The sequence below is a fragment of the Flavobacterium ammonificans genome (assembly GCF_020886115.1).
In the GTDB taxonomy this organism is placed as follows: domain Bacteria; phylum Bacteroidota; class Bacteroidia; order Flavobacteriales; family Flavobacteriaceae; genus Flavobacterium; species Flavobacterium ammonificans.
In genome coordinates this window covers 2,306,860-2,409,408 of sequence record NZ_AP025185.1, presented here as the reverse complement: position 1 = coordinate 2,409,408, position 102,549 = coordinate 2,306,860, and the positions used below count along the sequence as shown (strand labels likewise).

General features: G+C 34.7%; 90 protein-coding genes (1 of these 90 only partly in view). 52 read left to right on the top strand and 38 right to left on the bottom strand.

Annotated features, from left to right (window positions below):
* Positions 1–88 precede the first annotated feature (88 nt).
* Positions 89–490 carry an acyl-CoA thioesterase gene (locus LPC20_RS10725; RefSeq protein WP_229325258.1) on the top strand — a complete coding sequence of 134 codons (402 nt, stop codon included), beginning with the start codon at positions 89–91 and terminating at the stop codon, positions 488–490.
* A gap of 23 nt (positions 491–513) precedes the next feature.
* Here LPC20_RS10725 and LPC20_RS10720 read toward each other — a convergent pair whose 3' ends face one another.
* Genes LPC20_RS10720 through ribD form a run of 3 tightly spaced genes read right to left on the bottom strand, consistent with a single transcriptional unit; the run spans position 514 to position 2,794 of the window.
* Positions 514–1,140 carry an IMPACT family protein gene (locus LPC20_RS10720; protein ID WP_229325256.1) on the bottom strand — a complete coding sequence of 209 codons (627 nt, stop codon included), beginning with the start codon at positions 1,138–1,140 and terminating at the stop codon, positions 514–516.
* Between the two features lie 15 nt (positions 1,141–1,155).
* Positions 1,156–1,758 (bottom strand): HAD family hydrolase, encoded by a 603-nt coding sequence (locus LPC20_RS10715; protein WP_229325254.1) that lies wholly within the window; start codon positions 1,756–1,758, stop codon positions 1,156–1,158.
* Positions 1,751–2,794, bottom strand: a complete 1,044-nt coding sequence (ribD, locus tag LPC20_RS10710) for a bifunctional diaminohydroxyphosphoribosylaminopyrimidine deaminase/5-amino-6-(5-phosphoribosylamino)uracil reductase RibD (protein ID WP_229325252.1) — start codon at positions 2,792–2,794, stop codon at positions 1,751–1,753. Before ribD ends, LPC20_RS10715 begins: the two co-directional genes overlap by 8 nt.
* 102 nt (positions 2,795–2,896) lie before the next feature.
* On the opposite strand from ribD, the gene LPC20_RS10705 reads away from it, so the two are divergent.
* Together LPC20_RS10705 and prmC are read left to right on the top strand one after the other, a co-directional pair.
* Positions 2,897–3,382: a GNAT family N-acetyltransferase gene (locus tag LPC20_RS10705; RefSeq protein ID WP_229325250.1), complete on the top strand. Its 486-nt coding sequence runs from the start codon at positions 2,897–2,899 to the stop codon at positions 3,380–3,382.
* Positions 3,383–3,403: 21 nt separating this feature from the next.
* Positions 3,404–4,282, top strand: coding sequence for a peptide chain release factor N(5)-glutamine methyltransferase (gene prmC, locus LPC20_RS10700; protein WP_229325247.1), 879 nt, complete (start codon positions 3,404–3,406; stop codon positions 4,280–4,282).
* A gap of 46 nt (positions 4,283–4,328) precedes the next feature.
* On the opposite strand, the gene LPC20_RS10695 is transcribed toward prmC, so the two are convergent.
* Positions 4,329–5,570, bottom strand: coding sequence for an ABC transporter permease (locus LPC20_RS10695; RefSeq protein ID WP_229325245.1), 1,242 nt, complete (start codon positions 5,568–5,570; stop codon positions 4,329–4,331).
* Positions 5,571–5,752: 182 nt separating this feature from the next.
* Here LPC20_RS10695 and hisS point away from each other — a divergent pair, with 182 nt between their 5' ends.
* The 9 genes from hisS (at position 5,753) to LPC20_RS10650 (ending at position 14,628) form a co-directional block, all read left to right on the top strand.
* On the top strand, positions 5,753–7,123 hold the full coding sequence (gene hisS, locus LPC20_RS10690; protein ID WP_229325243.1) for a histidine--tRNA ligase: 1,371 nt from the start codon (positions 5,753–5,755) through the stop codon (positions 7,121–7,123).
* A 308-nt stretch (positions 7,124–7,431) separates the two neighbouring features.
* The gene (locus tag LPC20_RS10685; RefSeq protein ID WP_229325241.1) at positions 7,432–8,010 is read left to right on the top strand and encodes a nucleotide exchange factor GrpE; all 579 of its coding nucleotides are present in this window, start codon (positions 7,432–7,434) and stop codon (positions 8,008–8,010) included.
* A gap of 23 nt (positions 8,011–8,033) precedes the next feature.
* A complete protein-coding gene (gene dnaJ, locus LPC20_RS10680; RefSeq protein ID WP_229325240.1) occupies positions 8,034–9,149 on the top strand; it encodes a molecular chaperone DnaJ in 1,116 nt (371 codons plus the stop codon).
* 144 nt (positions 9,150–9,293) lie between these two features.
* A complete protein-coding gene (locus LPC20_RS10675; RefSeq protein ID WP_229325238.1) occupies positions 9,294–10,217 on the top strand; it encodes an ABC transporter ATP-binding protein in 924 nt (307 codons plus the stop codon).
* A gap of 7 nt (positions 10,218–10,224) precedes the next feature.
* Positions 10,225–11,541 carry an ABC transporter permease gene (locus LPC20_RS10670; RefSeq protein ID WP_229325236.1) on the top strand — a complete coding sequence of 439 codons (1,317 nt, stop codon included), beginning with the start codon at positions 10,225–10,227 and terminating at the stop codon, positions 11,539–11,541.
* Between the two features lie 74 nt (positions 11,542–11,615).
* Positions 11,616–12,779: a sigma-54-dependent transcriptional regulator gene (locus LPC20_RS10665; protein WP_229325234.1), complete on the top strand. Its 1,164-nt coding sequence runs from the start codon at positions 11,616–11,618 to the stop codon at positions 12,777–12,779.
* A gap of 38 nt (positions 12,780–12,817) precedes the next feature.
* Positions 12,818–13,459: a DEAD/DEAH box helicase gene (locus LPC20_RS10660; RefSeq protein ID WP_229325232.1), complete on the top strand. Its 642-nt coding sequence runs from the start codon at positions 12,818–12,820 to the stop codon at positions 13,457–13,459.
* A gap of 137 nt (positions 13,460–13,596) precedes the next feature.
* On the top strand, positions 13,597–13,815 hold the full coding sequence (locus tag LPC20_RS10655; RefSeq protein ID WP_229325230.1) for a putative signal transducing protein: 219 nt from the start codon (positions 13,597–13,599) through the stop codon (positions 13,813–13,815).
* An 18-nt stretch (positions 13,816–13,833) separates the two neighbouring features.
* A complete protein-coding gene (locus LPC20_RS10650) occupies positions 13,834–14,628 on the top strand; it encodes a Cof-type HAD-IIB family hydrolase (RefSeq protein ID WP_229325228.1) in 795 nt (264 codons plus the stop codon).
* 48 nt (positions 14,629–14,676) lie between these two features.
* Here the strand turns inward: LPC20_RS10650 and LPC20_RS10645 are convergent, their stop codons facing one another.
* The gene (locus LPC20_RS10645) at positions 14,677–14,979 is read right to left on the bottom strand and encodes a GIY-YIG nuclease family protein (protein WP_229325226.1); all 303 of its coding nucleotides are present in this window, start codon (positions 14,977–14,979) and stop codon (positions 14,677–14,679) included.
* A 336-nt stretch (positions 14,980–15,315) separates the two neighbouring features.
* On the opposite strand from LPC20_RS10645, the gene mtaB reads away from it, so the two are divergent.
* The 3 genes from mtaB to LPC20_RS10630 are packed head-to-tail and all read left to right on the top strand — an operon-like array spanning position 15,316 to position 18,310.
* Entirely contained in the window at positions 15,316–16,644 is a 1,329-nt protein-coding gene (mtaB, locus tag LPC20_RS10640) for a tRNA (N(6)-L-threonylcarbamoyladenosine(37)-C(2))-methylthiotransferase MtaB (protein WP_229325224.1), read from the top strand.
* Positions 16,645–16,687: 43 nt separating this feature from the next.
* Positions 16,688–18,061 carry an MATE family efflux transporter gene (locus tag LPC20_RS10635; RefSeq protein ID WP_229325222.1) on the top strand — a complete coding sequence of 458 codons (1,374 nt, stop codon included), beginning with the start codon at positions 16,688–16,690 and terminating at the stop codon, positions 18,059–18,061.
* A 21-nt stretch (positions 18,062–18,082) separates the two neighbouring features.
* Positions 18,083–18,310: a hypothetical protein gene (locus LPC20_RS10630; RefSeq protein ID WP_229317172.1), complete on the top strand. Its 228-nt coding sequence runs from the start codon at positions 18,083–18,085 to the stop codon at positions 18,308–18,310.
* Between the two features lies 1 nt (position 18,311).
* On the opposite strand, the gene meaB is transcribed toward LPC20_RS10630, so the two are convergent.
* The 8 genes from meaB to LPC20_RS10590 form a co-directional block, all read right to left on the bottom strand.
* Complete coding sequence (gene meaB, locus LPC20_RS10625) at positions 18,312–19,400, bottom strand: methylmalonyl Co-A mutase-associated GTPase MeaB (protein ID WP_229325220.1); 1,089 nt, start codon at positions 19,398–19,400, stop codon at positions 18,312–18,314.
* Positions 19,401–19,449: 49 nt separating this feature from the next.
* Positions 19,450–20,031, bottom strand: coding sequence for an NUDIX domain-containing protein (locus LPC20_RS10620; RefSeq protein WP_229325219.1), 582 nt, complete (start codon positions 20,029–20,031; stop codon positions 19,450–19,452).
* Between the two features lie 5 nt (positions 20,032–20,036).
* Positions 20,037–21,053: a cellulase family glycosylhydrolase gene (locus LPC20_RS10615; protein WP_229325218.1), complete on the bottom strand. Its 1,017-nt coding sequence runs from the start codon at positions 21,051–21,053 to the stop codon at positions 20,037–20,039.
* 81 nt (positions 21,054–21,134) lie between these two features.
* Complete coding sequence (locus LPC20_RS10610) at positions 21,135–22,406, bottom strand: adenylosuccinate synthase (RefSeq protein WP_229325215.1); 1,272 nt, start codon at positions 22,404–22,406, stop codon at positions 21,135–21,137.
* Between the two features lie 42 nt (positions 22,407–22,448).
* Positions 22,449–22,904: a Fur family transcriptional regulator gene (locus tag LPC20_RS10605; RefSeq protein WP_229325213.1), complete on the bottom strand. Its 456-nt coding sequence runs from the start codon at positions 22,902–22,904 to the stop codon at positions 22,449–22,451.
* A gap of 73 nt (positions 22,905–22,977) precedes the next feature.
* Positions 22,978–25,200, bottom strand: a complete 2,223-nt coding sequence (locus tag LPC20_RS10600) for a RelA/SpoT family protein (protein ID WP_229325211.1) — start codon at positions 25,198–25,200, stop codon at positions 22,978–22,980.
* A gap of 82 nt (positions 25,201–25,282) precedes the next feature.
* Positions 25,283–26,068 (bottom strand): TrmH family RNA methyltransferase, encoded by a 786-nt coding sequence (locus LPC20_RS10595; protein WP_229325210.1) that lies wholly within the window; start codon positions 26,066–26,068, stop codon positions 25,283–25,285.
* Between the two features lie 6 nt (positions 26,069–26,074).
* Complete coding sequence (locus tag LPC20_RS10590) at positions 26,075–26,758, bottom strand: cell division ATP-binding protein FtsE (protein ID WP_229325208.1); 684 nt, start codon at positions 26,756–26,758, stop codon at positions 26,075–26,077.
* 169 nt (positions 26,759–26,927) lie between these two features.
* Here LPC20_RS10590 and LPC20_RS10585 point away from each other — a divergent pair, with 169 nt between their 5' ends.
* The 11 genes from LPC20_RS10585 (at position 26,928) to LPC20_RS10535 (ending at position 45,841) form a co-directional block, all read left to right on the top strand.
* Complete coding sequence (locus LPC20_RS10585; RefSeq protein ID WP_229325205.1) at positions 26,928–29,939, top strand: tetratricopeptide repeat protein; 3,012 nt, start codon at positions 26,928–26,930, stop codon at positions 29,937–29,939.
* Between the two features lie 28 nt (positions 29,940–29,967).
* Entirely contained in the window at positions 29,968–31,746 is a 1,779-nt protein-coding gene (locus LPC20_RS10580) for a TonB-dependent receptor (protein ID WP_229325204.1), read from the top strand.
* Positions 31,747–31,758: 12 nt separating this feature from the next.
* Entirely contained in the window at positions 31,759–32,211 is a 453-nt protein-coding gene (locus LPC20_RS10575) for a hypothetical protein (RefSeq protein WP_229325203.1), read from the top strand.
* Between the two features lie 240 nt (positions 32,212–32,451).
* Positions 32,452–32,763, top strand: a complete 312-nt coding sequence (locus LPC20_RS10570) for a helix-turn-helix domain-containing protein (RefSeq protein WP_229325202.1) — start codon at positions 32,452–32,454, stop codon at positions 32,761–32,763.
* Complete coding sequence (locus tag LPC20_RS10565) at positions 32,760–33,668, top strand: DNA adenine methylase (RefSeq protein ID WP_229325201.1); 909 nt, start codon at positions 32,760–32,762, stop codon at positions 33,666–33,668. Before LPC20_RS10570 ends, LPC20_RS10565 begins: the two co-directional genes overlap by 4 nt.
* A gap of 6 nt (positions 33,669–33,674) precedes the next feature.
* Positions 33,675–35,354 carry an AlwI family type II restriction endonuclease gene (locus LPC20_RS10560; RefSeq protein WP_229325200.1) on the top strand — a complete coding sequence of 560 codons (1,680 nt, stop codon included), beginning with the start codon at positions 33,675–33,677 and terminating at the stop codon, positions 35,352–35,354.
* Between the two features lie 356 nt (positions 35,355–35,710).
* On the top strand, positions 35,711–37,312 hold the full coding sequence (gene asnB, locus LPC20_RS10555) for an asparagine synthase B (protein WP_229325199.1): 1,602 nt from the start codon (positions 35,711–35,713) through the stop codon (positions 37,310–37,312).
* A 181-nt stretch (positions 37,313–37,493) separates the two neighbouring features.
* Entirely contained in the window at positions 37,494–39,437 is a 1,944-nt protein-coding gene (gene gyrB, locus LPC20_RS10550) for a DNA topoisomerase (ATP-hydrolyzing) subunit B (protein WP_229325198.1), read from the top strand.
* 48 nt (positions 39,438–39,485) lie between these two features.
* Positions 39,486–40,421, top strand: a complete 936-nt coding sequence (gene mdh, locus LPC20_RS10545) for a malate dehydrogenase (protein WP_229325197.1) — start codon at positions 39,486–39,488, stop codon at positions 40,419–40,421.
* A gap of 224 nt (positions 40,422–40,645) precedes the next feature.
* Positions 40,646–43,618 carry a protein translocase subunit SecDF gene (gene secDF / locus LPC20_RS10540; RefSeq protein ID WP_229325196.1) on the top strand — a complete coding sequence of 991 codons (2,973 nt, stop codon included), beginning with the start codon at positions 40,646–40,648 and terminating at the stop codon, positions 43,616–43,618.
* Positions 43,619–43,732: 114 nt separating this feature from the next.
* Positions 43,733–45,841, top strand: a complete 2,109-nt coding sequence (locus LPC20_RS10535; RefSeq protein ID WP_229325194.1) for a prolyl oligopeptidase family serine peptidase — start codon at positions 43,733–43,735, stop codon at positions 45,839–45,841.
* Between the two features lie 87 nt (positions 45,842–45,928).
* Here LPC20_RS10535 and lgt read toward each other — a convergent pair whose 3' ends face one another.
* From lgt to LPC20_RS10505, 6 genes are all read right to left on the bottom strand, one after another.
* On the bottom strand, positions 45,929–46,852 hold the full coding sequence (gene lgt / locus LPC20_RS10530) for a prolipoprotein diacylglyceryl transferase (RefSeq protein ID WP_229325192.1): 924 nt from the start codon (positions 46,850–46,852) through the stop codon (positions 45,929–45,931).
* 42 nt (positions 46,853–46,894) lie between these two features.
* On the bottom strand, positions 46,895–47,143 hold the full coding sequence (gene yidD / locus LPC20_RS10525; RefSeq protein WP_229325191.1) for a membrane protein insertion efficiency factor YidD: 249 nt from the start codon (positions 47,141–47,143) through the stop codon (positions 46,895–46,897).
* Between the two features lie 38 nt (positions 47,144–47,181).
* On the bottom strand, positions 47,182–48,660 hold the full coding sequence (cysS, locus tag LPC20_RS10520; protein ID WP_229325190.1) for a cysteine--tRNA ligase: 1,479 nt from the start codon (positions 48,658–48,660) through the stop codon (positions 47,182–47,184).
* 154 nt (positions 48,661–48,814) lie between these two features.
* Positions 48,815–49,486 carry a GTP cyclohydrolase I FolE gene (gene folE / locus LPC20_RS10515; RefSeq protein WP_229325189.1) on the bottom strand — a complete coding sequence of 224 codons (672 nt, stop codon included), beginning with the start codon at positions 49,484–49,486 and terminating at the stop codon, positions 48,815–48,817.
* A 153-nt stretch (positions 49,487–49,639) separates the two neighbouring features.
* Complete coding sequence (locus tag LPC20_RS10510; protein WP_229325188.1) at positions 49,640–50,845, bottom strand: pyridoxal phosphate-dependent aminotransferase; 1,206 nt, start codon at positions 50,843–50,845, stop codon at positions 49,640–49,642.
* Between the two features lie 183 nt (positions 50,846–51,028).
* Entirely contained in the window at positions 51,029–51,412 is a 384-nt protein-coding gene (locus LPC20_RS10505) for a DUF1573 domain-containing protein (RefSeq protein ID WP_229325187.1), read from the bottom strand.
* 212 nt (positions 51,413–51,624) lie between these two features.
* Between LPC20_RS10505 and LPC20_RS10500 the strand changes: the two genes are divergently transcribed.
* Positions 51,625–54,258 (top strand): valine--tRNA ligase, encoded by a 2,634-nt coding sequence (locus LPC20_RS10500; protein WP_229325186.1) that lies wholly within the window; start codon positions 51,625–51,627, stop codon positions 54,256–54,258.
* Between the two features lie 66 nt (positions 54,259–54,324).
* Here LPC20_RS10500 and LPC20_RS10495 read toward each other — a convergent pair whose 3' ends face one another.
* Positions 54,325–54,873 carry a PepSY-associated TM helix domain-containing protein gene (locus LPC20_RS10495; protein ID WP_229325185.1) on the bottom strand — a complete coding sequence of 183 codons (549 nt, stop codon included), beginning with the start codon at positions 54,871–54,873 and terminating at the stop codon, positions 54,325–54,327.
* Between the two features lie 51 nt (positions 54,874–54,924).
* Complete coding sequence (locus LPC20_RS10490; protein ID WP_229325180.1) at positions 54,925–57,330, bottom strand: TonB-dependent receptor; 2,406 nt, start codon at positions 57,328–57,330, stop codon at positions 54,925–54,927.
* Positions 57,331–57,642: 312 nt separating this feature from the next.
* Here LPC20_RS10490 and katG point away from each other — a divergent pair, with 312 nt between their 5' ends.
* Positions 57,643–59,949: a catalase/peroxidase HPI gene (gene katG / locus LPC20_RS10485; RefSeq protein WP_229325179.1), complete on the top strand. Its 2,307-nt coding sequence runs from the start codon at positions 57,643–57,645 to the stop codon at positions 59,947–59,949.
* Between the two features lie 73 nt (positions 59,950–60,022).
* On the opposite strand, the gene LPC20_RS10480 is transcribed toward katG, so the two are convergent.
* Complete coding sequence (locus LPC20_RS10480) at positions 60,023–60,496, bottom strand: DUF6265 family protein (RefSeq protein ID WP_229325177.1); 474 nt, start codon at positions 60,494–60,496, stop codon at positions 60,023–60,025.
* 208 nt (positions 60,497–60,704) lie between these two features.
* Here LPC20_RS10480 and prfA point away from each other — a divergent pair, with 208 nt between their 5' ends.
* The 4 genes from prfA to LPC20_RS10460 all read left to right on the top strand — a co-directional run bounded on the left by prfA (position 60,705) and on the right by LPC20_RS10460 (position 64,789).
* On the top strand, positions 60,705–61,781 hold the full coding sequence (gene prfA / locus LPC20_RS10475; protein WP_229325175.1) for a peptide chain release factor 1: 1,077 nt from the start codon (positions 60,705–60,707) through the stop codon (positions 61,779–61,781).
* Positions 61,782–61,967: 186 nt separating this feature from the next.
* Positions 61,968–62,780, top strand: coding sequence for an orotidine-5'-phosphate decarboxylase (pyrF, locus tag LPC20_RS10470; protein ID WP_229325173.1), 813 nt, complete (start codon positions 61,968–61,970; stop codon positions 62,778–62,780).
* 39 nt (positions 62,781–62,819) lie between these two features.
* Positions 62,820–63,605, top strand: coding sequence for an alpha/beta fold hydrolase (locus LPC20_RS10465; RefSeq protein WP_229325171.1), 786 nt, complete (start codon positions 62,820–62,822; stop codon positions 63,603–63,605).
* Between the two features lie 320 nt (positions 63,606–63,925).
* Complete coding sequence (locus LPC20_RS10460) at positions 63,926–64,789, top strand: alpha/beta hydrolase (RefSeq protein WP_229325169.1); 864 nt, start codon at positions 63,926–63,928, stop codon at positions 64,787–64,789.
* A 36-nt stretch (positions 64,790–64,825) separates the two neighbouring features.
* Here LPC20_RS10460 and LPC20_RS10455 read toward each other — a convergent pair whose 3' ends face one another.
* Entirely contained in the window at positions 64,826–65,389 is a 564-nt protein-coding gene (locus LPC20_RS10455) for a DUF1543 domain-containing protein (RefSeq protein WP_229325167.1), read from the bottom strand.
* Positions 65,390–65,501: 112 nt separating this feature from the next.
* Positions 65,502–66,518 (bottom strand): glutamine synthetase beta-grasp domain-containing protein, encoded by a 1,017-nt coding sequence (locus LPC20_RS10450; RefSeq protein WP_229325165.1) that lies wholly within the window; start codon positions 66,516–66,518, stop codon positions 65,502–65,504.
* A gap of 256 nt (positions 66,519–66,774) precedes the next feature.
* On the opposite strand from LPC20_RS10450, the gene LPC20_RS10445 reads away from it, so the two are divergent.
* The 4 genes from LPC20_RS10445 to LPC20_RS10430 all read left to right on the top strand — a co-directional run bounded on the left by LPC20_RS10445 (position 66,775) and on the right by LPC20_RS10430 (position 71,199).
* Positions 66,775–68,964, top strand: coding sequence for a glutamine synthetase III family protein (locus tag LPC20_RS10445; protein WP_229325163.1), 2,190 nt, complete (start codon positions 66,775–66,777; stop codon positions 68,962–68,964).
* Between the two features lie 167 nt (positions 68,965–69,131).
* Positions 69,132–70,310, top strand: a complete 1,179-nt coding sequence (locus tag LPC20_RS10440; protein ID WP_229325161.1) for an AIR synthase related protein — start codon at positions 69,132–69,134, stop codon at positions 70,308–70,310.
* A 52-nt stretch (positions 70,311–70,362) separates the two neighbouring features.
* A complete protein-coding gene (locus LPC20_RS10435; protein ID WP_229325159.1) occupies positions 70,363–70,719 on the top strand; it encodes a hypothetical protein in 357 nt (118 codons plus the stop codon).
* Between the two features lie 33 nt (positions 70,720–70,752).
* A complete protein-coding gene (locus LPC20_RS10430; RefSeq protein WP_229325157.1) occupies positions 70,753–71,199 on the top strand; it encodes a hypothetical protein in 447 nt (148 codons plus the stop codon).
* Positions 71,200–71,253: 54 nt separating this feature from the next.
* Here the strand turns inward: LPC20_RS10430 and LPC20_RS10425 are convergent, their stop codons facing one another.
* The 5 genes from LPC20_RS10425 to LPC20_RS10405 form a co-directional block, all read right to left on the bottom strand.
* Complete coding sequence (locus tag LPC20_RS10425; protein WP_229325155.1) at positions 71,254–72,462, bottom strand: peptidylprolyl isomerase; 1,209 nt, start codon at positions 72,460–72,462, stop codon at positions 71,254–71,256.
* A 15-nt stretch (positions 72,463–72,477) separates the two neighbouring features.
* Positions 72,478–73,596, bottom strand: a complete 1,119-nt coding sequence (locus LPC20_RS10420; RefSeq protein WP_229325153.1) for a peptidylprolyl isomerase — start codon at positions 73,594–73,596, stop codon at positions 72,478–72,480.
* Between the two features lie 8 nt (positions 73,597–73,604).
* Positions 73,605–74,222 carry a gliding motility-associated peptidyl-prolyl isomerase GldI gene (gene gldI, locus LPC20_RS10415; protein ID WP_229325151.1) on the bottom strand — a complete coding sequence of 206 codons (618 nt, stop codon included), beginning with the start codon at positions 74,220–74,222 and terminating at the stop codon, positions 73,605–73,607.
* 3 nt (positions 74,223–74,225) lie between these two features.
* Positions 74,226–75,230 (bottom strand): DHH family phosphoesterase, encoded by a 1,005-nt coding sequence (locus LPC20_RS10410; RefSeq protein WP_229325149.1) that lies wholly within the window; start codon positions 75,228–75,230, stop codon positions 74,226–74,228.
* 273 nt (positions 75,231–75,503) lie between these two features.
* Complete coding sequence (locus tag LPC20_RS10405) at positions 75,504–76,742, bottom strand: chloride channel protein (protein WP_229325147.1); 1,239 nt, start codon at positions 76,740–76,742, stop codon at positions 75,504–75,506.
* 236 nt (positions 76,743–76,978) lie between these two features.
* On the opposite strand from LPC20_RS10405, the gene LPC20_RS10400 reads away from it, so the two are divergent.
* The 10 genes from LPC20_RS10400 (at position 76,979) to LPC20_RS10355 (ending at position 87,912) form a co-directional block, all read left to right on the top strand.
* Positions 76,979–77,671 carry a hypothetical protein gene (locus LPC20_RS10400; protein WP_229325145.1) on the top strand — a complete coding sequence of 231 codons (693 nt, stop codon included), beginning with the start codon at positions 76,979–76,981 and terminating at the stop codon, positions 77,669–77,671.
* A gap of 58 nt (positions 77,672–77,729) precedes the next feature.
* Positions 77,730–79,259, top strand: a complete 1,530-nt coding sequence (gene guaA / locus LPC20_RS10395) for a glutamine-hydrolyzing GMP synthase (protein ID WP_229325143.1) — start codon at positions 77,730–77,732, stop codon at positions 79,257–79,259.
* A gap of 101 nt (positions 79,260–79,360) precedes the next feature.
* The gene (locus tag LPC20_RS10390; protein WP_229325141.1) at positions 79,361–80,545 is read left to right on the top strand and encodes a hypothetical protein; all 1,185 of its coding nucleotides are present in this window, start codon (positions 79,361–79,363) and stop codon (positions 80,543–80,545) included.
* Positions 80,546–80,551: 6 nt separating this feature from the next.
* On the top strand, positions 80,552–80,788 hold the full coding sequence (locus LPC20_RS10385; protein ID WP_229325139.1) for a DUF3820 family protein: 237 nt from the start codon (positions 80,552–80,554) through the stop codon (positions 80,786–80,788).
* A gap of 144 nt (positions 80,789–80,932) precedes the next feature.
* Complete coding sequence (locus LPC20_RS10380) at positions 80,933–82,546, top strand: CTP synthase (protein ID WP_229325137.1); 1,614 nt, start codon at positions 80,933–80,935, stop codon at positions 82,544–82,546.
* A 49-nt stretch (positions 82,547–82,595) separates the two neighbouring features.
* Entirely contained in the window at positions 82,596–84,500 is a 1,905-nt protein-coding gene (gene yidC / locus LPC20_RS10375; protein ID WP_229325135.1) for a membrane protein insertase YidC, read from the top strand.
* A gap of 68 nt (positions 84,501–84,568) precedes the next feature.
* On the top strand, positions 84,569–85,285 hold the full coding sequence (locus LPC20_RS10370) for a toxin-antitoxin system YwqK family antitoxin (RefSeq protein ID WP_229325133.1): 717 nt from the start codon (positions 84,569–84,571) through the stop codon (positions 85,283–85,285).
* 54 nt (positions 85,286–85,339) lie between these two features.
* Entirely contained in the window at positions 85,340–86,530 is a 1,191-nt protein-coding gene (gene mnmA, locus LPC20_RS10365) for a tRNA 2-thiouridine(34) synthase MnmA (RefSeq protein WP_229325131.1), read from the top strand.
* A 15-nt stretch (positions 86,531–86,545) separates the two neighbouring features.
* Positions 86,546–87,496: an NAD(P)H-dependent flavin oxidoreductase gene (locus LPC20_RS10360; protein ID WP_229325129.1), complete on the top strand. Its 951-nt coding sequence runs from the start codon at positions 86,546–86,548 to the stop codon at positions 87,494–87,496.
* A complete protein-coding gene (locus tag LPC20_RS10355) occupies positions 87,496–87,912 on the top strand; it encodes a hypothetical protein (RefSeq protein WP_338083178.1) in 417 nt (138 codons plus the stop codon). Before LPC20_RS10360 ends, LPC20_RS10355 begins: the two co-directional genes overlap by 1 nt.
* Here the strand turns inward: LPC20_RS10355 and LPC20_RS10350 are convergent, their stop codons facing one another.
* Positions 87,913–88,353, bottom strand: a complete 441-nt coding sequence (locus LPC20_RS10350; RefSeq protein WP_229325127.1) for a DUF4268 domain-containing protein — start codon at positions 88,351–88,353, stop codon at positions 87,913–87,915.
* A gap of 90 nt (positions 88,354–88,443) precedes the next feature.
* On the opposite strand from LPC20_RS10350, the gene LPC20_RS10345 reads away from it, so the two are divergent.
* Both LPC20_RS10345 and LPC20_RS10340 read left to right on the top strand, forming a co-directional pair.
* Positions 88,444–89,088 carry an NUDIX hydrolase gene (locus LPC20_RS10345; RefSeq protein ID WP_229325125.1) on the top strand — a complete coding sequence of 215 codons (645 nt, stop codon included), beginning with the start codon at positions 88,444–88,446 and terminating at the stop codon, positions 89,086–89,088.
* A gap of 77 nt (positions 89,089–89,165) precedes the next feature.
* Positions 89,166–89,975, top strand: coding sequence for a lysophospholipid acyltransferase family protein (locus LPC20_RS10340; RefSeq protein ID WP_229325123.1), 810 nt, complete (start codon positions 89,166–89,168; stop codon positions 89,973–89,975).
* 28 nt (positions 89,976–90,003) lie between these two features.
* On the opposite strand, the gene LPC20_RS10335 is transcribed toward LPC20_RS10340, so the two are convergent.
* The 3 genes from LPC20_RS10335 to LPC20_RS10325 all read right to left on the bottom strand — a co-directional run bounded on the left by LPC20_RS10335 (position 90,004) and on the right by LPC20_RS10325 (position 92,300).
* The gene (locus LPC20_RS10335) at positions 90,004–90,618 is read right to left on the bottom strand and encodes a hypothetical protein (RefSeq protein ID WP_229325121.1); all 615 of its coding nucleotides are present in this window, start codon (positions 90,616–90,618) and stop codon (positions 90,004–90,006) included.
* A gap of 5 nt (positions 90,619–90,623) precedes the next feature.
* On the bottom strand, positions 90,624–91,118 hold the full coding sequence (locus tag LPC20_RS10330; protein WP_229325120.1) for an RNA polymerase sigma factor: 495 nt from the start codon (positions 91,116–91,118) through the stop codon (positions 90,624–90,626).
* Positions 91,119–91,238: 120 nt separating this feature from the next.
* Positions 91,239–92,300 carry a DUF3810 domain-containing protein gene (locus LPC20_RS10325; RefSeq protein ID WP_229325118.1) on the bottom strand — a complete coding sequence of 354 codons (1,062 nt, stop codon included), beginning with the start codon at positions 92,298–92,300 and terminating at the stop codon, positions 91,239–91,241.
* 101 nt (positions 92,301–92,401) lie between these two features.
* On the opposite strand from LPC20_RS10325, the gene LPC20_RS10320 reads away from it, so the two are divergent.
* Positions 92,402–93,865, top strand: a complete 1,464-nt coding sequence (locus tag LPC20_RS10320; protein ID WP_229325116.1) for an aminoacyl-histidine dipeptidase — start codon at positions 92,402–92,404, stop codon at positions 93,863–93,865.
* A gap of 250 nt (positions 93,866–94,115) precedes the next feature.
* Here LPC20_RS10320 and LPC20_RS10315 read toward each other — a convergent pair whose 3' ends face one another.
* The 3 genes from LPC20_RS10315 to LPC20_RS10305 all read right to left on the bottom strand — a co-directional run bounded on the left by LPC20_RS10315 (position 94,116) and on the right by LPC20_RS10305 (position 97,634).
* Entirely contained in the window at positions 94,116–94,883 is a 768-nt protein-coding gene (locus tag LPC20_RS10315; RefSeq protein WP_229325114.1) for a carboxypeptidase-like regulatory domain-containing protein, read from the bottom strand.
* Between the two features lie 86 nt (positions 94,884–94,969).
* A complete protein-coding gene (locus LPC20_RS10310) occupies positions 94,970–96,865 on the bottom strand; it encodes a DEAD/DEAH box helicase (protein ID WP_229325112.1) in 1,896 nt (631 codons plus the stop codon).
* A gap of 199 nt (positions 96,866–97,064) precedes the next feature.
* Positions 97,065–97,634: a non-canonical purine NTP diphosphatase gene (locus tag LPC20_RS10305; protein ID WP_229325110.1), complete on the bottom strand. Its 570-nt coding sequence runs from the start codon at positions 97,632–97,634 to the stop codon at positions 97,065–97,067.
* Positions 97,635–97,896: 262 nt separating this feature from the next.
* Here LPC20_RS10305 and capB point away from each other — a divergent pair, with 262 nt between their 5' ends.
* On the top strand, positions 97,897–99,159 hold the full coding sequence (gene capB / locus LPC20_RS10300) for a cysteate-C-fatty acyltransferase (protein WP_229325108.1): 1,263 nt from the start codon (positions 97,897–97,899) through the stop codon (positions 99,157–99,159).
* Between the two features lie 62 nt (positions 99,160–99,221).
* Here the strand turns inward: capB and LPC20_RS10295 are convergent, their stop codons facing one another.
* Positions 99,222–100,340: a GTP cyclohydrolase gene (locus LPC20_RS10295; RefSeq protein WP_229325106.1), complete on the bottom strand. Its 1,119-nt coding sequence runs from the start codon at positions 100,338–100,340 to the stop codon at positions 99,222–99,224.
* A 10-nt stretch (positions 100,341–100,350) separates the two neighbouring features.
* On the bottom strand, positions 100,351–101,304 hold the full coding sequence (locus tag LPC20_RS10290; protein ID WP_229325104.1) for a transporter: 954 nt from the start codon (positions 101,302–101,304) through the stop codon (positions 100,351–100,353).
* Between the two features lie 135 nt (positions 101,305–101,439).
* Here LPC20_RS10290 and LPC20_RS10285 point away from each other — a divergent pair, with 135 nt between their 5' ends.
* Together LPC20_RS10285 and LPC20_RS10280 are read left to right on the top strand one after the other, a co-directional pair.
* Positions 101,440–101,721, top strand: a complete 282-nt coding sequence (locus tag LPC20_RS10285; RefSeq protein WP_229325102.1) for a DUF4834 family protein — start codon at positions 101,440–101,442, stop codon at positions 101,719–101,721.
* A 46-nt stretch (positions 101,722–101,767) separates the two neighbouring features.
* Positions 101,768–102,549, top strand: partial view of a YfhO family protein gene (locus LPC20_RS10280; protein WP_420827827.1) — the 5' portion only. It continues 1,633 nt past the right edge of the window; the window shows 782 of its 2,415 coding nt (coding positions 1–782); its start codon is at positions 101,768–101,770; the stop codon falls past the right edge of the window.

The following is a 102,549-nucleotide window of genomic DNA, read 5'->3' as shown; positions in this document are numbered from 1 at the left end:
CTTTAAAAAAAAATTATTCAATAGATTTTTTTGTAAAAATATTGTTGTATAGGGCTTTTTAGAATCAATAAAAATTAAATAATAAATAATGAAAGATCATCAAATTCAAGTACGTGTTCGTTACTCTGAAACAGACCAAATGGGCGTAGTATATCATGGAAATTATATTCCTTATTTCGAGATGGGTCGAGTGGAATGGCTTAGAAATAAGGGAGTTTCGTATAAAAAAATGGAAGAAGAAGGAATTGCACTTCCAATTGTTTCTATGAATATTAATTATAAAAAGTCAGCGCGATACGATGAGTTACTCACTGTTCATACAGCTTTCAAAAGCCAGTCTTCTGTTAAGATAGAATTTGATTGTAAGATATATAATGAATTGAATGAGTTATTAACAACTGCCGAATTTATTTTGGTTTTTGTGTCCCTTAAAACAGGTCGTCCAATTGCTCCTCCAGATTATATTTTAGATCTTCTAAAAGATATGTAATAAATCGTAGATTTTTTGCTTTTTTATAAGCGTTTAATATCGATTTCAAATAATTTATCAAAAATGTCGAAAATCATTTCGGCATTTTTTTTTCGAGTTTTGATTTCTATTTTTCCAATTGCAATTCCAGTATCTTCGATTTCCATCGTTTGATTTATGATGTCTAGCTTTTTTTCTTTGATTACACGCATCACTTTATTCATGTTTTTGTAGTCAAACGAAATCAAAAAATGAATATCGATGGTTTTTTCAATAATTTCGGCATCTTCTAAAACCAATTGTGCCGTGGTTTTGTATGCGGTTATTAAGCCGCCAACTCCTAATTTCATTCCGCCAAAGATTCGAACAACAACTAAAAGCACATTGGTCAAGCCAAAAGATTGAATTTGTCCATAAATGGGAGCTCCTGCAGTATTGCTAGGTTCTCCATCATCATTAGCTCTGTAACTTATTTTTTCGGTGCCAATTTGGTACGCATAACAATAATGTACTGCATGCGGATGTTGTTTTCGTAAAATGTCAATTAGCGGTTTTACTTCTTCTTCAGACTCAATTGGATAGGCATAGCCAAAGAATTTACTGCTCTTTTCTTTGAATAGAACTTCATCAGTAGCCTGTGCAATCGTAGTATAAGTGTCTTTGATTTCCAATTGGTAAACTGTAGTCTAAATTATGTTTTTTTCCAAAAGTTCAATTACATCTTCTTGACCTACTTGAAGATTCCAAACGTTTAGGCCTAAAGCTTTAGCAGCATCAGTATTGTCTTTTTTATCATCTACAAATAAAGTGTGTTTTGGTAATAGTTCGTGTTGACGAATCAGTGTAGTGTAGATTTCGGTATCGGGTTTTCGCATTCCCATTTCATAAGAAAAATACACTTTTTCAAAACATTGGTAAAATGCACCGTAAAATGAAGCACCTTCTCTTTGTTCAAAATGATTAATATGTATTGAATCGGTGTTACTCAACAAAAAGAGGCGGTATTTATGAGATAATAGTTGTAAAAATTCCAATCGATGTAATGGAAAATCCAACAAAACAGCATTCCAAGCAGCTAAAATTTCCTCAATCGAGGCGTTAGGGATATGTTTTTGAATTCCAAGCAAAAAGTTCTCTTTTGAAATTTGCCCTTTTTCAAAAGATATATTCAATTGGTCTAAATCTTCGTTCCAAGAAGTTAAACCCAAACGTTGTAAACCATCAATAGTGGCTTGTTTGTCCAAATTGATGAAAATATCTCCAAAATCAAAAATAATAGTATCAATCATAATTTCTAATTATTAGTAATTCATCGGTTCCTATTTTTTCTTTTTTTGACGGGGCCGTATTTAATATAGGTGCTTTTATTCCGTTGCCAAATTGACTTTTTCCAATAAAAACACGTGCTTCATCCCAAAGATTGGCATCTATAAAAGTCTGCAATGTTTGAGCGCCTCCTTCAATAATTATCGATTGAATTTGGTGTTGGTACAATCGTTCCAGAATTTGTTGCGCTATATTTTGTTGAAAATCAATTGATTCGTAGATGATATTCTCAGAAGCTAGCATCACATTATATTTAGAAAACACGATAGTTTTTAATTGATTGTCAAATACGTGTGCAGTTTTTGGAACGCGATTATTTTGGTCAATTACTACTCGGATAGGGTTGTTGCCTTCCCAATCTCTTGTGTTTAATTGAGGGTTGTCATCTATCACGGTTTGTGTTCCTACTAAAATAGCTTGTTCCTCGGCACGCCATTTATGCACTAATTGTCTAGAATAGGAATTAGTTATCCAAACGGGTTTTTGTTCTTTTTTTTCTAAAGGAGCAATAAAGCCGTCTTGGGTTTGCGCCCACTTCAATATAATATATGGTCTTTTCTTTTCGTGAAACGTAAAAAAGCGTTGGTTGAGTTCGTGACATTCTTTTTCCAAAATCCCAACAATGACATTTGCTCCAGCTTCTTTCAATCGTTTAATGCCATTTCCAGCTACCTTTATATTAGAATCGACTGTGCCAATAACAACATTCGGAATTTTATTTTCAATAATCAAATCGCAACACGGAGGCGTTTTTCCAAAATGACTGCAAGGTTCTAAACTTACATAGATAGTTGCTTTGTCTAATACTGATGGGTCTTTTACAGAACGTATGGCGTTGACTTCGGCATGAGCTTCGCCTGCTTTTCGGTGCCACCCTTCGCCAATGATTTGACCATCATATACAATCACACTCCCCACCATCGGATTGGGATAGGTAGTTCCAAAACCGTTTTTGGCGAGTTCGATGCAACGAGCAATAAAGTATTCGTGATTGTTCATAATACAAAAGTACTACTTTTTAGCTTTTCTATTTATGAGGTAAGTTTCGAAAATTGTAATAAACAATAGTTACTTTTGCCTTTCAAATTAGCTTTTATACAAATGGAGAATTGGCTTATCAGGAAAATCGAAAAAAAAGACAATGCGGCAGTAGCTGAATTAATACGTGCAGTTTTTGACGAATTGAATATTCCCAAAGTAGGAACTGCTTACGAAGATCCTTATTTGGATTTGATGTACGAAGAATACAATAAACCTAGATCTGTATATTATGTTGTAGAACATGACGGAAAAATTAAGGGTGTTGCCGGAATTGCTCCTCTGGAAAATGAAGCGCCAAGCATTTGCGAATTGCAAAAAATGTATTTTTTACCAGAGACTCGTGGGAAAGGAATTGGAAGCGAAATGATGGCGATTTGTTTGCAATCAGCTAGGGAGTTTGGTTTCGAAAAGTGTTATTTGGAAACCATGCCGTTCATGCATGCAGCACAAAAATTATATAAAAAATCAGGTTTTGAATACCTAGATGCGCCAATGGGCTGCACTGGACATACGAGTTGTCCGGTTTGGATGTTGCAAGATTTGTAAAACTACTTTGATTCTTAAAACATGACTATTAAACACTACCGAGACCAATTTATTCAAGAACTGACTCCACTATATGATGCAGGAGAGGCGGAGAGTTTTTTCTATCTCATTTTAGAAGCTAAACATCAACTAAAGCGGGTGGATTTGGCTTTGCAACCTGATTTAGTTTTTTCGAAAGCAGAATTGGAAACATGGAATTTGATTTTGGAACAACTAAAAAAAGAAATTCCGGTACAATATCTATTAGGCACTACTCATTTTTACGGATTAGAATTTGAAGTCAATTCCAATGTTTTGATTCCGAGACCTGAAACGGAAGAGCTGGTGGATTGGATAATTCAATCCCGAAATTTCGGGACAAAGTTCAATCCCGAAGTTTCGGGACAAAGTTCAAAGTTCAAAATTCTGGATATCGGAACGGGGAGTGGTTGCATTGCCATTTCGTTAGCTAAGAATTTACCCAATGCGGAAGTATTTGCTTTAGATGTTTCCGACAAAGCTTTGGCTACAGCACAAAAAAATGCCGAATTAAATCAAGTTGCTATTCAGTTCATTCATCAAAGTATTTTAGAAACCGAAGATTTAGTTCAGCAATTTGACCTAATTGTTTCGAATCCGCCTTATGTACGTCATTTGGAAAAACAAGAAATCAAGAAAAATGTTTTGGACAACGAACCTCATTTAGCACTTTTTGTAGAAGATAATGATGCTTTGATTTTTTATAGAAAAATTGCGCAATTAGCAAAGAAAAATCTATGTCCGAATGGTCAATTGTATTTTGAAATCAACCAATATTTAGGTCAAGAAACGTTCGATTTACTTCAAGAGATGGGTTTCAAAGGCACCGTACTTAGAAAAGATATTTACGGTAATGATAGAATGATTCAATGTGCGATTTAAGACGTACGATTTTTCGTAAATCCAACATCGTAAATCGCAAATGGCTTTATTCGTAGCGCAACGCTTCTATTGGATCTAATACCGCTGCTTTAATTGCAGGATATAAGCCTGAAACGATTGCCACAATAAAACTAGTGATGAAGGCTGCCATTATCGCACCCCAAGGAATAACAAAGGTAAAGTCCATGGCAGTTGCAATTCCGAAACCAATTAAGATTCCAAAAACAATTCCGACTAATCCACCTAATTGTCCTATTAATAAGGTTTCTATGAAAAACTGAAATGCAATAGTTGATTTTTTAGCTCCTAAGGCTTTTCGGACACCAATTTCTCTGGTTCTTTCTGTTACCGAAACAATCATAATGTTCATTAAAGCAATGGATGAGCCTAAAACAGTAATTACCCCAATAAGCCAAGAGGCTAATCCAAGGTATTGAGTAATACTCAAGATTCGGTTAATCAAATCGTCGGAACGTACTACACCAAAATTATTGTCTTTTACAGGGCTCAATTTTCGAACACGTCGCATTGTACTGGTGGCATTATCAATAGCTTGTTCTAACAGTTCTTTTTTATTCACCATTACACTCAAACTGTAGTTGATATTAGGTGCTGTAAATAAAGAACGAGCCACTTGAATTGGAATTAAAACTCGTAAATCTTGGCTATTTCCAAAAGTTGATCCTTTCTCTTTCAATACTCCGATAACTTTAAATTTAGCGCCACGAATTGAAATAATTTTATTTATAGGGTTTACATCTTTGAGCAAACCTTTTTCAAAATCAGACCCCACAACACATACATACGTATTGTTATCAATATCAAATCCGTTGAAGTTGCGACCCAAACTAGTTTCTAAACCAGAGTTAGGAATAAAATTTTCATCTACACCAACTACTTTTATTTCAGGATCTGTCTCATTAGCTTCATATTTTACTTCTGCTCTTGATGTAGCAGTAAATGAAAGGGAAGTTTCTGTAAAAGGGTATTTAAATTTGTCTTGAAATGCAACGGCTTCAGGATAGGAAATAATTGGATTGATAATTTCTCGTTCCTCATTTCCTCTGTTTCGAGTTGTATTCTCGTATTGATTGATGTTGAAGGTATTGGCGCCCATAGAAGCAAAATCAGCTGAAAGAGTATTTTCTAGTGCAGCCACTACAGTAAGAATTCCTACCAAGGCTGTAATACCAATAGCAATAATCAATACGGTTAGTATGGTACGCAACAATTGAGTTCGAACTGAACCAATTGCAATCTTAACGTTTTCTTTGAATAAATTTAGCATAGTACCAATTTGTCACGAAAATACAATTTTTGTTACAAGTTTGCTCTAGAAGAGCGGATATTTATTTTAAAAATAAGATATTTGCACTGCATTTCAGTATTTAGAAATTCAAATAATAAATAGCACATCAAATATCGTATATCGTATATCGTACATCATATATTGTAAATCGTAAATTAAAAATGGCATCTAAACCAATTATTCCAAAAGGAACTCGAGATTTTTCACCTACAGAGGTTGCAAAACGTCAGTATATTCTCCAAATGATCAAAAGTAATTTTGAGAAATTTGGTTTTCAACCGATTGAAACCCCTTCTTTTGAAAATTCCGAAACCTTAATGGGAAAATATGGTGAAGAAGGAGATCGCTTGATTTTTAAAATTTTGAATTCAGGAGATTATTTGGCAAAAGCCAATGCAACTCATTTGGAAGCCAAAGACAGTACAAAATTGACTTCAAGTATTTCAGAAAAAGCCTTGCGTTATGATTTGACAGTGCCTTTTGCCCGGTATGTGGTGCAACACCAAAACGAAATTGAATTTCCTTTTAAAAGATACCAAATCCAACCCGTTTGGAGAGCCGATCGTCCTCAAAAAGGCCGCTTCAGAGAATTTTTTCAATGTGATGCCGATGTAGTAGGTTCGACCTCTTTGTGGCAAGAAGTAGAATTAATTCAATTGTATGATGGGGTATTTACTGCTTTAGGTTTGAATGGGGTAACTATTAAAATCAACAATAGAAAAATCCTTTCTGGAATTGCAGAAGTGATTGGTGCTTCGGATAAATTAATCGATTTTACAGTGGCTTTGGATAAGCTGGATAAAATTGGCGAAGAAGGAGTAAAAAAAGAAATGATGGAGAAAGGGATTTTGGAAACGGCTATTGCTAAGGTGCAACCTTTGTTTAGTTTTACGGGAACTTTTTCGGATAAAATCAATCAATTATCCGGTTTATTAGCGGATTCAGTTGAAGGTATGAAAGGGGTAGAAGAATTGCGCTTTATTTGTGATAAAGTATCAGCTCTTGGTTTAGCAACTGCTATTTTAGATTTGGATGTGACTTTGGCAAGAGGATTGAATTATTATACAGGCGCTATTTTTGAGGTGGCAGCACCAGCAGGAGTAGCTATGGGTTCTATCGGTGGTGGTGGTCGTTACGATGATTTGACGGGTATTTTTGGTTTAAAAAATATGAGTGGAGTGGGAATCTCTTTTGGTTTAGACCGTATTTATTTGGTCGTAGAAGAATTGGGATTGTTCCCAACGACAGTTACCGCAACTTCGCAAGCATTGTTTATTAATTATGGCGAAAATGAAGCGTTTTACGCTATGAAAGCGATTAAAGAATTGCGCCAATCGGGAATAAAAGTAGAATTGTATCCAGACAACGCTAAGTTGGCCAAACAATTTCAACACGCTGATAAAAGAAGTATTCCTTTTGCTGTAATGGCCGGAGATCAAGAGATGAATTCGAATACCTATACTTTGAAAAACCTTCAAACGGGAGAACAGAAATCACTCAGTTTAGAGGAACTGAAAAAAGTTTTATCATAAAAAAAAGCTTCGTTTGATGGTAACGAAGCTTTTTCTACAATAAGGTATTACTGAATTAATAATTATTTAGAAACGAACCTTAATTTCAATCTAGGAAGTCAATCCAAAATAGTGAATTGTTTCGAATACAAACTTACTCTAATCGTATACTAAACAGTCTTAAAATTTTATTAAATTTTTTAGGCTACCAAAAAGAGGGTTGATGCTAAATTCCGTATTAATTTTCCATAAATAGTTCTGCCTCAAAGGTGACAATTTGACATTTTTGAAGATTTGGCAGTACTTTTGCAATCCAAAAACAAATAAAAATGAAGTTTAAGAATATTTTTAAAAATACAAGTACTATGACTACTGAAAAAACAGAAATCGATCAAGAAATAGAAGGAACACCAGTGGAAACGCAGGCAAATGAAGAACAAGCAAGTGTCGAAGAATTACCTGTTGAAGAACAATTAGCCTTAGATTTAGCGGCAGAAAAAGATAAATTTTTACGCTTATTTGCTGAATTTGAAAATTACAAAAGAAGAACTTCAAAAGAACGTATTGAGTTGTTTAAAACAGCTAATCAAGAAGTGTTATTGGCAATGCTTCCTATTTTGGATGATTTTGACAGAGCATTGATTGAAATCAGTAAGTCAGGTGATGAGTCTTTGGTGAAAGGGGTAGAATTAATTCACGAAAAATTAAAATCAACTCTAGTTGGTAAAGGATTAGAGGAAGTTGAAGTGAAAGCTGGAGATGCATTTGATGCAGATTTTGCTGAAGCAATTACGCAAATTCCTGCGCCGTCTGACAAAATGAAAGGGAAAATTGTAGATGTTCTAGAGAAAGGATACAAATTAGGAGATAAAATTATCCGTTTCCCAAAAGTTGTTATTGGTAACTAAACCCAGTCATATAATTTAAAAATATGAAAAAAGATTTTTACGAAGTATTAGGTATTTCAAAAGGTGCAGATGCTTCAGAAATAAAAAAAGCGTATAGAAAAGCGGCTATCAAATACCATCCTGACAAAAATCCAGGGGATAAGGAAGCCGAAGAAAACTTCAAATTAGCTGCTGAGGCTTATGAAGTTTTGAGTGATCCTCAAAAGAAAGCCAAGTACGATCAATATGGACATCAAGCATTTGATGGTGCTGGTGGTTATGGCGGTGGTCATGGCGGAATGAATATGGATGACATTTTCAGTCAGTTTGGTGATATTTTTGGAGGCGGATTCGGCGGCGGATTCGGTGGAGGTAGAAGTAGTGGTCCTCGTCGTACTAAGGGAAGCAACTTACGAATCAAAGTCAAATTGACTTTGGAAGAAATTGCCAATGGTGTAGAGAAAAAAGTAAAAGTAAAACGTAAAGTTCAAGCTCAAGGTGTCTCATACAAAACCTGTTCGACTTGTAATGGTCAAGGACAAGTAATGCGTGTAACAAATACAATTTTGGGAAGAATGCAATCCGCATCAACTTGTCCAACTTGTGGAGGTACAGGGCAGTTATTAGATAAGAAACCTGCCAATGCAGATTCACAAGGAATGATTCAGGAAGATGAAACAGTAGCGATTAAAATCCCTGCAGGAGTAGTTGACGGAATGCAATTAAAAGTTTCTAATAAAGGAAACGATGCACCAGGAAATAGTATTCCAGGTGATTTGATTGTTGCTATCGAAGAAATTGAACACGAGTACTTGAAACGTGAAGGCGAAAATTTACATTACGATTTATACATCAGTTTTTCCGAAGCTGTTTTAGGAGTTTCAAAAGATATTGAAGCCGTAAACGGAAAAGTAAGAATTAAATTAGAAGAGGGAATTCAATCAGGTAAAATTCTACGTTTAAAAGGGAAAGGAATTCCAAGTTTGAACGGGTATGGTAATGGTGATTTGTTAGTTCACGTGAATGTTTGGACTCCAAAAACATTGAACAAGGAGCAAAAAGAATTTTTTGAGAAAAACATAGGAGATGAAAATTTTACTCCAAATCCAGAAAAATCAGATAAGTCCTTTTTTGAAAAAGTAAAAGATATGTTTTCTTAGTTTTTTAACAAGAAAATTAAAATATATTTTCCCATCCTTGTTCTAAATAAGGGTGGGTTTTTTATGTAACAAAACCAACTATTTAGGTACTAATTCTGTACTTTTACACAACCAAGTTTAAAGTGACTAAAATCAAAATTAAGAATGAGTAATTTACTTGAAGTTAATAAAATAGTGAAGCAATACGGCGATTACGTAGCGCTAAACGAAGTTTCTTTATCAGTTCCTAAAGGTAGTATTTACGGCTTGTTGGGACCCAATGGAGCGGGAAAAACCTCGCTAATTCGCATCATCAACCAAATTACTTTACCTGATAGTGGTGAGATTATTTTGGATGGTGAAAAATTACAACCCAAACACGTGCAGTATATTGGCTACCTTCCAGAAGAAAGGGGTTTGTACAAAAGTATGAAAGTTGGGGAGCAATGTTTGTATTTGGCACAAATGAAAGGTTTAACCAAAGCCGAAGCCAAAAAACAACTCGATTATTGGTTTGACCGATTGGGAATTCAAGGGTGGTGGAATAAAAAAATACAAGAGCTTTCTAAAGGGATGGCGCAAAAAATCCAATTTGTAGTTTGTGTGTTGCACCAACCCAAATTGTTGATTTTTGACGAACCATTTTCAGGCTTTGACCCTGTGAATGCCAATATCATTAAAGACGAAATTTTAGCATTGAAAGAACAAGGTTCGACCATTATTTTTTCGACACATCGAATGGAAAGTGTAGAGGAATTATGTGATGATATCGCTTTGATTCATCAATCCAATAAATTGATTGAAGGGAAATTAGATGAGGTGAGAAAGCAATTTAGAACCAATAGTTTTGAAGTAGGTATTCTTTCAGACAATGTAGAAGGTTTGATGTATGATATTACCCAAAAATTCACTTTGGCACCAGCCCAATTTAAGTCGTTGAATAATGAATTAAAATTAGAAGTTCAGCTAGGAAATGCAAGTCCAAATGAGTTGTTGCATATTTTAACACAACGCGGACAAGTAACCCATTTTATGGAAAAAATCCCGAGTGTAAATGATATTTTTATTCAAACAGTAACCAATAAATAATAGCCAAATGAGCATAATTTCATTAATTATTAAAAGAGAGTTTATTGCCAAAGTGCGCAATAAATCCTTTATTGTAATGACTTTTTTAAGTCCGTTACTATTTGTTGGTATCGCTTTGTTTGTAGGTTATTTGAGTTCTATGAAAGCGGATACGAAACAAATTGCCATTCATGATGAATCGGGTCGGTTTGTCAACGAATTTTTAGCAAAAAATAAACCGTCTGAAGAATACAACTACATTGATTTAACGGCGGTTGCTATAGATACTCTTAAAAAGAGTATCGTTGACGAAGCTTATGAAGGGGTTTTGTTTATTCCAAAAACAAAAGACAATGCAACGTTAGAAAACCAAATTCAGTTTATTTCGAACGAAAGTCCAAGTATTTCTTTTATCGAAAAAACGCAAGAAATTATTGCTAAAAAAATGACTTTGACTAATTTAGAAGAAGCGCATTTGGACACCTTAGCCATTCATCAAGCGGAAGCCGATGTTACTATTAATTTGAAGAAAGCCTCCGGAGAACAAAGTTTGAAAGGCTTGAACGAAATTAAAATTGCTATTGGTGGTGCATTTGGTTATTTGATTATGATGTTTATCATCATTTATGGAAATATGGTGATGCGTTCTGTTATTGAAGAAAAAACCAACCGAATTATCGAAATCATTATTTCATCGGTAAAACCGTTCCAATTAATGATGGGGAAAATCATTGGAACTTCATTAGCGGGAATTTTGCAATTCTTTATTTGGGCTATTATTGGTTTAAGTTTGTTGTTTTCGGCTTCGGTATTTTTAGGGGCCAATGTAGGAGCGACGAATCAAATCCCGCCCGAAATGATGCAATCAGCACAACAAGAGATGGCTAGTACGGCTCAAATGTATATTGCTGAAATATTGAATTTACCTATCGCGACGATTTTAAGTTGCTTTGTTATTTACTTTATTGGAGGTTACTTTTTGTATAGTTCGTTTTACGCTGCTATTGGAGCGGCCGTAGATAACGAAACCGATTCGCAACAATTTTTATTACCCATTATTATGCCTTTGGTATTAGGTGTTTACATTGGATTTTTTACTGTAGTAAACGATCCACACGGCACCGTAGCTACTGTTTTTTCAATGGTACCCTTGACTTCACCTATTGTGATGTTGATGCGTATTCCGTTTGGCGTACCTTTGTGGCAAATTGCAATATCTATTGTTATTTTATTAGCAACCTTCTTTTTAGTAGTTTGGTTTGCATCAAAAATTTACCGTGTAGGAATATTGATGTACGGTAAAAAACCAACTTGGAAAGAATTGTATCGATGGCTAAAGTATTAATGTGTAGTAGTTTAAAAGGTTATAAGTTTAATAGTTTAACCAAATAACCAAATCAACACATAACCTGTTCAAAAATGAGTAAAATATTAATCATAGAAGATGAAGCTGCTATCCGAAGAGTTTTAGTAAAAATTCTTTCGGAAGAGAATACGACTTATGTTGTTGAAGAAGCCGAAGACGGTGTTGCGGGTTATGAAAAGATAAAAAATACGGATTACGATCTGGTTTTGTGCGATATCAAAATGCCAAAAATGGACGGTGTCGAATTACTCGAAGCGGTCAAAAAAATAAAACCAGAAATTCCTATGGTTATGATTTCAGGTCATGGCGATATGGAAACTGCAATCAATACTATGCGTTTGGGTGCCTTTGATTACATTTCAAAACCACCCGATTTGAATCGGTTGTTGAATACCGTTAGAAATGCCTTGGACAAAAAACAATTGGTAGTCGAAAATAAAATTCTGAAGAAAAAAGTCAGCAAGAATTACGAAATGATTGGCGAAAGCGAAGCCATAAATCATATCAAATTGTTGATTGAAAAAGTAGCGCCAACCGAAGCCCGTGTTTTGATAACTGGTCCTAACGGTACTGGAAAAGAATTGGTAGCGCATCAATTACACGAGAAAAGTGAACGTGCTAATTTCCATTTGGTAGAAGTGAATTGTGCCGCCATTCCATCAGAATTGATAGAAAGCGAATTGTTTGGTCATGTGAAAGGCGCTTTTACTTCGGCGGTGAAAGATCGTGCAGGTAAGTTTGAAGCGGCTGATAAAGGAACGATTTTCTTAGATGAAATTGGTGATATGAGTCTTTCTGCTCAAGCCAAGGTATTACGTGCTTTACAAGAAAATATGATTACGAGAGTGGGTGCTGACAAAGACATCAAAGTCGATGTGCGTGTGGTAGCGGCAACCAACAAAGATTTGAAAAAGGAAATTGCCGAAGGGCGTTTCCGCGAAGATTTGTACCATCGATTGGCGGTGATTTTAATCAAAGTGCCCGCTTTGAATGATAGGAGAGATGACATTCCGATGTTGATTGCTCATTTTGCAGACAAGATTGCTTCAGAGCAAGGGACCACAATTAAGACGTTTTCAAAAACGGCTATTCAGTTATTGCAAGAATACGATTGGACAGGAAATATTAGAGAATTACGCAATGTAGTGGAGCGGTTGATTATTCTAGGAGGAAATGAAATTTCAGAGAACGATGTGACATTATTTGCGAGTAAATAAATAGAAAACCAGTGAAATTTCGCTGAGAAAAATAGAAGATGAAATTAAAAAAAATAAACGAAGCCCTTCAAAATGCTTTAATTGAAAAAGGTTTGACCGAAGCCAATGAGTTGCAACAAGAAACATTTTCTACGATTAAAAGTGGGTCTGATTGTTTGATTGTGGCTCCAAAAGGAAGTGGAAAAACAACTACAATTGTCCTTAATGTGATTCAGCAATTAGCGGGAAAACAAGAAGAATCGCCACGGGCGCTAATCATTGTTGAAGATAAAGCGAAGGTACTGGAAATGGAAGCTTTGTTTGAAGAATATGGTAAATATGATCCGTTAGAGGTATACGGAGTTCATGACAAAGGAGATACGGATTATGATAAAAATTACATCTCTACAGGTATTGACGTATTGATTGGCACACCCAATAAATTGAATGATATGTTCTCAACTGCGGGTTATAATGTCAATCGTTTGAAGATGTTTATTTTAGATGATGCTGATCCTATTTTGAAATTGCGTCACGAAACTAAAATCATGCGAATTTCGAACAGTATAGCCAAAACACAACGCATTATTTTTACTGAGCAATACACGGAACGTGTGGCTATTTTGGCCGACAAAATGTTGTTGGAACCCTATGAGTTTGACTTTGAAGAAGACGAAGAGAACGAAGAAAGCGAAGAGTAATAAGATTTTATGCCACAGATTAGTATGATTAAAATGATTGCATAATTGGATTTTATATATTTCACTTTGATTTTGGAAGCAAAATCATTTTAAATCCTGTAATCAGTGGCGATTATATAATTAATGAAAAAAAGAATATGGGATTAATGAAAGTGTTTTCTGGAAGCGAAGTTTTAGCAATGGGCTTGCAGGAAAAATTAGAAGAAGCGGGAGTGACTACAATGAAGAAAGACAATATACAATCGGCACGATTGGGAGGGTTTGGCAATGCTGATTTAGCGGTGGAATTGTTTATCCAAGAAACCGATTTTGCGAAAGCCAATCCGGTGATTGAGGAATTCAGAATGAGTATTTAATTTCGAAATCGAGTTGAGATGAAATACAAAATGCTGGTTTTGGACATGGACGACACCTTGTTGACCGATGACCATACCATTTCTGAAGAGAATAAAAAAATGTTGGCTCAAGCCAAAGGTTTGGGAGTATATATTGTTTTGGCTTCTGGAAGGCCAACGCCGGCTATGACGGGGTATGCCAAAGAATTAGAATTGGACGATTCCTATATGATTTCGTATAACGGTGCGGTGATTACCGATTTATCCAATGATGAGGTGATTTTTGAGCAAACATTGACTCAAGAACAAATTCATGCTTTGTACGATTATAGCGTGCAGCACAAAACCCATATTATCACTTATGTCAATAATCAAATTGTGAGTGAAACCGACTCTCAATATATTGATATTGAAAAAAATATTACGGGTTTGGCTCATAATAAAGTACCTGATTTTAAAGCCGAAGTGCAATCTTCAGCTATTAAATGTATTTTGTTGGAAGATCCTGAGTATTTAAAAAATGTTGAAACCCATTTAAAACAAGCCATGCCGCATTTGAGTGTGTGTATGTCCAAGCCTTTCTTTTTGGAAGTAGCACAAAATGGTATTGACAAGGCAGCAAGTATTAAATTCTTAGCCAAGAAATTGAATATTCAACAACAAGAAATTATTGCAGTGGGCAATGCTGGAAACGATTTAACCATGGTGGAATATGCCGGTTTAGGCGTTTGGGTAGATAATGTAACACCTGAATTGCGTGATCGTGCCGATGTTATTGTGGCTTCGAATAACGATCATGGAGTGGCTGAGGTGGTGAGACGGTTTATTTTGTAGTCATTGCTAACGCAGTCCGTCATTGCGAGGAGGCACGACGAAGCAATCTCATCCAAACAACCCAACAATTTCTTCATACAAATCATTCCATTCCGCATTTACGGAATTGATGATTGCTATTTTTTTAGCTCTTGAACCTGCTTTGATTTGTTTTTCTCTACTTATGGCATCGCCAATTATTTGAAAAGCTTCATAATACACTAATTTATTGGCATTATATCGTGCAGAGAATGAGCCTTGGTATCTTTTAACTTGATGCTCTTTGATTCGTTTCGGTAAATTTGAAGTTACTCCTGTATAGAGAACGGTGTGGTTTTTATTTGTAATAATATAAATAAATCCGGGTTTCATAGGGGGCTAAGGTTTAGATTACTTCGTACTTCGTTCTCGCAATGACGAGTGCAACAATGACGTGAACTAATACAAGTTTAATCAAAATATTATATAAATACAATAGATTGCTTCGTCGTGCCTCCTCGCAATGACTTAATAAGACATAGTTTTATATGTTGTTTTTTGTACGTATTTTTGTCCCGCGAAAGGGATAACAGCGGCATCCTTTTATAGTTGACTGAGGTTCTCGAAGACAACTATAAAAGATACAGCGAATAGCCCGACCACAGGCTTGAAAAAACGTATTTTTTAACCAGATTGCTTGCCTGGGGTTTCGCCCAAAAAATCAAAAGAATGTCAGAAAGAAAAAAAGTAGCTTTTTATACGCTGGGTTGTAAACTGAATTTTTCGGAAACTTCTACTATTGCACGTAATTTACAAGACGAAGGTTTTGATCGTGTGGATTTTGAAGAAGTGGCAGATATGTATGTGATTAATACCTGTTCTGTGACTGAAAATGCCGATAAGCAGTTCAAGCAAGTGGTGCGAAAAGCGATGAAGTTGAACGACAAGGCTTTTGTGGCTGCGGTGGGTTGCTATGCGCAGTTGAAACCAGAAGAATTAGCAAATGTAGATGGAGTGGATTTGGTTTTGGGTGCGACAGAGAAATTCAAGTTGGCGGATTATGTAAACGATTTGTCTAAGAATGATTTTGGCGAAGTACATTCGTGCGAGATTGCCGAAGCGGATTTTTATGTTGGCAGTTATTCTATAGGCGATCGAACCCGTGCTTTTTTGAAAGTACAAGACGGTTGCGATTACAAATGTACCTATTGCACAATTCCTTTGGCAAGAGGTATTTCGCGAAGTGATGCCTTAGAAAATGTATTGCAAAATGCTAAAGAAATTTCGGAGCAAAACATCAAGGAAATTGTGTTGACCGGAGTGAATATTGGCGATTATGGCAAAGGCGAATTTGGGAATAAAAAACACGAACATACTTTTTTAGATTTGGTGCAAGCTTTGGACCAAGTAGAAGGCATTGAACGATTGCGAATTTCGTCAATCGAACCGAATTTATTGAAAAATGAAACGATCGATTTTGTGTCCAAAAGCAAGACTTTTGTACCTCATTTCCATATTCCATTGCAATCAGGAAGTAATGCGATTTTGAAGTTGATGAAACGCCGTTATTTGCGTGAAGTGTATACCGACAGAGTCAATCAAATCAAGGAAGTGATGCCTCACGCCTGTATTGGTGTGGATGTGATTGTAGGTTTTCCAGGTGAAACAGAAGAACATTTCTTAGAAACCTATCATTTCTTGAACGAAATGGATATTTCCTACTTGCACGTGTTTACGTATTCGGAGCGAGACAATACTGAAGCAGCGGAAATGGGCGGCGTTGTTCCTGCCAATGAGCGTGCTAAACGCAGTAAAATGCTTCGTGGATTATCGGTAAAAAAACGTCGTGCTTTTTATGAAAGTCAGTTGGGAACGGAAAGAACCGTTTTATTTGAAACTGAAAATAAAGAAGGCTATATTCACGGATTTACTGAAAATTATGTCAAAGTAAAAGCACCTTGGAATCCTGAATTAGCCAATACCTTACACAAAATTCAGTTGACACATATTGACGAAGACGGCAGTGTTCGTGTTCAGTTTGTGGAAACTTTAGCCTAACTATAATCAAAAGGCATCAGCCTTTCAAAACCCTTAATCTATTTTGAAATTAGCTACCTATACCAAAGAGTTTTCTTATAATATTAAATTAGCTTACCCTATTATTTTAGGAATGTTGGGCCATACCATTGTTGGAATTGTAGATAATATTATGGTTGGAAAATTAGGTCCAACCGAATTAGCGGCTGTATCACTAGGAAATAGTTTTGTTTTCATAGCTATGTCTTTGGGAATTGGTTTTTCAACTGCAATTACACCTTTGGTAGCCGAATCAGATGGAAGAAATGACGTCGCTGGTGGTCGTTCGGCATTTCATCACGGATTGTATTTATGTACAATTTTAGGTGTGGCTTTATTTACGTTAATTTTCTTTTCAAAACCACTGATTGCTTTCATGGGACAACCCGAAGCTGTTGTGGAAATGGCTAAACCCTATTTAGATATTGTAGGTTTTTCATTGATTCCTTTAATTATGTACCAAGCGTACAAACAATTTGCCGATGGTTTGAGTGAAACCAAATATTCAATGTGGGCAACTATTATTGGAAATTTAACCAATGTAGTTATCAACTATTTTTTAATTTACGGAATTTGGATTTTTCCAAAATGGGGTATCGTTGGGGCTGCAATTGGTACTATTGCTTCTCGTTTTGTGATGCTTGGATTTATGCATTATATGATGAACTTAAAACCGAAGTTTCATCCTTATTTTAAAGGATTTAGTTTAAAAGAAATCAAAAGAGAAGTGAATTTGAAGATTATAAAATTAGGAATGCCTTCTGCTATGCAAATGTTTTTTGAAGTGGCTTTATTTACTGGTGCCATTTGGCTATGTGGAATGATTGGCACTACAAGTCAAGCAGCAAATCAAATTGCGTTGAGTTTAGCTTCTCTTACTTTTATGTTTGCAATGGGATTAAATGTTACAGCAATGATTCGAGTAGGTAATCAAAAAGGACTTGGAGACTATCAAACACTTCGAAAAGTTGCATTGTCAATTTTTTTGTTAACCATACTAATTGAAATTGTGTTTGCCCTATTATTTGTGGTTTTGCATACAGTATTACCTTATATTTTTGTTGATTTATCCGACTTAAATAATTTAGCAGAGAATTTAGAAGTAATCGCAATTTCTTCTAATTTATTACTTGTTGCAGCTGTTTTTCAGATTTCTGATGGTCTGCAAGTTGTAGTTTTGGGAGCGCTTCGTGGTTTACAAGATGCAAAAATCCCTATGTATATTACATTTGTGGCCTATTGGGTTATTGGTTTCCCAATTTCAATCTATTTGGGTCTAGCAACCGAATTAAAAGCTGTTGGGGTTTGGATAGGACTTTTAGCTGGATTAACAGCGGCAGCTTTATTTTTGTATATTCGCTTTACGACAATTTCAAGACGATTAGTCAACGAGAATTAAATTTTAAATTATAATTACAATATGGAATTACCAAAATTTTTATTAGGTGATAATACCGACTTTCCAGATGATATTTTCATCATCCATTTAGATTACCCTCGATTCATCATTAATTTGAAAGACGATGAGGTGGAGTTTATGGAAGAAGCAGAAGACTTAGATGAAGCAGAACTGAATGCTGAAATGGAAGCTTTAATTGTTGAAGCCAACGAATTTTATGACCGAGAAATTGGTCGATATGAAGAATAAATTATTTTTTAAAATACTTTTCCAATAATAAGCTAGCGGCTGCAAAGGGTGAAATTTCATCATTTTGCACCGCTTTTTTTGTAGACTCTAGCTGTTGTTGAATTTCTGGATTGTTGTAAAAATTCGATTTCAATTGGTCGTTGATGGTTTCTAACATCCAAAACTGGTTCTGATTTTGACGCTTTTCAAAGAAATAAGAATTCGATTGAGTTAGGTTTAGGAATTCTGTTATAGTGTTCCAAACTTCAGGAATCCCTTCAGATGTGATGGCGCTACAAGTAGTTGTTTTGGGTGTCCAACCTGATTTTTTTGCAGGAAATAAATGCAAGGCTCGATTGAATTCGACTTTGGCAAATTGTGCTTTTTTGATATTGTCTCCGTCGGCTTTGTTGATCACAATCGCATCGGCCATTTCCATAATACCGCGTTTGATTCCTTGAAGTTCATCTCCAGCTCCAGCAATTTTTAGGAGTAAAAAGAAATCAACCATACTATGAACTGCAGTTTCACTTTGACCAACACCAACCGTTTCTATGATGATCGTGTCAAAACCTGCGGCTTCACATAATGTTATAGTTTCACGAGTTTTTCGCGCTACTCCTCCTAAGGTTTCTCCAGAGGCTGATGGACGAATAAAGGCGTTAGGATCTTTAACTAATTCTTCCATTCGGGTTTTATCTCCCAAAATACTTCCGTGACTAATGGTGCTACTTGGATCAACTGCCAAAACAGCAACTTTCTTACCAAGACTTGTTAAGTGTTTTCCAAAAGCTTCAATGAAGGTACTTTTTCCAACACCTGGAACTCCTGTAATACCAATTCGTACCGATTGATTCGCATGAGCCAAACAACTATTGATAATGGTATTGGCTTTTGCCAAATGAATCGGATTGATACTTTCAACCAAAGTAATCGCACGACTTAAAGCGGTAATGTTTCCAGCTAGAATTCCCTCAACGAGTTCCTCTGCTGAAGGTTGTACTTTTCGAGAAAGTTGGATATGTTCCACAGATTGACTACTGATGCTTTCGGGTTGCGAAATACCAGCTTTTTCTTTTAATGCCGAAGAATGTACTTTTTTAGAAGTCAATGCAAAAGGATTTGAAGAGTAAAAATACTAAAATATACTTGCGCCTACTTTACAATCGTAAATTTATTTTAGCATATTGTAGTAGCATAATGGTTTTAGCATCCGTAATTTTTCCAGAAGCAATCATTTGGTACGCTTCATTAAATGGATATTCGAGTACTTCGATATTCTCGTGTTCTTCGGCAAGTCCGCCACCTTCTGAAACTTTCATTTCGGGTTGGTATTCACCAATAAAAAAATGTAAAATTTCAGTAACTGCTCCAGGTGACATATAGGATTGAAATACTTTTTTTACTGACGAAAGTCGGTAACCCGTTTCTTCCTCTGTTTCTCGAATGATGCATTCAATCGGATTATCTTTGTCTAACATACCAGCGCAAGCCTCGATTAGCATCCCAGAGCTATTTCCATTTAAATAGGTTGGTAGTCTGAACTGTCTTGTTAAAACCACTGTTTTTTTAGCACTATTATACAACAAAATTACAGCTCCATTGCCACGGTCATATACTTCTCTAACTTGAGTTTCGGGAACGTCTGAGTCCTTGTTATAGTCAAACGTTACTTTGTTTAAGATATACCAATTATCAGAAAGTAACTCGGTTTTTTGAATTGTTATTTTTGGGTTTTTCATCTAGTTTAAGGTTGTGGATTTCTAGCTTTAAGAGCTAAGTTTTTATAAGTCGTTCCCCAATTGTTATTGTTGTTATTATTAGGAAGTCCATCTCGAGTCATTAATGCATCTTGATCGGACTCGTCTTTTTTCCAAACCCAAGCACAAACCGAAATTCCTTTGTCATAAATCAAGTTTAAAAACGGATCGGGATTCATTAAAACACCTGCATTCATGGGTGCTGTTTCACCTATAATAATTGGTAGCTTATTTTGATTCAATGCATTAAGTCTGTTATTAATTTTAGAAGGAGAATCTAGCAACCACTTTTCATAGGCGTGAATGTCAAAGAGAATATTGGATTTGCCTTCAAGAAATTCTTTACCTTTGTTTAGTAAAACGCTTTCATCTTGACCTTGTTCCGCACACGGTATTATCACAATATTATTATTTCCAGTTCCACGGATTATTGTAGTTAGCTCGTTCATATTTTGTAACCAAATTGCATCCGTATAACCATCAGCACGATCATATCTGTAAGGTTCGTTCCAAACTTCAATCCAAACATCATTTTGATCTTTAAAATGAAGCGCCCATAATCTCAGTTTGGATTTGTATTCTTCCCACCAATAAGTGTTTTTTGGAGATTTCCCAGTAAATAATGTAGCTGAATTTCCATCCCAACCAAAAGCACAAATCCAACTTATTTTATTTTGCTTTCTATTTTCATCAACTATATTTTGTAACGAATAAATGTATTTTCCATTGCTATCTTGAATTGGAGGTCCTGAAAGAGACGTTTCTTTGGTGTTGCCAATAAATTCTCTTGCAATGTCTAGATTCCAAGAATTCATATCGGCACTTCCGGCACTGAATACATGAAAAGTATTGGCACCAATGAGTTGGATGTTTTTGGAATTGTAGGTGATTTTAGCATTGGTTATTTGATAGCCTAAATTGCTATTACTTTCGCTTTCTTCTTTTTGGCATGAGCCAAAAAAGAAAAGTAAAACAAACGATTTGAGAATGAAATAGCGGTACATCACAAGAAATCAATTTAAAAAGTAAATGTATGCTTTTTATAAAAAAAAAACGCTCTGAATTTTCAGAGCGTTTTTAATTATTTATTTCAGTATCGTTTGTCTTCTGTCTGGTCCAACAGATACAATTTTAATAGGTACTTCAACTTCTTTTTCGATGAACTCAATGTACTCTTTTAATTCTTTTGGTAATTCATCGTAAGTAGTCATACCAGTTAAATCGGCTTCCCATCCTTTGAATTCTTTATAAATTGGTGTTACATTTTCTTCTTCAATGTTGTAAGGGAAATGACTGATTTTTTGTCCTTTGTAATTGTACTCAGTACATACTTTAAGGGTTTTAAATCCAGAAAGAACATCGCCTTTCATCATCATCAATTGAGTTACGCCGTTAACTTGAATTGCATATTTTAATGCAACTAAGTCCAACCAACCACAACGTCTTTGTCTTCCGGTTACTGAGCCAAACTCATTTCCAACTCTCGCCATTGTAGCCCCGTCTTCGTCAAAAAGTTCTGTTGGAAAAGGACCACTTCCTACACGAGTAACATAAGCTTTGAAAATTCCGTATACTTCTTTGATTTTGTTAGGAGCAATTCCTAAACCAGTACAAGCGCCTGCTGCAGTTGTATTAGATGAAGTTACAAATGGATAGGTTCCAAAGTCAACATCTAATAATGATCCTTGAGCACCTTCGCACAAGATTGATTTTCCTGCTTTTTGCGCTTGGTGTAAATATTCTTCACTATCAATGAAATCTAATTTTTTCAATTCTTCAATAGCTTCAAAGAACTCTTTTTCCATTTCAGCTAAGTTGTATTGAATAGCCACATCGTAGAATTTGATCATTTCTTCGTGTTTGTCAGCTAACGCACGGTATCTTTCTTTGAAATCAGCTAATTCAATGTCACCTACACGAATTCCGTTTCTACCGGTTTTATCCATATAGGTTGGACCAATTCCTTTTAAAGTAGAACCAATTTTGGCTTTACCTTTGGCTGTTTCAGAAGCAGCGTCTAATAAACGGTGCGTAGGTAAGATTAAATGCGCTTTTCTAGAAATTATCAATTTGCTTTTGATATCAATATTGAATTTTTCTAATCCTTCAATTTCTTTTTGAAAAACTACTGGGTCAATAACAACTCCGTTTCCAATGATGTTGATTGCAGTTTTATGAAAAATTCCAGAAGGAATGGTTCTAAGAACGTGTTTAATGCCGTCAAATTCTAATGTGTGTCCTGCATTTGGTCCTCCTTGAAAACGGGCAATGATATCGTATTTTGAAGTTAAAACATCGACAATTTTTCCTTTTCCTTCATCTCCCCATTGTAATCCTAGTAGTAAATCTATGGTCATTATATTGTATTTGTGTTGTTGTGTTTAGTATTATAATTTAATTTAATTATTTTTTTTGGTGGCATAGAAATACAAAGAATGATTTGAAATTTCAATATCGAAAATTTCTTCTATTGTTTTTTTTATGGTTTGAATTCGAGGATCGCAAAATTCAATTACTTCGCCAGTATCGGTCATGATTATATGGTCGTGCTGTTTGTCAAAATACGATTTTTCATAATGCGCTTGATTTTGACCAAATTGATGCTTTCTAACTAGAGCACAGTCCAAAAGTAATTCTATGGTATTGTAAAGCGTAGCCCTACTGACACGGTAGTTTTTATTTTTCATTTTGATGTATAGATTTTCTATATCAAAATGGTCTTCATTTTCATATATTTCTTGCAGGATTGCATAGCGCTCAGGTGTCTTGCGATGCCCGTTATTTTCAAGATACATTGTAAAAACGTTTTTTACAGTCTCTTGATTTTTGGAATTATTTGAAGCTATAAGTGTCATGGTTGCAAAGATAATTTATTTTGTAAGATCTGTCTAAATCAGTTGATAAGTTTGTCAATTGTTGAAAAATATTTTACGAAGTATAAATCCTAATTACTTTATCCACTCCTTCAATTTTTTTGATATTGAGTATTAATTTTTTTAGAATAGTGTTATTTTGAACAATTACGGTTACTTGGCCTTCAAAAATTCCAGCTTCAGTAGATAGCGATATACTTTGGATATTGACATGCATATTATTTGATATCACTTTAGTCAATTGGTTGGTCAAACCTAACGAGTCCATTCCTGTAATTTTAATGATAGCTTTGAATTCCTCTTGACTTGAGTCAATCCATTTGGCAATCATAATTCTGTAGGCATAGTTAGATTGTAAACCAATAGCATTTGGACAATCGCTTTTATGAATTTTAATACCTTCATTTACCGTAACAAAACCAAAAACTTCATCTCCTGGAATTGGGCTACAACAAGGTGAAAATTTATAATCTAATTTATCATGTTCTTTACCAAAAACTAATGTGTCATAATTAGTACTTATTACTGGCTTATTTACATCTTCATTGGAATGCGTGTTGTTAGATCTTTTGATTTTATTTTTAAAGAAACTTAAAAATTTATTGCTCTTTTGAGAGGCAAAATCTTTGAGTTGTTGATTTTCAATGGCGCCAATTCCTATTCTATAAAATAAGTCCAAACTAGTTTTGAGCTTGAAAAAATTAACTAATTCGTTAACAGTTTTTTCGTCTAAGTTTATTTTAAGGTGTTTCAGTTTTCTAGTCAACAACTCTTTTCCTTCTTCGCCAATTTTTTTAGTGTCCTCATTTAGGACATTTTTAATTTTTGTTTTAGCCCTTGCAGTGGTCACGTAATCTAGCCAATGAGAAGTTGGTTTTTGATTAGGAGAAGTAATCACTTCTACTTGGTCGCCACTTTTTAATTCGTAGTTTAAAGGTACAAGTTTTCCGTTGACACGTGTTCCGCGGGTACGAACACCAATCTCTGAATGTATTCCAAAAGCAAAGTCAAGAGAGGTGGCACCTTTGGGTAATGATTTAATGTCTCCTTTTGGAGTAAAAACAAAGATTTCTTGCGAATATAAATTCATTTTAAAATCTTCAACAAAATCTACCGCATTGGTTTCGGCATTTTCTAATGCCTCGCGTAGTAAATTTAGCCAAATATCTAATCCGCTTTCTTCTGTAGCTCCATTTTTGTATTTGTAATGCGCTGCATACCCTTTTTCGGCAATTTCATCCATGCGTTCGCTTCGAACTTGAATTTCTACCCAGCGGCCTTTTGGGCCCATGACGGTAATGTGTAAGGCTTCATAACCAGTTGATTTTGGTGACGAAATCCAATCACGCAAACGACTTGGACTCGGACGATAGTGGTCTGTAACAATAGAATATATTTTCCAAGCTAAAAATTTCTCGTCATGAGGATTCGATTTATAAACAATACGCAAAGCAAATTTGTCGAATACTTCGTCAAAACTAACTCCTTGTACTCTCATTTTTCTTCGTATAGAGTAAATGGATTTTGGCCTGCCTTTAATTACAGCTTCAACTCCTTCAGTTTCTAATGAAGCTTTTAAAACGTCAGAAATATTTTTTATGTAGTTGTCTTGTTCTTCTTTGGTTTCTTTTATTTTACTAACAATATCGTGGTATACAGCCGGCTCTGTATATTTTAATCCTAAATCCTCTAACTTTGTTTTGATATTATAAAGACCTAATCGGTGCGCCAAAGGAGCATAGATATATAAAGTCTCTGATGCGATCTTTGTTTGCTTGTCTTCTCGCATAGATCCCATAGTTTGCATATTATGCAAACGGTCAGCGAGTTTGATTAAAATTACTCGAACATCATCGTTGAGAGTTAAAATCATTTTTCGAAAATTCTCCGCTTGGATAGACGCATTTAAATCTTTTTGGACTAAAGATATTTTGGTCAACCCTTCCACCATTTGAGCTACTTTCGGATTGAATAGACGTTCGATATCTTCAACAGTAATGGGAGTATCTTCAACAACATCGTGCAATAAGGCTGCTGCAATAGAGGTAGCGCCTAAACCTATTTCTGAAGCCACAATTTTAGCCACCGCAATAGGATGGAAAATGTAAGCTTCTCCAGATTTTCTTCTTTGATCTTTGTGAGCGTCAACAGCCACGTCAAAAGCTTTCCGAATCAATTTCTTATCACTATCCGTTAGTGTTTGGTAACTAATTCGGAGTAATTCTTTGTATTCTTGGGCAATGGCCTTATTTTCTTTCTCAATATCTATTTCTGTCATAGTAGCCGCGGTTCAATTTCTAAAATTAGAAAATAACGACCAATTACACAAGTGAAATTTGAGAATAATTTTAAGAAAGAATTTAAAAACCTCTTTGTCTTTTGGCTTCAAAAATTAAAATAGCAGCAGCGACAGATACATTCATAGAATCAATTTCGCCTTGCATCGGAATGATAATATTTTTCTTGGCTGCGTCTCGCCATTCTTGGGATAATCCAGTCGCTTCTGTTCCAACAACTAATGCCGTTGGGGTAGTGTAGTTTTCTTTATGGTATTCGTTTGAGTTTTGTAATGTAGCGCAGTAAAAGTCAATTTTATTGTCTTTCAAAAAAGCGATGATTTCAGGAGTTGTTCCTGTGGCAATTTGATTAGTAAATAAACAACCTACACTTGAGCGCACAATATTAGGATTGTATAGATCGCTTTTGGGATTAGCAATAATCACTGCATCTAAATTTGCGGCGTCAGCGGTACGCAATAACGCACCAATATTTCCAGGTTTTTCAGGAGCTTCGGCAACTAAAATCAATGGATTTTCAGATAGTTTTAAATCGGTTAAAAGAGTAGATTTAGTTTTGGCAACGGCCAAAATTCCTTCGGTAGTGTCTCTGTAAGCCAGCTTTTGAAATACCTCTTTATTGATTTCTATTAATTCGGCTGTAGGAGCCATTTGTTGTGCTTCTTTTTCGGAACAAATCTCAGGTAAAAAAAGTACAGTTTCGATTTGGTAACCGCCTTTGATAGCAATACTTATTTCGCGTTGTCCTTCTATTAAGAAAGCCCCAGTTTGCTTACGTGCTTTTGCTTTTTCCTGCAATAACACCAATGATTTGATGAATGGATTTTGTAAAGAGCTAATTTGCTTCATTTTGAATTATGCTGTTTTTTGAACTACTTCAAAAATTTTAGCATCTTCACATTTCAACGTTTTAAATGGGAATTTAACTAATAATGCGTAATCGTGAGTTGACATTAATACTGTTTTTCCATTCTCATTAATTTTACGAAGTACTTCTAAAACTTCAGCACTAGTTTGTGGATCCAAGTTACCTGTTGGTTCATCGGCTAAAATTAATTCGGGGTCATTTAATAAGGCTCTTGCAATAGCTACACGTTGTTGTTCTCCGCCTGAAAGTTGGTGCGGCATTTTAGTAGCAAAATCTTTCATTCCCACTTTATCTAATACTTCATCAATTTTTTGAAGCATTTCAGGAGTATCTGTCCAACCTGTTGCTTTCAAAACAAAAAGCATATTGTCTTTTACAGAACGATCAGGTAATAATTTAAAATCTTGAAAAACAATTCCGATTTTTCTTCTCAAAAAAGGGATATCATCTTCTTTTAAAGTAGCCAAATCAAAATCTACAATATGTCCTGCACCTTCTTTAAGTTCCAAATCGGCATACAAAGTCTTCAATAAACTACTTTTCCCTGAGCCGGTTTTGCCAATTACATAAATGAATTCGCCTTGCTTTACTTCAAGGTTTACATCAGATAAAATGACTCTTCCTTCTTGATATATTGTTGCGTTTCTTAAAGATAAAATGGATTGTGACATAATTTGCATTTGTTTAAGTGGTAAAAGTAATTATCAATTGCCAAATTTCAAGTATCAAACCCTAATTTTTTTTATTTTTTTGTTAAAACATTTGTTCATAATAAAAACGGATAGCTGTTCGTTATAAAGGGTATAAAACGATACATTTGAATTTTAAACAAAAATCACAATGCGTATACTTTCTGGGATTTTATTCACCCTATTTTTTTGTGGAACTTTTTCGGTTTCAGCTCAAAAGTCATCCATATACAATTCCAATTTAAAAGAGTATGAAACTGCGGTTTCTCTTTTCAATGCGGGGCAATTTGGGAATGCTAAATTGGTGTTTGATCGTTTAAATTCCGGTTCACTCCATCCAGAGTTACAATCTGATTTAATGTATTACACGGCAATATGTGCGATTCGCGAACGCCAACCCAATGCAGGTGTTTTGATGGAGCGATTTATAAATAATTATCCAACGAGTACCAAGAAAAATACGTCTTATTTAGAAATTGGGCATTTTTATTTTCAACAAGAGAATTATGAAAAAGCATTGACTTGGTACGATCAAGTAGATGAAATGTATTTGGCCGCTAGCGAAAGCGAGAAATACAATTTTCAAAAAGCATATAGTTTTTTTATTACCAAGAACAAAAAAGAGGCTACGACTTATTTTAATAAAGTTGTAGAAAGTGAAAATTACGGATCGCAAGCCAAATATTATTTGGGTTTTATGGCTTATGAAGGTGATGATTATAAACAAGCTACCAAGTATTTTGATGCAGTATCCAATGAGGGAAAATACAAGGAACGCATGTCCTATTACCAATCGGATATGAATTTTAAATCAGGAAACTTTCAAAAGGCTATTGATTTAGGAGTTGCAGCACTACCAAAATCTTCTGTTGAAGAACAATCAGAACTGAATAAGATTATTGGCGAAAGCTATTTTAATTTAAAAGATTATGCCAAAGCAATCGACTATTTAAAGTTGTATGAGGGTAAAAATGGAAAATGGACGAATACTGATTTTTATCAATTGGGATTTGCATACTATCAGCAAAAAGAGTTTCAGAACGCAGTATCTCAGTTTAACAAAATTATTGACGGTAAAGATTTTATTGCGCAAAACGGCTTTTACCATTTAGGACAAAGTTATTTGAGTTTAAATAAGAAACAAGAAGCGCTAAATGCTTTTAAAAATGCTTCTGAAATGGATTTTGATAATTTATTAAAAGAAGAATCGAGTTTGAATTATGCGAAATTGAGTTACGAAATTGGAAATTCGTATGAGAGTGTTCCTAAAATTTTACTTTCTTATTTAGAACAGTTTCCTCAAAGTTCAAGCGCATCTTCCATCCGAAAATTGCTAGTTGATTCTTATATTTCTTCAAAAAACTACAAAGGAGCGTTGCTTATTTTGGAAAAAAATGAGAGTCAAGAGAATAAATTGGCCTATCAAAAAGTTCTTTTCTACAGTGGATTGCAATCTTTTACAGATGGAGAGTATCAACTAGCTTTACAACAGTTTGAAAAAGCGATTGGTCAACAAAAAGATGCTTTTATAACTGCTAGAGCTACGTTTTGGAAAGGAGAAACTCAATTTGTATTAGATGATTTTAAAAATGCCTTGTTGTCATTCAAACAGTTTCTTACTTATAGCGAAGCAACAACAACTCCTGAGTTCAGCAATTGCAATTACAATATTGCTTATGCGTATTTTAAAATGAAAGAGTACGATCAGTCAGGAAATTATTTTCAAAAACAAATTGAAAAAGGCACAGACAAAGTGCGTTTGAATGATGCCTATTTACGCCTTGCTGATTGCCGCTTTGTAACATCCAAATACGGTTCGGCTATGGAGGCTTATGCCAAAGTAATTGAGCAAAAAAGTGTGGATGCGGATTATGCGCTTTATCAACGAAGTTTGTCTTTTGGTTTCATTGGAAAAAATGATAAAAAAATCGAAAGTCTAGTTTCGTTTTTAGAGCAGTATCCAAAATCAGAATACCGCGATGATGCTTTATTTGAATTAGGGAATACGTATGTCACTTTAAACAAAGATGATCAAGCAATAAAAACTTATGACCAATTAATCGTAGAATATGGAAACGGTTCGTTTGTTTCAAAATCAATATTAAGACAAGGTCTAGTGTATTACAATGCAGAGAAAGATGAAAAGGCACTGGCGAAATTCAAAAAGGTAGTAGCTGATTTTCCAAAATCTTCCGAAGCATTAGAGGCGGTATCAACTGCCCGTTTGATTTATGTAGAAAATGGAAAAGTAGATGAATATGCTGCTTGGGTAAGAACATTAGATTTTGTAGCTGTAACTGATGCCGATTTGGATAATGATACCTACGAGTCTGCAGAAAAGCAATACCAACAAAGTAATACTTCTGAAGCGATTAGTGGTTTCGCTTCTTATTTAACTGTTTTTCCAAAAGGAATTCATGCTTTACAAGCGCACTTTTATTTGGGGCAATTGCGTTATGCAACTGGTTTAGAGGAAAAAGCAGCAACTAATTATGACTATGTTATTGCAGAGCCTCGTAATGAATTTACTGAGCCTTCATTGGTTCGTTTGGCTCAAATTGTATTGAAATCAAAGGAGGTTGATAAGGCAATAGTAGTTTTAACTCGAATTGAGAACGAAGCGGATTTGCTATCCAACAAAACATTTGCGCAAGCAAATTTGATGAAATTGTATTACGATAAAAAAGACTATGCTAATGCTGTTGTGTATGCAGAAAAAGTGTTGGATAATCCTAAAATTGAAGTTGATGTAAAAAATGATGCGCAAATTGTAGTGGCTCGATCCGCAATGGAGACTGGTGATGAAGCCAAAGCTAAGGCAGGTTATGAAAAATTGATTTCATCTCAAGGAGAGTTAGGAGCAGAGGCCTTGTATTATGAGGCTTATTTCAAAAATAAAGCAGCTAACTATGAAGAATCGAATGCATCAGTGCAACAATTAGCAAAAAATTATTCTGATTATAAATGGTATGGTGCCAAAGGTTTGTTGTTAATGGCATCCAATTTTTATGCTTTGAAGGACAGTTACCAGGCTACATTCATATTGGAAACCATTATTAAAAATTTTTCTGAATATCCTGAAATTGTGTCTAAAGCGCAAGCAGATTTAGATACTATTAAAGTAGAGGAGTCAAAAACAAATTCATCTATAATTAAAGAATAGCTATTTCATTATATAATACCCACTCATTATGATAAAAATTTTTCAAAATACAGTCTTTTATTCTTTTGCTTTATTATTTGTTCAATTTGGCGTAGCACAGAAAAAAAACGAAAAAATAAGAACTGAAGAAGTTAATGTGGTAAAATCATATACTCCAACAATTTCTGATGCTTTTAAAATTAAAGAGACACCTGCTTTGAATGACGAAGTTAACTCGGCTAAAGAGACTGTGAAATATAGTATTTTTTCTTTTCCAGTGGCATCTACTTTTACTCCTTCAAAAGGAGGTGCTGAAAGTGTTGAGAAAGAAGAATTAGGACGTTTTTATAAAAGTTATGCTACATTGGGAGCTGGTAATTATGGAACCATAAATGCCGAGTTATTTGTTACTCAAGATTTAAATTCAGAGGAATATGTGGCGGGTATGTTTCGCCATTTGTCTTCTCAAGGCGGAATTAAAGGTGTGGATTTAGATAATGCATTTTATGATACTTCTTTGGATCTAACTTATGGAGCAGAGGCTAAAGAGTTGTCTTGGAATGTGAATTTAGGGTACCAAAATCAAATCTATAATTGGTATGGATTACCAACGGCTTTTATGAATTTGATTTCCCCTACAACAAAGACTAGTTTGATTAACTCGATTGATCCTAGACAGGTTTATAATACGATTGCTTTGGATTCCAAAATAGAGTTTAACGAAAGTATTTTGGAAGCAGCAAGCTTCAGGTTTGCTCATTTTTCAGATGCTTTTGGTTCATCAGAAAATCGATTCTATGCCAAACCCTCATTTAAGTTCAACGCTTTTGGCAAAGAAATCAAGTTAAATGCTATCGTAGATTATTTAGGCGGTCAGTTGGATGAAAATTATACAAAAACCAATTTGAATCCTATTGAATATCGTTTCACCAATTTCGGAATTTCTCCTAGTTATGAATTAGAGAAAGACGATTGGACTATGCGTTTGGGTGTGGGAATGTATTATAGTTTAGGCGGAAAAAGCAGTACAAATAAGATGTACTTCTATCCGCAAGTTTCAGCCTCACACAAAGTAGTGGGAGATTTAATGATTTTTTATGCTGGAGCAGAAGGGGGCTTGGATCAAAACTCGTATTTGAATTTTGTAGATCAAAATCCGTTTCTATCGCCAACTTCTATTATAAGTCCAACAGACAGAAAATATGATGTTTTTGCCGGTTTAAAAGGTAAATTGGCAGCTACAATTAGCTACAATATTAGAGGTTCATACAGCAATGAAAATAATAAAGCCTTGTTTAAAAGCAATGATTTCTCTGCTGAATTGACTAACCAGCCGTATGCTTTTGGAAACTCACTTCAAGTTGTTTTTGATCGAGTTAAAACAGCTCGCCTTTTTGGAGAAATAAAAGCAGATCTGTCTGAGGCTTTGCGTTTTGGAGCCAATGGGACAATCGCTTTTTACAATACAGAATCACAAGAAGAGGCGTGGAATTTACCGGCGATACAATTGAATGCGAATGTAGATTATACTATTAATTCCAAATGGTATGCTGGGGCAGATGTATTTTTTGTAGGTTCACGAAAAGATTTACAAATTAATAGAGATATCGCTTATATTCAAATTTACCCGCCAGTTTATAATAACGCTCCAACTACCTTAAAATCGTTTGTGGATTTGAATGCTCATTTAAGTTACAAACACAGCGAGCGATTGACTGGTTTTTTGAAAGCCAATAATATTGCCAATCAGATGTATGAAAGATGGTTGAATTTTCCTGTTCAAGGTTTTCAATTGGTAGTGGGAGCGAATTATAAATTTGATTTTTAATGCTATTGAATTTTGAGCACTTTTAAAGAAAAAACGCACCACTATTATTTGCAATTAGTTCAAGATCGAATCGATGTCTTTCGGGATATGATTTCGGCTTTGACTGAAGATTCTAAAAACGATGCCAAAGGTTCGGCAGGCGATAAGCATGAAACGGCTTTGTCGATGATGCATATCGAACAAGAAAAACTAAACCACAAACTGAGCGAGGTCTTAACTCAAAAAGCCATTTTAGATAAAATCGATCCTTTAAAAGTGTTGGACACGATTGCTTTAGGAAGCTTGGTTAAAGCAAACGGAATTTTTCTGTACTTAAGCACTGCTTTGCCAAAAGTAAGTATCGAGGGAATTAACGTCATTGCTTTGTCGCCACAATCGCCACTTGGCGCTAAGTTGATGGGAAATCAAGTTGGGTTTGCTTTTGAGATTAATGGCACCCGCTATTGTATTGAAAGTGTTGAATAAAAACGTTAAGCTCAAAATTACTACCAACGCAGAACCTTCACTTGTAAGGAAAAATAATTATATTTGAAAACAATAAAGAAGCCAACTAGCGCCAATCTTCCCTATATTGGGTGTATATGCGAAAGTTTGTTTCGCATATATACAAGTTATGCCTCACCCTAAAAGACGACCGTGCTAAAAATAAAATGACGACAGAAAGAAAAAATAATTATATTTGCCAAATAATGTCAATACTAAATTATGTCAACAATCTTTGGAAATAGAATAAAGACTCTTCGAGAGGAGAAACAAATCCCTCAACGACAGTTGGCTGCTGCTTTAGAAATAGACACAGCAACATACTGTAAGATTGAAAAAGGCGACAGACGGGCAAAGAGAGAACAAGTAACTATTCTTTCAGAATTGCTTGAAGTTGATTCAAAAGAGTTAATTCGTTTATGGTCGGCAGACAAAGTTTATGACATTATTGCCGAAGAAGAAGAAGCAACGCAAATTTTAAATGTAGTTGCAGAAAGCATTGTCGAATATAAACGAAAAACTGCGAAAATATGAAACCACTCGTAAAATACAGAGGAGGGAAATCTAAAGAAATTCCCCATTTGATTAAACATATTCCGCAGTTTAGCGGGAAATATATTGAGCCATTTTTTGGAGGAGGTGCGTTATTCTTTCATTTAGAACCCAAGAAAGCAATCATTAACGATATTAACTCAAAACTAATTTCATTTTATTTAGGTGTAAAAGACAATTTTGAACTTCTCAAAACTGAATTATCAGAAATCGAAAAAGTTTATGCAACAAATCGCAAAAAGTTTGAAGAGTTGAAAAGCAAAACACCAAATGAACGTGTAGATGACGAAAACGAACCTCTTTATTACCAAATCAGAGATATGTTCAACGATTTGACAGAAAAAAGGTATTCAGAAGCTTTGCTATATTTCTTCATCAACAAAACAGCATATTCGGGAATGATTCGCTATAACTCAAAAGGAGAATTTAATGTACCATATGGAAGATATGCTAACTTAAACACTTCTTTGGTTACTAAAGCACATAACAACCTACTTAATAAAACAGAAATTTACAATCTTGATTATTCAGAAATATTTAGAATGGCAGATAAAGATGATTTTATGTTTTTAGACCCACCGTATGATTGTGTTTTTTCAGATTATGGTAATGTTGAACACAAAGACGGATTTAATGAAAGAAATCACATTGAGTTAGCCAATCAGTATAAGCAACTTAAATGTAAGGCACTTATGGTTATTGGAAGAACACCATTAACAGAAAAGTTATATGGTGAAATGATTGTTGACGAATATGAAAAATCTTATGCAGTGAATATTAGAAATAGATTTAAATCAGAAGCAAGCCATATTTTGATTTCAAATTACGGTAACGTTGCTAAAAAACATTTCCCACAACTAGAATTTGAAAAAGAATTAGCACTATAATAAATTATGGCAAGAATAGACAGTAAAGTAATTTTCGTTACAACATCACCACGAACACCTGCTAAAATGATTCCTGAAATTGAGTTATTGAACACTCATTTTGCAGGACAAAAATGGAATACAAAAACGCAACTTGCATTTATGGAGCTATTGAAAGAAGAAAACTTCTTTAATGGCGAAGGTGCAAACGACCCTGCATTTAGTGCAAGAGACAGAATAAATCGAGCACCGAAATCACTAGGTTTTGTTGTGCTTTCGCCAGTTATCAGTTTAACTCCAGCGGGTTTAGAATTAGTAAATTCAAGACGAAAAGATGAAATATTTTTACGACAATTGCTAAAGTTTCAAGTACCGTCACCTTTTCACAAGCCTTCTGCTAATTCTGCTGATTTTTGGGTAAGACCTTATCTTGAACTTTTTAGATTAGTTCGTCATTTCGGTTCTTTGAAGTTTGACGAAGTAATGATTTTTGGATTACAATTAGTTGACTACCGAGAATTTGAAACAATTGTTGAAAAAATCAATCAATTCAGAATAGCAAAAGCACAAAACGAAGTAAATTACAAAAAATTTCGTGCTGAATATTTAGAAGCTGAACTACAACAAATTTATAGTGCCGATATTGCTTCTGGAAAAACCAAAACAAGACAAACAAATGACGATTCAATTTCAAAATTCTTAAAAACTAAAGCAAGTAATATGCGAGATTATGCAGATGCTTGCGTTCGTTATTTGAGAGCAACAGGCTTGGTAAACATTTCACACATTGGAAAATCTATTTCAATTGTTCCTGAAAAAATTCAGGAAGTAGATTATTTCTTGGAACATACAAACAGAGAACCACATTTTATTGACAACGAAAAACAATATGTTGCTTATCTTGGTAATGCAGAAACACCAGCACTTCTAACCGACAACAGAGAATTACTTGAACAAAAAATAAAGACAGAATTTCCGAAAATCAAAATTGAAGAAACAGCAACTTTACAACAGCTTAAAGACATTTTTGCTGACGAATTAGAGAAACGAAAAGAGCAAATTATTACCGAACAAGTTATGGCAATCAAAGATTATCGCTTGTTTGACGACATCAATTCGACATTTGACCAAATACTTGCCAATTCACTATACGACAACCCTTTAATGTTGGAATGGAATACTTGGCGAGCAATGACAATGCTTGACGGAGGAAACATAAAGGCAAATCTGAAATTTGACGACTTCGGAAATCCAATGTCAACCGCACAAGGAAATATGGCAGATATTGTTTGTGATTATGAAGATTTTGGCTTAACTGTTGAAGTTACAATGCAAGGTGGACAAAGACAATATGAAACAGAAGGCGAACCAGTTACAAGACATCTTGCAAAAGTGAAACGGGAAACAAATAAACCTGCTTATTGTTTGTTCATAGCACCAAACATAAACGAGGCTTGTGTTGCTCATTTTTACGCTTTACACAAAATGAACATCAGTTACTACGGTGGGACTTCTACAATCGTTCCTCTGCCATTAACAGTATTTTTAAAAATGGTTGAGGATTCGCACAAAGCAAGTTATGTTCCCGAACCAAGACACGTTCAACGATTTTTTGAGCGTTCAAACGAATTGGCAAACTCAACAGACAATGAAAAAGAGTGGTATAACGGAATAACACAAGAAGCATTAAATTGGCTGACAGAATAAAGGGCGAAGGCATAACAGCACCTACACGCAAGTGGTGGTTAAGTGCTTCTATGACAGTTTAGTGCAAGGTTCAAGTTTTGTACTTCTAATAAAGTTCAGTGCTAAAAATCCCCACCTGCGTGTAGCTGTAAACCGTTAAACAAGGATAAACAGATTATTTCAATAAATAGTTAATTGACTATCCATTTACATATTTTAACTTCAAGTTTACAATTCCTTTATTTTTAATTACATTTTAAATATAAAAACTAATTTTAAGTTTTTATTTGTAAGTTAATTTTAAGTTTATGTTTTTCAATCGTAACTTTTAACTCATCTTTGCCGTATCAAAATAACACAAAGTAAATTGTAAGATTATGTGCGGAATATTAGCCATCATAGGAAAAGGAAAAGATGAACAATTAGTGAGAGAACTTTCAAAAAGAATGACCCATCGTGGTCCAGATGAAAGTGATATTCATATAACAGAGAATGGACATATTTTAAGTCACGAGCGTTTGTCAATTATTGACTTGCATTCAGGGCGCCAACCGATTCAAGGAACTTCAACCGCTTGGATGGTACATAATGGAGAAGTGTACAATCACCAAGCATTGCGTGACGGAGTTTTGAAAGGACATACTTTCAGAACTAAATCCGATTCAGAGGTAATTGTGCATTTGTACGAAGAATTTGGTTATGATTTTTGTCAAATGTTGGACGGAGATTGGGCATTTGTTGTAGTTGACGGAGATGATTTTATTGCAGGTAGAGATCCAATGGGAGTTAAGCCATTGTATTACGGTTTAGACGACAGGGGAAGAATCTATTTTGCTTCTGAAATGAAACCTATTGCTGACCAATGTAAAACATTTTCGACTTTTCCTCCAGGGCATTATTACACTCCAAATACTGGTTTTGTAAAGTACTACCAACCTGTTTATGAAGATTACACTAAAGCAGATCAAGATTTAGATTTGGAATTGATTAGAGAAACCTTGACTGAGGCTACTCGTAAACGTTTGATGAGTGATGTGCCAATTGGGGTGTTGCTTTCAGGAGGTTTAGATTCGTCTTTGACGTCTTCAATTGCGTCACGATTATTGAAAGAAAGTGGTAAAAAATTACATTCCTTCTCAATTGGTTTGGATGCAGATGCGCCAGATGCTAAAGCTGCTAAAAAAGTAGCAGAGTTTTTAGGAACAGAACACCACGAAGTACACTTTACGATTGAGCAAGGTATCGAAATCTTAGATAAATTGATTTGGCATTTGGAAACCTATGATGTGACTTCTATTCGTGCGAGTACGCCTATGTATTTCTTGTCTAAAGCCATTACCGATATGGGAATTAAAGTGGTGCTTTCAGGAGAAGGTGCTGATGAGATTTTTGGAGGGTATTTGTATTTTAGAAATGCGCCAACGGTGGAAGATTTCCAAAAAGAAACCATTGAAAGAGTGCAGAAATTATTCACTGCCGACTTGTTAAGAGCAGATAAATCAACTATGGCTCACGGTTTAGAGGCGAGAGTTCCGTTCTTAGACAAAGCATTCTTAGATATGGCTGTTCGTATCAAACCGGAAGAAAAAATGCCGAAAACGTATGATGGAAAAGAAAAATACATTTTAAGAAAAGCATTTGATACTCCAGACAATCCGTATTTGCCAGATGAGGTATTGTGGAGACAGAAAGAGCAGTTCTCGGATGGTGTTGGGTACAACTGGATTGATCAATTGATTGAGTATTGCTCTTCTCAAGTAACTGACGAGCAATTAGCTGGAGCTGAAGCTGAGTTTCCTTATAACACGCCTACGACAAAAGAAGCCTATTTCTACAGATCCATTTTTCATAAATACTATCCACAAGTAAGCGCAGCACAAACCGTTAGAAAATGGATTCCAAAATGGCAAGAAAATCAAGATCCGAGTGGTAGAGCCAATGCAGCCCATGTTCAAGCAGATGTTGCAATAGCATTGTAATTTTAGATTAGTTTTATTAATGTTGGAAAAAGACGTTTCGCTTCATAGAAACGTCTTTTTTTGTCAAAAAATATAAACAAATGTTGATAACTTAACATTTATAAAAGGGATTTTCTTTCTCAAATACCCCCTGTTTTTATATATTTGCTCGTTATACAATTTTACATTTTAGAATAAAAATATGAGTGAGGAAATTAACAAGAATAATTATTCAGCGGATAGTATTCAGGCATTAGAAGGAATGGAGCACGTAAGAATGCGTCCTTCAATGTATATTGGAGATGTAGGAGTGCGAGGGTTGCATCATTTAGTGTATGAAGTAGTAGATAACTCTATTGATGAAGCAATGGGAGGTCATTGTGATACCATTAGTGTTGCTATCAATGAAGATGGATCGATTTCTGTTGAAGATAATGGTCGAGGTATTCCGGTAGGAATTCATAAAAAAGAAGGTGTTTCCGCTTTAGAGGTTGTAATGACTAAAATTGGAGCTGGAGGAAAATTTGATAAAGATTCGTATAAAGTTTCTGGAGGTTTACACGGTGTTGGTGTTTCTTGTGTGAATGCTTTGTCATCTCATTTAAGAGCAACGGTTCATAGTAGTGATGGAAAAATCTACGAGCAAGAATACGAACGTGGTAAAGCGTTATATCCAGTAAAACAAATTGGAGAAACTACTAAAAGAGGAACAATTGTTACTTTTTATCCAGACCCAACTATTTTTACTCAAACTACAGAGTATTCGTATGAGACATTGTCTGCGCGTATGCGTGAATTGTCTTTCTTGAATAAAGGAATAAAAATCACTTTTACAGATAAAAGAGAAGTAGATAAAGACGGAAACTTCCTTTCAGAAGTGTTCCATTCTACTGAAGGATTGAAAGAATATATTCGTTATTTAGATGGGAACCGTGAGCCAATTATTGCGCACGTAATTTCTATGGATCACGAAAAAGGTGAAATTCCTGTTGAGGTAGCCTTGATTTACAATACAAGTTATTCTGAGAATATCTTTTCATATGTAAATAACATTAATACACACGAGGGAGGAACTCATTTACAAGGTTTTAGAAGTGGTTTGACAAGAACGCTTAAGAAATATGCCGATGCTTCTGGGATGTTGGATAAATTAAAATTCGAAATTGCTGGTGATGACTTCCGTGAGGGACTTACCGCTATTATTTCGGTTAAAGTATCAGAGCCTCAGTTCGAAGGACAAACCAAAACTAAGTTAGGGAATAGAGAGGTAGTTTCTCCGGTGAGTCAAGCTGTTGGAGAAATGTTAGAGAATTATTTGGAAGAAAATCCAAATGATGCTCGTATCATTATTCAGAAAGTAATTTTGGCTGCCCAAGCCCGTCACGCTGCTAAAAAAGCACGTGAGATGGTACAACGTAAAACCGTTATGGGTGGCGGCGGATTGCCAGGAAAATTATCAGATTGTTCTGAACAAGATCCAGAAAAATGTGAAGTATACCTTGTCGAGGGAGATTCGGCAGGTGGAACTGCAAAACAGGGTCGTGACCGAAATTTTCAAGCGATTTTGCCTTTACGTGGTAAGATTTTGAACGTGGAAAAAGCAATGCACCACAAAGTTTTTGAAAGCGAAGAGATTCGAAATATCTTCACGGCTCTTGGGGTAACTGTTGGTACAGCGGAAGATAGTAAAGCATTGAATATTGAAAAATTACGTTACCACAAAGTGATTATTATGTGTGATGCCGATGTCGATGGAAGTCACATTGCTACCTTAATATTAACGTTCTTTTTCCGTTTCATGAGAGAATTGATTGAAAGAGGTCACGTATATATTGCTGCGCCTCCTTTGTACTTGGTGAAGAAAGGAAACAAAAAAGAGTATGCTTGGACAGAAGATCAACGTGATTTAGCTAACGAAAGAATGGGAGGTAGTGCTGCTATTCAACGTTATAAAGGTCTTGGAGAGATGAATGCAGAGCAATTGTGGGAAACTACAATGGATCCGAGTTTTAGAACTTTACGTCAAGTTACCATTGACAATATGGTGGAAGCCGATAGAGTTTTCTCTATGTTGATGGGAGATGAGGTACCGCCAAGAAGAGAATTTATTGAGAAAAATGCGGTGTACGCTAAAATTGATGCGTAACAAACCATATTGAAAAACAGTTATTATATAATTATTAAATAAAAAAAAATGAAAGTTACAATTGTAGGAGCAGGAAATGTAGGAGCAACCTGTGCTGACGTAATCTCGTATAGAGGTATTGCAAGTGAAGTAGTATTATTAGATATTAAAGAAGGTTTTGCTGAAGGTAAGGCTATGGATATTATGCAATGTGCTACTAATACAGGATTTAATACTAAAGTAACCGGAGTAACAAATGATTACTCTAAAACTGCAAATAGCGACGTTGTTGTTATTACTTCTGGAATTCCAAGAAAACCAGGGATGACTCGTGAAGAATTAATAGGTATTAATGCAGGAATTGTAAAAACAGTTGCTGAAAATGTATTGGTTCATTCTCCAAATACAATTGTAGTGGTAGTTTCTAATCCTATGGATACAATGACTTATTTAGCATTGAAATCAACTGGTTTGCCAAAAAACAGAATAATCGGTATGGGAGGCGCTTTAGATAGCTCTCGTTTTAGATATTATTTATCTCAAGCTTTAGACAAACCATCAAACGATGTTTCGGCAATGGTTATTGGTGGTCACGGTGATACTACTATGATTCCGTTGACTCGTTTAGCTTCTTATAACGGTATTCCAGTTTCTGAATTTCTTTCTCAAGAAGAATTAGATAAAGTGGCTGCATCTACTATGGTAGGAGGTGCTACTTTGACTGGTCTTTTGGGAACTTCAGCTTGGTATGCTCCAGGTGCTTCAGTGGCTTATTTAGTAGATAGTATTTTGAATGATCAAAAGAAAATGATCGCTTGTTCTGTTTTCTTAGAAGGGGAATATGGACAAAATGATATTTGTATTGGAGTTCCTTGTATTATCGGTAAAAATGGTGTGGAAGAAATTTTAGACATCACTTTAAATGATTCAGAGAAAGCTTTATTTGCTAAAAGTGCAGATGCAGTAAGAAATATGAATGCTGATTTAAAATCAGTTTTAGCATAAAATTGTAATATAATTTAAAAAGACTGCGTTTTTGCAGTCTTTTTTTTGAGATTAATTGACAAATAAATTGGTTAATCTTAACCTTAAATTATATATTTGCTCGGTTTAAAAAAATGATTACTTAGATTTGGAGTGATATATTCTCTTTGATTTAAGTTTTAATCGTTGTATTACAGCGATTTAAGGAAAAATAAATATAAAAGATTAATTAATTTTTAGTAATAATGCAGAATAAAGGCCTCATTAAATTTTTCGCAATTCTATTTGCATTGGTAAGTATTTACCAACTTTCTTTCACTTTCATAGCTAACTCAGTAGCTAGCGATGCTAAAGCTTTTGCAGGTGGAAATCCTGAAAAAGAGTTAAAATATTTGGATTCGATTGGTAAAGAAAAAGTATTAAATCTTGGATTTTCTGATTTTACTTATAACGAAGTAAAAGATAAGCAAATCAATAAAGGTCTTGACTTAGAAGGAGGAATCAACGTGATTCTTCAAGTTTCTGTTAAAGACATTTTGAAAGGTTTATCTAATTATTCTAAAAACCCAGTTTTCAATAAATCGTTAGATGATGCTACGGCTAATCAAAAAGGGAACCAAACCTATATTGATGCTTTTTTTGAAGCTTTTGAAGCTAACTCAAATGGAACCGTAAAATTAGCTTCTCCTGATATTTTTGCTAACAGAAATTTACAAGGTGAAGGTGGAGTAGATTTCCAAATGACGGATGCTCAAGTAAAAAAGGTAATCAAAAGAAAAGTTGATGAATCTGTTGAAAGTGCTTTTGGAGTATTAAGAAAACGTATAGACAAATTCGGAGTAACACAACCTAATATTCAAAAGTTAGGAGAGTCTGGAAGAATCTTAGTTGAATTGCCAGGTGCTAAAGATGTTGATAGAATTAAAAAATTATTACAAAGTACTGCTCAATTAGAGTTTTGGGAAACCTATAAAATTGAAGAAATTGGAAACTTTTTAATGGCTGCAAATGAGTCATTGAAGAAAACCGAAATCAACAAAACGGCTCCTCAAAAAGTGGTTAAGGATTCATTAAGTGCTTTATTGGCTGATACTAAAGATGCTGATGCTACTAAAAAAGGAAACAATCCTTTATTAGATAAAATTATTGCACAAGGTGGTGGACCAGTTTTAGGATTATTTGCTCCAAAAGATACCGCTACTGTTGGTGAGTATTTAAGAAGAGCTGATATTAGAATTTTATTAGCAGGTGACCAACGTTATGCTAAATTTGTTTGGGGAAAACCAACTAAAATTAAAGATGCAAAATCAAAAGAAATCGATGCGGTTGAATTGTATGCTCTAAAAGGAAATAGAGATAACATTGCTGCAATGAGTGGTGGTGTAGTAACTGATGCAAGTGATACTTTTGACCAACTTGGAAAACCAGCTGTTTCTATGCAAATGAATGGTAAAGGAGCAAAAGCTTGGGAAGAATTAACAGGTAGAGCTTACACTCAAAAAAGCAATATTGCTATTGTTTTGGATAACGTTGTATATTCTGCTCCAGGAGTTTCTAGCGGACCAATTGCTGGTGGAAGATCAGAAATCTCTGGTGATTTTGATGTTACTGAAACAAAAGATTTAGCTAATGTTTTAAAAGCAGGTAAATTACCAGCTTCTGCAGACATCATTCAATCTGAAGTGGTTGGACCATCTTTAGGACAAGCAGCTATTGATGCGGGTACAACATCCTCTATTGTTGGATTTTTATTAGTTTGCTTTTGGATGGTGTTTTATTACGGTAGAGCAGGTTGGTATGCTAATTTAGCTTTGTTCTTAAACTTGTTATTCTTATTCGGAATTATGGCTAGTTTTGGTTTTGTTTTGACCTTGCCAGGTATTGCGGGTATTGTTTTAACATTAGGTACTGCGGTTGATGCAAACATCATCATTTACGAAAGAGCCAAAGAAGAATTGCGAGAAGGAAAATCATTAACGGATACAGTAATTGCTTCTTATGGATGGAAAGGTGCTATGAGATCAATCATTGATGCTAACGTTACTCACATTTTAACTGGAGCGATCTTATTTATTTTTGGAACAGGATTGATTAAAGGTTTTGCCTTAACTTTATTAATTGGTATTGTAACTTCATTATTTACTTCGATTTTTATTGCTAGAATTTTCATCGACAGAAATGTGAGTACTGTAAATAACTTAACATTTTCAACGTCTATCACAAAAAATTGGTTCACCAATTTTAACTTTGACTACATACGTATTAAGAAAGTAACTTATGTTATTTCATCTATCGTTGTTATTGTAAGTTTAATTTCAATTTTCTTTGTGAATGGATTGGATCAAGGAACTGATTTTGTTGGAGGTAGAACATTCCAAGTTAAATTTGAAAAACCAATTGATGCTTCAGTAGTAGCAGAAGAATTATCAAAAGAGTTTGGAACAACAGTTGAGGCTAAGATTTTCGGATCTGATAATCAATTGAAATTGACTACCAAATATAAAATTACTGAAGAAGGTCTTGATGTAGATAAAGAAGTAAACGAGAAATTGTATGCTGGATTGAAAAAATACTATAATGGTATTACTTACGATCAATTCATTAATTCATACGATGGAAAAAAAGTAGGAGTTTTACAAGCTTCTAAGGTAGGTGCTTCTATTTCTGAAGATATCAAAACAAATTCGTATTGGGCTGTAATTGGTGCAATGGCAGTTATATTCTTGTACTTAATGATCTCTTTCCGTAAGTGGCAGTATTCATTAGGAGCAATTGCTGCAGTAGCGCACGACGTAATTTTTGTTTTAGGAATTTACTCTTTATGTTATAAGTTTATGCCTTTCCATATGGAAATGGACCAACATTTTATTGCAGCTATTCTTACTGTAATTGGGTACTCTATGAATGATACTGTAATTGTATTTGATAGAATTAGAGAGTTTATTTTAGGTAAACGTAAAGGTACTTTTGAAGAAATCGTAAATGCTTCTATTAACACTACTTTATCTAGAACATTAAATACTTCATTATTAATGATTATTGTATTATTGACGATGTTCATATTTGGAGGAGAATCAATTAGAGGATTTATCTTTGCGATGTTAATAGGTATTTTTGTTGGAACTTATTCTTCACTATTTATTGCAACTCCTGTTTTAGTTGATACAATTTCTAGAGAAGAGAAAAACCAAATTGAAAAAAATCATAAAGGAGCATAAATAATTGTTCTATAAATTATAAGGGGGATTCGACAAATGTTGAATCCCCTTTTTTTATCAATTTAATTTGGAATGCAAAAATTGATTATTTTTGATAAAACTAATTCTCAAAAAATGAAAAAAGTATTTATATCTATGTTAGTATCTTCGACAATTGTATCAGTTAGTCAAGCTCAAATAAATTATCCTCAAACAAAGAAAACTGATAAAGTTGATTCCTATTTTGAAACTAAAGTATCCGACCCTTATCGTTGGTTAGAAGACGATCGCTCTCTTGAAACGGCTGATTGGGTAAAAGCCCAAAATCAAGTGACATTTGGATATCTTGCCACTATTCCTTTTAGAGATGCTATTAAGCAACGTATGGAAAAATTATGGAATTATGAAAAGGTTTCAGCACCATTCAAAGAAGGAAAGTACACCTACTATTATAAAAATAATGGATTACAAAACCAGTCCGTTCTTTATCGAAAAGATGCTTCTGGTAACGAAGAACTGTTTTTAGATCCCAATACGTTTTCCAAAGATGCTACAACTTCTTTGGCTGACATTAGTTTTTCGAAAGACGGTTCGCTTTGTGCCTATTCCATTTCTGAGGCAGGAAGTGATTGGAGAAAAGTGATTTTCATTAATGCAGAAACTAAGCAAAGCATTGGCGACAAATTAATCGATGTGAAGTTCAGTGGTTTATCTTGGAAAGCGAATGAAGGTGTTTATTATTCTAGTTACGATAAACCGAAAGGAAGTGAATTGTCAGCAAAGACTGACCGACATAAATTGTATTTTCATAAATTAGGAACCAACCAATCAGAAGATATATTAGTTTTTGGCGACAAAGAGAAAAGACGCTATGTTGGAGGTACTGTTTCAGAAGATAATCATTATTTGTTTATTTCAGCTGCCAATTCCACTTCAGGAAATGAATTATATCTAAAAGATCTAACTCAACCCAATAGCGAAATTAAATCGATCCATTCTGGTTTTGAGTATGATGTAGACGTTTTGGATAGTAAAGGTTCAAAATTATTTATTGTAACCAATTATAAAGCCCCAAATAAGCGCGTTGTTACTGTTGATGTAGCTAATCCGTCTCCAGTCAATTGGAAAGATTGTATAGCCGAAACAGATCAAGTGTTATCTCCTTCAACGGGTGCGGGATTTATTTTTGCTAATTATATGAAAGATGCCGTTTCGGTAGTTAAACAATTTGATTACAATGGAAAATTAGTGCGCGAAATCCAATTGCCTGGATTGGGAACGGCTTCTGGGTTTAGCGGTAAGAGCGAGGACGAAGCATTGTATTTTTCGTTTACCAATTATGTGACTCCAAATACAACCTATAAATTTTTGCCTCTTGAAGGAAAGTCGTCGATTTATGTGCAACCAAAAGTGGATTTCATCAGTGAAAATTATATTTCTAAACAAGTGTTTTATACTTCAAAAGATGGAACAAAAGTACCTATGATTATTACCTACAAAAAGGGGACTGAGTTAACAGCCAAAAATCCAACTATTTTATACGCTTACGGAGGATTCAATGTGAGTTTAACTCCTTCTTTTAGTATAGCCAATGCGGTTTGGTTAGAAATGGGCGGAATCTATGCTGTAGCCAATTTAAGAGGCGGCGGAGAATACGGTAAAAAATGGCACGATGCAGGGACCAAAATGCAAAAGCAAAACGTTTTTGATGATTTCATTGCAGCTGCAGAATATTTAATTGCTGAAAAATACACATCATCTGACTATTTAGCGATTAAAGGGGGTTCTAACGGAGGTTTATTGGTTGGAGCTACAATGACGCAACGTCCAGATTTAATGAAGGTAGCATTACCCGCTGTTGGCGTAATGGATATGTTGCGTTACCATACTTTTACAGCTGGTGCTGGTTGGGCTTACGATTATGGAACTGCTGACGATTCTAAAGCGATGTTTGAGTATATCAAAGGCTATTCTCCAGTGCATAATGTGAAATCAGGAGTGAAGTATCCTGCAACATTGGTTACCACAGGAGATCACGATGATAGAGTAGTGCCAGCGCATAGTTTTAAATTTGCTGCAGAATTACAGGCTAAACAATCAGGTGTTAATCCAGTGTTAATCCGAATTGAAACCAATGCCGGTCACGGAGCCGGGAAACCGGTTTCAAAAACCATTGAAGAAGCGGCTGATTTGCAAGCCTTCACTTTGTATAATATGGGAGTGAAATCATTACCAATGAAATAAAAAGTAAACTTTATAATATTAAAAAAGGCTGTCCGTAATAATGGACAGCCTTTTTTGTATTAATTAAGTGCAGATTACAAATATATCTTACTCTTTAATTGATTTTGATGTAAAAATAAAATAGAAGCCAATCAAAATAAAAGGAATACTCAACCATTGTCCAGTTGATAAAAGACCTAAAGCACTTTCAAAACCTCCTTGACTTTCTTTAACGGATTCGACTACAATTCGAACAGAGAATAATAAGACCAAAAACAATCCGAATAGGTAACCTGATTTCTTGCGCGCTTCCGTTTTCCAATACAAGAAAAACAAAATAGCAAAGACAAAAATATAACAGAAGGCTTCGTACAATTGTGTTGGATGTTTAGCAGGAACTTGTTCTAAAAGTGTCGTAAATTTTGGGTCGGTTGCAATGGCTTTATACGCTTCGCTTGGGTCTGCAATTTGAGTAGCATTAACCGCATCTCTTGGACTAAAATAATCTCGGATGAATTTAATTCCAAAAGACGAAGACGTTGCTTCACCAATAATTTCTGAGTTAAAGAAGTTCCCGATTCGAACAAATATGGCTCCACTTGCTACAGGAACGACAATACGGTCTAAAATCCATAATTGTGGTTTTTGCAAAATGTTTTTGCTGTAAAAATACATCGCTAATATAATTCCGATAGCTGCGCCATGACTTGCTAAGCCTGTAAATCCAGTAAAATGAAAACTAGGCTCAAATCGAACAGGTAAAAAGATTTCTAATAAATTGTTTCTGAAGTATTCCCAGTCGTAAAACAAAACATGTCCTAAACGAGCGCCAGCCAATGTAGCCAGCACCATCCAAATGAATAATGAATCTAGTTTTTCAATTGTTTCTCCTTCGCGAACGAAAATATGTTTCATAATGTACCAGCCCAATCCAAAGGCAATTACGAACATTAAGCTGTAATAGCGAATCATGAAAAAGCCTAAATCAATTCCTTCCGATGGATTCCAAACAATGGCTAAAGTCTGTGTCATTTTGTGTATTTATTTAGTGTAAAAATAAAGTATTAATTGAATTTATAATTTGTGATGGCATTTTTTGGGAGGAACCGGATCATAACCACTTTTGCCCCAAGGATGGCAACTCAGAATGCGTTTAGTTCCTAAAAATAATCCGTAAACTAAACCGTGTGTTTTCAATGCTTCTAGCATATACGAAGAACATGTAGGTTCAAATCGGCAAGCAGCCGGCGTAAACGGAGAAATTGCCACTTGGTAAAAGCGCACCAACATCAAAAAAGGAAAAATGAGAATCTTAGATACCATATTATAATTTTGAATGAGTCGCAAAAACGGTAATTCTATTACAAGCTAAACGTAGTTCCTTCTTTACCGTCTTTCAATTGAATGCCTAAAGCCAACAATTGATCTCTAATTTGGTCAGACAAAGCAAAGTTTTTATTCTCTCTGGCTTGCTTACGCATTTCGATAAGCAAGTTTACTGTACCTTCTAATTTGTCGTTGTTTCCATCGCTTATTTTCTCGTCTTCTAAGCCTAGAACCTCAAAAACAAAACCGTTCATTGCGGTAGTAAATATTTTCAAATCTTCGGCAGTTAAGCTTTCTTTACCTTCTTTTAGTACATTCACAAAACGAACGCCTTCAAACAACTGCGCAATTAAAATAGGCGTGTTAAAATCATCGTTCATGGCATCATAGCACAATTGCTTCCACTCGGCAATATTCAATGTACTTTGAGCAGCTGCAGTAATCGATTCTAAACTACTCATCGCTTCCATCAAACGTTTGTATCCTTTTTCAGCTGCTACAATAGCATCATCAGAAAAATCCAAAATACTTCTGTAATGGGCTTGCAACATAAAGAAACGCGTCACTGAAGCTGAAAAAGCCTTGCTTAAAATCGTATTCTCACCAGTCAATATCTCTCTTGGCAAAATATTATTTCCAGTCGATTTTGCCATTTTTTTGCCATTCAGGGTCAACATATTGGCGTGAAGCCAATAATTTACAGGAGTTTGACCTGTACAAGCCTCATTTTGTGCAATTTCACATTCATGATGTGGAAATTTCAAATCCATTCCGCCACCGTGGATGTCAAAATGATTCCCCAAATACTTGGTACTCATGGCTGTACATTCCAGGTGCCAACCTGGAAAACCATCGCTCCAAGGCGAAGGCCAACGCATAATATGTTGTGGTTCGGCTTTTTTCCATAAAGCAAAATCTTGCGGATTTCGTTTATCCGATTGTCCATCTAAATCACGAGTGTTGGCTAACATTTCTTCAATATTTCTGCCACTCAAACGCCCGTAATGGTTTGTTTCGTTAAATTTTACTACATCAAAATACACCGATCCATTGGCTTCATAGCCAATTCCGGCATCGATTATTTTCTTGATGATTTCGATTTGTTCAATAATATGCCCCGTAGCCGTAGGTTCAATACTTGGCGGTAAGAAATTAAAAGCACTTAAAATTTCATGAAAATCCACGGTGTATCGTTGCACTACTTCCATCGGTTCCAATTGTTCCAAACGCGCTTTTTTGGCAATTTTATCTTCACCTTCATCCACATCGTCCACAATATGCCCTACATCGGTAATGTTGCGCACATAACGTACCTTGTAATCCAAATGTTGGAAATACCTAAAAATCACATCAAACGACATAAAAGTTCTCAAGTTTCCTAAATGCACATTACTGTACACCGTCGGGCCGCAAACATACATCCCAACATTTCCTTCATGAATAGGCGTAAAGACTTCTTTTTCTCCCGAAAGAGAATTGTATATTTTCAGTTGTTGACTTTTATATAATGGCATTTTTATTTTTTTAGGAGCTGTTTACTTCGTCAGTTCGCTTTGCTCGTGTCCTGCTATTCGCTGTATCTTTTTCTGTAGCCTTCGAGTGCCTCAGGCTACCTAAAAAAGGATGCCGCTATTATCAGGGCTAAGCGTTTACGCTACAATAGACTATTTAGAACTTCGTGTCTAATTTAATGTAATCTAAAAATTCTCTTTTCGTTTGGGCTTCTTTGAATTTACCTCCAAATTCAGAAGTTACAGTACTACTTTCAATATCACCAATTCCTCTTGAATTTACACACAAATGTTTAGCATCAATTACACAAGCTACATCTTCTGTTCCTAAGGCAATTTGCATTTCTTGAACAATTTGCATTGTTAAACGCTCTTGAACTTGAGGTCTTTTTGCATAATATTCTACAATTCGGTTCATTTTAGAAAGACCAATTACAGTTCCGTTTGAGATGTACGCAACGTGCGCTCTTCCAATGATAGGCAATAAATGGTGCTCACAAGTAGAATAGACAGTAATGTTTTTTTCTACTAGCATTTCACCATATTTGTAATTATTTTCAAACGTGGAAGCTTTAGGTTTTTTAGCTGGGTTCAGTCCGGCAAAAATCTCTTTTACAAACATTTTAGCCACTCGGTTAGGAGTACCTTTCATGCTGTCATCAGTCAAATCCATTCCTAAAGTAGTTAAGATGTTTTCAACGTCTTTTTTAATTCTTTCGATTTTTTCGTCGTCAGCAATTGCAAAAGCATCATCCCTTACTGGGTTTTTCGCATTGGTACTAATATGATTGTTTCCTATTTCGTCTTGAAATTCTTCGTTGTTTATCATTAAAGCTTCTGTTATGTATAGTATAAATTTTGAGCGGTAAAGATAATTAATAATATGCAAAAAAAGGAAGCCCTTTTCGGATTTAATCAAAAAGGAAAAAGCAACACTTTTTCAGTATTGCTTTAGTTTATATTTTATAGTGAATTAAGTTGTTTATTGTGCTTTTCTTCTCCCGTTATAAGCAGGAATCGCTTCTTTCAATACCGCTACGGCACGTATCAAATCTTCAGTTTTCAATACGTAAGCAATACGTACTTGATTTAATCCCATTCCAGGAGTAGAGTAGAATCCGCCAGCTGGGGCTACCATAACGGTTTCGCCATTCAAGTCATAACTTTCTAATAGCCATTGCGCAAAATCATCCGTATTGTCAACGGGTAATTCGGCAATGCAATAAAAAGCCGCTTTAGGAGTACTTACTTTTACCCCTTCAATTTTATTTAATTCGGATACAAGCGTATCTCTACGATCACGGTATTCTGAAATCACTTCATCAAAATAACTTTGCGGAGTGTCAATAGCAGCCTCGCAAGCAATTTGCGCAATTGTTGGCGGGCAAAGTCGCGCTTGTGCAAACTTCATAGCAGCTGCAATTACGTCTTTATTTTTGGTTACCATACAACCAATTCGAGCGCCACACATACTGTAACGTTTTGAAACCGAATCAATCATAATAACATTCTGTTCTACCCCTTTTAAATTCATTACTGAGTAATGGATATCGTCTCCGTATATAAATTCGCGGTAGACTTCATCAGCAATCAAGAACAAATCGTGTTTTTTTGCTAATTCACCTAATTGTAAAATTTCCGATTCCGAATACAAATAACCGGTTGGATTATTCGGATTACAAATCAAAATAGCTTTTGATTTTGACGTAATTAGTTTTTCAAAATCAGCAATAGAAGGCAATTCAAATCCCGTTTCAAATCCCGAATTAACTGGAACTACTTTAGCAGCAGATTCGGCAGCAAAAGCGCTGTAATTGGCATAAAATGGCTCAGGAATAATTAACTCGTCTTCAGGGTCCATTATACTTCCTAATGCAAATAATAAGGCTTCAGAACCACCAGTAGTGATTAAAATATCTTCGGTATTTACGTTTACGTTTTGGTTGGTATAGAATTGGGCTAATTTTTTTCGGTAACTTTCATAACCAGCAGAAGGACCGTATTCTATAATATCGAGTTGTATATTTTTGATAGCATTAATGGCTATTTCAGGACTTTTAATATCAGGTTGACCAATATTTAAATGATAGACTTTATGTCCTTTTTCTTTGGCTAAATCAGCAAAAGGAGCCAATTTTCGAATTGGCGACTCAGGCATGGAATTTCCTCGGGTGGATAGTTTCGGCATGTGTTAACTCTTGAATTGCAAATTTGCACTTTTTTTCTGTAATTTCTGTATATTATTCGTTGTAAATGCTCATAAAAATGGATAAAAATGTTACATTTTTAAGATATTATATGTGAAAAACAAATAAAACAAAACGCCTTTTGAAGTCAAAAGGCGTTTTCTAAATGAATAGGGTAGTATATTCTATTCTATAACTTCTCCTTTTATTTTTAAAGCAATCCTACCTCCTTCATAATTAGTAGCGTTTGATTCTACAGTTATTGTTTTACGGATAGGCCCTGTAGCCATATTGTATTTTACTTCAATTTTTCCTTTTTGTCCAGGAGCAATAGGTTGTGTGGGTTTTTGGGAAATAGTAAATCCAGAAGTGGAAAGAACGTCTATGATAACTAAAGGCGCATCACCTGTATTAGTGAATTGAAAACTACGAATTCCGGAATCGGTAGTTTTATTCACTTTACCATAATCAATAGTATTGTCTTTGGCTGAAAATTCAATTTTAGCAGATTGTGAAAAGCTAATACTGCTAAACAAGGTGAATAAAAGGAGGGCGATAATTTTTTGCATCGTAATGTATTTAATTGTTTAGTAAAGTTAGTTTGTTTTATTTACACTACAAATTTTTATTTCGCTTTTTATAGTGTACTTAATTATTTACTTTTGTTGCTTGTTTGTCTCACAAAATGTAGGCAAAATAGAAAGCGTTATTTTTGAATTGGATATATAAGTCACAAACTTTAAATAAACGCTACATAACGATTAAACGAATTTACTATACAATGACAATTCCTGCACAATTCGACGCCAAAACCATTGAACAAAAGTGGTACGATTACTGGATGAAAAATAATTATTTTCATTCAGAACCTGACCACAGAACGCCTTATACGATTGTAATTCCACCACCTAATGTAACTGGAGTGTTGCACATGGGACATATGTTGAACAATACGATTCAAGATGTATTGATTCGTAGAGCGCGTTTGAAAGGGTTCAATGCGTGTTGGGTACCAGGAACAGATCATGCTTCTATTGCTACCGAAGCGAAAGTAGTTGCCAAACTAAAAGCCGAAGGAATCAATAAAAATGATTTGACTCGTGAAGAATTTTTAGCGCACGCTTGGGAGTGGACCGACAAATATGGTGGGGTGATTTTGGACCAATTGAAAAAATTGGGTGCTTCTTGTGATTGGGAACGCACTAAATTTACGATGGATCCCGATATGTCGGCATCTGTAATTCGTTCGTTTGTGGATTTATACAACAAAGGTTTGATTTATCGCGGTTACCGAATGGTAAACTGGGATCCAGAAGCTAAAACAACCTTGTCTGACGAGGAAGTAATTTATGAAGAACAACAAGGAAAGTTGTATTTCCTTAACTATAAAATTGAAGGGAGTAACGATTTCTTGACCGTGGCAACGACACGTCCGGAAACTATTTTTGGAGATTCAGCCATCTGTATTAATCCGAACGATGAACGTTTTGCTCATTTGAAAGGTAAAAAAGCAATTGTTCCAATTTGCGGTAGAGTAGTGCCAATTATTGAAGACGAATACGTAGATGTAGAATTTGGTACTGGTTGTTTGAAAGTGACACCTGCTCACGATATGAACGACAAGACCTTGGGCGAAAAACATAATTTAGAAATCATTGACATCTTTAATGAAGATGCGACTTTAAATAGCTTTGGTTTGCATTACCAAGGACAAGATCGTTTTGTGGTTCGTGAGGCAATTGCCAAAGAATTAGAAACGGTTGGTGCTTTAGCTAAAACCGAAATTCACTTAAATAAAGTAGGCACTTCAGAAAGAACTAAGGCAGTAATTGAGCCTCGTTTGTCAGACCAATGGTTCTTGAAAATGGAGGATTTGGTAAAACCAGCCATCAAATCCGTTTTGGAGGATAGCGAAATTAAATTGCACCCAAAACGTTTTGATAATACCTACGCGCATTGGCTGAACAACATTCGCGATTGGAATATATCCCGTCAATTGTGGTGGGGACAACAAATCCCAGCCTATTATTATGGTTACGGAAAAGAAGATTTTGTGGTTGCAGAATCGATTGAAGAGGCTTTGGTTTTAGCCAAACAAAGAACCAACAACCAACAACTGACAACTGATAACCTAACTCAAGACGTTGATGCTTTAGATACTTGGTTTTCTTCTTGGCTATGGCCAATGGCGGTTTTTGGAGGAATAATGGATCCTGAAAGTGAGGATTTTAACTACTATTATCCAACGAATGATTTGGTAACCGGACCGGATATTTTGTTTTTCTGGGTGGCGCGAATGATTATCGCAGGTTATGAATACACGGGTAAAAAACCATTTACAAATGTATATTTAACCGGTTTGGTTCGCGACAAACAACGACGTAAAATGTCTAAATCATTAGGAAATTCTCCTGATCCTTTAGATTTGATTGAAAAATTTGGTGCCGATGGTGTTCGTGTAGGCTTGTTGTTGAGTGCTTCGGCAGGAAACGACATTATGTTTGACGAAGAATTGTGTAACCAAGGAAAAGCCTTTACCAATAAAATTTGGAATGCGTTCAAACTGATTAAAGGTTGGGAAGTGTCAGATACAATTCCGCAACCCGAATCGTCTAAAGTAGCCATTGAATGGTATGAGGCGAAATTGCAACAAACCCTTTTAGATATTGAAGATAATTTTGAAAAATATAGAATTTCAGATGCTTTAATGGGTATTTATAAATTAGTTTGGGATGATTTCTGTTCTTGGTTTTTAGAAATGATTAAACCAGCATACCAACAACCAATTGACAGCATTACATTGGCGAAAGCCATTGAAATGTTGGAAAACAACTTGAAATTATTGCACCCGTTTATGCCTTTCTTAACTGAAGAAATTTGGCAGTTATTGGCTGAAAGAACTAAAGAAGAAGCGTTGATTGTTTCGACTTGGCCAACAATGAAACCATTTAATGCGAGTTTGATTACTGATTTTGATAACACTATCGAAGTGATTTCAGGTATCAGAACCATTCGTAAAGACAAGAATATTCCGTTCAAAGATACGATTGAGTTGAAGGTGGTGAATAACGATAAAGCTTCGACTTATTTTGATTCGGTTGTAAGTAAATTAGGTAACATAACGGCATTGGATTATGTGTCCGATAAAGTGGATGGTGCTTTGTCTTTCCGAGTGAAATCGAATGAATACTTTATTCCAATTACAGGAAATATCAATGTAGAAGAAGAAATTGCTAAATTGACTGAAGAGTTAAATTATACCAAAGGTTTCTTGAAATCTGTTCAAGGGAAATTATCGAATGGAAAATTTGTGGCAGGTGCTCCAGATAAAGTAATCGAAATGGAACGCAAGAAAGAAGCAGATGCTTTGGCAAAAATTGCAACGATTGAACAAAGTTTGGCAGGATTGAAATAATCTACAAATTCATAAAAAAATCCCGTTCCAAATTTAGAACGGGATTTTTTTTGAATTAAATATAAATTAACCCAATAAAAACAAGAAAAGTAAAGGGAAAATAATTCCAGCAACGGCTAATTTCCATCCGCGTTGTTTCCAACTGAACTTTCCGGCTTTGACCATAATAGTTCCTGTTAAGGCAATGATAATTAGACTTATTGCAAATATATCCGAATAGTAAATCCAAAAGTTAGAGGTATTCTTGTGTAACTTCATTGTTTGACTTATGATTGGTGTTTTCAAAAACGAAATAATTTCTCCTTTACCCGTTTTTAAGTCAATTTCTACGTCTTGGTTTTCAAAAGACATTCTGAATTCTCCTTTTTTAACCATTTGGCGTTTTAATTTTCCTTCGATGCCTAATTTTTTGGCTAATTCCTCAGCATATTTTTCATTTATTTCGCTTTTAGCAGGTAATTGTACTTCAATAGCTTTGGTTTCCAAAGTGTATTTTTCTGGATGCCATACATCACGGTGATTCATTAATAATCCAGAAAAGGCAAAGGATACAATCAATCCAATATAAAAATACCCTAAATCTCTGTGTAAGTCTCTCCAATTAATTTTTTTCATAAACACTATTTTTTTGTTTTGTATAGACGAAGCTATTCAAGAAAGGTTTAATTAAAATTTATATTTTAAATTAGTTATGATTTGGCGTGGAGCAATTGGATTCACACTGTAATTCTCATGAACAGTATAATTTAATTCATTGGTGATATTAGAAAGTTTACATAAAATGCTCCATTTTTTATGCGAATATCCAGCAGAAATATCTACAGTTGTATATCCTTGCAACGGAATGTCTCTGTCATTAATTGTCACTGCACCTGTAGTTGTATTTACCACATATTGATCGTTCCATCCCCCAAAACGCTCTCCAATATAGTTTCCTATTGCCCCTAAAGAAACCCCTTTTAGTTTTCCTGATGGAATGTTGTAAAAGAAACTTAAATTAGCTGTATTTGCAGGAGTTTTAACTAATCTGTCGCCTTCAATAAAACCACCGTTCACTTTATTGGTTTTAGAATAACGGCTGTCGTTATAGCTGTATCCAGCTGCAATATTTAATCCGTCTATTGGTTTTGCATTAATGTCAATTTCAATTCCTTTACTTTTGGTTTCTCCATTCAACACTTTGATGGTAGTGTCCGTATTTTGAGTAATACCATCGGCTTTGAACTCGGCGGTTTGTGACAAATTGCTGTTGGTAATTTGATACACTGTAACATTAGTACTCAAGATTCCATTCCAAAAATCTTTTTTAATTCCTATTTCATATTGATCAATAATCGATGCTTCAATAGGTTTTAAATCAGCTGTAGTGCCAGTATTTGGTGTAAACGAATTAGAATAGCTTGCAAATACTGACGAATTTTTATCAGGTTGATAGATGAATCCAATTTTTGGCGAAAACGCTTTGTCTTGTAGTCGAATCCCTTTTGTAATACTAACCGGATTTGTAGTTAATTTATATGTTGCAGCTTGTGCTTCTTGCCAAGACCAACGGATTCCTGCCAACATCTTGAATTTTTCGGTAAACGATATTAAATCTTGAGCATAAATTCCAAAACGGTTGGTTGTTGTAATTGCTTTTTGGGTATTGGCTGCATTGGGTTCAGCTGTAGTTTGATTATTTGGATTGAAAGTAAAAACATTAATGGTGTCATAATATACAGGTGAGAAAACAAAAGTATTTGCTGTAGCTACTGAATTTTCATAATCGATTCCCGAAAAGGTTTGGTGTTTAATTTTTCCAGTAGTAAAACAACCTTGCAGACTTAATTGCTCTCCCAAAATTTCTTCTAAGTTTTTATTTTGTCCTAATGGACGACTCCAAGTGCCGTTTGGATTGTTAATTTGAATACGTTCAGTTCCTTTCCATTCACGATCATAATTTTGGTAGGATGAATTGAAATTGAGTTTCCAATTTTTATTAAACGAATGATTCAAGAGGGCAGATGCACTAGCGGTTTTCGTATTTCCGTTTGACCATACCGCACCATAATACTTTCCTCTTGGTACATCATAAATTTGCTTTCCAATTATAATTGTACCAAAATCGGGAGTCCAATTATCATTCATAAAATCGCCTTGTAAGGTTATTTGCGTTTTAGGACTTAGATTCAATAAAAACGATGGGTTGATGTAATAGCGTTCTCTTTGTACTACCTCTCTAAAATTTTCCGAATTTTCATAAGAAGCATTCAATCGGTACGCAATCCATTTATTTAAAGGTCCGTAAAAATCAATTGAAGGCTTGTAAAACGAATAACTTCCTGATTGTATTGCCACTTCGCCCCCTTTTTTGAAGGATGGAGTTTTGGTAACCAAATTTAGAATTCCTCCAGGAGAAACATTACCGTATAATAAAGCCGAACCCCCTTTTAAAAATTCCACTTTGTCCAAAGAAGACACTTCGGGAATGGATCCTGCATTGTAGCGAAATCCATTTTTGAGCATATTATTTGCCGACATATCATAGCCTCTAGACCAAAAGGATTCTTGTGTTCCTCCACGAGCTGATCCTACATAGACACCGTTTGCGTTTTTTATTACTTCGCTCAATCGAATAGCTTGTTGTTGCATAATAACTTCATTGTCTATAGTTTGCATGCTTTGCGGAATATCCATTGGCTTTAAACCAGAACGAACAGTACTTATTTTTCTTTTATTCGGACTTTCTTTTATAACGATAATAATTTCTCTTAATGTCTCCATTTGTTCCTCTAAAGTAAAGGTAACTTTGGTAGTTTCATTCGCAAACACTTTAACATCTTGGGTTTGTTTTTTCAGGCCTTCAGCTTCTATGGTAATAGTGTGCAAACCAACCGGAAAATTTTCAAAATGAAACCTTCCTATAACATCTGTTTTGGAAATTGACGCTTTCTTACCCAATCGAATTGAAACACCGGAAAGTGGTAAGCCGTCTTTAGAAATTATGTTTCCTTCAATCGAACCTGTTTCTTGTGCATAGCTAACAAAACAAGTGAGCAGGGCGATAATAAAAATGTATATTTGTTTTTTCATAATTGTTTATTTAGATTAAATAAATATAATAATGCAAATATAAGAACGATATTTGAATTGTTAAAGTTTATTTAGATTAAATCTTAATAAAATAATATTTGGATTTTAAAGTGTTGTAAATAAGATATTTAAATTTAACTTTAATTTTTAATAACATAAAATTCACCGATACAATTATAGATATCAATAATTGATCTATTTTGTTTCTATAAGTTTTTACTATGATTATATAATAAATATCATTAGGCTTTTAGTAATTCAAATGAATAATAACACCAACTTTGAAATATCTAATCTTTAAATATTTACAATATGAAAAAAGTATTTTTACTAACAAGCTTATTTGTTGCCAGTATAAGTATGGCGCAAGAAGCTACTTGTCCAGTTACAGGTAAAACAGCCAGTAGTGCTAAAGAATCAGCTGCTTATGACAAGCACGGTTCAATGTCTGCTGCGCATGGGGCTCCTGCTGAAAAAGGAAGTGCACAAGTTAATAAAAACAAAGAATGGTGGCCTAATCAATTGAATTTAGACTTATTACGCCAAAATTCAAGTATGTCAAATCCAATGGGAGCTGACTTTGATTACAATAAAGAGTTCAAAAAACTAGATTATGCAGCATTGAAGAACGATTTGCGTAATTTAATGACAGATTCACAAGATTGGTGGCCTGCTGATTTTGGTCATTATGGCGGGTTGTTCATTCGTATGGCTTGGCATAGTGCAGGTACTTACCGTTCAGGAGACGGACGTGGAGGTTCTCGTGCAGGTCAACAACGTTTCGCGCCTTTAAACAGTTGGCCGGATAATGGCAACTTGGATAAAGCTCGTCGTTTGTTATGGCCAATCAAACAGAAATATGGAAACAAAATTTCTTGGGCGGATTTGATGATCTTAACAGGAAATGTAGCTTTAGAATCTATGGGATTCAAAACTTTTGGTTTTGCTGGAGGTAGAGCCGATGTTTGGGAACCAGAATCTAATGTGTATTGGGGATCTGAAACTAAATGGTTAGATGACAAGCGTTATTCTGAAGGAAGAAAGTTAGAATCTCCATTAGCAGCGGTGCAAATGGGACTGATTTATGTGAATCCAGAGGGACCTAATGGGAATCCTGATCCAGTTTTGGCAGCGAAAGATATTAGAGAAACATTCGGAAGAATGGGAATGAATGATGAAGAGACTGTTGCATTAATTGCTGGAGGACACACTTTAGGAAAAACACACGGTGCTGGTGACGCAAAACACGTTGGTAATGCACCAGAAGCTGGAACAATTGAAGAGCAAGGTTTTGGATGGAAGAGCGATTACAAATCGGGTAAAGGGACTGATGCTATCACTTCTGGTTTAGAAGTTACTTGGACATCAACTCCAGCGAAATGGAGTCATGATTACTTAACTTTTTTGTTTAAGTACGATTGGGAGTTGACTACAAGTCCTGCAGGAGCTAAGCAATGGATTGCTAAGACGAATGATAAAATTATTCCAGATGCATTTGATAAAAATAAAATGCACAAACCGTATATGTTAACAACGGATTTATCATTGCGATATGATCCAATTTATGAGAAAATTTCAAAACGTTTCTTAGAAGATCAAAATGCTTTTAATGATGCATTTGCACGTGCTTGGTTCAAATTGACTCACCGTGATATGGGACCTAAAACTACCTATTTAGGACCTGAAGCACCTACTGAAGATTTAATCTGGCAAGATCCAATTCCTGCTTTGAATCATGAAGTAGTAAATGATAAAGACATAAAAGCATTGAAAGCTGAGATTGCAAAATCAGGTTTGTCAATTAGTGAATTAGTATCTACTGCTTGGGCTTCAGCGTCAACTTACCGTGGATCGGATAGAAGAGGAGGAGCAAATGGAGCAAGAATTCGTTTAGAGCCACAAAAAAACTGGGCTGCTAACAACCCTAAACAATTGAATAAAGTGTTGCCAGTTCTTGAAAACATTCAGAAAAATTTCAATGCTAAAAATGCTACTAGAAAAATTTCAATGGCTGATTTAATTGTTCTTTCTGGTGTGTATGCTGTTGAAACGGCTGCTAAAAATGCAGGACATGCGGTAAATGTTCCTTTTACAGCTGGCAGAATGGATGCTACTCAAGAACAAACGGATGTAAAAGGAATGGCTGTTTTAGAGCCAACTGCTGATGGTTTCCGTAATTATTTGAAAACAAAATATACGGTAGCTACAGAAGCATTATTGGTAGATAAAGCTCAGTTATTAACGTTGACAGCTCCAGAAATGACTGTTTTAGTTGGTGGTTTGCGTGCGTTAAATGCTAATTATGACGGTTCTAAACACGGTGTTTTCACTACAGAAAAAGACAAGTTAACGAATGATTTCTTTACTAATCTTTTAGATATTAACACAGTTTGGACTGCAGTTAATGACGAAAAAGAAGTATTTGAAGGAAAAGATAGAACTTCGGGTGCAGCAAAATGGACTGCTACACGTGCTGACTTGATTTTTGGGTCTAATTCTGAGTTGAGAGCTTTAGCTGAAGTGTACGGAAGTAATGATGCTAAAGGAAAATTCGTAAATGATTTCGTAGCAGCATGGAATAAAGTAATGATGCTTGACTTTTTTACTGCTAAAAAATAAGCAAATAAAGATAGATTAGAAAAGCCGTTCCAATTATTGGGACGGCTTTTTGCATTTAGTTAGTTTAACTATATTAATTGCTTTTCGTCATTTTAAATTGTTCGGATACTATTTTTTTAGCTTGTTTTCCTGAAACGGAAATAGTAATTCCTGATTTTGAGTTGCGTTGGTATTTGATTTTTTGAGGATAATCATTTTGGAGGTTCTCAAAAATCAATTCATTCTCTGTTTCTGAAAGTAAAGGGAATAGAATGGGTTTGTCATTGTTTTGGCCTTTGATGGAGGTTTCATACACTAATTCGCCCTCTGTTTCTTTTAAAATAATATTTTCAAAATGTAATGTATCTTCTTCTTTGATGTAATAAGAAGTTGCAATCAAGGTACTATCGTTGGGTTGGCTCCAATTTTCAGCTATAATTCCTTCTTCGGATGTGTTTTTCCATTGACCTAAAAGCCATTGAGATGCTCTTATTTTTTCGTTTTTTGAGTTGTTAGTGCACGAAAATAGCAATAGGCATATTGATAAAAAAAGAAAGACTTGACGCATTTTGATAAATTTAAAAGGGTTGTTGAAACGAATACAATATTAAGGAAAAGATTTGAATTAGCCCAGATGATAGCGGCATCCTGTAGCGGCGGGGTTCGCCGATACAGATATAGCGTACAGCTGGAACTAGCTCCTAAAAAATCTGAAATTCAGAAATTAATTCTGCAATCTTTTTTGTATTTTTGCCGTCCAATAAAGGAAAAATAAGATGTTAGATAGACTTCAAATAGTAAAGCAACGTTTCGATGAGATTTCGGATTTGATTATTCAACCTGATGTAATTTCAGATCAGAAGCGTTATGTGCAATTGAATCAAGAATATAAAGGATTGAAAGCCTTGGCCGAGAAACGCGACGAGTATGTTTTGTTAATGGCTAATATTGATGAAGCCAACGAAATAATTTCGGATGGATCTGATGCTGAAATGGTAGAAATGGCCAAAATGCAATTAGACGAAGCTAAAGAGCGTTTGCCAGAACTAGAAGAAGAAATCAAATTCATGTTGATCCCTAAAGATCCTGAAGATGCTAAAAATGTAATGGTAGAGGTTCGTGCTGGAACTGGTGGAGACGAAGCGAGTATTTTTGCAGGAGATTTGTTCCGTATGTACACTAAATATTGTGAGGGTAGAGGCTGGAGAACATCGGTTGTAGATATGAACGAAGGAACTTCTGGTGGATTTAAAGAGGTTATTTTTGAAGTCACTGGAGAAGATGTATATGGAACTTTGAAGTTTGAAGCAGGAGTTCACCGTGTGCAACGTGTACCACAAACTGAAACACAAGGGCGTGTACACACATCGGCAGCAACAGTAATGGTGTTACCAGAAGCGGAAGAGTTTGATGTGCAAATTGATATGAATGATGTTCGTGTGGATTTCTTCTGTTCTTCAGGGCCTGGTGGTCAATCGGTAAATACGACTAAATCAGCCGTTCGTTTGACACACATTCCAACTGGATTGGTAGCACAATGTCAAGATCAGAAATCGCAACATAAAAATAAAGATAAGGCGTTAACGGTTTTACGCTCTCGTTTGTACGAAATGGAATTGGCTAAGAAACAAGAAGAAGATGCGTCTAAGCGTACTTCTCAAGTAAGTTCAGGTGACCGTTCAGCTAAAATTCGTACCTATAATTATGCGCAAGGTCGTGTAACGGATCACCGTATTGGGTTGACGTTATATGATTTGGGTAACATTATGAATGGCGATATTCAGAAAATTGTTGACGAATTGCAATTGGTAAACAATACTGAGAAACTGAAAGAAGCTAGCGAAGTTTTTTAGTCTTTTTGGTTTGCCACAGATTAAAGGATAAAGATAATTTTAAAATTATCTCTGATAATCAAAATAATAAATATTAAGTTTAGAATAAATCAAATGCCATACTAGAATTAAGTTTGGCATTTTTTTTTAAAACATATCGCGAACTTTGCGAAAAACTTTGCGAACTTTGCGTTTAAACACACAACAATGACAACACAACAATTAATTGATCAAATTCAACTCAAAAAATCATTCCTATGTGTAGGTTTGGATGTGGATTTGAATAAGATTCCGCAGCATTTATTAGAAACTGAAGATCCGATTTTTGAATTCAACAAAGCCATTATTGATGCGACTCATGATTTGGCAGTTTCGTATAAACCCAACACCGCTTTTTATGAAGCTTATGGAATTAAAGGTTGGTTGTCGTTAGAAAAAACAATTCGTTATATCAACGAAAACTACCCAGCTATTTTCACCATTGCCGATGCTAAAAGAGGCGATATTGGGAATACGTCTACGATGTATGCCAAAGCATTTTTTGAAGATTTGAATTTTGATTCGGTTACTGTGGCTCCCTATATGGGTAAAGATTCGGTAGAACCATTTTTAGCATTCGAAGACAAACATACAATTATGTTGGCCTTGACTTCTAACGAAGGAGCGTTTGATTTTCAAACGTTGAATGTGAATGGAACTGAATTGTACAAACAAGTTTTGGAAACATCCAAATCTTGGAAAAACAGTCACAATTTGATGTATGTTGTGGGTGCAACCAAAGCAGAATATTTTACAGAGATTAGAAAAATAGTTCCGGACAGTTTCTTGTTAGTTCCTGGAGTAGGAGCGCAAGGAGGAAGCCTATCTGAGGTTTGTAAATACGGAATGAATGCTAATGTGGGATTGTTGATTAATTCGTCGAGAGCGATTATTTATGCTTCAAATGGAATTGATTTTGCTGAAAAAGCAAGAGCTGAAGCCTTACAAATGCAGCAAGAAATGATGGCTATTTTGAGTTAAGCTATTTTTTTATTTCTATATTTACAAAAAAATAGATCCTTGATTAATTTTACCATTTACGAAAATAAAGATAGCGACCAATGGGTGACTTTTGTCCATGGGGCTGGTGGCAGTTCGTCTATATGGTTCAAACAAATTCGTGATTTTCAAAAAGAATATAATGTATTGTTGTTGGATTTACGTGGTCATGGAGCTTCTCAAACCAACTTGAAAAAGGCATTCAAACAAAAATATACTTTTTCGGCACTTGCCAATGACATTCTAGAAGTATTGGATCATTTACGAATACAGAAATCACATTTCGTAGGAATTTCATTGGGTACAATTTTAATTCGTCAATTGGCTGAAATGTACCCAGAACGCGTGCAAAGTATGATTATGGGTGGTGCTATTCTTAAAATGAATTTCCGTTCTCAAATTTTAATGTTTGTGGGAAATATTTTTAAGTATATATTACCTTATTTGGTATTGTATCGCTTTTTTGCTTTTGTGATAATGCCTAATAAAAATCACAAGCAATCTCGAATTCTGTTTATAAACGAAGCAAAAAAATTGTACCAAAAAGAATTCATTAAATGGTTCAAATTAACTGCCGAAATTAATCCGGTTTTGCGATGGTTTCGCCAAGTAGAATTGAATATCCCTACTTTGTATGTAATGGGAGAAGAAGATTATATGTTTTTACCTTCCGTGCGTAAAGTAGTGCAAAGTCATTACCGAAGTTCTCAACTATGTGTAATTCAGAATTCAGGACATGTTGTTAATGTAGAGCAACCTAATGTGTTTAATGCTAAAGTACTTTCCTTTATTAAGGTTAATCGATAAATAAAAAATGCCGATTACTCCCCAAAGTAATCGGCATTTAAAAAACTAACCAAAACCAATATAATAAATAACCAGTTTATTATATCAACAAAGATCATATAACATTGACTACTATTGTGTTAACTTTTTGTTATTTGTTTGTTGGTGTTTCGTTAAGTTTTTTAATTTCTTAATCGGATGTTACTCTCTTTTTTAGAATTAGTAATCAATGGTACTTTCTCTTTTAAAAATAGTGTAAATTGCAGTTCAAAATTTTCATATTGCTATACTGCTTTTTGAATTTTTTGGAAAGGTCTAATCTAAAACCTAAATTAAATAAGATGAAAAAAATCTATTTATTCCTTTTATTATGTTTGCTTAATGTGATTGTATCCCATGCTGCTGTGGTAGATACGCTTCAAATACCAAGTTTGGCAATGAATAAAACTTATAAAGCAGCAGTAGTTTTGCCTAATGTGTATGCTAAATCTAAAACCAATTTTCCGGTTCTCTATTTATTACATGGAGCGTATGGTCATTTTTCTGATTGGTTGTCCAAAACTCCAAATAAATCGTTAATTCAAAATTTATCAGATCAATATAATATTATTATAGTGATGCCCGAAGGTGAAACCTTTAGTTTTTATTTGGATAGTCCAGTAAATAAGGGGAGCCAGTTTGAAACATATATCACTCAAGAGGTAATTCAAAAAATTGATGCTAGCTACAGAACAATTAAAGATAAAAAAGGACGTGTAATTACGGGGCTTTCTATGGGAGGACATGGTGCTCTATCGCTTGCAACAAAGCATCCTGATTTATTTTGTGCCGCAGGAAGTATGAGTGGAGTTGCCGATATGAGTACGATGTTAAATAGAGAACCTAAAGACGGTATTTTAAAATTGATTGAACCTGTTTTTGGAATCAATCCTTCCCCTGATCTATTTAGTTCCAATGCTGTCTTAGGAATGGTAGATAAAATGAAAAACAACCAACTCCCTTTAATTTTAGATTGTGGTGTGGATGATTTTTTAATTGAAACCAACCGTGAATTACATCGCCGATTGGTGTATCAAAAAGTGCCTCACGATTATACGGAACGTCCAGGTGCACATACATGGGAATATTGGGAAAATGCATTGCCTTATCATGTTTTGTTTTTCGATAAAATTCTTAGAGGCAATCAACAATCTATTGTAAAATAAAAAAAAAAGACCTTTCACTGAAAGGTCTTTTTAATTTTATACAATCTTGTCTATTTTTAAATAGCCAATATGCTGAACATCTTCTGGTAAAGGAACTTCTGTTGGAGTTATTTTTAAAGAATAATGGTCTTTAAAAATGGGAGCTAAAATATCTGCTACATTATAAATTTCGTCTACATCAATTCCGTACTTATCGTCAATATGAGAGGTGGCACCTTCAAAACTATAGTGTTTGTAAAAAGTAGTTGCTTTGGCAACTTTTGAGGCTAACCCTAGACTTTCGGCAACTGCTAGTGTTTTATAATGGTATTCTTCAAATTCATTTTCTTTGTACCCTCCTAGATTTATAAAGAATAATTGGTCTTTAGTTGTTGATGCATTTTTAGGTTCGATAGTTATCGAAAAACCATCTACAGTTGTAACTTCGCGCCATGCATCGATATGAATTTTGCCTTTGGCTTCAGGCCAAAAAGATTTCATGTGCGGCACTAATTCTTTGAGAGAATTTCCTATACCGAAAAATATATCGTGTTGTTCTGTAAAACGGCCTTTGGGAGTACATCCCAGCATAACCATATATAATTTTAGTGCATTTGTCATAAAAACAAAAATAAGGTTTTTATAAGATTTTAAAAGACAGGAGTTTGAAAATTTAGCACAAAAAAAAGTGCCTTCTTTTGAAAGGCACTTTTTTAATATAATTGGAAATAGATTACAAAGCCGATTTAACAGTTTTGATAATTCTAGCAGCAATTTTGTATGGGTCTCCGTTTGAAGCCGGTCTTCTATCTTCTAACCAACCTTTCCAACCTTTTTGAACAGTGATTAATGGAATACGAATTGAAGCTCCTCTATCAGATACTCCGTATGAGAAATCGTGGATTGAAGCAGTTTCGTGTTTACCTGTTAAACGTAAGTCGTTGTAAGCACCATAAACAGCTATGTGTTCTTTGGTAACAGGACGGAAAGCCTCGCAGATTCTTTCATAAGTAGCTTGATCTCCACAAGTTCTTAAAACAGTATTGGAGAAGTTAGCGTGCATACCAGAACCATTCCAATCAGTGTCACCAAGAGGTTTTGGGTGGTATTCAATATAGTAACCGTATTTTTCTGTCAAACGATCTAATAAGTATCTAGCAACCCAAATTTCATCACCTGCCTTTTTAGCTCCTTTAGCAAACAATTGGAATTCCCATTGTCCACAAGCTACTTCTTGGTTAATTCCTTCGAAGTTAATTCCAGCAGCAATACATAAATCAGCATGCTCTTCAACTAATTTTCTTCCGTGAGTATTTTTTCCACCAACAGAACAGTAGTACATACCTTGTGGTGCAGGGTAACCTCCAACAGGGAATCCTAAAGGCAATAACGTTTTAGTATCCATGATGAAATATTCTTGTTCAAAACCAAACCAGAAATCGTCATCTTCGTCGTCGATAGTTGCTCTACCATTAGAAGGATGCGGCGTACCGTCAGCATACATAACTTCTGACATAACTAAATAGCCATTAACACGCGTTGGATCTGGATAAATAGCAACAGGAACTAAAAGACAATCTGAAGAACCACCTTCAGCTTGCTTGGTTGACGAACCGTCAAAAGACCAATTGCTTAGTTCAGCTAAAGTTCCTTGAAAATTCTCGTGTTCTTCAACTTTTGTTTTACTTCTTAAGTTCTGTGTTGGTTCGTATCCATCTAACCAAAGGTATTCTAATTTAATTTTTGCCATGATAATCTGATTTAAATGTGTTGTTCTAAAGTAGATGCAAATTTAATTATTTTTTTTAAGTGGTAAAAAAAAAGGGGGTGTTTTTTATTTTTTAAATATATACTTTTCACATAACCTCAATTTAGTGGGGGGTATATTTTAAAAAATATAATTTTATATGGCAATAAAATATAAATTCGCAATTGTATCACTTAAATTATATTATTATATTTGCTATGTAAGTGAAAAAGAATTCTCATTACTTAAAATTATAAACATGTCAACACTACGTTTTCAAGCGCTTAGAGAAGCATCTACTCGAAAGCCTTTCCAATTTGAAGAAGCTGAAAAAAAATCAGTAATTTTTGGTTCCAATGTATTTAATTCCAAAGCAATGAAGCAGTATTTAACTTCAGAAGCTTATAAAGCGGTGCAAGGAGCAATTCAACACGGCACTAAAATAGACAGAAAAATAGCTGATTATGTAGCTATGGGAATGAAAGAATGGGCTTTGTCTAAAGGAGTAACTCATTATACGCATTGGTTCCAACCTTTAACAGGGACTACTGCTGAAAAGCATGATGCTTTTTTTGAAACTTCATACGATGGAAGTGATCCTGTCGAAAAGTTTGGTGGTTCGCAATTGGTACAACAAGAACCAGATGCGTCTAGTTTTCCTAACGGCGGAATTAGAAATACTTTTGAAGCGAGAGGATATACCGCCTGGGATCCAACTTCACCAGCTTTTATTTTTGGAACTACGTTATGTATACCAACTGTTTTTATCTCTTACACGGGAGAAGCATTGGATTATAAAACACCTTTGTTACGAGCATTAACCGTTATGGATGATGCGGCCACTGAGGTGTGTAAGTATTTTGATAAGAATGTAAAAAAAGTTACTGCTACTTTAGGGTGGGAGCAAGAATATTTTTTAATTGATCGTTCTCTGGCTAAATCTCGCCCGGATTTGATGATGACAGGTAGAACTTTATTAGGACACACATCTGCTAAAGGTCAGCAATTGGATGACCACTATTTTGGATCTATTCCAACTCGTGCGTTAACTTATATGAGAGATTTGGAACAAGAATGTATGTTGCTTGGAATTCCAGTTAAAACACGTCATAATGAAGTGGCGCCAAACCAATTTGAATTGGCACCAATTTTTGAAGAAACTAATTTGGCTGTCGATCACAACTGTTTGTTAATGGATGTGATGGAAAAAGTAGCCGAACGTCATGATTTTAAAGTACTATTTCATGAAAAACCTTTTAAAGGCGTGAATGGCTCTGGAAAACATAACAACTGGTCATTGGCTACCGATACGGGTGTTAATTTATTGAGTCCAAGTAAAACTCCAATGAGTAATTTGCAGTTTTTAACTTTCTTTATCAATACTATTAAAGCGGTAAACGATAATGAATCATTACTAAGAGCTTCTATCGCTTCAGCAAGTAACGATCACAGACTTGGTGCTAATGAGGCTCCACCAGCAATTATTTCAGTATTTATTGGTGATTCTTTGACTAAAGTTTTAGCTGAGTTAGAAGGAGTTACTACAGGAAAATTATCTCCTGAAGAAAAAACTGATTTAAAATTGAATGTTGTGGGTAAAATTCCTGACTTAATGTTGGATAATACCGATAGAAATAGAACGTCACCATTTGCCTTTACTGGAAATAAGTTTGAATTTAGAGCGGTGGGATCGTCTGCTAATTGTTCCAATGCGATGACTACCTTAAATGCTATTGTAGCAAAACAATTGCGACAATTTAAAATTGAGGTAGATACCTTGATTGAGGAAAAAGGCATGAAAAAAGACGATGCTATTTTTAATGTATTAAGAGAATATATCAAACAGTCTAAGAAAATCTTGTTTGAGGGAGATGGATACAGTGAAGCTTGGGAAAAAGAAGCGGCTAAAAGAGGTTTGAGTAATTTCAAAACAACTCCAGAAGCCTTAAAAGCGAGAGCATCGAAGCAATCATTAGATTTATTTTCTGAATTAGGAATTATGAATCATATCGAAGTTGAGGCACGATACGAAATTGAATTGGAAGAGTATACTAAAAAAATCCAAATTGAGGGTCGAGTTTTAGGAGATATTGCTCGCAACCATGTGATTCCGACGGCTATTCGTTACCAAAATAATTTGATTGAGAATGTACGCGGATTGAAAGAAATTTTCGGGAAAGATTTCGAAAGTGTTTCGAAAGAACAAATCTCGATTATCAAACAAATTTCGGCGCATATCGAAGGAATCAATACTAAGGTAGAAGAGATGACCAACGAAAGAAAAAAAGCGAACCAGTTATCAGATGCTCAAGCTATGGCTGAAGCCTATTGTAATAAAGTTAAACCTTATTTTGATGTCATTAGAAACCATTGTGATAAGTTGGAATTATTAGTTGATAATGAATTATGGACATTGACTAAATACAGAGAGCTGTTGTTTACCAAATAATTATTTTCAGTACTATTTTAAGAAAAGCCGTTTCATTGAAGCGGCTTTTTTATGGAATGATAAATAGAAAAATTACACTCAATTTCTGCTTAGGCAAAAGCCAAAAAAATAATTATCTTTGCCCAAAATACATTTTGCCGAAAGGCAGACGACACACAACTAACTACATGAGTTCAGATACTTCAAAAAGATATGCACAACGCGGTGTTTCGGCATCCAAAGAAGATGTGCATAATGCAATTAAAAATATAGATAAAGGTTTGTTTCCTCAAGCTTTTTGTAAAATCGTTCCGGATTACTTAACCCAAGATGAAAATTACTGTTTGATTATGCACGCTGATGGAGCGGGTACTAAATCGTCTTTGGCTTATATGTATTGGAAAGAAACGGGCGATATTTCAGTTTGGAAAGGCATTGCGCAAGATGCGTTGATTATGAATATTGACGACTTGTTGTGTGTGGGAGCGACCGATAATATTTTACTTTCTTCTACTATTGGAAGAAATAAAAATCTAATTACTGCTGAGGTAATTTCGGCCATTATCAATGGAACAGAAGAATTGATCAAAGAATTGGATTCTTTTGGAGTTACAATTCATTCTACAGGTGGTGAAACGGCTGATGTAGGGGATTTAGTTCGAACTATTATTGTAGATTCAACAGTTACGGCAAGAATGCCAAGAGCCAAAGTAATTGACAATGCCAATATTCAAGCAGGTGATGTAATTGTAGGTTTAGCCTCTTTTGGACAAGCCACTTACGAGAAAAGTTACAATGGCGGAATGGGAAGTAATGGTTTGACTTCGGCACGTCACGATGTGTTTGGCAACTATTTGGCACAAAAATACCCAGAGAGTTTTGACGCTGCAGTTCCTAAAGAATTAATTTATTCAGGTCAAGTAAACTTAACTGACGCGGTGGAAAATTCACCAATTGATGCTGGTCAATTAGTGCTTTCGCCAACAAGAACCTATGCGCCAATTATCAAGAAAATTTTAGATAACTATTCTTCAAAAGAGATCCACGGAATGGTGCATTGCAGTGGTGGAGCGCAAACTAAAATTTTACATTTTGTAAATAATCTACACATAATAAAAGACAATTTGTTTCCGGTACCACCTTTGTTTCAATTGATTCAAGAGCAATCCAAAACAGATTGGAAAGAAATGTACCAAGTTTTCAACTGTGGTCACCGAATGGAATTGTATGTTCCAGAAGCAGTAGCTCAAGATATTATAGCGATTTCAAAATCGTTTAATGTAGATGCCCAAATTGTGGGTAGAGTGGAAGCTTCAGATACTAAAAAATTGACGATTTCTAGCGAATACGGTACTTTTGAGTACTAATCTTAGTTTCTCATTTCTAAACTAATAAAACACAAACTTTTAAACTATTTAAATGTACGAATTAGTATTTTGGCAATATCAGGAGGGATTTTACTTGAACCATCAATTGGTATACGAATCATTGGTAGAACAAGAAATGGTGGAGGGTTTAGAAGAACTTCCAGTAACTGTGATATTAAATCGTATTGGCAGTGTTTTTTCTAGTTGGGAAAAAGTAGACGATAATAGTTGGAAAAATCCAAATGGAAAAGGCGCTTTTCAGGTAAAGACAACTTCGCAAAGTATTCAGATTGACTGTTATGGAACCGAAGGAAAAACAATGGAATTATTAGCTGCTACGATGGAAGAATTCAAATGTCCATGTTACGATCCTCAAGTTCCGATTCGTTTTGACGAGATGAATGAATAGCCTTAATAAAGGTGTAAAAACAATATTTTAATTATGAAAATCAATCTAAAAAACGGAATCGATAAGTTGCTTTTTGGTATGAAACAAAAAGATGTGGAAGCAATTTATGGGAAACCTGACCGCAATTACAAAGACGAAGATGAGAATCAAATTTTGGTATACAATAAACTAAAATCACGTTTAACGTTCTACCAAGAGGAAGATTTTAAATTGGGATATATTGTAGCTTCTGGCGCTGATTTGGAATTATTTGGGAATACGATTATCGGTAAAAAGATATCTGAAGTTAAGAATGATTTGGTAGCAAAAAATATTACCAAATTCACTCAAGAAGAATTTGATACGTTTGAAAACTATTTCAACGAAGAAAATTGGATTATTTTTCAAACTGAATTTGAAGAAGTAGTTAAGTTTGAAATCGGAGCCATCATTAATGCGAAAGATGAGTTTGATTGGAAATTTGGAAAGCAATTTATATAAAATGCAATAAAAAAATCCTCAACATTGTTGAGGATTTTTTTATTACTAGATCAATTATTTTTTTGCAACAGGAGCTTTGTCTGTAATTTCCAATTCAAAAACTAAATTGGTATTGGGCGGAATGACACCTCCAGCACCTCTTTCGCCATATCCTAATTTAGAAGGAAGGAACAATAGTATTCTATCTCCTATATTCATCAAGCTTAATCCTTCTAAAAACCCAGGAATCATTCCATCTTTCTTACCTGCCTGAAAAGGAAAACCTTGGTAGCCATTTTGATCAGCGCGTGTTTGATTGAATTGTCCATAAGCTTTTGCTACGTCTTCGAAGTTAGTGTCAAATACAGTACCATCTTCAAAATACCCTGCATATTTAAAATAAATAGTACTTCCATCCACAGGCTTTACATCAGATCCTTTTTGTAAAAGAGCATATTGTAATCCTGAAGCTGTTGTTGTAGCTGTTGCTTTTGTAGCTGCTAAAAATGCAGCCTTTTCTTTGATAACTGGACCATATTTTTCCAGATAAACCCTTTTGTTTTCTGCTTGAATGGCAGCTTGTTTGGCTTTGTTTTCAGCGTCAATTGCGGCTTGTTTTTTAGCGTCTTCTGCTTTGTTGGCATAATAATCTGAGAAGATTTTAACAGCATTAAATTTAGTAGCCAAAATCCCTTTTCTAGCGATGGTTACTTTAAGTATAACGTCATTTTGTTCTATTTTGTTTACAACCTCCATACCTTGTGTAACATGACCAAAAACAGTGTGAACACCATCTAACCAAGGGGTGTCTTTATGTGTAATAAAAAACTGACTACCGTTAGAAGCGGGACCAGAATTGGCCATTGAAAGAATACCTCCTTTATCGTGTTTTAAATCAGTAAATTCATCTTTAAAAGCATAGCCAGGACCACCTGACCCATTGCCAGCAGGATCGCCCCCTTGAATCATGAAATCTTTAAGTACTCGGTGGAATTTCAACCCATCATAAAATGGTTTTCCTTTTAATTTTTCATTTGTTACAAAAGGATTTTTACCTTCTGCTAAGCTTATAAAATTTGCAACAGTAACTGGAGTTTTTTGGTATTCCAATTGGACAACTATAGTTCCTTTAGTAGTAACAATATTGGCAAAAATTCCAACTATTGATTTTGGTGCAGCTACTTGAGAAATAGCTGGTTTTTTAGTTGGTAGTCCTTTTTTAAATTTTTGTGCTTGCACACTGATGATTCCTAATAATAAGAATGCTATTAATTTTAATTTCATTTCTTTATAATTTAATTATTGTGCTTTTACTAACTCAATTTCAAAAATAAGATTCGCATTAGGTGGAATTACTCCTCCTGCACCTGACTCTCCGTATCCTAATTTTGATGGGATAAATATGACTGCTTTATCTCCGAAAGAAAGTTGCTCAATTCCTTCAATAAAACCAGGAATCATACCATCTTTTTTACCCGCTTGAAAAGGAATAGGTTGGTAGCCGTTTTGAGCTGCTCTATTAGGATCAAAAGTACCAAAGGTTTTGCACACACCATCGATACTGCTGTCAAACAATGTCCCATTTTCTAAAAAACCAGCATAATGAATAAAAATTCCAGTTCCAACCTTAGGTTTAGCTCCTCCACTTTTTTTAGTGATAACAAATTCTAAGCCTGATTTAGTTTTAGTTGCTTTGGCTTTCAGTGCAGCAAAGTATTTTACTTTAGCATCAATGACGGTTTTGTACTTTTCATTAAAGATACGTTTGTTTTCAGCATCAATTGCGGCTTGTTTTTTTTGGTTTTCGGCTTCTGTAATAAAATAATTGTGAAACACTTTAACCGCATCAAACTTTTTAGCGGCATCTCCATTACGAATAATGGTTACTTTACTCATGTAATCATCTTGAAGAATTTTGTTTACGGCTTCCATTCCATTACCTACTACATGACCAAAAATAGTATGCTTTCCATCTAGCCAAGGTGTTTCAAGATGCGTTATAAAAAACTGACTGCTATTAGTAGCTGGACCGTTATTCGCCATGGCTAAAACACCTGCTTTATCAAATCGAGCGTCTGTGATTTCATCTTTGAATTTATAACCTGCATCACCAGAACCTGTTCCTATTGGATCTCCTCCCTGAATCATAAAGTTTTCAATCACTCTGTGAAATTTCAATCCATCATAAAAAGGTCGGTTTTTGATGTTTTCATTGGTAACAAATTCATTTTTACCTTCCGCTAGTGTTACAAAGTTAGCAACTGTAATGGGCGCTTTTTCATAATCTAATTGAACAATGATTTCTCCTTTATTAGTTTCAATTTTGGCAAATAAGCCATCTGGTAAATTATTGTTATCCTCTTTACAAGAATATAACGAGACAATTAAAGCTAAAGCTAATAGAACTCTTTTTTTCATTTCAAATATTAGTTAGTTACAGAATCATTTTGAATTTTCGAAACTGGATTAGTAGTGGCTTTCATTTTTTTATCATAATCAACTTCCGACATAAAATCACGGAGGGTAACAATACATAATAGAGGTTTGTTAGTTCCAATTTTGTTATTATCTCCATGATATCCGTATGCGATATGCGACGTAAATAGAAAGTTTATCTTTTCCTTACGGTGCATTAATTTAATTCCCTCTCGAAGCCCAGCCATGATGTTTTGTTTATCAACAAAATAAGTTTGAGGCCCCAATTCGTTTTTGGAATAAATAATTCGCCCTTTTAAATCTTTAACTTCATAGTCAAATAAAGCCACATCGCCTTTTTTAGGAGTTAAGCTATCTTTTGTATTTACTGTTGCGTAAGCATACCAATAGCCTTTAGGCGAGGCAATAAATTTCACTTTTTTGTTTTGACGAATTACTCTAGCAATTTCAGCTTCTTCTCCTGCAATTAATTTTTTATTTCGATCCACAGATTCTTTCATAAATGAACCGGAGCTTTGCGAAATAGGTTTTCTTGCTACTTGGCTCTTTTGGCAACTAGAAAGCACAAAAAGAATAGTTATTGCTGATGTATAGATAAATTTTCTCATGATTTAGACGGCTAAGTTTTTGACTAATTCTTCAAATTTTCGAATAGTGTCTTCCATCGAATTTTCTGATTTTCCTCCAGCTGCATTGATATGTCCTCCTCCATTGAAATGATCTCTAGAAAATTGATTGACATCAAAATCTCCTTGAGAACGAAACGATATTTTAATAATTTTTTCGTCTTTATTTTCAATAAAAATAGCAGAAAAAATAATTCCTTTGATACTTAACCCGTAATTAACAATTCCTTCTGTATCTCCTTTTATATGGTCAAAGGAATCCAATTCATCTTGCGTCAAATAGGTATATGCTGTTTTATGCTCAGTAAATACTTTCATATTTTGTAATGCACGACCTAAAATTTGCAAACGCCCAAAAGAACTGTTGTCAAAAAGTAAATTGGGAATTTCAGTATTTTTAACTCCTAACTCTATCAATTCTGCAATGATTCTATGAGTAGTCCCTGTTGTTTTCGGAAAACGGAACGAACCTGAATCGGTTAAAATTCCAGTATAAATACAAGTTCCTATGGTTTGATCAATATCAGCTTTTTTACCTAAAAACGAAATGAAGTTGTACACCATTTCACAGGTTGAACCAAAATTGGTGTCAGAATAAGTGTAAGTAGCATAATCATGTGGAAATTGATGGTGGTCAATCATGATATACGGAGCTGAAAGTTGGTTCAACACATTTTCCATTTCTCCAGTACGATGCAAAGCATTAAAGTCAAGGGTAAAAATGATTTCAGCTTCTTGCAAAATTTGGGTGCAAACCGCTTTGTCTTTTTCGAATACTTTAACCGAATTAGCTCCCGGAAGCCACTCTAAAAAGTAAGGCATTTCATTAGGTGAAATTACAGTAGGTTGGTGGTTGTTTTTAAGTAAAAAATGGTATAAACCTAAAGTAGATCCCATAGCATCACCATCAGGACCACGGTGTGGAATTATCGCAATTTTTTTCGGACTAGATAATAGTTCCTGAATGGCTTGAATGTCTTCTTTTTTCATAGAATGCGAAATTACATTTTTTTAATTTAAACGGAAAATCATTTAAATAATTAACCTATTATTCACAATTCTAGAAGTCTAATCGAAAGTAGTTTTATAGTTTAAAATTTGGACTTTAGTGCTTTTCACTTCTAGCTTCTAAAAATTGTACCACCGCAAATTCGCAAATTTTTCAGATTACAAATGTTTTTAAATTTGCGAATTTGCGGTAAAAATTTAAATTCCAAACTTGTGGAAATTTAGTCTGACAACCCAATTGATGAACTTCAAATCCTAGCGATTGATTTTTTGGTACAAATGGTATTTAGGTCCTTTCACAATTTGCGAAGAGTAAATTCCAACAGAACCTGAAGAAAAATAAGCTACAACACAAGCAATTCCAATAAAAATTCCGCTTTCAATTCCAAACAATTCCATTCCCATAACAGTACAAGCAATAGGAGTATGGGTTGCCCCAGAAAAAACAGCAACAAACCCCATACCTACTATAAGTGCTATTGGTAAAGGAACAACAACAGATAAAGCGCTTCCTAAAGTAGCTCCTATGAAGAACAGCGGAGTTACTTCGCCTCCTTTAAAACCAGCTCCTAATGTAAAACCGGTAAATAGTATTTTTAAAAGAAAATCATAGGAATCATTAGGTGTTGAAAAGGCTTTCACTATTTCTGGAATTCCTAAACCAATGTATTTTGTGGTTCCGATGAAAAAAAGGATAATCGCTAAAATAGTACCTCCAATTAAAGGTCGAATCGGAGCATATTGAATGTATTTTGAAAATAAATGGCTCCAAAAATGAGCTGATCTAGAAAATAACAAAGCCGCTAAGCCAAAAATAATTCCGACTCCAATAGTCCAAAGTAAATTGGTACCATTTAATTCGGCTAAAATAGGAATACTGTAATGTGTGTGTGTCACTTGCCACAACTCTACTGTATAATAGGCAGCATAAGCTACCGCAAAAGACAAAAACACACTTTTAAGATTGATTTTACTGAAATACACTATTTCTAGAGCAAATAAAGCCCCGGCCAAAGGTGTTCCAAAAACGGAAGCAAATCCGGCGCTAATGCCTAAAATAAGAATTGTTTTTCGATCGTTTTGATCCAATTTAAACCAGTTCGAAAATTGGTCGGCAATGGCTCCACCCATTTGTACTGCCGTTCCTTCGCGTCCAGCCGAACCTCCCACTAAATGAGTAATTAAAGTGCCAATGAGAACCAAAGGCGCCATTTTGAACGGGATGGGTTGCTGCGGATTTTCGTATTCTTCTAAAAGCAAATTGTTGCCTTTTACTACTGAAGCCCCATAATAATGATATACTAAACCAATGAGTAAGCCACCAAGTGGCAATAACCAAATGATCCAGTTATTGTATTCTCTAATTTGGGTAACCCATTCTAATACTACTAAAAATAAAGCAGATGCCGAACCAGAAAATAGTCCTATCAAAGCACATATAACCATCCATTGAAAGGAAATGCGTACTATTTTTTGTAGGGATATATTTTGCATTAGCATTTTTATTGTGGCTCAAAAATAGGTTAAATTCTGGAATCATTTATTTTTGATTTTAAAAAACAATCCAACTAAACTTAGAATTCATTTTTTGTATTCAAGCTTTGAACGCATCCTACTTTAATTATTCCTTTAGAATTGAACAGTATTTTGTTAAGAAATTTCAAATACGTTAGGCATAAAAAGTATTTATACTATTTTTGTGTATTGAAGTAATAGCAGTGCAAGGTATAATGAAACAATTATTTTTTTTTATTGTAATTTTTGGATGGACATATCAAGTACAAGCTCAAAGCGAGTTTTCTACTAAGTTCAAAGCTATCCCTGCAGTAAAATTTCCAATTGCACAGAAAAAATTGCCTGAGCCCAAAAAAACTACTCCAGCTAACTCTGATATTCCATCTATTAAAGCCCCTAATGTTTTTAATAGTCCAGAGGCACAATTTACTAAACCAGCGCCTGCAAAATCCTATCAGTTAGGACAAACCAATGGTTTTTCTATGATTCAAAAAAATGAATTTATTAAGCCAGGCGGGGAAGTAGAAGCGCGTTTGAATAAAAAAGAAGATGATCCAGGCGCTATCATATACAGAAGAAATCAAAATTTAGGAGATTTTAAAACCAAAGCAGATAAAGCTAGAGTGATGTATAGAGATGCTGAATATGTTGATGGAGATGTTATTCGAGTTTATTTGAATGATAAAATTATAGAAAGCCAAGTGACACTTGAAGGTGTTTTTAAAGGGTTTGAAATTGTATTGGAAAAAGGGTTTAACAAAATTGATTTTGAAGCATTAAATCAAGGAACTTCGGGCCCTAATACAGCTGAATTTAGAGTCTATGACGACAAAGGAAGTTTGATATCGGCAAGCCAATGGAACCTTGGGACAGGCTTTAAAGCAACGATTTTATTGGTTAAAGAATAAAAAGCTATTTTTTTCAAAATCCATTTTTCAATTCCGAATTTTAAAAGTATTTTTGCGCATGCAACACAACGTACTTATTTTAGATTTCGGATCGCAATACACACAGCTTATTGCGCGTAGAGTTCGCGAATTAAATATATTCTGCGAAATTTTTCCTTACAACAATTTTCCAACAGATTTATCACCTTACAAAGCCGTAATTTTAGGTGGAAGTCCATTTTCTGTTCGTGCAGAGGATGCTCCTCATCCTGATTTGTCTCAAATTAGAGGTAAATTGCCTTTGTTGGCAGTATGTTACGGAGCGCAATATTTAGCTCACTTTAGCGGTGGAGAAGTTGCTGCTTCCAACACGAGAGAATACGGAAGGGCGAATCTATCCTATATAAAAGAAGATGAAATTTTCTTTCAAGGAATTTCTCCAAACAGTCAAGTTTGGATGAGCCATAGTGATAGCATTAAAGCGCTGCCTACTAACGGAGTTAAATTAGCGAGTACACACGATGTAGAATTTGCTGCCTACCGAATAGAAGGCGAAACTACCTATGCAATCCAATACCACCCAGAAGTGTATCATTCTTCCGAGGGGACTAAAATGTTAGAGAACTTTTTAGTTCATATTGCTGAGGTGCCTCAAAACTTTACACCAAACGCTTTTGTTACCGATATGGTAGCCGAATTGAAAGAAAAACTTCAAGACGACAAAGTGGTTTTGGGTCTTTCTGGTGGAGTTGATTCAACCGTTGCGGCAGTATTATTGCACCAAGCTATCGGTAAAAACTTATATTGTATTTTTGTTAATAACGGTTTACTTCGTAAAAACGAATTTCAAAGTGTATTGAATCAATACAAAGGAATGGGATTGAATGTTAAAGGAGTAGATGCTGGAGATCGTTTCTTGTCTGAGTTGGCAGGAGTAAGTGATCCAGAAACCAAACGTAAAATCATTGGACGTGTTTTTATCGAAGTTTTTGATGATGAATCGCATTTAATTGAAGATGTAAAATGGTTGGCGCAAGGAACTATTTATCCTGACGTAATTGAGTCGGTTTCTGTAAAAGGACCATCAGCAACCATTAAATCGCACCACAATGTGGGTGGTTTACCTGATTATATGAAATTACAAATTGTAGAACCTTTGCGTATGCTTTTCAAAGATGAGGTGCGTAGAGTAGGTGCTACTTTAGGAATTGATCCAGAATTATTAGGGAGACATCCTTTCCCAGGTCCAGGTTTATCTATCCGAATCTTAGGAGATATTACACCAGAAAAAGTACAAATTTTACAAGATGTTGATGCTGTATTTATTGAAGGATTGAAATCTTGGGGATTGTATGATAAAGTTTGGCAAGCAGGAGCTATCTTGTTGCCAGTAAACAGTGTAGGGGTTATGGGTGATGAGCGTACGTACGAAAAAGTAGTGGCGCTTCGTGCTGTGGAATCTACTGATGGAATGACGGCAGATTGGGTACACTTACCCTATGATTTCTTGATGAAAATTTCTAACGAAATCATTAATAAAGTAAAAGGAGTAAATCGTGTGGTGTATGACATTAGTTCAAAACCACCTGCCACAATTGAGTGGGAATAATTAGTACTTAAATTGAACGTTTTAATTGAAACGGTATCAGATTTTATCCTAAATTTGATACCGTTCGATTGTTATAAAGGAATCGGTTAATAAAGAAAAAAATGAACTGTTATTTTAAAATACTTATTGGTGCGCTTTTGTTTGTCAACGGAATTGTTGCGCAAGAAATTACGACAACTCAAAATCAAAGTAACACATTACAGTTAGAGAAACCCTCGATTAATCAATCGAAAAAGGTAGCATTGCTACTGCCTTTTAATTTGACTAAGGTACAAAATGACACGGTTAATACTTTTGCAGATCGTTTGAAGAAAGATAAATTTTTGAATATGACTTTGGATTTTTATTCGGGTGCAATACTAGCTATTGATTCGATTAAAAAGTTAGGAATTTCAATAGATGTAAGTGTTTTTGATTCGGAAGAAACCAAAACCAGCTCCAATATAGCCAAACTTATTAACGACAATCGGCTAGATACTTTTTCAGCAGTTATCGGTCCTTTTTATCAAGCAAATATTGAGAAAACGGCGGAGTTATTATCGGCATCTCAAGTGGCAGTGATTTCTCCTTTGTCAAAAGAAGTTGGAAAATCATTTCCTAATTTGGTTCAAACCATTACCTCTTCCAATATAATTAGAGCTGCTATTTTTGATTTTATGCGTTCCAAAAATGGAAATGTGATTGCAGTAGTAGATAAGAAGAAAGTATCTGTAAAAAAATATATAGCAGAGAATCAAAAAGACGTTCGCTTTGCGGCTTTAGATCCAAATGGAGCTTTGAATGTGGGTAGTTTAAAATCGCAATTGGTAAAAAATAAAATCAATTATGTGGTTATGGAAACTGCGAATACCAGTATGATTAAAGCCACCTTAACTGCTTTGTTGAGTGTGCAACCTTTTTACAATGTGCAATTAGTGATTTTGGAACCTAATGAAACATTGGATACTGACGAAATTGAATTTGAAAGTTTAATCAAATTAAAGTTGTTGTATCCATCAATGAGTAGAGAAAATGACTCGGCCGAAGCTATGTTATTTGAAAATACATATAAAGCAGAAAATAAAATTACTCCAAGTGTTTTCGCCATTCGGGGCTTCGATGTCACTTTCGATACCTTGATGCGTTTGTCTCAAACCACCTCTTTTTTAGACAGTCTTTCGATTCAATCTACTGAACAAGTAGAGAGTAAGTTTGAATACGTCAAAACAGAAAATGGTGGATATGCAAATAAGGGTACTTATATTTTATATTACGATGCCGATTTGAAAGTTAAAGTGGCAAAGTAAACTGAAATGGAAAACGATCAAAAACAATTAATCAAACTGGCACATACTAAAATGCCTTTTGGAAAATATGAAGGTTGGCATTTGATCGATTTACCCGAATTTTATGTGGTTTGGTACAATAACAAGGGATTTCCAAAAGGCGAATTAGGTCAACAATTGCAATTAGTTTATGAACTAAAATTAAACGGATTAGAAGACTTAATTCGAAATATTAAAAAGCAATATCCTAAACCCGTTAAATAGAAAAAGACATATAAAGAGCATTTTCAAAGCAGTCTAATTTTATTGAAAATTTCCTATTTTCACAATTTTAAATTCGTATTTTCTCAATATATAATTGTATTTTTGCTCCGTTTTTTACACAACTACAATACAAACTAATACAGAATGAATCAAACGAAATATATTTTTGTTACTGGCGGTGTTACTTCTTCTTTAGGGAAGGGTATTATCGCGGCCTCATTGGCGAAATTATTACAAGCAAGAGGATACAGAACAACTATTCAAAAGTTTGATCCGTATATTAATGTGGATCCAGGAACATTGAATCCTTATGAACACGGTGAATGTTATGTTACTGATGATGGTGCAGAAACCGATTTGGATTTAGGTCATTACGAAAGGTTCTTAAATGTTCCAACTTCTCAAGCGAATAATGTAACCACTGGTAGAATATATCTTTCTGTAATTGAAAAAGAACGTAGAGGAGAATTTTTAGGGAAAACCGTTCAGGTAGTTCCTCATATCACCAATGAAATTAAAGACAGAATGCAATTGCTTGGTAAATCAGGCGATTATGATATTGTCATTACTGAAATTGGTGGTACTGTGGGTGATATTGAGTCATTACCTTATATCGAATCGGTACGTCAATTGGTTTGGGAATTGGGAGAAAATAACGGAATTGTGATTCATTTGACATTAGTGCCGTATTTGGCTGCAGCCGGAGAATTGAAAACAAAACCAACCCAGCACTCAGTAAAAACCTTGATGGAAAGCGGAATCAAAGCGGACATCTTAGTTTGTAGAACTGAACACGAGATTTCGGACGAAATCCGCAACAAATTAGCCTTGTTTTGTAATGTAAAAAGAGAAGCGGTTATTCAATCAATTGATGCTTCAACTATTTATGAAGTACCTAACTTAATGTTAGAAGAAGGGTTGGATGTTGTTGCCTTGAAAAAACTAGATTTACCTAAAAAAGCAGCTCCCGATTTAAAAAATTGGAATACTTTTTTAAAGCGATTAAAAAGCCCTAAACATACTGTCAATATTGGTTTGGTAGGGAAATATGTAGAAATGCAGGATTGTTACAAATCTATTTTGGAAGCTTTTATTCATGCTGGTGCAGCTAACGAAACCAAAGTAAATGTAATTTCCCTTCATTCTGAATATATTGACGCATTGAATGTTAATGAAAAATTAGGTGGATTAGATGCTGTTTTAGTAGCACCTGGTTTTGGAGAAAGAGGAATTGAAGGAAAAATCGAAACCGTTCGTTATGTAAGAGAAAATAAAATCCCATTTTTTGGAATTTGTTTAGGAATGCAAATGTCGGTAATCGAGTATTCTAGAAATATATTGGGTCTTGCCGATGCTAATTCAACAGAGATGAACGAGAAAACGCTGAATCCTGTGGTGAACTTAATGGAAGAGCAAAAAACAGTTACAGACAAAGGTGGAACTATGCGTCTAGGTGCTTGGAATTGTGACATTAAGCCAGGAACATTGGCTCATAAAATTTATGGAGCCACTTCTATTTCAGAACGTCACCGTCACCGTTATGAATTCAATAGTGCTTATTTAAGCCAATTGGAGAAAGCGGGATTAAAGGCTTCAGGAACTAATCCGCAAACCGGTTTGGTTGAAATTGTAGAAATTGAAGATCATCCGTTTTTTATTGGAGTACAGTACCACCCAGAATACAAAAGTACAGTAGCTAATCCACATCCTATTTTTGTGAATTTTGTGGCTGCGGCAGTAAATGCAAAGAAAAAATAATCTCAAAGAAATTCGTTTCTTTACACAATAACTTTTTTTAAAAAATAGAATGGAAGAAAAAAAATTAGATCTTAATTCAATTATTGGTTTTATATTGATTTTTGGAATCTTGATTTGGATTATGTATCAAAATCAACCTGATCCTAAAGTAATTGCTGCTGAAAAAGCTAAAAAAGAATTGGTTGCCAAGGCAGCTAAAGCAAAAGAGTTAGAGCAAAAAATCATTGAGAAAGCTGCTGTTGCGGTGGTTGAAACTGGTGATTCAACTCAATTAGTACAATTACAAAAAACCTTAGGGAGTTTTGCTTATTCAGCTACTCTTCCATCTGCAAAATCCGATTTTACTACTCTAGAAAACGAGGTGGTAAAATTAAAAATTGCCAATAAAGGAGGTTTTATTGTAGAGGCTGTTTTAAAACAACACGAAAAGTTTAAAAAAGGTTCTGGTCAATTAGTAGAATTAATCAAGGATAACAATACCAATCTGAATGTAGTTCTTCAAACTTCTGACAACCGAACTTTGCAAACCAAAGATTTGTTTTTTGAACCTAGTGTTTCAAAAGTGGGTGAGGATCAAATCCTGTCTATGAAATTGAAAGCTGGTGCTAATGAGTATTTGGAATACAAGTACATTTTGAAACCAAACGATTATATGATTGGTTTTGATGTTCGTTCTCAAGGTTTAAATAAAGTATTAAACACTGCTAAACCATTGGATTTACAATGGAGTATGAAAACGTACAGAAACGAAAAAAGTATTTCTTATGAAAATAGGTATACTGAAGTGTATTTCGAACACAAAGATGGTAAAATTGACTATGTTAGCCAAGGTGAAAACTCAGAAGAAAATGCAGAAAATGCTACTTTCGTTGCATTTAAACAACATTTCTTCTCTACCATTTTATTGACAGATAAACCTTTTGCTTCCTCTAAATTAGTCTCAAATGACTTAGTGAAAGACGAAGCTATCGATACTGTATTTACAAAACAATTCACAGCAGAAATCCCTTTGGCTTTTTCAAATGGAGAAATAGACTATAAGATGAATTGGTATTTAGGACCAACAGATTATCAAATTTTAAATGATTATGATAAGAATTTAGAAAAAATTATTTCTCTTGGTTGGGGAATCATAGGTTGGATTAACAGTTTTATCTTTATCCCATTATTTGGTTTCCTAGGTTCTTACATTTCGTATGGTATTGCGATTATTCTCTTTACCATATTAATTAAATTAGCGATGTCGCCAATTACGTTTAAATCGTTTTTGTCTCAAGCTAAGATGAAGGTATTGCGTCCTGAAATTACTGAGTTGGGTGAGAAATTCAAAAAAGATCCAATGAAGAAACAACAAGAAACAATGAAGTTGTACAACAAAGCGGGTGTAAATCCAATGGCGGGTTGTATTCCAGCTTTGATTCAGTTACCGTTTATGTATGCCTCATTTCAGTTCTTCCCATCAGCTTTTGAATTAAGACAAAAAAGTTTCCTTTGGGCAGATGATTTGTCTTCTTTTGATGAGGTTGTGAAATTACCGTTCCATATCCCGTTGTATGGAGATCATATTAGTTTGTTCCCGGTTTTAGCCGCAATTGCGATTTTCTTTTATATGAAAATGACTACTGGAGATCAACAGATGGCAGCTCCACAGCAAGAGGGAATGCCAGATATGGCGCAAATAATGAAAATTATGATTTATGTGTCGCCATTAATGATGTTATTTTTCTTCAATAGTTATGGAGCAGGTTTGAGTTTGTATAACTTTATTTCGAATTTGATTACTATTGGAATAATGATTGTCATAAAGAAGTACTTTATAGATAGTGATAAAATTCACGCTCAAATTCAAGAGAATAAATTGAAGGAACCAAAGAAACCAAGTAAGTTCCAACAAAAATTACAAGAAGCTATGCAACAAGCCGAAGCGCAGAAAGCACAGCGAAACAAAAAATAAAATAAAAAAAATCTCGATATATTTCGAGATTTTTTTTGCGATACGAATTGTTAAAAAAGATAGTAAGTATGAAAAACAGGTTTAAAAAATCTATTCAATGGGTTTTGTTTTTGATGAGTTTTGGATGTATTCAAGCTCAAGAAGTCTTTAATAAAGTTGATGCTAAAGGATTAAAACAGGGAATTTGGAAAGGGGTTTATGAAGAGTCAAAAAGACCACGATACCAAGGAACTTTTGAAAACGGTAAAGAAGTGGGACTATTCCAATTTTTTGATGACACCCAAAAAGGAACTGTTATTGCAACGCGTGAATTTAATCCAAAAGATAATTCAGCGTACACTATTTTTTATGACCAAAATAAAAATAAGGTAAGTGAAGGTAAAGTAGTGAATAAACTTTTTGAAGGGGAATGGATTTACTATCACTACGCATCAACTGCTGTAATGACAAAAGAGAATTATAAAAACGGCAAGTTAGAAGGAGTGCGAACCGTTTATTTCCCTAACGGGAAAATGGCAGAACAAATTAATTATGTCAACAATTTGAAGCAAGGCGCCTATAAAAAGTTTACTGAAAGCGGAATTGTTCTTGAAGAATCATCCTTTTCTAAAAATGAATATGATGGAGTAGCTATTTTTAGAGATGTCAATGGAGTTGTTATTTCCAAAGGTGCATTTTCAAAAGGAGTAAAAGTTGGAATTTGGGAAGTACTAGAAGATGGTAAATTAGTAAAGAAAAAGAGTACTGATTTATCTCCAAAAACCAAAAGTACGTTACCTAAATAATCTTAATCTAAGTAAATAGTTGTAATTTTACTTTTTTAATAATTTAATATAATCGTGAAGAAACGAGTAGTTGTTGGACTTTCAGGAGGTGTTGATTCAAGTGTAGCTGCGTATTTATTACAGCAACAAGGCTATGAAGTCATAGGTCTGTTTATGAAAAACTGGCACGACGATTCAGTTACCATTTCTAATGATTGCCCTTGGTTAGAAGACAGCAACGATGCATTATTAGTAGCTGAAAAATTAGGAATTCCTTTCCAAACGGTAGATTTAAGCGAACAATACAAAGAAAAAATCGTGGACTATATGTTCAACGAATACGAAAAAGGACGAACTCCAAATCCCGATGTATTGTGCAATCGCGAAATCAAGTTTGATGTTTTTATGAAAATTGCCTTAAGTCTTGATGCGGATTATGTAGCAACGGGACATTATTGTCAAAAAGGCGAAATTGAAGTGGATGGAAAAACAATATTTCAACTAAAAGCTGGGGCGGACAATAATAAAGATCAATCCTATTTTTTATGTCAATTATCACAAGAGCAATTGGCAAAAGCCTTATTTCCAATCGGGAATTTAACCAAGCCAGAAGTGCGTGAAATTGCCGCACAAATGGATTTAATCACTGCCGAGAAGAAAGATTCGCAAGGGTTGTGTTTTATTGGTAAAGTACGTTTGCCTGAATTTTTACAACAAAAATTACAGCCTAAAGAAGGTGTAATTATACAGATTGATAAAAATCATCCAGTCTATAATTCTACTCAACCTGAAGGACTTTCATTAGAAGAGCGTTTGGCTTTTGAATCCAATAAAATTCAATATTCCCCAGATATGGGTAAAGTTGTTGGGAAACATCAAGGTGCTCATTATTTCACTACAGGTCAACGCAAAGGACTAAATGTTGGTGGAACAACAGATCCATTATTCATTATCGCAACTGATGTTATAACAAATACAATTTATACTGGATTGACTAGTCATCATCCTGGATTGTTTAAAAAAGCGTTGTTTATTTCTAATTCAGAATTGCATTGGGTTCGTACCGATTTGGCTTTAGCCAAGGGCGAATCGATGGAAGTTATGGCACGTATTCGTTACCGACAACCTTTACAAAAAGCAACTTTATACCAATTTGAAACCGGAATGTATGTAGCCTTTGAAGAACCACAATCAGCAATAACGGAAGGTCAATTTGTAGCTTGGCATTTAGGTGATGAGTTGATGGGTTCAGGAGTAATTTCATAATTTAGTAGTAACAATATGAATAGTATCACCTCACTTTTTAATATCAAATATCCAATTATTCAAGGAGGAATGATTTGGAATAGTGGCTATAAATTAGCTTCTGCAGTCAGTAATGCTGGTGGTTTAGGTTTGATTGGTGCTGGATCTATGTATCCAGAAGTTTTGAGAGAACACATTCGAAAATGTCAAAAAGCGACTTCCAAACCTTTTGGAGTGAATGTGCCAATGTTATACCCAAATGTGGAAGAAATCTTAAAAATAATTGTTGAAGAAGGCGTAAAAATTGTTTTTACTTCGGCCGGAAATCCAAAAACTTGGACTCCGTATTTGAAAGAAAATGGACTGACAGTTGTACATGTTGTTAGCAGTTCCGTTTTTGCCTTAAAGGCGCAAGAAGCTGGCGTTGACGCTATAGTAGCTGAAGGCTTTGAAGCTGGAGGTCATAATGGGCGAGAAGAAACTACTACGCTCACATTAATTCCAATGGTGAAGGAAAAAATTAAAATTCCATTAATTGCAGCAGGAGGAATAGCTACCGGAAGGGGAATGTTAGCCGCAATGGTTTTAGGTGCTGACGGGGTTCAAATGGGAAGCCGTTTTGCTGCTTCTATCGAATCTTCAGCGCATACTGATTTTAAAGAATCTATTGTCAGTTCAAAAGAAGGTGATACCCAATTAACATTAAAAGAATTGGCTCCTGTTCGTTTGATTAAAAATAAATTTTACCACGACGTTCAAGACTTATATGCAAAAGGAGCTACTCAAGAAGATTTAATTCAATTATTAGGTCGCGCAAGAGCAAAAAGAGGTATGTTTGAAGGAGATTTAGAGGAAGGAGAATTGGAAATTGGTCAAATAGCAGGGTTAATCAATGAAATTTTACCAGTAAGCCAAATTTTTAACAACTTACTTTCAGAATTTTATTTGGCACAAAAAGAGAGTGCTCAATTGCTTTTCAATTCTTAATGATGATACAAAAACTGCTTTTCATAGGGTTGCTTTTTTTTTGTTTTGGTTCCCAAAAAGCCAATGCTCAGTCGTACAATTTTAATACGTCTGGATTTAGTGTATTGGAAAAAAGTGCAAATGGGAAGTGGGGTAAATGGTCTGATTTAGAATTGGCTAATATTCGAGTTACATTGGATACCAATAAAAACCGAATAGTAATTTATTCTCAAGTAATCCAATTGTTTCAAATTTTAGACTACCAACCTTCTAGCGAAAGCAAAACCGATATTGTGTATACTTTTAGTTGCGTTGATAATGATGGAGTTGATTGTACTTTATCAATTATTACTCGAAAAAATCAGGACAATAGAAAGCAATTGTATATTAATTATGGCGACCAAATAATAGTATACAATATCTTTAACGCGGATTAATTAGTCCAAATCAATATCTTTAATGAACTCATCGTATTCGGCATAAAATAATTCTAATGCCGCCATTTTATCATTGAAAAAATCAAAAATGATATCCCAATAATTACGATTACTAACACTTACATCCGTTTTTTCAATCCAAATTCGGCTAATGGTTTTTCCGTTTTCTAAAAAGAAATTTTTTTCGAAAACCAAATCCTTTACAAATTCTTCTTCTAAAATAGTTCTAAGAGCTTCTAATTTCTCAAAATAGGCAATTCTTTTTTGGTCGTTACGCGATTCGATATCAATAAGTACTTGCGCCTTTTTATTATCGACAAAAAATTTAAAGGAAAAATCTTTTATTTTGGTATCGTATAACAGCCATTTTCGAGGGTATTTTTCTGCGAAAGCAATCCAAAATTCACGCTTCAATCGTTGTGCTTCTTCCTTACTATACATTATTTCCTTTTTTTAATCGATAGTTTGCGCAATTGTAATTTCTAAACTACATTTAGCAATGCATTGTTTGTGCAAAAATAGACTTTGAATATGAATTTCCAAGATTTTTTACAATTTGTTCCTCAATTCATTTCTGCTGAATTACCGGCAATAGATGCGCATGTAAAAATGGCTCCTTTGGAACGAATTATGTCAAAACCCAATTATAAAGATTCTTTACCAAGAACCGCTGCAGTTTTAATGTTGTGTTATCCCAAACAAGAAGAAACCCATATTGTATTGATTGTTCGAAATGAATATGAAGGAGTGCATTCAGCTCAAATTGCTTTTCCAGGAGGAAAGTTTGAAGAAGAAGATACAGACTTTTCGAATACAGCTTTACGAGAAACTTTTGAAGAGGTAGGGGTCCATCCTGATCAATTGGAAATTATTAAGTCATTCACAGAAGTATATATTCCGCCAAGTAATTTTGTAGTTCATCCTTTTTTCGGACTCTGTCGAGATGAAATTCGTTTTATTCCAGATCCCTCAGAGGTCGCTCAAATAATTGAACTTCCAATTTCTACTTTATTAAATGATTCCATAGTTGTAGAAACTGAGATACCCACTTCGGAAACAACTTCGATAGTATTGCCTGCTTTTAAAATTGAAAATCACATTGTATGGGGAGCTACTGCTATGATGTTGAGCGAGTTAAAAGAGGTGTTGAAAGTAACTTTAGAAGCTAAGTTGTAGCCACTTCTTGTTTCAGATTTCATCAAAAATATTTTTTGTAAGTTTGCCACCTCAATAAATTTAAACACACTAAAAGTATGGGATTGTTAAAGAGAAATCCTTTTGGCCATATCCTATTTATCAAAAAATGGCTCATCCGAATTTTAGGATGTTTGACGCATAGACGATATAGAGGATTTAATGAATTGCAGATAGAAGGTTCTGAAATAATCAAGAATTTACCAGAATCTAATGTTTTATTTATTTCGAATCATCAAACCTATTTTGCAGATGTTGTAGCTATGTTTCATGTTTTCAATGCTAGTTTGAGCGGACGAACAGATTCCATTAAAAATGTGGGTTATTTGTGGCAGCCTAAGATGAATGTGTATTATGTTGCTGCCAAGGAAACCATGCGCGCTGGATTATTACCTAGAATATTAGCTTATGTTGGAGCTATTTCAGTTGAACGAACTTGGCGTGCTAAAGGAGTGGATGTTACAGAAAAAAGAGATGTAAATCCTAATGATACTGAAAATATTAAATTAGCTCTAGCTGATGGCTGGGTTATCACCTTTCCCCAAGGAACAACAAAATCGTTTAAACCAGTTAGAAAAGGAACGGCTCATATAATAAAAGATCATAGACCTATTGTAGTTCCAATTGTAATTGATGGATTTAGACGTTCTTTTGATAAAAAAGGACTTCGAATGAAAAAGAAAGGAATTTTGCAATCATTTATCATCAAAGAGCCTTTAGAAATAGATTATGAAAATGATAGTATAGAAGATATTGTTGAAAAAGTAGAGTATGCAATTGAACAACATCCCTCTTTTTTAAAGGTAATTCCTGCTGAAGAATTGGAAGAACAAGAAAAATTAAATGCTTTGCGAAAATGGGATTTATAAAAAAAAAGAGGCTTTAGCCTCTTTTTTTTTATTCTATTTTTTTAAGTTCCTCGTAGTTAGTTTTCAATTTATTCAAAAAATTTCCATACAGTAGTTTATAGAATCCCCAAATCAACAGCATTATAAACAGCATAGCGAATATAAATGGGATTATCATTCCAATTCCATTGTCAGGAATACTACCTGGTTTTCCGGATTCTTTCCAACTATCATTCCACCCATCGATAAAAGCAAATGCACCGATATATCCAGTTATTAATATATTCCAATATATATAATAGTTCACTATTTTCCGTGTGGTTAAAATGTGTTGAATTAAAAGCGTTGCATTATTTAATATGGAGATGGTTTTGTAGTTTTTAAAAAATAAAATTATGAAACCTAAAATGACAAAATAGTTCAGGTTTTCTAATAGGCTTAGATAAGGATGTAATTCATCGTATTTAGAATAGTAGGGATCTTGTGGAAGTAACAATCCTATCCCATTCAAAATGACAAATTCTAATATGCTTACAATCAAAATCCACTTCACTATAGAAGATGATTTTTTATGAATCATAGCATAAATGTCTTTTTCGCTCAGTTGTTCAAAAGAACCCTCATTCTTTTGCCAATCTTTTTTAAGTAAATCCAGCTCTTTCATATTCATTAAGGATTTAATAGTTTTTTTAATTTTCCTTTTATTCGGTTCATTTTTACTCTTGCATTCACTTCAGTAATTCCTAGTGTTTCGGCAATTTCTGTGTAATCTTTGTCTTCCAAATACATGAAAATGAGGGCCTTTTCTATGTCATTTAGCTGATAGACAGCTTTGTATAATAATTTGAGTTGTTCTTCTTCTTCGTAATTGTAACTAACCTCAGGGATAAAGTGGGAGTTCCCTTCATAGCCTACAGTATTTATAGATCGCTTCGTCTTTCGGTACAATGTAATGGCAGTATTCAAAGCAACACGATACGCCCAAGTAGAGAATTTACTATCACCTCTAAACTTAGGATAAGCTTTCCAAAGCTGAATCGTAATTTCTTGGAACAAATCTTTATGCGCATCCTCATCCTCAGTATACAATCGACAAATTTTGTGGATTATATTCTGATTCTCTTGAAGTTGTTTGACAAAAGAGTGCTCTAATTCCGATTTCATATTGGGTTAGTAGTAGGTTGTGTTGTTTTGTTACATATTTTTTGCAGCTATGGCACTATGCCGCAATTGATTTTTGATATTGAATTTGCATTTCTGCTAATTTGTGAAATTAGTGTTTATCTAAAGAGGCTTGTTTTTGTAATAATTGACCATTAAGTTGACAAATTTACTATAACCTTCCATACCGTCTTTTTGTTGATTCCATTTTAAGAAAGTATCATAAAATAAATGGAATCCTGTTTCGATAGGAGTTTCATAGGCTTTCCAAAAGTCATCACTCTCTTCATAATTTTTCAAAATTCCTGGGTGAACGGTTTGCAATAATTGTTTGTAAACAGTTTTATTTCGCATTTGCCAATTCGCTAGACAATACCGCAAAGCAAAGCTGTAACCGGAGTATTTAAAATACAAATCCTTGTTTTTTACCGAAGCCATAAAACCAATGAAATTGCATTCACTTTCGCTAGCATATCCCATTTGGTGTGCCATTTCGTGACAACTTGTAGTAGGCGAGTGGTACATCGGTAGTAAGTAGTTCACTTGGGCTTCATTGGTAAACGGATTCAAATAGCCGCCAAAACCCATATAAGTAAGTGGTAAACTAAAGAGTGATTGTTTCCCACTTAATACAGAATACTGAAAAAAAGAATATTGAGTAGCTACATTTTTATATCCTTCTGTATTCATTTGAAACACTTTTTCTTGTGAATAGGGAAATGCGATTTTTGTGTTTTTGTTTTGTGTTAACTGAAACTGAACCGCATTCGTTTTAGCAATTAATTTTTTGGTAAAAACCAATAAATCAGCATCAGTATAGTCCCGTTCAATTTTCATTTTCTCAAAAAGAGGTTGGCGGTAATAATTAAAACCCCACAGCAAATGAAATGCAAAATAAATCAAGGAAAAACAACTTACTATTTTTAGTATATTATTTTTCCAATCGGTCTTCCAAGACTTTCGATTGGTCCAAACCCATTGTATTCCGAATACTATCAATAGAAAATAGAGAACGTCTCCAACTGAAAACGGAATATTTCCGAAGAGGATTCGCAATGATTTGGATATGAAAGGATAACAACCGTTACTATAAAACCGTTCCACTTCATCTGGAAAATATCCTAGAAATGGAATCAGTATGATTTGTATCAAAAGTAAAAATGGAAGTAGTTTTTGGCGTTTCACAAAATGTATTTTTGAGATGTAAATATAATCACAATATCAATTCATAACGATATTAAACTTTGTAACTTTGATCCTTTGATATTTAAAATAGAATACATTATATGAGCCAAGAAATACGCAATTTAGAACCTAAAGTACTTTGGAATCAGTTTGCCAATTTGAATGCCGTACCTCGACCTTCTAAGAAAGAAGAACGAGTTATTGCCTTTATGAAAGATTTTGGAAACCAATTGGGACTAGAAACTTTTGAAGACGAGATTCGCAATGTAATAATACGAAAGCCAGCAACACCTGGAATGGAAAACAGAAAACCAGTTGTGCTACAGGGGCATTTGGATATGGTACACCAAAAAAATGCAGATACGGTCTTTGATTTTGATACTCAAGGAATCGATATGTATGTAGATGGAGATTGGGTTCGTGCTCGTGGGACTACTTTAGGTGCAGATAATGGACTAGGAGTTGCTGCTATTATGGCAATTTTAGAAAGTAAAGACATACCACATCCAGCTATTGAAGCTTTATTTACTATCGACGAAGAAACTGGAATGACGGGCGCTTTGAACTTAAAAGGTGGAATTTTACAAGGACAAATCCTTTTAAATTTAGATACCGAAGAAGACGATGAAATTGATATTGGATGTGCGGGTGGAATTGATGTGACTGCGACTGCTGAATATGATGAAGAAGCAACTCCAGAAGGTTCTGTTGGATACACCATTACTGTTAAAGGCTTGAACGGAGGTCATTCAGGAATGGATATTCATAAAGGATTGGGGAATGCTAATAAAATTATGAATCGCTTGTTATTTGACGGCTTTGATAATTTCGGATTACAAATTGCTTCCATTCAAGGAGGAAGTTTACGCAATGCTATTCCGCGCGAGAGTGTGGCAAAAGTTATTATTGCTGAAGTATACGATGAAGCGTTTGTGTTTGATATGCAACAAATCGTAAACGAAATCAAATCGGAATTGAAAAGTACCGAGCCAAATTTAGAGATTGTTTTCGAAAAAATGGAAACAGTTCCAGTCAAAGTGATGCCATCTATAGCTCAGTTTTATTTTGTTCGTGCTATGTATACCGCTCTTAATGGTGTATACCGCATGAGTGCTGATTTTGATGGGTTAGTTGAAACTTCAAATAATATTGCAAAAGTTGTATTGGGTAACGGACAACTGTTAGTACAATGTTTAACACGTTCCTCAGTAGAATCGGCTAAAATGGATTTGGCAAATGGGTTGCGTTCAGCTTTCGAATTAATGGGTTGCGAAGTGGAATTTTCAGGTTCGTATCCAGGTTGGACTCCAAACGCTAAATCAGAAATTTTAGATGTTCTGACTTCTATTTATGAAAAACAGAATAATGAAAAAGCAAAAGTAGTGGCTTGTCATGCTGGTTTAGAGTGTGGTATTCTAGGCGCTAATTACCCTGAAATGGATATGATTTCTTTTGGACCTACGATTCACGGTGCACATTCGCCAGACGAAAGAGCAAGTATTTCTTCGTCTCAAAAATTTTGGAAATTTTTAGTGGAGATATTAGCTTCTATCCCTTTGAAATAGTAATTTATTTTTAAAATAAAAAAGCCTCATCTGTTTTAAAGATGAGGCTTTTTGTTATTACTTAGTCTCTTTTAGGATTGTTTTTCTTTTCTCTTTTTTCCTCTTTTTTTTCTTTAGCTGTTTTTAGAGGTTCTTTTTTTGCTGTTTTTTTAGCATCTTGACTTTTTGCCATTTTCGATTATATTTAATTTAAATATTATTATTTATAAATATACGATATCTAAACTATGTGAGATGTAAAAAGCAGTAATTATTTCTTTTTCAAAACTTTATATTCCTCATAACAACCACTTATAGCATCCAAAATTTGTAAGTCGTTAGCTGATTGAATAAATGATTCGGAATAGTTGCAACGTTTCAATATTTCGCTAATTTCTTTGGTGTCTATTCCCAATAGCGCAGTAACGGTTTCTCTGTCGTATTTGGATTCTAAGAGTTTTCGAACAGTATCATCTTTCTTCATTTCTTTCAGTTTTTTGAGCTCTTTAGGCTTTTTACCGAAGAAATTATATAACATATCCGCGGGATTAAAAATAGATCCCATTACGCGTCCAAAAGCGTTAGGAGAGTATTCACCCGCTTCATAGCCTTGGGTTAAACCCGAAATACTATAACGGAAATTTTCTTTGGTTGGAATCAATTTAGAATCTACTTCCAAATAACCAGTTAAGTTGAACGGTCTTATGATAACCTCTTCTAAAGCAATTGCTTTTTCAGTCAACTGAATTCGGGTACTTTTGTTCTTGATCCAGTCATTTGTAACTCTAACTCGAAGGGGTTGGAATCCCAAAATGGTAAAATGTAAAGTATCATTTACATGAACATTTATTTCAAAACGACCATTTCCATCTGTAGTTGTCCCCCTAACTTTATTAAGGTTAATAATATTAACATTAGATAGTGGCTGGTTTGTATTGTCATTTACAACAATTCCTGATACTTTTTCGGAAATTTCTACTTCTTGAGCAACTAGATTTGTTGTAAGTAGTATAAAAAAGAAAACTACAAAATATTTCATAAACTGGTTTAAGACTTTAAAAGTAATAAATCAGTCGGGAATATTTTGTAGTTTTTCTATAATTATAAGAAAATTAACAAAAGCGGTTAGTCTCTTCTTGGTCTTCTTGGTCTAGGTGAGTCGCCAAAGCTTTCAGAACGTCTTGGCGCTCTTTCAGAAACTCCACCTTCTCTTCCTTCACCTCTTCTTGGAGCAAAACCACTTCTTTCACTTCTGAAACCACCTTCTCTAGGAGCTGAATTTCTGTCGCTTCTAAATCCGCCTTCACGTCTTGGTGCAAAGCTTCCTTCTCTTCTTGGAGCTGAACTTCTTCCGCCAAATCCACCACCAGAATTTCTGCCATTATGATCACGTCTTCCGCCACCATCATTTTTAGAAATTTCTACGTTGATTCGTCTTCCGTTTAAGTCGTATCCATTAAGTACTTCCATAACTTTATCTGTATGTTCAGCATCAGTGTTAAAGAAAGAGAAACCTTCTTTTACATCTACTTTAAATACATCGTCACGCCCTAATTCTAAAGTTTCTTTCAAGAAGTCTTTCAATTGCATCCAATCGAAATCGTCTCTTGAACCAATGTTTACAAAATAACGAGTTGCTCCGCCATTGTTGTTTTCTCTTGGCGCTCCGTCTCTTTCTCTTCGGTCTGAACCTGAAGATTGAGAAGAAAGGTCTCTGTTTTTCTTGTAATAGTTGATGAAACGGTTGAATTCAACCGATACCATTTTCTTGATTAATTCTTCTTTAGATAATCCTTCTAACACTTCGTTGATAGCTGGAAGATAGTTGTCAATTTCGTGATCTACTTCAGTATCTTTGATTTTATTAGCTAAGTGTAGCAATTGGATTTCGCAGATTTCAATTCCAGAAGGTATTGTTTTCTCTTGAAATTTTTGTTGAATAATTCTTTCGATTGAAGAAATCTTACGAATTTCACTTTTAGTTACAATAACGATAGAAGTTCCTAATTTACCTGCACGTCCAGTACGACCTGAACGGTGGTTGTAGGTTTCGATCTCATCAGGTAATTGATAGTTGACTACATGAGTAATATTATCAACGTCAATTCCACGAGCAGCAACATCAGTTGCAACTAACATTTGAATTTGACGTCCTCTAAATGATTTCATTACACCATCACGTTGCGCTTGAGATAAATCTCCGTGCAAAGCAGCTGCGCTGTAACCATCTTCGATTAATTTTTCGGCAACAGCTTGAGTATCACGTTTTGTTCTACAAAAAACTACTGAAAAAATGTCTGGATTAGCATCCGCTAAACGTTTCAATGCTTCGTAACGATCACGTGCATTTACTAAATAGTATTCGTGAGAAACAGTAGCTGAACCTGAGTTTTTTGAACCTACAGTTACTTCAGCTGGATCGTGCATAAATTTCTTAGCAATACGTGCTACTTCAGCAGGCATTGTTGCAGAGAATAACCAAGTGTTTTTCTCGTCTGGAGTATCGGATAAAATCGATACGATGTCTTCATAAAAGCCCATGTTCAACATCTCATCTGCTTCGTCAAGAATACAGAAATTGATGTTTTTAATGTTGACAAGACCTCTGTTGATCATGTCTTGCATTCTACCTGGAGTTGCCACAATAATTTGTGCTCCACGTTTAATTTCTCGGGCTTGTTCTGTAATGCTTGCACCACCATAAACTGCCACTGTATGTAAACCTTTTACGTATTTTGAGTATTGTTTAATCTCGTTGGTGATTTGTAAGCATAGCTCACGCGTTGGTGATAAAATTAACGCTTGTGTACTTCTATCTTCAGCATCAATTTTTTGAATAAGTGGAAAACCAAAAGCTGCTGTTTTCCCTGTTCCTGTTTGTGCTAAAGCTACTAAGTCTGTGTTTTGTTCCAATAGTACTGGAATCGCTTTTTCTTGCACTTCTGATGGATTCTCAAATCCTAGATCTTTGATCGCAAGCAGTAGCGACTCATTCAGACCTAATTGTTCAAATTTGTTCATATATTATTTTAAATTAGCTCCGCTCTGTTCGGCTAAAAGAGCCTTCGAGTGGGCTGCAAAGGTAGGTTTAAAAAACGATATAAACTAATTTGTTATTTTTTGATTATCAATAAGTTAAATGTTTTTGATTTTGATTTTTTACTCGTAAAGTTGTAGGAAGTGATTTGTTCAAGAATAAAATGAATAAAAACCGCTCGATTTATTTCAGAAAATCGATTAATTTTTTTACTGCAATTCCTCGGTGGCTGATTCTTGCCTTTTCTTCTAGGCTTAACTCCGCAAAGGTTTTTTGATAGCCATCAGCTACAAAAATGGGATCGTATCCAAATCCGTTATTTCCGATACGTTCTTCAATAATTTGACCATTTATAATACCCGTAAATAAATGCTGCTCTCCTTTGAGATTCAAACAAATTACGGTTTTGAAATTGGCTTTTTTATTTTTGACGTCCTTTAAATTAGCTAATAGTTTGTCACTATTGTTCTCGTCATTTTTAGGTTCGCCTGCATATCGTGCCGAAAAAACTCCGGGTTCACCGTTTAAAGCATCGACTTCTAAACCAGAATCGTCTGCAAAACAATCGTAACCGTATTTTTGAGTGACATAATTGGCTTTTAAAATCGCATTTCCTTCGATTGTGTCTGCTGTTTCTGGAATGTCTTCGGTACAACCAATGTCTTCCAAGCTTAAAATCTTAATGGAGTCTGGAAGTAATAACTGGATTTCTTTGATTTTATTTTTATTGTTGGAAGCGAAAACGAGTTTCATGTGAGTAATGGTTAAATTAGAAGTCAAAGATATTGATTTTAGACGTGTAATAAGCAATTGAATTATGTTTTAGAACGAAATCTCTAGCCCAGATAGAAGTGAAAATCCTTGTTCAAATGAGAGGTTTTAGCTCGAATAGAAAAAGATTGTAACGGATAGCTGGAAATCGCTCCATAAAATAAATAGCCAATCAATTCTTTTATAAATTTTAAATAATTATTTTTGCTGCTCGTTAAAAAAATAAACTATTTCAATATATATCATGGTAAAAGATTTATTCGAAAGAATTCAAACTAATAAAGGACCATTAGGAAAATGGGCTTCACAAGCAGAAGGTTATTTTGTTTTTCCAAAATTAGAGGGAGAATTGGGACCAAGAATGAAATTTCAAGGAAAAGATATTTTGAACTGGAGTTTGAATGACTATTTAGGTCTTGCCAATCATCCAGAAGTACGAAAAGCAGATGCTGATGCAGCTATTGAATACGGAGCAGCTTACCCTATGGGAGCTCGTATGATGAGCGGTCACACTAAATACCACGAACAATTAGAGCAAGAATTAGCTGCTTTTGTAATGAAAGAATCGGCTTATTTATTGAATTTTGGATACCAAGGAATTATGTCTACTATTGATGCTTTGGTTACCAGAAATGATGTAATTGTATATGATGTAGATGCTCACGCTTGTATTATTGATGGCGTTCGTTTGCATAGTGGAAAACGTTTTACATACCGTCACAATGATGTGGAGAGTATGGAGAAAAACTTGCAGCGCGCGACTAAAATTGCTGAGGAAACTGGAGGAGGAATTTTATTCATTACTGAAGGGGTTTTCGGAATGCGTGGTCAACAAGGTAAGTTGAAAGAAGTTGCTGCATTGAAAAAGAAATACAATTTCCGTTTATTAGTTGACGATGCACACGGTTTTGGTACACTTGGAAAAACAGGAGCTGGAGCAGGTGAGGAGCAAGGTGTTCAAGACGAGATTGATGTGTACTTTTCAACTTTTGCAAAATCAATGGCTAACATTGGGGCTTTTGTAGCTGCAGACAAAGAAGTTATTGATTATTTAAAATACAATTTACGTTCGCAAATGTTTGCCAAAGCCTTACCAATGATTCAAACTATTGGTTCATTGAAGCGTTTGGAATTATTGCGTCAATCTTCTGAAATTAAAGATAAATTGTGGGTTAATGTGAATGCATTACAAAATGGTTTAAAAGAAAAAGGATTCAATATTGGTGATACAAATACTTGTATTACCCCAGTGTATTTGGAAGGATCGATTCCAGAAGCGATGGTGATGGTGAACGATTTGAGAGAGAATTACGGAATTTTCTTGTCGATTGTAGTGTATCCTGTTATTCCAAAAGGAATTATTTTATTGCGTATGATACCAACTGCTTCGCACACTTTGGCTGATATTGATGAAACTTTGTCAGCTTTTGAAGCGATTCGTGAGAAATTAGTAAACGGAACATATAAGCAAATTGCTGAGCAAACTAAAGTAGATTTAGATGCTTAATTTATAGACTGACTTCAATAAAAAAATCCATTCGAAAGAATGGATTTTTTTATGGATTACGTTTACAATTCTTTTCGAAATGTTTTTCTGCGACAAATGATTTTTGGGTCGAAGTTTTTCCAAAGCAAATGAATCGCATGATTGTCTGCCAATTCAGGTGTACGGATGCAATTTTGAATTCCTTTTTCGGTAAATGTCGTATGGTATTCTTTGAAAATAATCGCGTGTACTCCTTTGTTTTGGTATTCAGGATGAACTCCTATTAAATAAAAAGTCACGTCTTTACTATTGTTTCTTGCGTTTAGCAAATGTAAGAAACCAAAGGGGAACAATTTTCCTTTTGCTTTTTGCAATGCTTTTGAAAAACTAGGCATCACGATAGCAAATGCTACTAAATTGCCATCTTTATCCTCCACAAATTTGATATATTCAGGATTGATAAAGCTGATGTATTTTTTCTTGAAATATTCTTTTTGAATATCAGATATAGCCACAAATGAAGATAGACTAGCATAGGATGCATTGAATAAATCAAACATTTTATCTACATAAGGCAATACTTCTTTGGTTTTCTTGAAATTGACTGCTTTGAGTTGGTAACGTCTTTTGATAAGTTCTTGCGCTTTGTCAAAATACTCTAATTTAACGTTTTCAAAAGGGAATTTGTTTTCCAAATATTCTTTTTCGGTAACATATCCCAATTGCTCAAAATGACTAGCATAATACGGATGGTTGTACCAGGTAATCATAGTGCCAATTTCTTCAAATCCTTCAGTTAGCACACCAACTTTATCTAGATTAGAGAAACCCATAGGCCCTTCCACGTATTCTAAACTGTTTTTTCGGCCTAATTCGTAGACTTTATCTAATAAAGCTTTGGTTACTTCCACATCATCAATTACGTCAAACCAGCCAAAACGAACTTTCTTTTTTTGTTGGTTATTGACTTCTTCCCAATTGATGATAGCGGCAATTCTTCCAACAATTGTATTTTGGCGGTAGGCCAAATAAAAATACGCTTCTGCATTTTCAAAAGCTGGATTTTTAGTTTTGTCAAAAGTTTCTAACTCGTCAGCAATGATGGGTGGAACCCAATATTGATTGTCTTTGTATAAGGAAAAAGGGAATTTAATGTAATCAGTTAATTCACTTTTGGTAACCGCTTCTTTAATTTGAATCATAATTTTGAATCTAGAAAATCAAGAATTTCTTTTTCTTTTTGCCATTTTTGGCACCTTTCTGAGCTTTTAAAATATTTGGATCTTCTTCAATTGGAGTTTTAATTTCTTTGTAATTACCATCATAACGGTATGAAAAACCCAATCCACCATATAAAATAGCGGGTGTGTTTTTAATACTTCCACTTGCACTTGCGTCAATTTGAAAATCGTCAGAAATTAAATAAGCTAATCCAGCTCTTGCAATAGTATCACTGTAAAAATCACTTATATATCCTTGATTTTCAACAAATCCGGACCATTTCTCATTGAGTCCTTTGGTCAAAGTTACTACATAGCCATAACTTGGAAATTCAGTGCCAATATAGTCAGCAATAGTATTGGTTACCAATACCCAACTTCCATCTCCAAAGTGGTTTTGAGTGATTAAAATTACCTTTGGCGAAATGCTCGCGTTGGGTGAAAAGTGATACGGATTATTTGCAGAAGTTATATTGGCTCCAGCAAATACAGAAACTGCTGGTATTAATTGTTTCCATTTGAAAGATTTATCTACCTTCCAGCTGTATACGTTAATTTTAGTTTCTACACTTTTAAACGGATCATATAATAGGTATTTTGCTCCAAAGCTACTTTGTCTTAAGGCGCTTTGTTGTTGTTTAATAAATCTTGATTCATACAATTGATCTTGGTATTGAATATCTGCTAAAAATTCTAGCTTTTCTTTAAATAACCCATAGCGTATCGTTAAATCAACACCATAACCATTTGCTACATAATTAAGTAAATGATGTTTTTGTGCTATTCCATAAGCTCCAGACTCTACCTGGATTACTGTTTTTCCTACTGAAAATGCAGACATTGATTCTCCAGGTCTATTTGAATTTATTTGATCAGTATATTGCGCATTAACAGTTAATGAAACCATTAAAATAAATAGCACCAATATTGGTTTGGATTTAAACATAATTTACTTTCTTGAATTATTAAATAAATTGATATCTCAAAAGTACTATATTTTATTATTAATTTAAGATTGATATTTTTATTTTGTCCTTAAACTTCGGTATGAATTTATTATTTTTGGAAAAATATTTGAATTATGCAAGAAGCCTCTTTTTCTAGTTTCCTACGAACAGTTTTTTACATTATAATGTTCTATTATTTATTTAAATTTTTGGCGCGTTTATTTTTGCCTATGCTTGTGAAAAAAGCAGTAGAAAAAGCAGGTGAAAATTTTCAAAAGCAACAACAATATGCTCAAGATGCGGCTTGGAAAAAAGCGCAGCATAATGATGAAATAATTTACAAAGAAACAGTATCTAAAAATCCGCGTGAAACCAAAAAAGTGGGCGACTATGTGGATTACGAAGAAATAGAGTAAATTTGTTTTTTAAAGTTTTTATATATCCTAACTTAACCATTTCACTTTGAAAAAACTCCAATCTATATATCCTCACTTACTGGCACTAGTAGGTTTTGTTCTTGTATCATTAATTTATTTTTATCCGGTCTTACAGCGAAAGCAAATCTTTCAATCCGATATTGCCCAATATACTGGTATGGCAAAAGAGCAAATTGATTTTCGCGCAGCAACGGACACAGAACCCTATTGGACCAATTCCGCTTTTGGGGGAATGCCAACCTACCAATTAGGAGCAAAATACCCTCATGATTATATTGGTGCATTAGATGATGTTTTGCGTTTTTTACCACGACCAGCAGATTACTTATTTTTATATTTCTTAGGTTTTTATGGTTTATTATTGGTACTAAAAATTGACCCATTGAAGGCGTTTTTTGGTGCTATTGCATTTGGATTTTCGACTTACCTGATTATTATTTTAGGTGTTGGACATAATTCTAAAGCACACGCTATTGGATATATGCCGTTAGTTATTGCAGGGTTTTTAATGGTATTTCAAAAAAAATATATTTGGGGTGGTTTACTCACTTTGTTTGCTACTGCTTTGGAAATTAATGCCAACCACTTTCAGATGACCTATTATCTGTTGATTTTCTTATTACTATTAGTTGGTTATTTCACCTATCAATTTCTCAAAGAAAAAGACTTTAAAGGATTAGGATTTGCTTTTGGATCACTTGCTGTAGCTGGAATTTTTGCTATTGGAGCCAATGCTACTAATTTGTTAGCTACAACTGAATATACCAAATTCAGTACGCGAGGTAAAGGAGAATTGACCTTTAGTGC

What these genes read in the sequence shown, in the direction of transcription:
- LPC20_RS10310 (WP_229325112.1), bottom strand. Translation starts at nt 96,865, where the DNA reads ATGAACAAATTTGAACAATTAGGTCTGAATGAGTCGCTACTGCTTGCG.
- LPC20_RS10380 (WP_229325137.1), top strand. Translation starts at nt 80,933, where the DNA reads ATGAATCAAACGAAATATATTTTTGTTACTGGCGGTGTTACTTCTTCT.
- LPC20_RS10670 (WP_229325236.1), top strand. Translation starts at nt 10,225, where the DNA reads ATGAGCATAATTTCATTAATTATTAAAAGAGAGTTTATTGCCAAAGTG.
- LPC20_RS10445 (WP_229325163.1), top strand. Translation starts at nt 66,775, where the DNA reads ATGTCAACACTACGTTTTCAAGCGCTTAGAGAAGCATCTACTCGAAAG.
- guaA (WP_229325143.1), top strand. Translation starts at nt 77,730, where the DNA reads ATGCAACACAACGTACTTATTTTAGATTTCGGATCGCAATACACACAG.
- LPC20_RS10385 (WP_229325139.1), top strand. Translation starts at nt 80,552, where the DNA reads ATGGAAAACGATCAAAAACAATTAATCAAACTGGCACATACTAAAATG.
- LPC20_RS10495 (WP_229325185.1), bottom strand. Translation starts at nt 54,873, where the DNA reads ATGAAAAAAATTAATTGGAGAGACTTACACAGAGATTTAGGGTATTTT.
- yidD (WP_229325191.1), bottom strand. Translation starts at nt 47,143, where the DNA reads ATGGTATCTAAGATTCTCATTTTTCCTTTTTTGATGTTGGTGCGCTTT.
- LPC20_RS10315 (WP_229325114.1), bottom strand. Translation starts at nt 94,883, where the DNA reads ATGAAATATTTTGTAGTTTTCTTTTTTATACTACTTACAACAAATCTA.
- LPC20_RS10645 (WP_229325226.1), bottom strand. Translation starts at nt 14,979, where the DNA reads ATGAAACCCGGATTTATTTATATTATTACAAATAAAAACCACACCGTT.
- LPC20_RS10605 (WP_229325213.1), bottom strand. Translation starts at nt 22,904, where the DNA reads ATGACACTTATAGCTTCAAATAATTCCAAAAATCAAGAGACTGTAAAA.
- LPC20_RS10295 (WP_229325106.1), bottom strand. Translation starts at nt 100,340, where the DNA reads ATGATTCAAATTAAAGAAGCGGTTACCAAAAGTGAATTAACTGATTAC.
- katG (WP_229325179.1), top strand. Translation starts at nt 57,643, where the DNA reads ATGAAAAAAGTATTTTTACTAACAAGCTTATTTGTTGCCAGTATAAGT.
- gyrB (WP_229325198.1), top strand. Translation starts at nt 37,494, where the DNA reads ATGAGTGAGGAAATTAACAAGAATAATTATTCAGCGGATAGTATTCAG.
- LPC20_RS10340 (WP_229325123.1), top strand. Translation starts at nt 89,166, where the DNA reads ATGGGATTGTTAAAGAGAAATCCTTTTGGCCATATCCTATTTATCAAA.
- LPC20_RS10590 (WP_229325208.1), bottom strand. Translation starts at nt 26,758, where the DNA reads ATGTCACAATCCATTTTATCTTTAAGAAACGCAACAATATATCAAGAA.
- gldI (WP_229325151.1), bottom strand. Translation starts at nt 74,222, where the DNA reads ATGAGAAAATTTATCTATACATCAGCAATAACTATTCTTTTTGTGCTT.
- LPC20_RS10335 (WP_229325121.1), bottom strand. Translation starts at nt 90,618, where the DNA reads ATGAAAGAGCTGGATTTACTTAAAAAAGATTGGCAAAAGAATGAGGGT.
- yidC (WP_229325135.1), top strand. Translation starts at nt 82,596, where the DNA reads ATGGAAGAAAAAAAATTAGATCTTAATTCAATTATTGGTTTTATATTG.
- LPC20_RS10460 (WP_229325169.1), top strand. Translation starts at nt 63,926, where the DNA reads ATGAAAAAAATCTATTTATTCCTTTTATTATGTTTGCTTAATGTGATT.
- LPC20_RS10505 (WP_229325187.1), bottom strand. Translation starts at nt 51,412, where the DNA reads ATGCAAAAAATTATCGCCCTCCTTTTATTCACCTTGTTTAGCAGTATT.
- LPC20_RS10560 (WP_229325200.1), top strand. Translation starts at nt 33,675, where the DNA reads ATGGCAAGAATAGACAGTAAAGTAATTTTCGTTACAACATCACCACGA.
- LPC20_RS10425 (WP_229325155.1), bottom strand. Translation starts at nt 72,462, where the DNA reads ATGAAATTAAAATTAATAGCATTCTTATTATTAGGAATCATCAGTGTG.
- LPC20_RS10630 (WP_229317172.1), top strand. Translation starts at nt 18,083, where the DNA reads ATGGAATTACCAAAATTTTTATTAGGTGATAATACCGACTTTCCAGAT.
- lgt (WP_229325192.1), bottom strand. Translation starts at nt 46,852, where the DNA reads ATGACACAGACTTTAGCCATTGTTTGGAATCCATCGGAAGGAATTGAT.
- LPC20_RS10535 (WP_229325194.1), top strand. Translation starts at nt 43,733, where the DNA reads ATGAAAAAAGTATTTATATCTATGTTAGTATCTTCGACAATTGTATCA.
- dnaJ (WP_229325240.1), top strand. Translation starts at nt 8,034, where the DNA reads ATGAAAAAAGATTTTTACGAAGTATTAGGTATTTCAAAAGGTGCAGAT.
- LPC20_RS10585 (WP_229325205.1), top strand. Translation starts at nt 26,928, where the DNA reads ATGCGTATACTTTCTGGGATTTTATTCACCCTATTTTTTTGTGGAACT.
- LPC20_RS10610 (WP_229325215.1), bottom strand. Translation starts at nt 22,406, where the DNA reads ATGACCATAGATTTACTACTAGGATTACAATGGGGAGATGAAGGAAAA.
- LPC20_RS10410 (WP_229325149.1), bottom strand. Translation starts at nt 75,230, where the DNA reads ATGAAAAAAGAAGACATTCAAGCCATTCAGGAACTATTATCTAGTCCG.
- LPC20_RS10650 (WP_229325228.1), top strand. Translation starts at nt 13,834, where the DNA reads ATGAAATACAAAATGCTGGTTTTGGACATGGACGACACCTTGTTGACC.
- LPC20_RS10390 (WP_229325141.1), top strand. Translation starts at nt 79,361, where the DNA reads ATGAACTGTTATTTTAAAATACTTATTGGTGCGCTTTTGTTTGTCAAC.
- secDF (WP_229325196.1), top strand. Translation starts at nt 40,646, where the DNA reads ATGCAGAATAAAGGCCTCATTAAATTTTTCGCAATTCTATTTGCATTG.
- LPC20_RS10665 (WP_229325234.1), top strand. Translation starts at nt 11,616, where the DNA reads ATGAGTAAAATATTAATCATAGAAGATGAAGCTGCTATCCGAAGAGTT.
- prfA (WP_229325175.1), top strand. Translation starts at nt 60,705, where the DNA reads ATGTTAGATAGACTTCAAATAGTAAAGCAACGTTTCGATGAGATTTCG.
- LPC20_RS10455 (WP_229325167.1), bottom strand. Translation starts at nt 65,389, where the DNA reads ATGACAAATGCACTAAAATTATATATGGTTATGCTGGGATGTACTCCC.
- LPC20_RS10420 (WP_229325153.1), bottom strand. Translation starts at nt 73,596, where the DNA reads ATGAAAAAAAGAGTTCTATTAGCTTTAGCTTTAATTGTCTCGTTATAT.
- LPC20_RS10305 (WP_229325110.1), bottom strand. Translation starts at nt 97,634, where the DNA reads ATGAAACTCGTTTTCGCTTCCAACAATAAAAATAAAATCAAAGAAATC.
- LPC20_RS10705 (WP_229325250.1), top strand. Translation starts at nt 2,897, where the DNA reads ATGGAGAATTGGCTTATCAGGAAAATCGAAAAAAAAGACAATGCGGCA.
- LPC20_RS10695 (WP_229325245.1), bottom strand. Translation starts at nt 5,570, where the DNA reads ATGCTAAATTTATTCAAAGAAAACGTTAAGATTGCAATTGGTTCAGTT.
- LPC20_RS10620 (WP_229325219.1), bottom strand. Translation starts at nt 20,031, where the DNA reads ATGAAAAACCCAAAAATAACAATTCAAAAAACCGAGTTACTTTCTGAT.
- LPC20_RS10685 (WP_229325241.1), top strand. Translation starts at nt 7,432, where the DNA reads ATGAAGTTTAAGAATATTTTTAAAAATACAAGTACTATGACTACTGAA.
- LPC20_RS10675 (WP_229325238.1), top strand. Translation starts at nt 9,294, where the DNA reads ATGAGTAATTTACTTGAAGTTAATAAAATAGTGAAGCAATACGGCGAT.
- LPC20_RS10370 (WP_229325133.1), top strand. Translation starts at nt 84,569, where the DNA reads ATGAAAAACAGGTTTAAAAAATCTATTCAATGGGTTTTGTTTTTGATG.
- LPC20_RS10320 (WP_229325116.1), top strand. Translation starts at nt 92,402, where the DNA reads ATGAGCCAAGAAATACGCAATTTAGAACCTAAAGTACTTTGGAATCAG.
- LPC20_RS10360 (WP_229325129.1), top strand. Translation starts at nt 86,546, where the DNA reads ATGAATAGTATCACCTCACTTTTTAATATCAAATATCCAATTATTCAA.
- mdh (WP_229325197.1), top strand. Translation starts at nt 39,486, where the DNA reads ATGAAAGTTACAATTGTAGGAGCAGGAAATGTAGGAGCAACCTGTGCT.
- prmC (WP_229325247.1), top strand. Translation starts at nt 3,404, where the DNA reads ATGACTATTAAACACTACCGAGACCAATTTATTCAAGAACTGACTCCA.
- LPC20_RS10510 (WP_229325188.1), bottom strand. Translation starts at nt 50,845, where the DNA reads ATGCCGAAACTATCCACCCGAGGAAATTCCATGCCTGAGTCGCCAATT.
- LPC20_RS10400 (WP_229325145.1), top strand. Translation starts at nt 76,979, where the DNA reads ATGAAACAATTATTTTTTTTTATTGTAATTTTTGGATGGACATATCAA.
- LPC20_RS10715 (WP_229325254.1), bottom strand. Translation starts at nt 1,758, where the DNA reads ATGATTGATACTATTATTTTTGATTTTGGAGATATTTTCATCAATTTG.
- LPC20_RS10660 (WP_229325232.1), top strand. Translation starts at nt 12,818, where the DNA reads ATGAAATTAAAAAAAATAAACGAAGCCCTTCAAAATGCTTTAATTGAA.
- LPC20_RS10570 (WP_229325202.1), top strand. Translation starts at nt 32,452, where the DNA reads ATGTCAACAATCTTTGGAAATAGAATAAAGACTCTTCGAGAGGAGAAA.
- LPC20_RS10440 (WP_229325161.1), top strand. Translation starts at nt 69,132, where the DNA reads ATGAGTTCAGATACTTCAAAAAGATATGCACAACGCGGTGTTTCGGCA.
- hisS (WP_229325243.1), top strand. Translation starts at nt 5,753, where the DNA reads ATGGCATCTAAACCAATTATTCCAAAAGGAACTCGAGATTTTTCACCT.
- LPC20_RS10725 (WP_229325258.1), top strand. Translation starts at nt 89, where the DNA reads ATGAAAGATCATCAAATTCAAGTACGTGTTCGTTACTCTGAAACAGAC.
- capB (WP_229325108.1), top strand. Translation starts at nt 97,897, where the DNA reads ATGGTAAAAGATTTATTCGAAAGAATTCAAACTAATAAAGGACCATTA.
- LPC20_RS10450 (WP_229325165.1), bottom strand. Translation starts at nt 66,518, where the DNA reads ATGGCAAAAATTAAATTAGAATACCTTTGGTTAGATGGATACGAACCA.
- folE (WP_229325189.1), bottom strand. Translation starts at nt 49,486, where the DNA reads ATGATAAACAACGAAGAATTTCAAGACGAAATAGGAAACAATCATATT.
- LPC20_RS10355 (WP_338083178.1), top strand. Translation starts at nt 87,496, where the DNA reads ATGATGATACAAAAACTGCTTTTCATAGGGTTGCTTTTTTTTTGTTTT.
- cysS (WP_229325190.1), bottom strand. Translation starts at nt 48,660, where the DNA reads ATGCCATTATATAAAAGTCAACAACTGAAAATATACAATTCTCTTTCG.
- LPC20_RS10285 (WP_229325102.1), top strand. Translation starts at nt 101,440, where the DNA reads ATGCAAGAAGCCTCTTTTTCTAGTTTCCTACGAACAGTTTTTTACATT.
- LPC20_RS10490 (WP_229325180.1), bottom strand. Translation starts at nt 57,330, where the DNA reads ATGAAAAAACAAATATACATTTTTATTATCGCCCTGCTCACTTGTTTT.
- LPC20_RS10480 (WP_229325177.1), bottom strand. Translation starts at nt 60,496, where the DNA reads ATGCGTCAAGTCTTTCTTTTTTTATCAATATGCCTATTGCTATTTTCG.
- LPC20_RS10330 (WP_229325120.1), bottom strand. Translation starts at nt 91,118, where the DNA reads ATGAAATCGGAATTAGAGCACTCTTTTGTCAAACAACTTCAAGAGAAT.
- LPC20_RS10405 (WP_229325147.1), bottom strand. Translation starts at nt 76,742, where the DNA reads ATGCAAAATATATCCCTACAAAAAATAGTACGCATTTCCTTTCAATGG.
- LPC20_RS10435 (WP_229325159.1), top strand. Translation starts at nt 70,363, where the DNA reads ATGTACGAATTAGTATTTTGGCAATATCAGGAGGGATTTTACTTGAAC.
- LPC20_RS10655 (WP_229325230.1), top strand. Translation starts at nt 13,597, where the DNA reads ATGGGATTAATGAAAGTGTTTTCTGGAAGCGAAGTTTTAGCAATGGGC.
- LPC20_RS10565 (WP_229325201.1), top strand. Translation starts at nt 32,760, where the DNA reads ATGAAACCACTCGTAAAATACAGAGGAGGGAAATCTAAAGAAATTCCC.
- LPC20_RS10580 (WP_229325204.1), top strand. Translation starts at nt 29,968, where the DNA reads ATGATAAAAATTTTTCAAAATACAGTCTTTTATTCTTTTGCTTTATTA.
- LPC20_RS10430 (WP_229325157.1), top strand. Translation starts at nt 70,753, where the DNA reads ATGAAAATCAATCTAAAAAACGGAATCGATAAGTTGCTTTTTGGTATG.
- LPC20_RS10500 (WP_229325186.1), top strand. Translation starts at nt 51,625, where the DNA reads ATGACAATTCCTGCACAATTCGACGCCAAAACCATTGAACAAAAGTGG.
- LPC20_RS10350 (WP_229325127.1), bottom strand. Translation starts at nt 88,353, where the DNA reads ATGTATAGTAAGGAAGAAGCACAACGATTGAAGCGTGAATTTTGGATT.
- mtaB (WP_229325224.1), top strand. Translation starts at nt 15,316, where the DNA reads ATGTCAGAAAGAAAAAAAGTAGCTTTTTATACGCTGGGTTGTAAACTG.
- LPC20_RS10615 (WP_229325218.1), bottom strand. Translation starts at nt 21,053, where the DNA reads ATGTACCGCTATTTCATTCTCAAATCGTTTGTTTTACTTTTCTTTTTT.
- LPC20_RS10345 (WP_229325125.1), top strand. Translation starts at nt 88,444, where the DNA reads ATGAATTTCCAAGATTTTTTACAATTTGTTCCTCAATTCATTTCTGCT.
- ribD (WP_229325252.1), bottom strand. Translation starts at nt 2,794, where the DNA reads ATGAACAATCACGAATACTTTATTGCTCGTTGCATCGAACTCGCCAAA.
- asnB (WP_229325199.1), top strand. Translation starts at nt 35,711, where the DNA reads ATGTGCGGAATATTAGCCATCATAGGAAAAGGAAAAGATGAACAATTA.
- LPC20_RS10290 (WP_229325104.1), bottom strand. Translation starts at nt 101,304, where the DNA reads ATGTTTAAATCCAAACCAATATTGGTGCTATTTATTTTAATGGTTTCA.
- LPC20_RS10595 (WP_229325210.1), bottom strand. Translation starts at nt 26,068, where the DNA reads ATGAAGCAAATTAGCTCTTTACAAAATCCATTCATCAAATCATTGGTG.
- pyrF (WP_229325173.1), top strand. Translation starts at nt 61,968, where the DNA reads ATGACAACACAACAATTAATTGATCAAATTCAACTCAAAAAATCATTC.
- LPC20_RS10600 (WP_229325211.1), bottom strand. Translation starts at nt 25,200, where the DNA reads ATGACAGAAATAGATATTGAGAAAGAAAATAAGGCCATTGCCCAAGAA.